A 106141-nucleotide genomic window follows, 5' to 3' on the forward strand; every position below is an offset into this window, starting at 1 on the left:
GTCATCGCACCGCAGCTCGACCCGTACGAGGCGGTGATGCTGCTGCGGATCCGCGTACTGCGCGGCTCCCTGGATGCGGTCACCAAGGCACTCGCCGAGCGAGACGACATACCGTTCATCGACTTGACCGCCGGCGGAGACGAGATCCTGGCGGTGCTCGCCAGCGGCAAGGACCCGCGGAACAGACTGATCTTCCGGCAACTACCCGCCACCCGTGCCGTGACCTCGGTCGAGGCGCAGACCGCGATGCACGTGTACGCGGACGCCTCCGCGTGGAGACTGGATGCGCTCAGCGCCGCCGAGCGCCGAGAGTTGACGGCACCCGTACGGTCCCACGCTCCTGACGGCCTGGACCGGGAAATTCTGGCCACGTTGGCCCCGGACGCGCGGCAGTCCGCCGCGGCCCTGGCAGCGAAGCTCGGCCGGCCGGAGTCAACCGTGCGGCGCAGGCTGACGGCGCTGCCACCGGTCACGCAGACCTACGTCGATCCGCACCGGCTCGGACTGCTGGTCGACGCGAACCTCTACCTGCGGCTGCCTCCGGCGGAACTGCACCGGGTCGGTGCAGCCCTGGCCGCCCACCCAGCCGTGCACGGGGTCCTGAGCACCACTGGCCGCGCCAACCTGCACGTGGCGGTCTGGCTGCCGAACCTCGAAGGGCTCCACCGGTTCATCACCGGGGAACTCGCGGCCCTCGGCGTGACCGACGTCGAGACCGTGTTGGTCGGACGAGCGATCAAACGCCCTGGCCAACCGATTGGCAGCGTGATCCCACGCTCGGCGCGTGCACCCGTTGGGTGAGGAGGGGACACCGGGCATCCGAGCCGACGCGGTGCGTGACCACCCTGGGGCCCGGCGTCGCCGCGCGAGAAGCGCCAGCGGCCTCAGGTGCGCGCGCGACCGTGTCGTCGGTGCCGAGCAGGCGCTTGCTCGCCCGGTAGCCGATGCGCGGGTCAGTCCGCTGAGTCGGCGCCGACGTCCGGAATGCTGGGCGGGGGCGGGGGCGGGGGCGGGGTCGGGGTCCGGGTCGGCCGGCGGAAGGCGCCGTACCACCAGGTCGCCGCCAGTTCCCGTGCCGCGGCCGCGTCGGAGACGGGGTCGGACGGGCCGAGGCTGACGTGGTGGGCGAGGAACCGGTCACCACCGAGGACGACCAGTCGGCTCGCGGGGTCCGGGTCGACGTCGGCCGGGATGCGACCGGCGTCCCGTTCGGCCCGGATCAGACCTGCGGTGTGTACGACGAACGCGTCGAGCGCGGACGCCCAGAATTCCCGCACCACCTCGTCGTACGCCGCGACCTCGCTGATCGCCGCGAGTACGGGTGCGTAGGCCCGGTAGGTCCCGATCACGTCGGTGAACGCCTGGGTGAGGCCGTCGAGGCCGTCCGCCACGGGGTCCCACCCCTGGACCCGGTCGAGCGAGGTCTCCTGCATGGTTCCGGCGAGGCGTACGAGCAGTTCGGTCTTGTCGCGGAAGTGCACGTAGAAGGTCGAGCGGGCGACCCCCGCCTCTGCGGCGATCCGTTGCACGCCCAGGTCGGTGAACCGGTGCCCCTCTTGAAGCAGGCGCGTGGTGGCGGCGAGCACCTGAGATTCCACCGCGGAACGCCGGTCGGGGTCGTGAGGTCGTCGCCGGGTGACAGAGGGCATGGTCGGATCCTAGGAGGGGCGCCGGAATGTCGCCTGGTAGGCGCAGAGATCCGGGGTCGTATTCCGCCCCGTGTCGGTTTCCGGGCGAGGAGCGCCTTACGGCGGGCGCCTTCACCTGCGCCGACGGCTCTGGACACCGAGATCCCCCGTGTACTCTAGGCGAGCCGGACACACTGTCCGACACTATGTCCGAACCATCGGTGTGGCACCGGATCCGCCCGGTTGAAGTGGAGATCTGACCTTGACCAGTACGAAGCGACCGACGCTCCTGTTCGTGCACGGCGCCTGGCACGGCTCGTGGACCTGGGGGAAGCTGGAGCGGGAACTCACCGCACGAGGATGGGCTACCCGGACGGTCGATCTGCCCAGCGCGCTGACGCCGGACGCCCCGACCGAGCCGACCCCCGGCATGTACGACGACGCCCGGGTGATCCGCGCGGCACTGGACAGCATCGACGGTCCGGTCGTGGTGGTCGCGCACTCCTACGGCGGCGTACCTGTCACCCAGGCAACCGGCGGCGCCGGCAACGTCGCGCACATCGTCTACCTGGCGGCCTACCAGCTCGACGTCGGGGAGGCGTTGCTGCCGTACCACGGCGTTCCCGTTCCGGAGTCGGTGGAAGGCGTCCTGCCCGTCGTCGATCCCTCCATCGGCCGCATCCCGCTCCCCTACTTCTACGGTGGAGTGGAAGCGGCCGAGGCCGAGGAGGCCGCGGCCCGACTCGTGCCGCAGAGCCTGCGCTCGTTCCACGAGGTGGTCACCGAGGCGGGTTGGCGATCCATCCCGTCCAGCTACATCGTCACCGAGCGGGACCAGGCGCTTCCCGCCGCGGTGCAGGAGCAGTTGGCCACGCGGGCACAGGCGGTCCACCGCCTTGACAGCCACCACTCACCCATGCTCTCGATGGCCGGTGAGCTCGCCAGCCTGCTCGTGACGATCGCGCAGGACGCCCGCACCGCCACAGCCGGTTCGCGGGAGCCCACCCCGATCACCGCCGGGGCCGTCGCCGAACTCGCCGCGGTCGCCACCGGGCCGGTCCTGCGCCCCGCGGACGAGGGGTACGCCGCCGAGTGTGCCGGTTACAACCTCGCCGTACCGCACCGGCCGGCTCTGGTGGTCGGCGCCACAAACCCCGCGGACGTTCAGGCGGCGGTCCGCTTCGCGGCGGCCCACGACCTGCCGGTGGCGGTACTCGCCACCGGCCACTCCGCGCTTCCTTCGGCCGGAGCGGTGCTGATCACCACGCGCCGGATGAACGCGGTGAGCATCGACGCCGAACGGCGTACCGCCCGGATCGGGGCCGGTGTGCGCTGGCAGCAGGTCATCGACGAAGCGGCGAAGCACGGCCTGGCGCCGTTGAACGGGTCGGCGCCCACCGTCGGCGCGGTCAGCTACACCCTCGGCGGCGGACTGAGCCCGATCGGTCGTACCTTCGGCTACGCCGCCGACCACGTACGCGCGATCGAACTGGTGACCGCGGACGGCGAGCTGCGTCGGGTGACCGCGGAGAGCGAGCCGGAGCTGTTCTGGGCGCTGCGCGGGGGCAAGGGAAACTTCGGCGTCGTCACCGCGTTGGAGTTCGGTCTGTTCCCGGTCGCCCGGATCTACGGCGGCGGTCTCTTCTTCCCGGGGGAGTTCACCGCCGAGGTGCTCCGCACGTGGAGCTCCTGGACCGTCGGCCTCCCAGACGAGATGACCTCGTCGGTGGCGTTGCTGCAACTGCCGCCCGCCCCGGACGTCCCGGAGCCGCTGCGTGGCCGGTTCGTGGTGCACGTCCGGATGGCGTACGTAGGATCGGCCCAGGAGGGTGCCCGACTGGTCGAGCCGCTGCGGGCGATCGGGCCGGCGCTGATCGACTCGGTGACCGAGATGCCCTACGCCGCCATCGGCTCGGTCCACAACGACCCGCCGATGCCGATCCCGTTCTCCGACCGCTCTACCCTGCTGCGGGAGTTCACGCCGGCCCTGGCCGACACGATCATTGAGCTTGCCGGACCGGCCTCGCAGAGTCCGCTCGCCATGCTCGAGATCCGGCACCTCGGTGGCGCGCTGGACCGCCGGCCCGAGCCGGCGAACGCCGTCGACACCCGGGGCTCCGCCTACCTCCTCTACGGGGTCGCGATCGGCGGTCCGGACCAGGCCGAGGCGGCAGGTGAGTACCTGACCCGGCTGATCGCCGACCTCGGACCGTGGAGCACCGGACGGCGGTTCGTCAACTTCTTCTCTGCGGTGGACGCCGCTCCGGAGGGCGTGCGGACGGGATACCGGCCGGAGTCCTACGAGCGGCTGGTCGCGGTCAAGCGGAGGTTCGACCCGCGCAACCTCTTCCGGGTGAACCACAACATCCCGCCAGCCTGACAGCGGCGCGGTCCGGGGTCCGGGGTCAGGGGTCCGACCGCATCTTCATCCAAACGGATTCAAACGGAAGGCCGCTAGACCACTGGCGGGGGCTCAACGAGAACCTCACGAGTGGATTCCACCCCGTGAGCGATCGTCCAATCCTCTTCGCTCGGGTCACCGGCAGGGTCTGCCGTCGGCCGCTCGGTCCTCCTGTCCTTCTCCGGGATGCCTGACGCGCCGGGGCCCGCTGCGTTACCAGATTCGAGCCGGATGTGAGTATCTCGGCATCTTGTCCTCCTCGGGGGACGAAGTCACAGATTCCTGGACCGGCGGCGGTATGGTCTACCGACTGCGCGGTGCCCGGACGTGCGTGGTCGCTTCGGTGATGTCGTCCACCGAGGCGGCTCGGCGCCGTCGCAACAGCACTGTGCCGTCCCCGGATCCCGGGTCGAGTTTCGCGCTCGGGTCCCGCCCTGGAAGGTCTCGACATGACGGCTCTCCGTGCCGACTCCACCGGCCACGCCGGTGCCCACTGGAATGTCGACGCCCGGCAGTGGCTGGTGGAGCGGTATCTGCCCACGATCTACGGCTACGTCCGGGGCGCGCTGCCTGCGGACGAGGTGGACGACGTGGTGCAGGAGGTGTTTCTGCGCTGTCTGCGTGGCCTACCCAGCCTGCGTGACCCCCAGCGGGTCGAGCCCTGGCTGATCGGCATCGCGGTCAATCTGGTGCGTGATCGCCTGCGCCGGCCACCTCCGGTCGACCCGGGCGGGCTGCGGCTGCCGCGGCAGGGCCAGCCGACCGACGAGCAGGCGATCGCCCGCGCGGACGCCGACCAGCAGGGCAGGGACCTGGTGGGCGCGGTGGCCTGGCTGGACCTGCGGCACCGCGAGCTGCTGCCGCTGTGGGGCCTGGAGCTGACCGGCCTGATGCAACGGGCCGACGTGGTGCGCGCCGCCGGCGGCACCCCGAGCGCGGTACGGGTCGATATTCTGCGGATGCGCCGGCAGCTGGACCTGGCTCGTGAGGTCGTGCGTATGCTGCGTCGACAGTCGGAATACTGTTCGCGACTCCGGTCGCTGCGGCGCGGCTGGGATGGCAGGCCGAGCCCCGCCGCCCGCAAGCGGTTCGGCCGGCACCTGCGCGACTGTAAGGTCTGCGCACCCGTTGCCGGTGATCTCCTACCAACCGAGTTGCTGCTGGTGCGAGCCTCGTCGGCAACGGTGCCGGCCGCCCTGGTCTGGGCGGTGACCCGACTGGTCGGGTCGTCCGGCAGCGCCGCGACGGCCGCCGGCACGTGGTCAGCGGCCAGCGCACCCGCCGGAGCCGCGTCCTGGGCTGATCGCATCACCGCCTGGACATGGCCGGTGAAGGCTGCCACAGCAACGGCGTCGGTCGGGATTATCGCCGCCGCCGCCGTCCTGGTCGGCACCCGCGGCTCGGGCACCCCGGCGGCTGCACCCGCGCCCCCGGCTGCGATCGCGCCGACCGCGTCCGTCGCGCCGCCAACCGCTTCGCCCTCGCCGCGCGGGACCGCCGCGCCGTCCCCGACCGTTCGGGCGGAGACCGGCCTGACTGTCGCTCAGGTGGTCGACGACATGACGCGTCGACAGGACGCTGCCCCACACGGCGTGCCGACCGCGTGGGACTGGGCGCGGGGGGCCGTCTGGGGCAACGGCAACCCGGACCGCTTCCAGGCGGTGCAGGCGGAAGCAATGGTGTACGAATGCGCCAGCGGCAGCGCCGCGCGCAACGTACGGGTGCAGGTCCGGGGGGTCCGCACCTGGGTTCGCAGCGCCCGGACCGGACGGTGGCGGATCGCCCAACGCACCGACAGCCCTTCGGGTAGCTCGTATCCGGAGGACTTCTCCGGCGGCGGGACCGGCGAACGGATCCGCACCGAGCCGGGCGGCACCCGATCGGTGCGCCCCGGCGACGGCCGCAACGTGATGATCTGGCCGCCACGGCGAGCACCTATCGATCCCGGCGACGAGGCCGGAGTGGTGACGACGGTGCAGGCCCGCCTGATCCTCGACGACCCGCGGGGGCCCGATGAGCGCGACCGGGCCTGCCTCCTGCTCAGCATGGGCGGCAGCTACTGGCGGGACGCCGACACCGTCATCAGTGACGGTGCGCTGCGCGCCCTCGGGCACGGGCGGTTCAAGCGGGTCACCAGCGGGTGGAGCAACTTCAGCATGTCCACCCTGCGACCCGATGCCCTGCGCGCAGCCCGTCCGCCGTTCTCCTGAGGTGAGGGCGAACCCCTGACGCGCGGGCGGGCATCCCGTTACCGATTTTGACGGCGATGTGAGTCAGCCATCGGTCCAGGGTGCATGACCGCCGACGTCCGTAGCATCGGTCTCGCTTCAGGAGGGAAGAGAATGACGATCACTGCGCGCGCGTACGCCGCCTGCTTGGCCGGGCTCACTCTGGTGGCGGTCACCGCCTGCGGAGAATCGCCGCAGACACCACCCGGCGGGTACGCCGACGGCCCGGCAGGTCCGGCCGTCTCGACGCCGCGAGTGCCGACCGCGAGGCCGCCGGCCACTTCCGGCCGCGGGCCGTCACGCGCCCCCGCTGGTACGAGTGGCTTGGGCGCGGCTCCCACGACGAGCGCGAGCCCCACCGGCGCGACGCCCGCAGCCCGGGCGGCCTACCCGCCCGTGCCCGCCAGCCGCTCGAAGCTGCGCTGGCCCTTCGCCCGCGACAGCATCTGGAACACGCCCCTGGGCTCCGGCGCCCGCTACGTGCCGGTGCGGATCGGCTCCAAGGGGCTCGGCACCGACGAGGACTGGTTCGTGGCCACCTCGGCCCGCGATCCCGAGGTGCCCACCTACATGTACGCCTCGTTCTTCAAGGGGCGTTGCAGCAAGAACATTCCGCAACAGCAGGCACAGTGGCACCCGGAGCTGGGCCGACCCGTCCACGTACCGAAGAGCCTGGTCATCCCGGACGCCACGACCACCCCGTACTCGACCCCGAACAACGCCTCGGCGTTCCTCGACCCCGACGGGCGCACCCTGCACCAGTTCAGCATCACCGCCCGCTGCCGTCCCGCCGACCCGCTCTACGGCTACCGGGTGGCCGAGCAGGACATCTACGGCGACGGCATCAACGGTGGCCACCTCGGCTCCGGGCTCTCCAGCATCGGCGGCAGCGTCCGCGAGGGCGAGCTGACCGGCGCCGCCCCGATCCGGCACGCCCTGAAGGTCGACCTCTGGGGCAACTGGCTCTTCCACGACGCGGCGACCGGTGGCTTCCGCTGGCCGGCCAGCCTCGCCGACTCGGTGGCCGCCACCGACTACAAGGGACGCGACAAGGCTCTGCGGATGGGGTCCCTGCTGGCCATCAAACCGGACGTCACCCCCGAACAGCTGAAGATCACCGACCCGGTGGCCTTGAAGATCTTCCACGCCCTGCAGGACTACGGCGCCTACGTCGCCGACACCACCGGCTGGGACTACAACACCCTCTGCGTCGAGATGTCCGCCAAGACGGAGTTCCGGCGCCACTACGGCCGGGACATCTCCCAGTACCGGCCGATACAGGACGCCTTCAACCAGATGCTCAGGGTCATCCAGGTGGTCGACAACAACTCACCGCGCACCGTCGGCGGTGGTGGCATCCGGCGCGCACCCGCCGCACCCCCCATCCGCGACTGATCCAGGGGCCGCGAATCTGGCGTCGCTAGCCGTGACCGCAGTGTCGAGAGGGCGGTCAGTGGAATCGGTGCTGTCGCCGTACCGGGGGTGGGATGGTCCGGCCCGAGACGAATTGAGGCGTCGCCGACCATGACGCCCACGCCGCCGGATGGTTCCTCGTGCCGACTCCTGGGTCACCCACGGCGGTAGAATCGCCGACGCGGATGAACTACTGGACCCGTGCCCTCCGACAGGCTGTGCGAGGCCGAAATGAAACATCGCTTCATCGGCCAGGTGGATACTCTGCCGTGGGGCCGTAATCGTTACCGCGTCATCCGGGTGCCCGACGCGCTGGCCGACAACGCACGTCAGGAACACACCCGACGGGTGGCCGGCACCATCGACGGTGTACCGGTCAACCTGGCGCTCAATCGCGCGCCGGTCATCGACGGATGGTTCCTGTGGGCTGGTGAATCACTGCTGCGGCAGCTGGGGGCCGAGCCCGGAGAACATCTCGAGTGTGTCCTCGGACCAACGGATCCCGATGTCGTTGATCTCCCCGAAGACCTCGAGACCACCCTGGCCGATGCCGGCGTGACGGAGCGCTGGGAGAGTCTCTCCCCACCTGCCCGGCGGCGGTGGTTGTCCACCGTGAACCAGGCCAGGAGGGCAGAAACCCGAGCGCGACGGATCACGGAGATCATTTCCGCCCTGAATCGGCAGTCCGGCTGAGCAACCAGGGGCGAATCCCGGAGATCAGACTGCCCGCTGTGGTGACCTGGGCACCTCCGGGTCCAGCAGCGGAAACGTCTCTCGACGTCTCGCACCGCTCCCCCGCCGTCCGCCGGCGCGGCAGCGACGTCCACCTAATGATCAGCGCTGTCCTCCAGGTGGGCATGCCGGCACGCTCAAGATGCAGAGATCAGGGCTTCGACGCCTGTTCGCGGCTGCCGGCCGTTGGCGGACGGGCCTCCGCGGCGGCGCCGAAGCTGTCGGCGATCTCGTCCAGGAAGGCCAGATCGGCCTCTGACCGACGCATCCCGAACAGGGCGGTGAGCAGTCGCGGGTCGGCGGGCACCGGTACCTGCCGCCCATCGGGGCAGACACCCTTGGCGAGCAGGATCTGCCGGCAGTTCTCCCGCACCTGCTCCGCCTGCCGGCGCCAGCCGGCCAGTAGCCGCTGGGTGTGCGCGGCCGGTGCGTGAGCGGCGAAGAAGAGCAGAAGTTGCTGTGGGTGCCGGGGCCGCTCGGCCAGCTCGACGCCGGTGAGCCAGTCGACGAATGCGGCTCGTCCTGCGTCGGTGACCTCATAGATGCGCTTGTCCGGGTAGTTCCGCTGGGGCACCTCGGCCGAGCTGGCGAGACCGCGCTGCTCCAGCCGAGGAAGCTCGGCGTACAGCGCGGATCTGGTCACCGGCCAGAAGTGCGCCACCGACCGCTCCGCGCGGTGCCACAGGTCGTACCCGCTGGCGGGTCCGTCCAGAAGTAGACCGAGGGCGAGCCAACCCACGATGCCTCGTTCTGACGATGCCACCCGTTCACCTCGTCTCGCTTGCTGCACGGCCGCTGCTCACCGTACTATCCACCTCGACACTAGTCCTGGCAGGACTAGTATTAGGAGGTATAGCGATGATCGGTGGACAACCGGGCCGGCGAGCGACGCTCCTGATCACTGGATCGGCGTTCTTCATGGTGCTGCTCGACACCACGATCGTGACGGTCACGCTGCCGTCGGTGCAGCGCGACATCGGTGCGGGGCTCGGCGCGCTGGGCTGGGTCGTGACCGGGTACGCGCTCCCCTTCGCGGCCATGCTGCTACCGGCGGGCACGCTCGGCGACCGCTACGGCCGACGTCAGGTGTTCCTCGTCGGGCTCGCCGTGTTCACGCTGGGCTCCGCGCTCTGTGCACTTGCCAACGGACTGCCCCTGCTGGTGACCGGTAGAGCGGTGCAGGGAGTGGGCGGGGCGGCCCTCGGCCCGGCCAGCCTCGCCCTGGTGGCGGCCGCGTATCCGAACGAGCGCCAGCGGGTGCGGGCGTTGGGCGTGTGGTCGGCCTTCACCGGGGCCGCGCTGCCCGCCGGTCCGGTGATCGGCGGCCTACTGCTCACCGCCACGTCGAACTGGCGAGTCGTCTTCGCCGTCAACGTGCCGATCGGCGTCATCACCCTGATCATCGGCGCCCGGGCTCTGCGTGACGGTCCAGCCCGTACTGCCGCCCGACTCGACATCGCCGGCCTGATCCTGAGTGTGGGCGCACTGGCGCCGCTGGTGTTCGGGCTGAGCTACGCCGGCAGCCGCGGATGGAGCGACCTGCGTGTTCTCGGCTGTCTGACCGCCGGGATCGTGCTGCTGCCGGCCTTCCTGATCCGCCAGTCCCGCGCGCGGTACCCGATGCTGCCGTTGCGGCTGTTCCGTGACCGGCTCTTCGACACCGCCACCGCTGCCGCCTTCACGGTCGGATTCGTGCTCACCAGCCATACCTTCTTCCTGGCCCAGTTCTTCCAGGACGTGCAGGGTCTCGACCCGCTGGCCAGTGGGCTGCGAACGCTGCCCACCACGGTGGCGATGGCCGTGACAGCCCCCGTCGCCGGCCGCCTCGCGGCTCGTTTCGGCTACCGCATGCCCGTTGCGCTGGGGTGCGCGATCGGTGGCGCGGCCCTGCTGACGTTGCTCCGGCTGCAACCGGACACCGCGTACTCGAGGCTCTGGTGGGACCTCGCACTCCTGGGGGCCGGCTTCGGCCTCACCCTCAGTCCTCTCATCGGCGCGGTACTCGCGGCGGCACCCCCGGAACTGAGCGGCGCCGCGAGCGCCGTCAACAACGTCGCCCGGCAGCTTGGCGGCACGATAGGCATCGCAGCCCTGACCACCGCGGTCACCGCTCGGACTGCCACTGGACTGCGCGCCACGATGAGCCCCGAGAATGCCGGCCGCCTCGCCCATGCCGGTGCCACGGCGGCCCGCGCCACCGGGCCGCAGGGCATAGCCGTCGGCCATGCGTTCACCGCCGCGATCCACGTCACCTTCATCGTCAACGCCGCCCTGCTGCTGCTGACCGCCACCGCCAGCGCAGCCCTGCTGACGCGACGGCGGCATCCCATACCCGACGCGAGCCCCGCTCACGCGATCGCGTGACCAGCCCCTTCCCCATCTTCAGGAGGACCAGATGACCCCGTACACCACAGACCAACTCTTGACCGCCCTCGACGAGGCGCTGACCGCCGCCGACCAGCGTGGCGGCACCTTCAGCATCTGTTTCGTCGACGACGGAGGACACGTCCTGCTGCACGTGCGGCAGCCCGGCGCCACTGTCGGCGCGGCCGACAGCGCCCTGAGCAAGGCACGAACCGCCGTCTGGCTCGGAGGCGACACCGGAGCACTCCCGCCCACCGCACCCGTGATCCCCGCCCTCGCCGCTGGCGTTCCCTGGCCGCTCGCGGTCTTCCCCGGCGGGCTGCTCCTACGCCACCACGGCACCATCGCCGGCGCCATCGGCGTAGGCGGCAGCGTCGATCCGGCCAATGACGCAGCCGTTGCGACCGCTGCGCACACCCGGCTGGCGGCCACATAGACGAGTCGGAGAACCAAGCGGTCTCGGCCGGCGCCTCGGCGGCACCGGCCGAGGCCGCCTGGTCATGAACCGCCGGCCGGGGTGGTCGTGTCGCCCACCGGACCGGGAGCCGGGCTGTCACCGGCCGCGCCGGCAGCCAGTCCATGACTTGATCTTCAGCTTCTGGGCCTGGGTCAGCCCCGAGGCTGAAGACCGATTCAGGTGTGGAGCCGCGCCGGTGGCTCACCGACGCGGCTCCGTACGGCACAGCAGTCAGGCCAACCCCTACAGCCGGCAACGTCGATCGAGAGGTACGACGTTTCTCCCTCGACGTGGGCGCCCCCGGGGTTCCGGAGCATCGTCCCTCAGGTTCTGTTCCGCTCCAACCGCATGGGCAGGGACGATGAGCCATCGACGGACAGGTTCTGGTGACAGCACCGATGTCCGAGCGGGCTCCACGTGGTCCTTCAGGCCACGGTCATCGCGAAGATGTGCAGTCCACCACCGGCCAACGGGCTGCCGCTCGGCAGCGTCACCGACGCCACCGTCTTCGCCGAGTTCAGCGGCACGGCGGCGTACCAGAGGTTGACGTCCGCCTCGTCCCGACCCGTGCTCGGGTTGTTGTACGTGGACGGCGGCTTGTGGTGGTACGTCATCGCCGCAGCCAGGGACGTCCCGGGGGCCGCGGAGGTCGAGAGCCAGTCGGCGAACGTCAGGGTGAAGTTCGCTGAGGTGCCGTCGGTGTACCTGACGGTGCCGGTGCCGCTCTGGGTGCCGTACGTACCCGAGCCGATGAAGGCCAGCCTGCTACCGGAGCGGCTGACCGAGATGGTCTGCCCGGCCGCCTTCACGTTGTCCGGGAAGCCGTAGTAACGCTGCGGCCACCCGAAGCTGGTTCCGTTGCTGTTGACAGTGCCGTATCGGAACCCGGCAAGTTCCAACGCCTCTCCCGAGTAGCTACGCCCCGACAGCGTATAGCCGCCCAGTCGGGGGTTGTCGTCCCTGCTGATCCCGACGTTGTTGAATGCCTCGCCGAGCGAGGAGAAGGTCTTCGGCGGGACACCGGACCCGTTGTCGGCGCCGATGTTGACATTGCCAGCGGCGTTCGGGACCGGGGTACCGAAGTAGTCCCTGGCGCCAAGGCCCGACAGCACGTTGCCGGCACCCAGGGCCGGCGAGCCGGTGGACAGCCGGTAGCCGTTGGCGGAGTTGAAGCCCGTCGAGGTGCCTCCGGGGAAGCTGAGCTTCGGGTCTCCCTGCACGGCGCCGGTCTCCCCGGCAGGTGGGGTGACCCCGCCCCAGTACAGGTTCTTCTGGTACGTCAGGTTGGTGCCCGTCGGCAGTGAGCCCTGTGCCGCGACGAATATGTTGTTGGCGACCTTGGTGTTGGCACTGGTCCCGGTCGGGAGTTTCAGGTCCAGCGGTCGGCTCATGCAGTAGAAGGTGTTGTTGTAGATCTCGGTCGGCGACGAATTCTCCAGGTTCGCCGCGATCCGGCAGTCGTCCTGGGAGATGTTGAACCGGATGATCTGCTTGGCCGCGTAATTCGGGTAGCTGGTGCAACCCTGACAGCCGAGGAAGAAGCCACCGCCGTTGTTGTGCGAGAAGTTGTACTGGTAGGTGCAGGTGCCGACGATCCCGCCATCGCAGTCCCACGCGGTCGAGTCGAAGTTGGACGGGTACTGTCGGGTCACCTCGTTGAACTGGAACAACGGATCGCGGGAGTTGATCGCCCACATCCCCGCGAAGTTCCCCGCCACGAACGGGTAGGCGCCGCCACCGCCGTTGTCGAACCGGTTCCGCTCCACGAGCGGCGCGTCCGAGCCGTGCACGACGATGCCGTCCCCGCCGACGCTGATGATCGAGTTCCCCGCGATCAACACGCCGGTGTGGTACTGGCTGGGCTTGTTGGAGATCTTGATCCCGCCCCCACCGGTGTCGTGCACATAGTTGTTCGTGATCTTCAGTCCGCTGATCGGGCCGGCTGTCGACGCCGAATACACCATGATGCCGGAGGACAGGATGAACCAGCCGGCGTTCGTGCCGGTCTTGTCGCCCCAGCCGGCGACGTTGTCGACCTCCAGCCCGGTGATCTCGATGCCCGCCTTCGCCGCCGTGGACGAGGACTCGACCTTTACGCCGTTGCGCTGCGCACGGGTGCTGCTCGGGTTGGTCACCCGCAGATCAGTCACCTTCCAGTAACTGACGTCCTTGAGGTAGACAGCGGTGTCTGCGCCATTGCCGTTGATCACCGGACGTTGTGTGCCGGCACCGTAGGCACCCAGGACGATCGGGGCCACGGCGTTGCCCGATCCCTTGGCTACCAGTACGCCGACGCAGGTCACGCCGCGTTTGAAGTACACGGCGTCGCCGGGTCCGAAGGTCCGGGCGTTGACCTGGGATAGCGAGTTCCACGGGCTTGTCGACGAGCCGTCGCCCGCGGCGGGCGCGGCGCAGTCGACGTAGTAGTCCGGTCCGGCCGCCTGTGCCGGGCCGGCTACAGCGACCGCGCCGGCGATCCCGGTGAGTGCCGCGACGATGATGCCGGTGAGTCGCCGGTGTCTGATCCGAGCAGTCATCACTGCTCCTTTCCGAGGGGGTGAGGGGCGGGTAATTCCGGAGAAAAGACCTTTGACACGTTGCCGAGGAGCTCAATGGCCCGCACGGTTATCTCGTCGTCGGCCCCCGTGGTCAGCGCACCGCCGACCCCCACCGCTACCGCGCCGGCCGCCAACCAGTCCGCCACGTTCTGAGAATTCACTCCGCCGGTCGGCACAAAGCCGACCTGCGGCAGGGCGGCGCGCACCGCCTTGAGGTAGCCCGGGCCGAGGTGGCCGGCCGGGAACAGCTTCACCAGTGCGGCGCCTGCCTCGACCGCTGCCATCGCTTCGGTCGGGCTCTGCGCCCCCGCCAGGGTCGGTACTCCATAGCGTCGGCCGGTGGCGATCACCTCGGGCACGACTGTCGGCGACACCAGGAACCGGGCTCCGGCCAGTATCGACAGCCGTGCGCTGGCCGCGTCGATGACGGTGCCGGCTCCAACCGTGGCGCCGGCGCGGGTCGCCAGCTCACGTACCGCGTCCAACCCGCCCGGGGTGGTCAGGGACACCTCGACCACGGACAGGCCGCCGCAGACCAGCGCGTCGGCGACACGCACCGCCTCGGCGGCCGAGTCGGTGCGGATGATCCCGACCACCCGTCGCCGCACGATCTCGGCCACGGTCTGCCATTCGTACGGCATCAGCGGTCCACCTCGATTTCTTTGTTGAGCATGGCCTGCAGATCGTCCGGGTACGGCAGGCCGTCCAGGTCACCGAGCGCCTGCACGTTGAGCGCTCCGGCAGCGGCGCCTCGAGCCAGGCACTGCGGCACTGGCAGGTCAGACAGCCAGCCGGAGAGAAAGCCGGCGTCGAAAGCGTCCCCGGCCCCGACCGGGTCGAGCACCGAGGCGTCGAAGGCCGGCACCGCCCATTCGGTACGCCCGTCCGTGGCATGGGCGCCGACAGCACCGTCCTTGATCACCACAAGCCGGCTGCCGTGCTCGAGGAACCAGGCGGCCGCATCCTCGCGTCCGGCGATCAGGCGGGCCTCTTCCCTGCTGGCAAGCACGATGTCGACCCCGGCAAGCAGCTCTCGCAGGATGGGAACGGCCCGCTGCGCGGGCCAGAGCCGGAGCCGGATGTTCGGATCGAAGGACACGGTGAGGCCACCGTCTCGCGCGATCCGCAGCGCCTCGCGCACGGCCTCCAGACAGGACTCGGAGAGCGCCGGGGTGATGCCGGTCAGGTGCAGCAGCCGAGCGCTGCGAAGGTAGCCGGGGTCGAGGTGCTGTGGGCCGGTACGACTGGCAGCGCTGCCCGCCCGGTGGTAGGAGACGGTGATTCGCCGGTGTGGGTGGGCGTCCCGGACCAGCAGCCCGGTCGGCGCCCCGGGGTCGACTCCGGCGCGGCTGACATCCACGCCTTCGCCGCGCAGCGTGTCCATGACGGCAAGGCCGAACGCGTCCTCGCCGACTCGACCGCACCAGCCGGTCCGGTGTCCGAGCCGGGCCAGCCCGACCGCAACCGTCGCCTCGGCCCCCGCGATCTGACGGCGGAAGTCGTTCGCGTGCCGCAGGGGCTGCCCGGGGTACGCCACCAGCAGTCCCATGACCTCGCCGAACGTCACCACATCGAGCATCGGCTCAACCTCTGTAACGGTGGACGGGCCGACCCGCGACGCCGGCGGCCACGGCGAACAGCGCGCCGGACAGCGGGTCGTCGGTGCCGATGGCAGCGGAGGTCACGTACAGCGTCGTCAGGTCCGGACCGCCGAAGGCCGGGCAGGTCGGCCGGGGCACCGGAAACGTCACCACCCGGTCCAGTACGCCGTTCGGGGCGTACCGGTGGACCGCACCGCCGTCCCACAGGGCAACCCACAAGCAGCCCTCCGCGTCGAGGGTCAGCCCGTCCGGCACCCCCATCACGTCGGTGAGATCCACCGCGGTGCGCCGGTTCCTCAGCTCACCGGCGACCACGTCGAAGGCGTCGATCCGGCGGGTCGGGGTGTCGATGTAATACATGGTCGCGCCGTCCGCGGTGAACTCGATCCCGTTCGAGACGGTCACGCCGGTCAGCGCAGGGGTCACCGTCGCACCGGGGTCGAGTCGGTAGAGTGTTCCCGCTCCTGGAGACTGGTCGAGCGCGACCGTGCCCGCCCAGAACCGGCCCGACGGGTCGCACACGCCGTCGTTGAACCGGACGTCCCGCCCGGTGGGCTGCACCGTGGCGAGCCGACCAACCTCGCCGGTGGTGTCGTCGAGCGTGACGAAGCCGTCGGCGACCGCCGCGACCAGTCCCCCAGACTGCCGCGGTACGACCGCGCCGACCTGGGCACCCATCGGCAGCAGCCGGTCCGGTTCGCCGGACGGATCATGCACGTGAACCGACTGCCCGAGGATGTCCACCCAGTAGAGGACTCCCGCGCGGTCGTCCCAGACCGGCCCCTCACCCAACGCCGCGCGGGCGTCGACCACCAGTTCGGGATGCATCCTCACCAACTTCCGAGAGCGCCGTCGGCGTGGTACCACACCGGGTTGCGCCAGCGGTGCGGGCTCTCGGCCGCGCGACGTACCGCCGATTCGTCCACCTCAATGCCGAGCCCGGGTCCGGTGAGCCGCGGGATCGAGCCGTCGACCGAGTGGAAGGGGCTGTCGTCGACCAGGTAGCGGAGCTTCTCCGAGTCCGGGTGGTAGCCGAGGCCGAGGCTCTGTTCCTGGATCAGGAAGTTCGGTACGGCCAGGTCCAGTTGCAGCGACGCGGCGAACGCGATCGGCCCGAGCGGACAGTGCGGCGCGACCAGGACGTCGTGGGTCTCGGCGGCGGCGGCGATTCGCCGGCATTCGGACACCCCGCCGGCATGCGACAGGTCCGGCTGCGCCACGGCGATTCCACTGCGCAGCACGGGATCGAAGTCCCAGCGCGAGTAGAGCCGCTCCCCCGTCGCGATCGGAATCGTGGTGGAGTCCACCACCCGACGCAGGTTGCCGCTGTACTCCGGCAGCACCGGTTCTTCCGCGAAGAGTGGTCGCAGCGGCTCCAGCAGGGGCAGGATCCGGACCGCCGCGGCGGTGGTGAAGCGGCCGTGGAAGTCCAGCGCCAGGTCGATGTCAGGGCCGACCGCCTCACGGACGGCGGCGACCCGCGCCACGATCCGGTCGACCGCCGCCGGGGTGGGCAGCGGATCGACCAAGGCCCAGGGGTTCATCTTGACCGCCGTCAGTCCTGCTCCTGCCTGGGCATGGGCGGAGTCGACCAGCTCGGCCGTCGTCTCGCCCCGCAGCCACCCGTAGACGCGCACCTTGTCCCGCACCGGTCCGCCGAGCAGCTCGTGCACCGGAACGCCGTACGCCTTGCCCTTGATGTCCCAGAGCGCCTGGTCGATGCCCGCCATCGCGCTGGACAGCACCGCACCGCCGCGGTAGAAGCCCGCCTTGGCGAGGGTCTGCCAGTGGTGTTCGGTGCGCAGCGGATCGGCGCCGTCGAGCAGGTCGAAAAGCTCCGTCACCGCCGCGCTGACGGTCTCGGCGCGGCCTTCCACGATCGGTTCACCCCAGCCGGAGATCCCCTCGTCGGTGTCGATCCGCAGGAAGAGCCAGCGGGGCGCGACCAGGAACAGTTCATGACCGGTGATCTTCATTCAGAGCCCCTTCGCATGCCAGCCACCGTCGACCGGCAGCGCGGCACCAGTGATGTACGAGGCGTCGGAGGACGCCAGGAAGGCCACTGCCGACGCCACCTCCTCCGCCTCGCCGAGTCGGCCGGCAACGGTCCGGGCGACGTGCCGCACCGCCTTGTCCGGGTCCGCCCAGGCTGGTGTGCGGATCGGCCCGGGCAGAACGGCGTTGACCCGTACACCGGGGCCGTACTCGACGGCGAGCTGGCGGACCAGGGCCACCAGAGCTCCCTTGGCGGCGGCGTACGCCGGCGCTCCAGGCAGCCCGAGCAGCGCGTGAATCGAGGAGGTGACCACGACCGCCCCGGACGTCGCCTGCAGCAGCGGTAGGCAGGTCCGGACTCCCAGGTAGGCACTGCGCAGCGACAATTCCATGATCGCGTCGAACTCGTCGGGGACCAGTTCGTGCAACGGCGCGGGCCGGTGCTGCCCTACGTTGCAGTGCAGTACGTCGAGGCGGTCGACCGTCGCCACCGCGGTGTTCCAGTCGGCCTCGGAGCGGCCGTCCAGCGGCAGCGCCCGGCCGCCGACCTCCTCGGCGACCGCCTTCGCGGCACCGGGGTCGATGTCGCTGACCAGCACTGAGGCACCTTCGTCGGCGAGCCGCCGGGCGGTCGCGGCACCGATCCCGGAGCCGCCGCCGGTGACCAGCGCGATGCGTCCGGCAAATCGGCGGCAGGCGGTCGGGCCGGGCCGGGCCGACCCGGCACCATCGACGGTGGGGAAACTGGTCATTTGCCGATTCCGGCCGTGATGCCCTGCGTGATCCGGTTGCCGAGCCAGACGTACACCATGATGATCGGGAGGATTGTGATGAGAACTCCGGCAAACAACGCGCCGTAGTCCGCGCCGTTGTACTGCTGGCTCTGGATGAAACCGATCAGGGCCAGCGGCAGAGTGTTGTTCTGCCTGCTCTGGACGAACATCAGCGCGAGCAGTGTCTCGTTCCACATGCCGATGACGTTGAGCAGCAGTGCGGTGGTCAGACCCCCGCGGGCCAGCGGAAACATGATCTGCCAGAACGTCCGCCCGGGGGATAGCCCGTCCAGGGCCGCCGCCTCGACCAGTTCCGTCGGTAACGTGGCGAAGAAGCCGGTCAGCAGGAAGACGGTGAACGGCAGCGCGGTGGCGACATACACCAGGAAAAGACCCTGCATGGTGTCGATCAGTTGCAGCTTCGCCATCAGGGAGTACAACGGGAGCACGATCACCTGTACCGGGATGCCGAGGCCGAGGGCGAAGTACATGGTCAGTCCCGCGGCGGTGCGGCTCACGCCGCGGGACAGCACGTACGCGGCGGGGGCGGCGACCGCCACTGCGGTCAGTGACGCAGTGGACACCAGTAGAACGGAGTTGATCGCCGCCGTTCCGAAGCCGCCCTGCTCCCAGGCGTTGGCCCAGTTCTCCCATCGCATCGAGGTCGGCAGCGCCCAGGGCGAAGCGAGGATCTCCCGGTTGCTCTTGAAGGCGCTGAGCACCATGAACCCGAACGCGAAGAGGCAGAATCCGGTGAAGAGCCAGATCAGGCCGGTGCCCACCATTCGCATGGGAGCGACGGGGCGCCGGCGGTGGTGCCGGACCTGAATGTAGGTCGCCATCACGATCTCCTAGAACTCGATCGTCTCGCGCCGCATCAGACGGCGAAGCGCGACCACGAAGAACACCACCAGCAGCAACATCACTATCGCGGAGGCGCACGCGTACCCGAACCGGTACGGCGGCGGGTTGTTGCCGACGGTCTGCGCGTAGACGAAAACGGCGGCGGTCCACTCGTACGCCGGTGGCGGGTAGCCGCCAGCGGCACCGAACGCATAGTTGAACTCGAATATCTTGACCGAACTGATGGTCCACAGCACTGCGGCGACACCGACGATGTCCCAGGACAGTGGCAGCGTGACGTGCCGCAGCTTCTGCCAGGCGTTGGCGCCGGCGAGCATGGCGTCCTCGTAGTAGTACGCCGGGATGCGGTCGACGCCGGCCATCAGAATCATCACGTAGTACCCGATGTTGATCCACACCAGGCCGACCATGATCGCGGGGAACGCGGATTTCGGCCCGATCCACTTCACGGGTTCCACGCCGACAGTGCCGAGGGCGTTGTTGACGAGCCCGTCGTACCGCAGCAGGTAACCCCAGAAGATCGCCAGCACGATGGTGGAGACCACGTGCGGCAGGAAGATCACGCTACGGACGAACCTGTTGCCCCGCATCTCGCGGAGCACCAGCAGGAAGCCGAAGCTGAGAGCGAAGATCGTGCCGCCCACCACGAAGAGCACCAGCAGGGTGTTCGTGAAGGTGGTGCGAAACACCGGGTCGTTCAGCAGCGCCTTGAAGTTGTCCAGCCCGTTCCCTTGCGGGGCGTTGATGCCGTCCCACTCGGTGAAGCTCGCATATGCCGAGTAGAGCGCCGGAAGAATGAAGAAGAGCGTGTAGAGCAGCAGCGCGGCCGAGACAAATGGCAGGAAGAGGCGACGTTGCCCACGGGCCAGGGCGGATGCGTCACGGCGCTGCCGCCGACGGTGCGGGTCACTGGCGGAGGCCGACGGCCGCGGGGCGGGCCGCCCGGTTGAGCGGCCCACCCCCTGGCGCGGGGTGGCGAGGCCGGTGGGGGCCAGGTCAGCCATGAGACTTCCAGTAATCGGCCTGCTTGGACTTGACGTCGACGAGGAACTGCGCCCCGGTGCTCTCGCCCTGCATCAGCGACTGGTAAGCCGGCCGCCAGACGTTGCTCAGCAGGTCCCCGGCTACCAGCGGCACTCCGGCGCTGGTCGCGAAGACGTCCTTTGTTTCGAAGGACTTCTTCAGGGTGGCGAGCTCCTTGGGCGCCTCAATGTCAGCCCGCGGCGTGATGTTGGCCGCCTGGGTAGCGATCGGGGTGAGCCGGGACTTGTTCAGGAAGTATGCGATGAACTTCTGCGCCGGCGCGGCGTGCTTGGCCGACTTGGGGATGGCGAAGCCGAAGAAGTTCACCGGAACCGCGTCCGAGCCGCCGTCGAAGGTCGGGAAGTCGAACGAGTCGAACCGGAAGCCGGGGGCAACCGTCCCCTTGGTCTCGCTGGGGACCCAGGAACCCTGCAGCAGCAGCGCGGCCTTGCCCTGCGCCCAGGCGTTCTGCTGCGCGGGGTACTGGCTGGCGTCGTACCCCTTGACGAAGTAGCCACCCTTGACGAGTTTCTCGAGCTCGTCGACGGCCTGCTTGACCTTCGGGTCGTCCCACTTCGCGCCGGTCTTGTCGGTGGCCAGGTCGCGGTAGCCGTCGGGGCCGAGCGCCCGGATCAGCAGGCTCTGCGGCCAGTACGCCGCCGCGCCCGGATTGTCGGCGTCCAGCGCCAGGGGCGCGATCCCGGACTTCTTCAGGTCGTCGAGCACCTGGACGAACTGTTCCCAGGTGGCCGGCGGCTTTTCGGCGAGCTTCGGGTACTTCGCGGCGTCGAACCAGATCGCCTCGCTGGCGACCTCGTAGGGCACCATGAACGGCTTGCCGTCCCCGCCGGTGAGGTATCGCCGGTACTTCTCGGGGATCACGTCGGAGACCTTGACGTCCTCGCCATCGACCTTCTGCTCGTAGGCCGGGCTGAGGTCGGCGTACTGGTTGGGGAGCACCAGGTTGGCACCGATCGCGTTCAGGGACTGGTCGACCAGGTCGGCCTTGGCACCAGTACGCAATGTCGGCACCAGCTTGGTGAGTACCTCCCGCCCCTGCCACTCGACATTGACCTTGATGTTCGTGTCCTTGGTGAATCCGTCGATGGCGCCCTGGAGCACCTTGGCCTGCGGCTCGGTCTGCTGCCACATGGACCAGTAGGTGAACTCCTCCCCGTCTGTGCCCGAGGAACCGGACCCGCATCCGGCAAGAGCGATCGTGGCGGTGAGGCCCACGGCGGCCAGCGCCGACAGGCGCCGCAACGCTGCGGAGGTGCTGTTGATCATGACTAACACCTATCTGCATGGGGTTGGAGGTGACTGCCGCTGCCGGTCCCGAGGTACGGGGTGGCTGCACGGCGGGTGGGGGAAGTGGACCGCCGGGCGACAGCGGCCAGGTCGGCGAGCCTGTGGGACTGCGGACCGGACACCAGCCCGAGGTGATACAGGTGCAGCTCGTCCATCCCTGCCGCCAGGTAGCGTCGGACGAGGTCGGAAAGCTGCATGGGCTCGACCGGCAGAGTGTCCGGTCGAAAATAGCCACCGAGGCCGATGTCGGGCCTCGTGGCAGTGCGCAGGGCAGCGAGCGCCGGTTCGGCGTCCGGCCACCAACAGTTGGCCACGACGGTGTCGGGGAGGGCTGCGCCATGACCCGCCACGGTGGCGAAGGCGCCGCTGGCGAACGGGTCGGCGGAGGCGTGCACCGTCGCCCGCACCCGGGCACTGCGAAGAATGCCGACCAGCCGGTCCCGCAACTCAGCGGCCAGCGTGGTGCGAACCTCGGCCACCGGTGCGGCCAGACCGCCGAGCGCATCCGACACGCTCGCCGCGCTCGGAAGTCGCCGGACCCGGGCACGCAGCTCCTCCGGGTCGACTCCGGCCGACCGGTAGCGGGGCAGGCAGCCGGTGCAGAAGCAGAGTGAGAGCAGGGCTCGCTGCACCGACGTCCAGTCGGCGAACTCCACCTTGTCGTGGTGCCCGGCGTGGTCGATGCCGAGCGGACCGCACGCCTCCAGCACCACGCCGTCCGGCTCGCCGAGCTCGACCACCTCGGACACCAGCGTGGCGCAGTAGTCACGGACCACCTCGTGCGAGGGGCAGAGCCCGTAGGTGTAGGGCTCGCCGTAGGCATTACGGACCACGAGGTCCCCGTGCCGCGAACCGAGCTGGCTGTTGTGGGTGAGCACCGTCCAGGCGTGCACCGCGAGCCCGCGGGCGCGGACCGCACTGCTGGCCGCGGTGAACGAGCCCGGCCAGGTCGGGGCGGCGGGCACCAGCGGAGAGCCTCGCCAGACGGCGGGCCGGATCGGCAGGTAGAAGGCGGCGTGGCGGGCGGTGACGGTACGTCTGGTCGGGTGCATCGGGGTTGCCGCCCGGGTGGTGTGGTACGCCGCCGCGACCGCGATCCCGTCCACCCCCAGATCGACGGCACGGGCCGCGGCTGCCGGGTCGCCGTCGAAGTCCCACGGGTAGGCGTACCCGATGGCGGTCACCATCGCGGACTCCGGCGCTCGTACTCGGGCCGGAGGCGGCGCATGTATGCCGTGTCGTCACGCTGACGGATACCACAGCCGAGGTACTGCTCGTGCAGCCTGGCAAGCGCGTCCTCGTCGAGGGTCACGCCGAGACCGGGGGTGGTCGGCACCGCGACGCTTCCGTCGCGGAACTCCAAGGCGCCCGGCACGATCAGGTCCTCGGTCTTCCACGGCCAGTGGGTGTCACAGGCGTAGCTCAGGTTCGGAGTGGCGGCGGCCAGGTGCACCATCGCGGCCAGGCTGATCCCCAGGTGCGAGTTGGAGTGCATGGACAGGCCCATGCCGAAGGTGCCGCAGATCCCGGCCAGCAGCCGGGACCGGTGCAGGCCACCCCAGTAGTGGTGGTCGGAGAGCACCACGCCCACCGCACCGGCGGCGACCGCCGGCGCGAGGTGGGGGAAGTCGACGACGCACATGTTCGTCGCCAGCGGCATCGGTGCCTCGCGGGCGACCTCCGCCATCCCGTCGATGCCGGGGGTGGGGTCCTCCAGGTACTCGAGAGTCCCCTCGAGCGCGCGGGCCACCCGCACGGAGGTGGCCGGAGTCCATGCGGCGTTGGGGTCCAGACGTAGCGGCAGGGTGGGGAACTCGTCGCGCAACGCCCTGATGGCTTCGATCTCCTGGTCGGGTGGAAACACCCCGCCCTTGAGTTTGATCGCGGTGAAGCCGTAGCGGTCCACCATTGCGCGGGCCTGAGCGACGATGCCGGCGGGGTCGAGTGCCTCCCCCCATTCGTCCGGCTCACCGGCGGCCCGGTCGCCGTCGGGGTCAGCGGGGTGGTGGGCCCACTTGTAGAACAGATACGCGCTGAAGGGCACCCGGTCCCGCACCGCACCGCCGAGAAGGTCGGCCACTGGCCGCCCCAGCGCCTGACCCTGGATGTCGAGGAAGGCGACCTCGAACGGAGAGAACACCCGTTCCACCGTGCCGCTCTCAGTGATCAGGCCGGTCAGGCCGTGCGCGTCGCCGCCGGTGTCTCCGGCGAGCGCCACGGTGACCGCCGTGAAGGCGGTGTTCAGCGCGAACACGTCGTGCCCGGCCAGCGCGGCGGCGGCCCTGCGCAGCTTGCCCAGGTGCACCTCGTCGGCGTAGGTCTCCCCCAGGCCGGTGATACCGGAGTCGGTCCGCACCTCGACGACGGCGCGTAGGGCGTACGGCTCGTGCACCCCCACCGCGTTGAGCAGCGGCGGGTCGGCGAACGCCACCGGGGTGATCCTGATGCCGGTGACAGTCAGAGCGCTCATCGCCCCGCCACCGACTTCGCGAGGGCGAGCCCGCCGTCGATGATCTGCGCCAACCGTGCCATGTGCTCCGGGGCGGGGTCGACCAGTGGCGGACGGACCCCGCCGACGTCCAGGCCGCGCAGCCGGACCGCCGCCTTGATCAGTGACACGGCGTAACCCGGCACGGTTTCGCGCAGCTCCACCAGGGGGTGGAAGAAGTCGGTCAGAAACGCTTCGACCACTTTCTCGTCGCCCGCGCTGACGGCATCGTAGAAGGCGAGCGAGATTTCGGGGGCGAAGCAGAACACGGCTGAGGAGTACAGGCGTACGCCCAGGCTGCGGTACGCGGTGACGGTGGCCTCGGCGGTGGGCATCCCGTTGAAGAACTGGAACGCCTTGCCGGTGCCGTCGAGGGCGCCCCGTACGGCCAGCACGATTCGGGCCAGCAGGTCCAGGTCTCCGATGCCGTCCTTGAAGCCTGCCACGGTGGCGATCCTCGAAACTTCGGCGGCGGCCGCGGCGTCGAACCGTGCACCACCGCGGTTGTACACGATCAGCGGCAGCGCGGACGCGTCGGCCACCTGCTGCGTGTACCGCACCAGGCCCTCGGTCGGGCCGCTGACGAGGTAGGGCGGAAGCAGCAGCAGTCCGTCCGCGCCGACCGATTCGGCGATCGCGGCGCACCGACGGGCGACTGGCAGGGCGGATCCGGTGCCGGCGTAGACCGGCACCCGCCGGTCGGTGACCGCGACGGTGGTCGCGACCACCTCGCGGTATTCCTCGACGTCCAGCGCGTGAAACTCGCCGGTGCCGCAGGCGACGAAGACCGCGCCGGGTCCGGCGGCCACTCCCTGGGAGACGTGTTCGGCGAGCGCGGCGAGGTCGACCGACCCCTGACCGTCGAACGGCGTCACCGGGAAGAAAAGCACCCCATCAAGTTCCGGCACTCGACACATCCTCCAGCTCCAACTGTTCACACTTGTGAACACTGATCGCCCTTGCGAACTAGGATGCGGACGGTAATACTCGTCACTTGGGACTGTCAATACTTGGTAACCACGACGTTTCGCGACGATGTCCACGCGGGACGCCCGGACATCGGGGAGCCATGACCACGATGCACACGAGCGGCCCTGTGGCCGCCGCCACCACCACCGCCGCCAGCGAAAGTGCGGTGCAAGCCGCAGACGTTCAGCCAGCCGGGGTCAGCCGCCGGCCGGAGTCGGTCAAGTCAGCGGACCGAACCGTCGACGTCCTGGAGACGCTCGCCGCCAACGACGGCCGGCTGACGTTCAGCGAGCTGCAGCGCAGACTCGACGTACCGAAGTCGAGCCTGCACGCCATCCTGCGCACACTCGTCGCCAGAGGATGGGTCGACACGGACGAACGCGCCAGCGCGTACGGCATCGGCTTGCGGGCGCTGCGGGCAGGCGCATCCTTCCTCGACCGTGACCCGGTGGTGCAGGCGGCGGGAACGGTACTCACCCGGCTTCGCCACCATCTTGACGAGACAGTCCATCTCGCTCGGCTGGACGGCTGCGACGTCGTGTACCTGGCCAGCCGTGAGTCACAGCACCACCTCCGGGTCGCGTCCCGGATCGGCCGCCGGCTGCCGGCCCATGCCACGGCCCTCGGCAAGGCGCTGCTGGCCGCCCGCACCTGGGAGGAGGTGGACCGGGTGTTGCCGCACCGGCTCATCGCGTTGACCGACCACACCGTCACGGACCGGCAGACGCTCCGCGAGGAACTCTCGGACACCCGCGTACGCGGATGGGCGTACGAGGCTGAGCAGAACACCCCTGGCCTGGCCTGCGTCGCCGTCGCGCTGCCCAGCAGCTCTTCACTGGATGCCGTGAGCTGCTCGATCCCCTTGGCACGAGCCACCGACGCGCACCTCGCGGAGGCGGTCAAGGCCATCACCGCCGCAGCCAGCGAGATCAGCGCCATGGCACGCGTCCGGTACTGACGTCGACCGTCGGGCCGGTCGGCGGCGGTGTGCCGACGACCGGCCCGCGCGGGCCCTGCCGCAGCCGCGAGGTGAAGCGGCTGCGGCAGGGCCCGTCACCCGGTGGGGACGACCTCGTCCACCAGCTCCGGCGGGAGTCCCTGCAACGCCACGGTCCGCAGGAAGCGTTGTATGGCCGCGCTGCCGACACTGGTCGCCCAGGGCGCGGAGGTGGCCGGCCATGGGCCGCCGTGGTGCATGGCGTCGCAGACGGCCACCCCGGTCGGCACCCCGTTCCAGACGACCCTGCCGGCTCGGGCCACCAACCCGGGTAGCAGCGCGGCTGCCGCCGGCTGGTCGTTGCTGTTGGCGATGACGGTCGCGGTGAGGGTCCCCTCCAGCGTCTCGACGATGTGCGGGTACGCCTCGACCGGGGCGCAGCACACCACCACCGCCGGCCCGAAGTGCTCCTCCAGGAACGGCCCGTGCAACGCCTCGGGTGGCAACTGCACGGTGAAGGGCCGCGGATTGCCGTCTCCCGCGACGACCTGCACACCGCCCACCACACTGGCCTGCTCAAACCACCGTTCGTGCGCCTGCGCCATTGCCGGGGTCAGCATCCGATGCGTCGGCGCCGCCGCGACCTCCGCGGCCAGCGCCCGGGCGAATGTCTCATCGGGCACCACCACCAGCCCTGGTTTGGTGCACAGCTGTCCCGAAGAGCCGGTCACCGCTGCCGCGAGGGCGGTCACCCAGGACCGGTCGGTAGCGGCCTCCGGGAAGACGAAAACGGGATTGAGGGAGCCCATCTCGGCATACACCGGGATCGGGTCGGGGCGCGCCGCGGCGGCCGCCATCAATGCCCGACCGCCGAAGAGCGAGCCCGTGAAGCCGACCGCCCGGACCACGGGATTCTGCACCAGGGCAACCGAGACCTCGGGGCCGCCCTCGACAAGGCCGAACACGCCCTGCGGAAGCACCGCGGCGAGGCGACCCGTGACAAGTCGGGATGTCGCCGGTTGCGCCGGGTGGGCCTTCACCACCACTGGGCAGCCCGCCGCCAGCGCGGAGGCGGTGTCGCCACCAGCGACACCGAACGCGAGCGGAAAGTTGGACGCCGCGAAGACCGCCACCGGCCCGATCGGCACCGACAGGGCGAACACGTCAGCACCGCCCGCTGCGACGCCCGGCGACAAGCGAGCCGGTTGGTGTCGGCCGGCGGCCACGAAGTCACCGAGCAGCCGCAACTGGCCGACCGTTCGCTCCAGTTCAGCGGAGAGCCTCGTCTCCGTCAGCCCCGTCTCGTCCCGGGCAGTCGCGACAATCTGGGCTCCGGCAGCCGACAGCGAGTCGGCGCACGCGTACAGCAGGTCCCGTCGGCGGGCAGCGGACCAGGTGGCCATCTCCGGTCCGACGGCAGCCGCCGCAGCGATCACGTCATGCATGTACTGCCTCCACAGGGTGCGGACGTCGTAAGCGACGCAGGGCCAGTACCGGACGATCCCGCAACGGCGGAGTGCGCCGTACGATCCGTCCTCGTATATGCCTGCCGTCCACATATATAGACACTATGCAGACTCACAGTAGTGGGCCGTTAGGATGGTGGTCAACAGCCACGAAGGGACCAGGTAGACCGCATGGCGCAGCAGCGATCCGAGGCGTCACCCGTCAAGTCCGCCGAACGCACCGTGCGGATCCTGGAGACGCTCGCCGCCGCGCCCGTTCGCCTCACGATCAGCGAGCTCCAGGAGCGACTGGGCTACCCGCGTTCCAGCCTGCACGCTCTGGTTCGCACCCTGCGCGAACTGCGCTGGGTGGAGGCGGACGAGACGCAGACCCGCTTCGGCGTCGGGCCCAACGCCCTGCTGTCCGGCACCGCCTACCTCGACCGGGACCCGGCGCTGCCGTATGTGTACCGGGCACTGGAGGACCTGCGGACCGAGGTCGGCTACACCATGCATTTTGCCCGCCGCGACGGCGGCCACGTGCTCTACCTCGCCAGCCGAGAGTCCCGCGACTCGGTCCGCCTCGTCCCGCGGGTGGGCCGCCGCCTCCCCGTACACCTGACGGCCCTGGGTCAGGCGTTGCTCGCGCAGCTCACCCCGGCCGAGGTGGATGCGCTGGTGCCGAAAGACCTGGAGGCTTGCACACCGCACACCATCACCCGGCGGGACAGGCTGCACACCGTGCTCGACGAGACGCGACATCGCGGCTGGGCCTACGAGATCGAACAGGGCACGGAAGGTATCGCCTGTGTCGCCGCCACCGTTGACTACCGGATCCCCGCCACCGACGCGATCAGCTGCTCCATGCCCGCCCACCTCGTGGACGAGGCCGAGTTGGCCAGGGTCGCGAAGCTCGTCCTGGAGCACAGCCAGCAACTCGCCGCCACCCTCCGCCTACGCGGCATCCGGTAATGCGGCATCCGACGTTCACTGGGTGGAAATGGACGGCGGCTCCGCCCCTGCCCTGGGCGGCCCTCCGCCCCTGATCGTTAGGACATCCGCACCCCGAGCGGGATCTCGCACCACTGGCCACCGATCCTGCTGAGCAGCGGGTCGTGCGTGAAATCGGGTTCGCCGTGCTCGGCGATCAGCTTGTCGGCGTAGACCTCAGCGTCGTCCTGCGGGTGGTAGCCGATTGCCTCGCCCTCGGCCAAGGAGCACCAGCGACGAGTGTTGCGACTGATCCCCCACACGATCCGGTAGCCCGGGGAGGGTGCGGTGAGGCATGCCTCGACCAACCGGGCGCCGTCGTCCGGCGACAGCCACAGCGCCAATGCGCGAAGGGTGCTCGGAGTCTCGAAGCAGAACCCGATCCGCAGGCAGATCACATCCATGCCGAAGCGGTCATGGTAGAGCCGACCGACCGCCTCGGCGGCGACCTTGCTCCAGCCGTACAGGGTGTCAGGGCGGGGTGGAGCGTCCGCGGGCACCGGTTCCGCGCCCCGCTGATGAAAACCGGCCGCGTGGTTGGACGAAGCGATGATCACCCGGCTGACGCCCACGCGACGTGCGGCCTCCAACACGGAGTACGTGCCGAGCATGTTGAGCTCGAGCACCTGCTCGACCGGGGCTTCCACACTCTGCCCACCGAGATGCAGCACCGCGTCGACCCCCGCGCACGCGGCAGTCATCGCCTCCACGTCGGTGATCGAAGCGAGTATCAGCTCCTCCCCCGCACCGAGCGGCTCGGCGGGGGGCCGGACATCGAGCAGGCGCAGTCGCCAGCCCAGCCGTAGGAGTCGAGGTCGCAGCAGCGATCCCACTCCTCCTGCGGCCCCGGTGACCAATAGGACGTTCCTCACTGGACGCAGCTCCTCTTCGATGCCTTGGCAGGGCCCCTCACAACATAGTCCATGTCTCGACTCTTGGACAGCGTATACATATGTGGACACGGTCCGACTCTGATGGGCTGTGACGCGGACCGATCGCCTTCGACGGACGCCTCTCCGCAGGCCGCAAGGTGCCGCCCAGGTCGCGGTGGTCCTGCGCTGTCGCCGGTCCACCAGCTTGACGAACTTGTGCAGAGCGGGAGCGAGCTACGGCTGAACCCACAAACGGGACTTCACCAACACCAGGGAGACCCCCGGGCCCGGGCAAGTCGACACAGTTGCGCAGGAGCGGGTCGGCGAGCAGGACCGCGAGCCCGGCCGCCCCGCCTCGCCACCGGCGACAGGCAGTGGCCCCGGATCGCGATCGCGACCGGGTTCGAACGGACCCACCACCGGCGCAGACGACAGGGGTCACTGTCCCGGTTGCCCCCGTCGAGTTCGAGAGCACCATGCACCCACCGGCCAGTCAGGCCGCGTGACCACACCTGTCACCTGCCGGTGCAGCAGACCCGGTCGGGCACGAGTTGGCTTTCGTGTTCGATTGCCAGCTGGCTAGATCAAGCCCTCAACAAGCGGGAAACGGCACCGCCTTCTGCGGCGCCGAGCACGATCGGCGGCAGAAAGACGCACCCTGCCGCCACCGAAGTTCGGTGCATGCCGACCTGCTATCGCTTGTCACCCGGCGGCATCTGCAACCACAGACGCACGCCCAGCAGGGCGCAGGCCACGCCCACGACGACGATAGCCGCTTCGACCAGGCCTGGGATGTGATCCAAAAATCCAAAGGTTCGCCTGGCGGACAACGCGAGAAAGGCGACCGGAAGAAGGACGATAGCGCCGATGCGCTGGCGACTCATGGGCGTAACTGTATCAAGCGCGCCGATCGATACCGCGCCGGCCGCGGAGCGTCCTATCGTGGGCATGAGCACGCGTTTGCGGCCACCTGCCCTGACGAGCGGCATTTCCACATCCGATCCCGCACGAACAGCCGAGAATACGTCGCCGCCGCACTCGGCACGCCTCACTCAGTTGTCGGGCCGACACGCGGACACGAGTAGCGCCAACCGGCGGCACAGCCACCGTCGTCCCGCCCCATCGACGCCCGCCGCGCCGCCACTCCGAAAGGGTCGACTCTGCGTTCTACGCCCACATCTACACCGCCGGCCAGTCAACGAGCCGGAACCGTCGCACAAGACAGGAGAGTTGTCGACCTCAAGAGCGTCGGCGAAGCCTTGCTCGCGGCGACCGACGCCGGGCCTGGTGGACACCCCGCCGGGTCATGCGCACCTGGTCAGGAAAGAGACCGCACCTGACCTACCCTTCCACCGGCGGTGATTCAGGCCGGTGCGCCGCCTTCAGTTGCCGCCCGAGCCGCGGCGAACTCCGCTCGACCCAGCGCCACCCCGGCGACACCCCAACCGCCCTCCGCGGCTTCCGTCAGCGTGACCCAGGTACGCCCCACCACCGCAGGATCGCCCACCGCCTCCGCGATCATCCGGGTCACCTCAGCGACCAGGTTCCTCTGACTCTCACGGGACAGCGCACCCGGCGGAGTCATGACCTGAACGCGAACCACGCCGGGTGCGGGCCCAGCCGCGGTAGCCACCGCACCGACCGGAGTCTCGTGCACATATACGGCGGCATTCTCGAGGTACGGCGACCGCAGTGGGCTCCCCTCGTGCCGCAGGACAGCCAAGGCCACGTCCTGCGCCAGAGCAGCGGAGCCGTCACGGGCCAGCAGCCCGTCCGGGATATAGATGCCGACCATGGGCATAGCAGTCACCTCGATCTGGTGAAGGGATCTCGACCGCATCCAGTCAACGACTTCGAGTCGACTGGCGGTCAAGGTAATGTTCACGCGTGCTCACGATCGGGCAGTTGGCCCAGCGATCCGGCATCCCGGCGACGACGTTGCGGTACTACGACTCGATCGGGCTCCTCGAGCCTCGCCGCCTCCCCAACGGTCACCGCCGCTTCCCGGAGGAGACCCTTGAGCGGCTGCGGCTGGTACGGCTCTGCCGGCGGCTCGGGCTGCGCCTGGACGAAATCGCCGCCGTCCTGACAGGTGACGGGAGACAGCGTCGCGAGGTCGCAGCCCGCCGGCTCCGCGAGGTCGACCAGCGGATGCACGAGCTCGCCGGCGTCCGCGCCGTCCTGGCGCATCTGGCCGAATGCACCCACGGACCCGGCGAGAGCGCCGCCTGTGAGGCGAGCGTCCTGGCCGCCCTTCCCGACGAACTGGCCGCAGGTCCTGTCGCCATCGGCTCCAGTCGTTGAGGCCCATCAGGTAATCGGCGCAGTGCGGCCGTGACCGCCACAGCGAACGGCGCGGCGCGCAAAGGCGCCCGCCCGGGAACCGTCGTTCCTGGGCGGGCGGCGCGATGCGCGATCGGTGGTGGCCCTACTACTTGGTGAGCGGCCCGAGCTTCGGGTCGTTCGCGTAGGCCTCGGCGGCGTTGGCCTTGGTCACGGCCACCGGGGGGAGCAGGTAGGTGTCGACGACCTTGCTGCCGTTGTTGTACGACTTGGTGTCGTTGATCTCCGGCTTGTCGCCCTTCTGCAACGCCTGGATCATCGCGATGGTCTGCTTGACGAGGTTCCGGGTGTCCTTGTTGATGGTCATGTACTGCTCGCCAGCCATGATCGACTTGACCGACTCGACCTCGGAGTCCTGGCCGGTGACGACCGGGATCGGCTTGCCGGCGCCCTTGATCGAGGTGATGATCGCGCGGGCGAGGGTGTCGTTGGGGGACAGGACGCCGTCGAGGGCCTTGTTGCCGCCGTAGGTGGAGGTCAGCAGCTGGTCCATGCGGGCCTGCGCACCCTCGGCCTTCCAGCCCTGGATGGCGGTCTGCTTGACGTCGGTCTGCTTGGAGGCGACGACCACGTTGCCCTTGTCGATCTCCGGCTTGAGTACGCTCATCGCGCCGTTGAAGAAGACACCGGCGTTGTTGTCGTCCGGGGAGCCGGAGAAGAGCTCGATGTTGTAGGGGCCGTTGGGCTTCTTGGCCTTCATGCCGTCGAGCAGGGCCTGGCCCTGGAGCTGGCCGACCTTGAAGTTGTCGAACGCGACGTAGTAGTCCAGGTCCGGGGTGCCGGTGATCAGCCGGTCGTAGGCGATGACCTTCGCGCCGGCGGCGTGCGCCGCGGCGACCTGGGTGGAGAGTTGGGCTGCGTCGGTGGCGCCGATGACGATGACCTTGGCGCCCTTGGTCACCATGGCGGTGATCTGCGCCTGCTGGTCGGCGACGGTGGTCGACGCGCCGGCGTACTGCACGTCGCTCTTGAAGCCGGCCTCCTTGAGGCCGTTGGTGAACAGGTCACCGGCGAGGACCCAGTTCTCCGAGGTCTTCGACGGCAGGGCGACACCGATCAGGGAGTCGGCCGCGAAGCCCTTGGCCGAGCCGGCCGAACCGCTGTCGGAGTCGCCGTCGCGGCCGGAGCCGCAGCCGGTGAGGGCCAGCGTCGCGATGGCGCCGATGGCCACCGTCTTGGCGAGGAAGTTGCGCATGAGGAGGTAGTGCCCTTCTACAGAGGTGATGAGGGTGGAAGGTCGGTGGCCGTCAGCCGGACACCGTCGTCCTGGCGGGTTCGCGGCCCGCGTCGGACGAGGACGGAGGTGCGCCGCTCGGCGTGTCCCGGCGGAGGCCGCGGGTGAGGCTGCCGATGATGGAGAAGCGGCCCTGGCGCTTGTTGTAGACGTCGAGTGCGACGGCCAGGAGCAGGACCAGGCCCTTGATGATCTGGACCTTGTCGGTGCCGACGCCCTGGAGTTGCAGGCCGTTGTTGAGTACGGCCATGACCAGGCCACCGACGATGGAGCCGCTGATGGTGCCGATGCCGCCGGAGACGGCCGCGCCACCGATGAAGACCGCGGCGATGGCGTCGAGTTCCCAGCCGTTGCCGTCCTGCGGGCCGGAGGCCGCCGATCGGGCCACGAAGATCATGCCGGCCAGCGCGGCCAGGATTGACATGTTCATCATGACGAAGAAGTTGACCCGCTTGAGCTTCACGCCGGAGAGCTCCGCGGCCCGCGAGTTGCCGCCGACGGCGTAGATGTGCCGGCCGCCGGCGGTGTTGCGGGTGTAGAAGGAGTACGCCAGGACGAGCGCCACCAGGATGATCCCGGAGATCGGGAAGCTGGTGCCGACCCGGCCGCTGGCGAACCGCAGGCTGGCGAAGACGATCACGCCGACCATCACGGCCATCCGCAGGATCGAGATCCACATCGGCGCCGGGTCGGCGTCCATCTCGCGGCGGGTCTTGCGGGACTGCAACTCGCGCCAGATGACGGCCAGGCAGGCCGCGAGGCCGAGCAGCAGGGTGAGGTTGTTGTAGCCGGTGCTGGGGCCGACCTCGGGCAGGAACCCGGAGCCGATCTTCCTAAAGCCCTCGGGCACCGGGATGGTGTTCGCGTTGCCGATGTACTGGTTACCGCCGCGGAACAGCAGCATGCCGGCCAGCGTGACGATGAACGCGGGCACCCCGATGTAGGCCACCCAGAAGCCCTGCCAGGCGCCGATCGCGGCACCGATGACCAGGCCGAACACGATGGCCGCCGGCCAGGGCAGGTCCCACTCGGCCATCGACTTGGCGACCAGGATGCCGGTGAACGCCGCGACCGAGCCGACCGACAGGTCGATGTGCCCGGCGACGATCACCATCAGCATGCCGATGGCCAGGATCAGGATGTACGAGTTCTGGTTGAACAGCGCGATCAGGTTGTCCGATCGCAGCGTCAGCCCGTTCGTCCAGATCTGGAAGATCAGCACGATCCCCACCAGCGTGGCGATCATCCCGAACTGCCGGGCGTTGGAGGTCGTCCCTCCGAAGAGGTTCTTCTGCAGGTCCTTGAATCGGCTCATCGTGTCTGCATCTTCTTCGTCGAGGTCATCTGCTTCATGAGGGTCTCCGGGTCAGCGTCCGCCCGGGCGAGCTCGCCGGTGATGGCGCCTTCGAACACGGTGTAGATGCGGTCGCAGAGCCCGATCAGCTCGGGCAGCTCCGAGGAGATGACGATGACGCCCTTGCCCTGGTCGGCGAGCCGCTGGATGATGCCGTAGATCTCGTACTTGGCGCCCACGTCGATGCCCCGGGTCGGCTCGTCGAGGATCAGCAGGTCCGGGTCGGTGAACATCCACTTGGCCAGGACGACCTTCTGCTGGTTGCCGCCGGAGAGCTTGGCGACGCCCTCGTCGACCGTCGGCGCCTTCGTGCGCAGGTCCCGGCGGTACGACTCGGCCGCCTGGTACTCCCGCACCTCGTCCAGGACACCGTGCCGGGAGATCTTGGACAGCTTCGCGGCCACCGTCGAGGCCTTGATGTCATCGAGCAGGTTCAGCCCGAGCGCCTTGCGGTCCTCGCTGACGTACGCCAGGCCGTGGGCGATCGCGTCCGCCACCGACTTGAGCACGATCTCCTTGCCGTCCTTGACGATCGTGCCGGACTCGAACACCCCGTACGAACGCCCGAAGACGCTCATCGCCAGCTCGGTACGACCCGCGCCCATCAGCCCGGCGAAGCCCACGATCTCGCCCCGCCGTACGACGAAGCTCTCGTTCTTGCAGACCTGGCGCTCGGCCGAGATCGGGTGCCGCACGTTCCAGTCCCGCACCTCGAAGAACACCTCACCGATCTTCGGGGTGTGGTCCGGGAAGCGGCTGCTCAGCTCGCGCCCGACCATGCCCCGCACGATCCGGTCCTCATCCACGCCGTCCTGGATGTTCAGCGTCTCGACCGTCCGACCGTCCCGCAGGATCGTGATCTGATCCGCGATCGCCTCGATCTCGTTGAGCTTGTGCGAGATCATGATCGAGGTGATGCCCCGCGAGCGGAAACCCCGCAGCAGGTCCAGCAGGTGCCGCGAGTCGGCCTCGTTCAGCGCCGCGGTCGGCTCGTCCAGAATCAGCAGCTTGACGTCCTTGGCGAACGCCTTGGCGATCTCCACCAGCTGCTGCTTGCCGACCCCGATGTCCTTGATCAGGGTGTCCGGGTCCTCCTGCAGACCGACCCGGGCCATCAGGTCCAGCGCCATCCGGTTCGCGGCCTTCCAGTCGATCGCCCCCCGCTTGCGGGGCTCGTTGCCGAGGAAGATGTTCTCGGCGATCGACATGTCCGGGATGAGCGCGAGCTCCTGGTGGATGATCACGATGCCCGCGTGCTCGCTGGCCCGGATGTCGGAGAAGCGGGTCTCCGCGCCCTGGTAGACGATCTGGCCGTCGTAGGTGCCGTACGGGTAGACGCCGCTGAGCACCTTCATCAGCGTCGACTTGCCCGCGCCGTTCTCACCGCAGATGGCGTGGATCTCGCCGGCGCGCACCACCAGGTTGACGTCGGCAAGGGCCTTGACTCCTGGGAACTCCTTGGTGATGGAGCGCATCTCCAGGAGGATCGGTGCTGCCGCGTTCACGCTCCCACCACCTCGCAACGGCCCTGAGCGGTCGCGCTGGGCCGTACGGGTGAAAGCGCACCTTGCGTGCGGAAAATCGCCCGACCCGCACCGGGCATCGAGTGTGCGCGGGCGACGGGTATTGGCAGAGCCACGGTTCGCCTCCGATGTGTCCCGTTCATCCGCTGATCACTGCTGTGGAAGTGCGCACCGACGTTCCCTCTGTCCGAGCGTGAGTGTTGGTCATGGTTTTGGCGCCGTTCTGTCCAAGGGGATTGAGCGGAGGCGTCAGGCCTTCTCCGCAATCGCCGCCACCGGCCGGTCGGTGGGAGCCGCCCCGTCCAGTTCGCTTCGGAATGGTGGGTCGGCGCCGGTCCGCCCGCACGTCACCGCGGCCGCTCGTGCGGCGAACCGACCGATCTCGGCCAGTTGCTGCGGATCCAGCGAGGCGATCGCGTCATGGCGGTCACCACCGAGCAGGTTCCGGGCATCGAGTGCGCACAGCAGTGCCGCCATGAAGGTGTCACCCGCGCCGACCGTATCGACCACCCGAACCGGTGACGCCGCCACCTCGGCATGCCCGGCCCGGTTGAGCAGCACGGCCCCCGTACCGCCCAGCGTGACCACCACGAGCAGCCGGCCGGACGAGAGCCAGCCGGCAGCGACCCGTTCGGCAGGGACATCGGGGTAAAGGTGCGCGAGGTCCTCCTCGCTGACCTTGACGATGTGCGTGTGGGGCAACAGTTCCTCGGTGCGGCGAACCAGCCCGGCACGCGATCCGCCGACCGAGGGGCGGATGTTCGGGTCGAAGCTGATGCTCACCGCTCCCCCGGCGTGCTCGCGCCGGACGAACCGGGCCACCACGTCCGCGCCCGGCTCCCGGTAGGCGGCGAGCGACCCGACGTGCAGCGCCTGAGCGGTGACCCGTTCAGGCAGCTCGCTGTCAGCCCACTGCCAGTCGGCTGTTCCCTCGACCCAGAAGGTGTACTCGGTCGCACCGTCCGCGCCGGGCACCGCGACTGCCAACGACGACGGTTGTCCCGCGTCGACCAGGAGACCGTCGAGCACCGACGCGCCACCGAGTCGACCCCGGACGCGACTGCCGAAGGCGTCGTCGGCCACGCGGGCGATCATCGTCGTCGCCATGCCGAGCCGGCTGGCGGCGACGGCCACGTTGGCCGGACTGCCGCCGGGCAACGCCCGATAGCTGTCGGATTCGGGGTCGGGAACCAGGTCGATGACGTTCTCGCCGAGCACCGCTAGCGTGGTGTCCGGGCGCGGGTCGGCAGTGCGTTCGCGCAGGGCGACCGCCAGAGAGCGCGACAGGGGCAGGTGTGGCAGCAGGGTCGCCTGCACGGCGTGGTACAGGTCGGGCTTACCGGCCCACACTCCGGCCGTCGGACGGTTGTTGGCGTCCAGTTCGTGATGCCAGCTGCCGTCGACAGCATCGCGAAAGGACTCCCCGATGTGCTGCCACCAGCGGCGGTACCACATTTCGTAGGCCGGTTCGCCGGTGCGGCGGAACAGGGCCGCCGCGGCGGCGACCGCCTCGGCCGCGACCCAGTGCATCCGAGCCGTTACCACCGGCCGGCCCTGCCAGTCGACCGTGTAGACGAACCCGGGCTTGCCGTCCACGGCCCAACCGTGCTGAACGGCGGCGCCGAACAGCGCCTGCGCGTCCGCCAGGAGCCAGGTCGGCGGATCGTCCAGCGCCGCGTCGAGGTGCAGCAGCAGGCGCGCCCACTCCATCCAGTGCCCGACCGTGCCCCCGTACGGCCGGAACGGGTGATCGGGTTGCCTGATGTGGTATTCGGGCAACACGCGCCAGTCGGCGTCGAAGTGCTCGGGCATCAGCCAGCCGTTCTGCCGGGCGGCCCCGTGCACCAGGTGCGTGGCGATCGTCAGGGCACGGTCCCGCCAACGCTGCTCACCAGTCACGTCGGCGACGGCCAGGAACGCCTCGACGGCGTGCATGTTGCTGTTCGCTCCGCGGTACGCCTCGCAGACGTTCCACCGCCGGTCCCACTGTTCCACGCAGCGCTGCTCGCCATCGTCCCAGAAGCGTTCGTCGACGATCCGGGTCACGTCGGCCAGCAGTCGAGGTGCGAGAGGATCGCCCGCTACGACCGCACTGGCGGCGGCGAGCATGACGAAGGCGTGGGTGTACATCGACTTCTCGGTGTCGAGCGGTTCGCCGGTGGGATGCAGGCTCTCGAACCACCCGCCGTGCTCGCTGTCGCGCAGCGGGCCGGCCAGGGCGCGTACGCCGTGTGCCACCCGGCGGCGACCGTCCTGGTCGCCGCGGAGCACGGCGATGGCGGCGACGTGCGTCATCCGGGCGGTCAGCCAGGTCTGCACGGGTCGTCCGGTGACCACCCGGCCGCGCCGGTCAAGCCAACCGAATCCGGTCGGGGTGGCTCCCTCCGCGCCGAAGGCCAGCAGCCGGTCGGTCTCCGCAGCCAGCCAGGCCCGGTGTGCGGGTGAATCGATCCACGGCTCATCCATGGTGCTGCTCCTTCTCCCTTGCCTCATCGGGCGGAGGCCGGGCCGGGCCCGCCCGTGCCGGCGTCTGCGCGGGCGGGCACGGCGCTCAGTACGCCTGGTCGCTGATGGAGAAGGCGTTCTGGTACTTGATCCAGCGGGCCAGGTAGGCCCACCCGGCGTGGTGCGAGACCCACTCCTCACGCCCCGGGTAGGTGTCCTCCGAGCCGACGTCGTTGTAGGCACCGAGGTAGGTACGGCGGTCGGTGAACCGGTTCTGCATGTCGAGCACCTTCTGGGCGTGGTACTGCTCCCAGTACGCGCCCTTCTGGCTGGCCAGGGCGTCGATGCCGAACGCGTCGGCGAAGACGTCCATGGTGGCGAACTGCATCCGTCGTTGCGTACCCCAGTCGTTGCCGTTGGGGTAGTAGATGTCGCTCGATCCGTCGCGGTAGATCGTGCCGCCGGGCGCCGCGTTCGTCCGGGTGAGCCTCGGGTCGGCGGCGTACGGGTTCTGCCCGACGACGAAGTTGAGGTCCACCAGCGCGTCGTAGACGACACCCGCGTTGAACAGCGCCGCGCGTGGTGTGCCCTTTCCGGCCAGGGAGGAGGTCAGCCCGGCGTGGAGGTTGAGGGAGATCGCCTCCATGTAGTCCGGGTGCACCCGGTCGTGGTTGGTCATCGTCCCATCGGCGTTGGTGTTGGAGCCGTCCAGCCAGTCAGCCAACGTCCGCCCGTTGACGACCGTGGTGCTGGTGACGTCCGACGGTCGCGCGGTGGCGGAGATCATCAGCTCGGCGCTCTTGCGCATCCAGGTGCCGTAGTTGGGGTGAGTCGGCATCATCGCGGTCGCCACCTGCAACACCTGGGCGTTCCAGGCGTTCTCCTCGGCCTTGGTATCGCCGGGAGTCAGGAACGCGCCGGTCGCGCTGCGGTAGTACGGCACGGTGTAGCTGTTGAACCGGTTGGCCTCGTACTCGACCATTTTGCGCACGTACTCGCGATCGGTGGTCGAGAGATCGTCCCACATCAGCCAGCCGGCGAAGCCGGCGAACGCTGCCCAGTGCGCGCTCTGCCAGGCGTTGCCCCAGCCGCCGCTGGTGTTCACCAGGTGGCGGTAGGCCAGCGAACTGATCAGGCGGACCGTCTTTGTCTTGGCCTCGGTGGCGGATGGCGATGGGTTGCTGTTGTTGCCGGTCTGGTAGACGCCCAATTTCAACGACACGGCCAGACCGAACGCCTGGGCGGCCGGGGGCCGGATGTTGTCCTCGGCGGTGCCACCGAAGGTGAGGTAGGCGCCGATCTGGGCGTCGTAGTTCTTGGTCTCGTTGTACCAGGTGGTCAGCGCGAACTGATTCGTGTTGCGCAGGATCGCCCGGAGCCGTACCGAACCGGCGTCGTTCGGGTGGGTGCTGCTGAAGTTGCTCATCACGATCGGCACGACGGCGCTGCCGGCCGCCGCGGCCGGCGTGGCCGGAGCAGTCAGCGTCGCGAGCAGCGTGACGCCGGCGGTGGCGACCAGAGCGAGGGAACGTCGTAGACGCATGGGGATACCTCCTCGACGGGTGGGGGTGTCGCGGTGCAGACAGGCATCGAACGGGTGCTAGCGGGCCGGCCGGCGCCAGGTGGGCGGAACTCCGCCAGAGGCGGACGCGGACGTGCGGGGGATCAGGGGAGTTACGAGGTGATGAACACTAAATCCAATTGTTTTTCAAAGTCAATGCCCCAGGTGCGGGCAACTTGCGGGCCTGCCCGCCCCTACCCTCGACCGGGACGGCCGGTCGGACCAGCGAAGGAGCAGGCATTGCGGCAAGTGGGGACGAATCTACCGAAGATCGGCACGTACAACCGGGCCGTGGTCCTCGACGTGATCCAGCTCAACGACGGCATCAGCCGGGTGGAGATCGCTGAACGTACCGGCCTGACCCCGCAGTCCGTCTCCGGCATAACCCGGCGCCTGATCGACGAGGGCATCGTGTGGGAGGACGGCCTGAGCCGGGTACTGACCACCGGCAAACCACGCACCGTCCTGCGCGTCAACCCGGACGCCGGCTACGCGGTCGGCCTGCACTTCGACCCGGTCGAGCTGGTCAGCGTCGTCGTCGACATGCTGGGTCGGCCCGTGGCCATGCAGCGTCGTGCGGTTCCCGCGGACGTCACCCCTGCCCAGGTGGTCGGGCTGATGGGCGATCTCACCAGCGAGGTGCTCCGGTTGGCCGCCGTGCCCCGCGAACGGGTGCGCGGCGTGGGTCTGGCCGCCCCCGGGCCGATCGACCAGGATCTCGGCATGGTGGTCTCCCCGCCGCAGCTCTCGACGTGGCGACGGGTGCCGATCGAACGGATGCTCCAAGAGGCCGTCGACCTCCCCGTCACGGTGGACAACGACGCCACGGCGGCGGCCATCGGCGAACGCTGGTCGGGAGTCGGACGTGGCGTGGCCAACTTCGCCTACTTCTTCTTCGGCACCGGCATCGGCGGCGGTCTGTTCCTCAGCCACCAGGTCCATCGTGGTGGCTCCGGTAACGCCGGCGAGTTCGGGCACCTCACCGTCGTACCTGACGGCCCCGACTGCTACTGCGGCAACCGCGGCTGTCTGGAACGGCTGATCAGCCCGTCGGCGATCGTCGCCGAGGCACACCGTCGGCTCGCCGGCGGCGGGCAGCTCGGGGGTGTGCTGGCCGACGCCTACGCCGACGAGCCGGCCCGGGTCGACTACGCCCTCGTCGGCAAGGCGGCCACGGCCGGCGACCCACTGGCCACCGAACTGATCACCAGGGCGGCCGAGTGGCTGTCCTGCGCGGTGGTCAATGTGGTCAACACCGTCGACGTGGACCTCGTGGTCCTTGGTGGACACACGCTGACACACGTCGGCGAGTGGTACCGCGCCGCTCTGGCCGAGGCACTCGCCAACCGGCCTATCGCGCGACGGATCCGGGTCGTCGACGTGGCGCTCTCCTCGCTGGGAGCCGATGCGGCCGTGCTCGGTGCTGCCTCACTGGTGCTGCACGCCGCCTACTCTCCCCGGGTCACCGCGCTGCTCACCCAGTAGACGCCACGGCACGGCTCGCTCCACCCGAGTTGCGAGAGCGGTTCTGGGGCGTAATCGCCGGCGCGGTGCTGCGGTGTGCCTCGGGGCAGGCGCTCGACCTGCTCCAACGGTACGCGCCCGAAGAGCCCGGTTCGCCACCTACGGTCGCCGCGACCGACGCTTACGCCCAAGGTGCTCTGCGCACCGCCCGGAATGCCGTGCGGGAAGTTTTCACCCGGCCGCATCCAGAAGCGAGGACCGCCGCGAAGTATGGGTGAACGGCATTGCAGCCGCCACACAGTACTCCGAGAAGAGGCACGTAGATGAGGATCACCGGACTCGGCAAGCGGGCCGCCGCTGTGGCCACCGCCGCCGTCGTCGCGTCCGCCATTGCCGCCGCGCCGGCCGCCGCCCACGGCAAGACCAAGCCGCTGGGCACCAAGTCCCTCGCGTCGGTGCTGACCGCGGACAAGAAGGGCTTCGACCACAACGGCCACGATTACGACATCCTCACCGCCGCCGTCCAGGCGGTCCTCAAGGCCAAGCCGTCCAGCCCGGTGAAGGTCCTCGCCGACGGCAAGACCGCCCTGACCGCCTTCCTCCCCAACGACCGCGCGTTCGAGCTGCTCGTCGCCGACCTGCAGAAGACCAAGCGGCTGCCCAGCGAGAAGAAGGCCTTCACCGCCGTCGCGGGTCTCGGCATCAACACCGTCGAGTCGATCCTGCTCTACCACGTCGTGCCCGGTGCGACGATCGACCGCAAGGCCGCGCTCAAGGCCGACGGTGCCAAGCTCACGACCGCCGCCGGGTCCACCATCAAGGTCGATGTGTACGGCCCGCGCTGGCACAAGCGTATCGCCCTCATCGACGCCGACCGCAGCGACCGCAACCCGCGCGTCAACCGGTTCGACATCAACAAGGGCAACAAGCAGATCGCCCACGGCATCGACCGGGTCCTGCGCCCGATCGACCTGCCCTGAACCTGACACACCGCACGGGCGCGGTCCATGACGGACCGCGCCCGTGCGGCGTCGGCGTCGCGCGTCGCGCGCGACGTGATCCTCGTGGCGTTGCTCGGTGAGCACGTCATCGGCACGAAGTCGGATGCCGGCCATGACCGAGTTCCTTCCAGCCTGATCTCGCAGAACAGGGCGGTTGCGGCAGGCCCGGTGATCGAAGGGTGTGCGGCTCCGGGTGGGACAGCCGTCGACCAGGACGCGGAGCCTCGACCGGAAATCTCACCATGCAGTCCTGACCCGCCACGATCCCGTTGTTGTCCGCCCGGAACCACCTCCCCGAACGCATCCGCGGCCGCCGTGGGCAGCGCCGATACCGGTGGCGGCGCTTCAGCCCGGCCGGTAGGCGCTGCTCGCTCTCTCCCTCTGCGCAACGGCGACACCTGCGCCGGACTCGCGGCCGGCTTCGAGATCGGCGTCGCCACCGACTGGCGGCACCTGCGGGACGCGATAGCTCTGCACGCGACGGCCGCCGATGACCTGGCCACCGCCGTGGCACGGATCCGCGGCTGCCGTACGCGATCCTGGACGGCGCCCTGGTCCCGATCGGCCGGGTCGCCGGCCAGCGGCCGTACTACCCGGTTCGCTCCAGGTTGTGAACCGGACTGGGAGCAACACCGAGCGGAGCTTCACGCCGGTTCGGGGGCCCGACATCGTCACGACGACCCCTCACCAGGGCGAGCCGTGGGCCTGGCCAACCGACCTGTCCGAAGCCCAACGGCACGTCCGCCGGCGGAACCACACCTTCCCGGCAGGTGCACGAAACTTTCATTGACACTTGTTACATCGCAGTGCAACATGGGCAGCAACCTCTGACGACGTTGCCTTACACGCGATTCGCGTTGTCGTCGAGCATTGGCAAGTGGGATCGCCCGCTAGGAGAACCAATGTTTCTTTCAACTCGTGATCGAGTCGGCCCACCGCGCCGATTGGCTTTTGCGGCAATCGCTCTCGCCACCCTATTAAGCGCCTTGGTCACCATGCATGCCACTAAGGCGGCCGCAGCGACCGGAGACAGCACCTTTTCCTCCGGTAAACCTGATTACGACGCCGCCTACGTAAAGGCGTTGGCCGACATCCACGCCGACGTCGTCAACGGCAAGTTCATCGCTGGAACCAACTGGGCGGAAATCTGGACACGTGACTCGGCATATTCCGCCGACCTCGGTGCAGGTTTCGTCGAACCGACGGTCACGGTCGCCACCATGCGCGGACTGACGGAGAAGGATGCCCAACTGGGCGATGTCTGGATCCAGGACGTGTGCGGTCACTTCGGCGGTTGGCCGAACCTCAGCGACGCCATCGTGGGAGCCGTGGGCGCCTGGGCCGCCTACCTGAACTCCGGTGACCAGGATTTCTTGCGGTGGAGCTACGGCGTCACCAAGAACAGCCTGGCCCGCGCCGAACGTGACGAGTTCGATGCCGGCTCGGGTCTGTTCCGCGGCGTCGCCTCGTTCATGGAGTCGAACAGCGCCTATCCGTCCACGTTCGCCAACAACGGTGCGGCGGCAGGCAGGACCAAGTCCCTGGCCACCAATCTACTGCATTACCGTGCGTATGTGATAGCCGCCCGTATGGGCCAGCTTCTCGGTGAGAACGTCAGTACGCTGGAGGCCGGCGCCGCCAACCTCAAAAAGGCGATCAACGACCGCCTGTGGCTCGCCGGTAAGGGCTACTACGCCTACTACGAGGACGCGAACGGCATACGATCGGACCGCATGGAGGGCCTCGGCGAGGCGCTGGCCGTACTGTGGGGGGTGGCTGACCCTGCGCGCGCCGCGAGCGTGCTGAGAAACACACCGACCACCGCCCAGGGATTGCCGTCGTTGTCGCCGCAGTACGCGGAGTGGAAGAACTACTCAGGCATCGACTCCAGCTACTACCACAATGGGATGGTGTGGCCTTTCGTGCAGGCGTACTGGGGCTGGGCGGCGGCGTCGCAGAGTGATGTTACGACGTTCGACACTGAATTCGCCAAGTTGGTCGCATTGTCCAAGCGGGATACGTCTTTCCGCGAGTTCTATCGTCCGGAGGACGGCACGCCCGATGGGTCGCCGCGCCAACTGTGGAGCGCTGCTGGTTACCTGTCGATGGTTTACCACGGCCTCTTCGGCATGAACCTGGCGAGCGACGGCATCACCTTTCGTCCGACTGTTCCGGCTTCGTTCAGCAACCTCAGGCTCGACGGCTTCCGTTACCGCGGCGCGTCGTTCAACCTGACGCTCACCGGGTCCGGCACCCGGATCTCCTCCTTCAAGCTCGACAGCACCGAGCGCACCGACCGCCGGATCCCCAACAATCTGACCGGCTCCCACACCGTCACGATCATCATGGGTGACAGCGCCAAGGCCCAGATCAGATCCGGCATCTCGGGTAAGTGCCTGGCAGTCGCCGGTGGCCTCACCTCCGACGGCACCGCGGTGCAGTCGACCACCTGCAGCACCACCGGCGACGCAGCCCAACAGTGGATTGTCGGCACCGAGGGAAGCTTGCGGGCGCTGGGCAAATGCCTCGACGCCGATCACAGCGGGGTGGTCGATGGGACCAGGGTTCAGCTGTGGACCTGCAACGGCAGCGCTGCCCAACGGTGGATCGCCGGCGCCTCCGGCTCGCTGCGCAACGTCCACGCCGGACGCTGCCTCGATGTGCCGGGCTCGAGTACGACGAATGGCCTGCAGGTGCAGCTGTACACCTGCAACGGCGGCCCGGGGCAGCAGTGGACGCTACCGTCCTGAATCGGAAGACTGAGTGTCGATGCCCCGGAGGCGCGTCAGCTGACCGCTCCGGGGCATCGAACGCTCGCAAGTCGTCACCTGGCGCCACGGCGCTGGAGCGGCGGCCGGGGAGCGCGAACGGCTCCCGGGCGCGGCGCGGCCCCGCCGGCGGCGCGGCATACCGCTGACCGGAGGACCAGGCGCTGGAGGTATCCGGCCAGTTCGCCGGATCTCCGTGACGGACTCACCGCCGAACCTCTCCGTCACCGCCTCGCCCAGGACCAGCGCCTCCATCGCCTCGGTCGGCACCGCGACGGCCGGCAGCGGGCAGACGTCCGAGTGCAGGCCCGGGTGGAGGCGCGCATACCGCGACAGGAGTGGCTCCGCGGCGGCCGGTCGGGCCGCCGCTGACCTGATCATGCGGGCCCGCGACGAGCCACCGACGCCGGAGCGGCGCTGCTACGGAGAGCCGGTCGCCTGGTCGAGGCGGTCCAGGGGCGAACCGCCGACGGCTCGGCGAACGGGACCAGCACACGAGCGGCCCGGCTGCTGACGGTCCTCAAGGAGCACATCGGCGACGGCTGAGGCCGTCCGGACGCGCGAGTGACGGTCGATCGACCGGTCCCGGGGAGACACCGGGCGACGGCCGGACGACCGCCTGGCTCGTCGAGGAAAACGCTTACCCCCACCTATTGACGCTCGTAACCGGCTGTCGCTAGGTTGATGCGAGCCGGCGAGAAAGCGCTTTCCAATCCCCGCCTGATTCGTCTGATCGAACAGGGAGCGCCCACATGAACCGACACCGCCTCCGCACGCTCGGCCTGATCCTGCTGGCCGCGGTTACCGTTCTGGCCACCGCGCCGACCCCCGCCCACGCCGCGCCCCGCTTCCGCGTCCTGGTCTTCTCCAAGGTCACGAACTTCTACCACTCGTCGATCCCGGCCGGGAAGACCGCGATTCAGCAGCTCGGCACCGCGCACAACTTCGAGGTCGTCGTCACCGACGACGCCGCCGCCTTCACCGACGCCAACCTCGCCGGTTTCGACGCCCTGGTGTTCAACAACACCAACTCGCTGCCCACCTCCGGCGACCTGCTCAACGCCAGCCAGCGGGCCGCGTTTCAGAAGTTCATCCGTAACGGCGGCGGCTGGGTCGGCCTGCACGCCGCCTCGGCCAGTGAGCGCGACTGGCCCTGGTACGAGGGACTCGTCGGCACCATCTTCGACAACCACCCGAACTTCGACTCCACCGGCGGCACCTACCCGGGGCGGATCAAGGTCGTGGATCGGGCGCACCCGTCCACGAAGAACCTTCCGGAACTCTGGGAACGCAGCGAGGAGTGGTACAACTGGCGGACCAACCCCACCGGCAGCGTGCACACCCTCGCCCAGATCAAGGTCCGGGACGGCATCAACGGGCTCAACGAGGGCGTCGACCACCCGTACTCCTGGTGCCAACGCTACGACGGCGGCCGGTCCTGGTACACCGCTGGTGGGCACGCCAGTTCCGCGTTCAGCGAGCCGGCGTTCCTGGAACACCTGCGCTACGGCATCGAGTGGGCCGCCGGCGCGGTGGCCGGTGACTGCGGCGCCACCGAGACCAGCAACTTCGAGCGCGTCGGGCTGGTCACCGAGAACCTCGCCGACCCGTTCGAGCTGGCCGTCGCCCCGGACCGCAAGGTGTACTGGATCCAGCGCACCGGTGCGCTGAAAGTGGTCGACCAGGACACCCTGCAGACCACCACGCTGCTCGACCTCGCATACAGCTCCGCGATGACCGACCAGTCCGACGGGCTGATCGGCATGACGCTGGACCGCAACTTCGCCAGCAACGGCTGGATCTACCTGCTCTGGTCTGACAAGACCCTCAAACAGCTCAACCTGTCCCGTTTCACGGTGGCCGACAATGCCGTGGCGATGTCGTCGGAGAAGCGACTGCTGACCATCCCGACCTTCCGCGGTGAGGGCCGGGCCAACTCGCACATGGGCGGCTCACTGGCGATGGACCCGGCCGGGCGACTGTACGCGGCGATCGGCGACAACACCGACCCGTTCCAGTCCAGTGGCTACACACCGATCGACGAGCGGTCCGGTCGGGCCGCCTACGACGCGCAGGGCACCGCCGGCAACACCAACGACCTGCGCGGCAAGATCCTGCGGATCACCCCGCAGGCCGACGGCACCTACACGATCCCCAGCGGCAACCTGTTCGCGCCCGGCACGGCCAAGACCCGGCCGGAGATCTACACCATGGGCATGCGCAACCCGTTCAGGATCACCGTCGACCCGCTGACCAACGCGGTCCTGGTCGCCGACTTCGGGCCGGACGCCCGCGCCGCCGACCCCAATCGCGGCCCGGAGGGGACCGTGGAGTTCGACCGGATCACCGCCGCCGGGAACTACGGCTGGCCGTACTGCGTCGGCAACAACATCCCTTTCAACGACTACGACTTCGCCACGAACACCTCCGGGGCGAAGTTCAACTGCGCGGCGCCGGTCAACAACTCCCCCCACAACACCGGCCTGACCAACCTGCCGGCGTCGAAGTCCGCGCTGGTCTGGTACGCGTACTCCGCCTCCAGTCAGTTCCCGGAGGTGGGCACCGGCGGCGGTGGTGCGATGAGCGGCCCGGTCTACGACTACGACCCGGCCAACACCCGCGCCACGAAGTTCCCGGAGTACTACGAGGGCAAGTGGATCGTCTACGAACTCACCCGCGGGTGGTTCAAGACGCTGTCGGTGCACCGGACCGCGCAGACCTTCACCGACGCGCGTTTCGGCGCCACCGCCGTCGGCGACCTCCAGTCGATCAACGGGATCTTCGGGAACATGGCGTGGATCCAACCCCTCGAGGCGGAGTTCGGGCCCGACGGCTCGCTCTACGTCATCGACTTCGGTGAGGGCACCGGCAGCGGCCGGGGCGGCAGCAACAACGGCGCCGGCATCTACCGGATCGACTACGTGGCCAACGGGCGTCCCCCGACGGCGAAGGTCGCGGCCAGCAGGGACAGCGGCCCGGCGCCGCTGGCGGTGACCTTCTCCTCGGCCGGGTCGGCCGCCGGGGACGGCTCGACACTCAGCTACGCCTGGGACTTCACCAACAACGGCAGCACCGACTCCACCGCGGCCAACCCGAGCTTCACCTACAACACGCCGGGTAGGTACACCGCCCGGCTGACCGTCCGCGACAGCGGCAACGGGCTGACCGCCACGGCGGTGACCGACGTCGTGGTCGGCAACACCCGGCCCACCGTCACCATCAACGTCCCCGACGGCGGGTTCTTCGACTTCGGCGACAAGATCCCTTACACCGTGACGGTCACCGACCCCGAGGACACCACCATCGACTGCACCAGGGTCGTCGTGCAGACCCAACTAGGCCACGACGCGCACGCCCACCCGCTGGACAACTACACCGGCTGCTCGGGGGTGCTTAACACCGAGGCCGACGCCGGGGACGGCCACGGCCCCGGGCAGAACCTCTACACCGTAATCACCGCCCAGTACACCGACGGTGGCGGTTCTGGCGGCGCCGGCCCGGCTCTGGTCGGGTCCACCCGCCTGCAGTTGCAGGCCAAGAGCAAGGAGGCCGAGCACCTCAGCTCCGCCGCCGGAGTGACTGTGCTCGACCGGCCCGCGGCCCGGGCCGGCAGGCGGGTCGGCGAGATCGACCACAACGACTGGGTGGCGTACGGGCCGGTCAACCTGCGCAACATCGGCTCGGTGACGGTCGGGGCCTCCTCCGGCGGCACCGGTGGTGACGTCGAGCTGCGGGTCGGCTCGCCCACCGGCACCCTGCTCGGCAAGGCCACCATCAGCCCGACCGGCAGCTTCGACAGCGTGGTCTCCCCCACCGTCACGCTGGCCAACGTACCGACCGGCACCTTCACCCTCTACCTGAGGTTCGTCAACGCCGCCCAGCCCACCGGCGGCACACCGGACCTGCTGTCGCTGGACTGGCTGCGGTTCAACGGCTCGGGCGTCAAGCAGGATCCCGGGGGCACGCTGTCCGTCTCGGCGAGCCCCGCCACCGGCACCGCGCCGCTGTCGGTCAACCTGAGCGCCACCGCCACCGCCGGGTCGGGTCGGATGATCACCGACTACGCGTGGGACTTCGGCGACAACAGCGCCGTCGTGCACGGCGCCACGCTGGCCTCGACGTCCCACTCGTACCCCCGCAAGGGGCCCTTCACCGCGCGGGTGACCGTCACCTACAGCACCGGTGAGACCAGGTCGAGCAACCTGGCCATAACCGTCGGCTGACCGGGGCGACGGCGGGCGGGGCGACGTCCCGCCCGCCGTCGCCGCGCCGGCCGGCGGGTGCCGCGCTCACGTGGCCGACGTGGACTCGGCGCCACGCCGGCATCGGGCGCGGCGCCCGGCCCCGGCGGCGAGCCGCCGCCTCGACAGCCATGGGCGCCACCAGCGCGGGCAGCGCGGCGGCCAACAGCGCCAGCTACGGCAGCAGGTGCCGGTCGAAGCGGGCAACCGCCATGGGTAATGTTCAGCGCGGCGGCGAACACGCCCACCACGACGACGAGGTTGGCGTAGTCGGCCGGGCCGGGACCGGCAGCCAGCGCGGTGACCACGTCGGCGGCCGAGCCGGTCCGCGGCCACAGGGCCGCCCCCACCAGCACACCGAGCAGCGTCGGCCCCACCGGCAGGCCGACGCAGCAGGCGAGGTCCGGCGCCGGGCCGGTCCCAACCTGAAGTCCGGGGCGCGGACTGCGAACACGGCGACGTGCCCGACCAGGGCGGCGGTGTCCGCCGCCGCCGGCGCGTACCGGTGCCGTGGGCGGTGCAGGGCGGCCACGCACCGGGACACCACTGCGGTCGCGGCGACCGTGGTGACCACCGCGACCCGGTTCCCGCCCCGGGCCGGTGCTCGGGAGACCAGCAGGACGAGAGTTCCGAGCAGGGCCCCGACCTGAGGGGGCAGCCCGCCCCACCCGAAGGAGTGGCTCCGATCGATGCGGGCCGACGCCCGCGGCCGGGCGGACCAGCTCCGCCCGCCCGAACCGGCGGGGTCGGGCCGCGGCTCAGACGACGTGGCGCAGATAGCCCTCGATCGAGTCGTCGAGGACGTCCAGGCCCGGCCGCGCCCATACCTGCGCGGAGAACACCTCCACCTCCACCGGCCCGGTGTAGCCGGCGGCGTCCACCGCCTCCCGCAATCGGCGCAGCTCGATGCAGCCCTCGCCGGGCAGCGCCCGGCCGAGCAGCACCCCCTCCGGCAGCGGGGTCACCCAGTCGCACACCTGAAAGGCGGCGATCCGGGCACCGGCGCGGGCGATCTGCGCGTACGCGGTGTCGTCCCACCAGACGTGGTAGGCGTCCACCACCACCCCGACCAGGCCCGGGTCGAACCGTTCGGCGATGTCGAGCGCCTGGCCGAGGGTGGCGACCACGCACCGGTCGGCGCAGAACATCGGGTGCAGCGGCTCGATGGCCAGGGTCACCCCGGCCGCGGCGGCGTGCGGCGCCAACTCGGCGATCGCGTCGGTCACCCGCCGGCGGGCCCCGTCGATGTCGCGGCTGCCGGGCGGCAGGCCGCCGCAGACCAGCACCAGCACACCCGTGCCGAGGGTCGCGGCCTCCTCGATCGCCCGCAGGTTCTCCTCGCGCCAACCGTCGGCGGTGAAGAACCCGCCCCGGCACAGCGAGGTCACCGCGAGGCCGGCGTCGCGGACCAGCCGCGCGGCGCGGGCCAGTCCGTACTCGGCCACCGGCTCGCGCCACAGCCCTATCCCGGGCACCCCGGCCGCGACGCATCCTGCCACCGCGTCGGCCAGCGGCCAGTGCTTGGCGGTGGCCTGGTTGAAGGAGAACCGCTGAAGTGACCGGGGGGCTCGCAACCCCGGCTCACTCCTCGCGCTCACTGGGCCGCCTTCCGTTCGCGACTGCGGGGCTCGCAACCCCGGCTCACTCCTCGCGCTCACTGGGCCGCCTTCCGTTCGCGACTGCGGGGCTCGCAACCCCGGCTCACTCCTCGCGCTCACTGGGCCGCCTTCCGTTCGCGACTGCGGGGCTCGCAACCCCGGCTCACTCCTCGCGCTCACTGGGGCACCCCCGCGACGGTGAGGAACGCCCGGGCCCGGGACGCGGCCAGCTCGGCGTCCGGGAGCAGGCCGGCGGCGTCGGCGAGTTCCAGCAGCCGGGCCAGGTGCACCGGCGACCGTCCGGCCTGCTGGCCGCCCACCATGGTGAAATGGCCCTGGTGCCCGGCCAGCCAGGCGAGGAACACGATGCCGGTCTTGTAGTGCCAGGTCGGGGCGGCGAACAGGTGCTGGGCCAGCGGCACCGTGGGCGCGAACACGGCGTCGTACGTCGCCGGGTCGCCCCGGTCGAGGGCGGCCAGGGCGGTGGCCGCCGCCGGAGCGATCGCGGCGAACACCCCGAGCAGCGCGTCGGAGTGGCTGGTCGCGTCGCCCCGGATCAGCTCCGGGTAGTGGAAGTCGTCGCCGGTGTAGAGGCGTACGCCCGGCGGCAACCGGCGGCGCAGGGCCACCTCGCGGTCGGCGTCCAGCAGTGACATCTTGATCCCGTCCACCTTGGCGTCGTGCGCCTTGATCAGCTCCACGACGGTGTCGGCGGCCACGTCCAGGTCGTCGGCGCCCCAGTAGCCGGTCAGCGCCGGGTCGAACATCGGGCCGAGCCAGTGCAGCACCACCGGTTGGTCCGCGGCTGCCAGCAGCTCGTCGTACACCCGCAGGTAGTCCTCGGGGCCGCGGGCCGCGGCGGCCAGATGGCGGCTGCACATCAGCACCGCCCGGGCACCGGCGGCGGTGACCTCGCCGAGCTGTTCGAGGTAGGCGCGGGTGACCTCGGCCAGGGTCGCCGGGCCCGGCGGAAGCTGGTCGGTGTTGACGCCGGCGACGATCCGGCCGCCGGCCGCGCGTGCCTCGGCGGCGCTGCGTCGGACCAGCTCCCGGGTGGCGGGGTGGTCCAGGCCCATGCCGCGCTGCGCGGTGTCCATCGCCTCGGCGACCCCCAGGCCGTACGACCAGAGGTGGCGTCGGAAGGCGAGGGTGCGCTCCCAGTCCAGCGCGGCCGGCGCGCCCGGGGTGTTCTCGGCGGTCGGGTCGGCGACCACGTGCGCCGCGGCGTACGCGATGCGGCTGGTCGGCGGCCCGGCCGGGCGCGGGAAGCCGGCGCCGCCGCTCAGCCGGAGCCGCCGTCCGCCCGGCAGGATGACCTGCGGCCCGCTCAACGGGCTGTCCCCCACCGCGCCACTCGCCACACCAGCGCCCTGCTCGCGCTCACAGCGACAGCTCCGGGACGTCGAGGCGGCGGCCCTCACGGGCCGAGCGCAGGCCCAGCTCGGCGAGCTGCACGCCGCGCGCACCGGCCAGAAAGTCCCACCGGAACGGCTCCCCGGTCACCACGTGCCGCAGGAACGCCTCCCACTGCACCTTGAAGCCGTTGTCGAACTCGTCGTTGTCGGGCACTTCCGTCCACTGTGCCCGGAAGTCCTCGGCAACCGGCAGGTCCGGGTTCCACACCGGCTTCGGGGTGACCCCCCGGTGCTGTACCCGGCAGCGGCGCAACCCGGCCACCGCGCTGCCCTCGGTGCCGTCGACCTGGAACTCGACGAGTTCGTCGCGGAACACCCGCACGCACCAGGACGAGTTGAGCTGCGCCACCGTCCCACCGTCGAGTTCGAAAATGCCGTACGCGGCGTCGTCGGCGGTCGCCGGATACGGCCGTCCGGCCTCGTCGACCCGTTGCGGTACGTGCGTGGCGGTGACGCAGGAGACCGCCCGCACCCGGCCGAAGAGCTCCTCCAGGACGTACTGCCAGTGCGGGAACATGTCCACGACGATGCCTCCGCCGTCCTCGGCCCGGTAGTTCCAGGACGGGCGTTGGGCCGGCTGCCAGTCGCCCTCGAACACCCAGTAGCCGAACTCCCCGCGCACCGACAGGATCCGGCCGAAGAAGCCGCCGTCGACGAGCCGCTTGAGCTTGCGCAGCCCGGGCAGGAAGAGCTTGTCCTGCACCACACCGGTGCACACCCCCGCCGCCCGGGCGGACCGGGCCAGGTCGAGGGCACCAGCGGTGTCCTCGGCCAGCGGCTTCTCGGTGTAGACGTGCTTGCCGGCCTCCAACGCCAGCCGGATCGCCTTCTCCCGCTGCTGGGTGACCTGGGCGTCGAAGTAGATTTCGACGTCGTCGCGGGCCAGGGCGCCGGTCAGGTCGGTGGTCCAGTCGTCCAGCCCGTGCCGCTCGGCGATCTCGCGGAGCTTGGTCTCGTCCCGGCCGACCAGGACCGGATGCGGCCAGATGGTCGTGCCGTCGGCGAGGGCCACCCCGCCGGACTCCCGGATGGCGAGCAGGGAGCGCACCAGGTGCTGGCGGTAGCCCATCCGGCCGGTGACGCCGTTGACGATGATGCCGATCGACCTGCGAGTCATGGTGTTCCTTCCGTCGTACGGCGGTTGTCGCCTGCTCAGTGGTTCGCGGCGGCGCTGCCGAGCAACCCGCGCAGGTCGGTGGCGAGGCGGTCGAAGCGCGGATCCGACATGACCTGTGCGTAGTCGCGGTGCGCCGGCAGGTCGACGTCGAAGGTGCGCAGGATGCGGCCGGGGCGCGGGCTCATCACCACGACCCGGGTGCCCAGGAAGACCGCCTCGGCGATCGAGTGGGTCACCAGCACCACGGTGGTGCCGGTCTCCCGCCAGATCCGGTTGAGTTCGGCGTTCATCTGCTCCCGGGTCAACGCGTCCAGGGCGCCGAAGGGTTCGTCCATCAGCAGCACCGGCGGGGCGTGCAGCAGCGCCCGGCACAGCGCCACCCGCTGCTGCATGCCGCCGGAGAGCTCGTGCGGCAGGGCCTTCTCGAAGCCGGTCAGGCCGGTCATCTCGATCAGGGCGTCGGCGCGTTCGGCCGCCGCCCGCCGGTTCATCCCGCGCATCTCGGCCTGCAGCAGGATGTTTGCCCGGGCACCCCGCCACTCCAGTAGGGCGGCCCGCTGGAAGACGAACCCGATCTGCTTCTGCGGTCCGGCGACGGGGCTACCCAGCAGCGACACCACGCCGTCGGTCGACCGGACCAGCCCCGCCACGATCTTGAGCAGGGTGGACTTGCCGCAGCCGGACGGGCCGACGATGCTGACGAACTCACCCGGGGCGACGGGCAGGGAGACGTCGTCCAGGGCCGTGGTCCGGGACCGCCTGGAGGTGAAGCGGACACTGACCCGGGAGATGTCGATGGCGGTGCCGGTGCGTACCGGGGCGGTGGTCGTCATCGGATCAGCCCTGCGCGGCGTAGGAGGCGTCCCAGTACGCGTCCGGCGCGCCCGGGTTCTTCAGTGCGGCGTAGCGGGACATCAGGTCGACGGTCTCGCGCCACTGCGCGTCGGTGTTCACGCCCGGCGCGCCGTCCGTGCCGATCAGCGGCAGGGCCAGGGTGAGCTGCTCGGTGAGCACCTCGGCCGGCGGCTCGTTCTCGGCCAGCTCGCTCATCGCGGCGACCGCCCCGGCCTTGTCCTTCGCCGCCTCGGTCCACGACTTCTGGGTGGCGCGGACGAACCTGCGGGCCAGGTCCGGGTCGTCCTTCAGCACCTGGGTGTTGGCGACCAGACCGGTACCGAGCAGGTTCATCCCGTAGTCGGCGAAGAGCAGCACGTCGACCTTTTTGCCGGTCCTGTTCTCGATGGTCGGCGCCTGGTCGTGGAAGAAGCCCATGATCGCGTCGACCTTCCCCTCGGCCAACGCGGCGATCTTGCCGGCGGCGTCGACGTTGACCACCTTGACGTCGCCCTGCTTCAGGCCGTTCTTCTCCAACCAGGCGGGAAAAGTGGCGTACAGGGCGTCGCCAGGGGTGCCGCCGACGGTCTTGCCCTTGAGGTCGGCCGGCGTCCTGATCTTCTTGTCGGCGAAGAACTCGACCGAGGCCGGCCCCTTCTCCAGATAGGAGCCGAGGCTGCGGACGGGCATGCCGCTGGCGACCGACTTGAGCAGCACGGGGCTGTCGGCCCACCCGAAAGTGGTCTGCTTCTGGGCGACCTGCTTGATGGTGTTGCCGGAGCCGTTGCCCGGAAGGATCTTGAGGTTGATGCCCTCGGCGGCGTAGAAGCCCTTCTGCACGCCGTAGTAGAAGGGGGCATGTTCGCCGTAGGGGACCCAGTTGAGGGTCAGGGTGGCCCGCTTGTCCCCGCCGGCGCCGGCGGTGTCGTCGTCGCCGCAGCCGGTGGCCGCGAGCAGTAGAGCGGTGGTCAGGACGAGGGCGGTGGCGGTGCGCTTCATCGGTGCCTCCGTGCGGTGGGATGCGGGAGGTGGTGCGAGGTGGTGGGCGGCGCGGTTCAGGAGGTGGTCAGCGGCACGCCGGCGCGGCGGCTGGCGTGCCACGGGATGAGCAGCGCCTCGGCGATCTCGACCAGGACGAACAGGACGATGCCGATGGTGGACATGAGGATCAGGTCGGCGAAGAGCAGCGGTGCGTCGAGGTTGCCGTTGGCCAGCAGCAGGACGTAGCCGAGGCCCTCGCTGGCGCCGACGAACTCGCCGACGACGGCCCCGACGACCGCGAGGGTGACCGCGACCTTGAGCCCGGCCATCAGCTGCGGCAGCGCGTTCGGGAACCGGATCTTGCGGAAGGTGCGCCATGGTCCGGCGCCCATGGTGGCGGAGAGGTCGAGCAGTTCCGGGTCGGTGGAGCGCAGCCCGGCCACGCCGGAGATGACCACCGGGAAGAACGCGATGAGCACCGCCAAGATGATCTTCGGGGCGAGGCCGAGGCCGAACCAGACGACCAGCAGCGGCGCGATCGCAATCTTCGGGATGACCTGCGCGAACAGCACGATCGGGTAGAGCGCCTTGTCGAGGGTGCGGGAGTAGGCGATGGCGACCGCGGTGGCCAGGCCCAGCACGGCGGCCAGGACGAATCCCAGCACCGTCTCGTAGAGCGTGACCGCCGTGTGCCGGACCAGTTCGGGCCACTGGCCGGTCATGGTGGCCCACACCTGGCCCGGCGTGGGGACGAGGTAGTTCGGCACGTACTCGCGGGCAGCCACGAACCACCAGGCGGCGAAGACGGCCGCGAGCACGAGGGTCGGTCGCCACATGGCGTCGGCGAGGCCGGCGAGGCGGCGGCCTCGCCCGGGGCCCGCGGGCCGGTCGCCGCCGTCGCCCGGGACGGCGACGACCGGGGCGGTGCGCTCGGGTGCCTCGTTGCGGTCCGGCGCCTCGGCGGGTTCGGGTGCCCCGGTGACCGTCGGGGCGGGCCCACGCCCCCCGGTGTCCAACGCGTTGTCGGTCACGCGGATCCTCCTTCGGGTCCGGCACGAACCACCGGGGTGCCGGACCGGTCGGCGTATCAGGCAAACGCTTTCCTGGGAGCGTAGGGGGCCGTTTCGCCTGAGGCAAGGGCTTTCCTCGATCTGTCGCCGGACCCGGCGCCGGGCCGCTCCCGGCCCGGCGATCAGCGGGCGGCGGGATAGGTGTCCAGCAGGCCGCACATGCCGAGCCGGCCCCGCTCGACCGGCTCCGGGGCGGCGTGCAGCCGCGCCCGGGTCAGGTGGGTGATGTCGCCCCGGGCGAGCGCGTCGAGCTGCTCACCCGTCGCGGCGGCGGCCGAGGCGGCGCCGTCGCGCCACCGCCGCCGCCATTCGTCCAGCAGGGGCCGGCGCAGCCGCAGCGCCGCCGCGTAGAAACGCTCCAACGCCGGCGCGCCGCCGGCCCGCAGCGCCGTGAACCCGGCCACCGCCAGGTCGCGGCGGCGGTGCGCGGCGGCCACGTCAGCGGGCGGACCGGCCGCCAGGGCGTACGCGGCCGGGTCCGCGAGGTGCTCGGGTGGCAGGGTGAGCACCGCGTCGCCGGCCTCGGGCAGGCCGCCGTTCTGCATGAGAACGACGATGCGCAGATCGCCCCCGTTCACCAGGCGGTGCACGGTGCCCGGGGCGAACCACACCACCGTCCCGGCGCGCAGCGCGGTCTCCCGGATGCCGTCGACGGTCAGCGTCTGCACCGCTCCCGCTCCCCCCGTCACCGCGTACGCCTCGGTGCAGCACAGGTGCACGTGTGGGGTGCCGCCCACCAGCCCGTCCGGACCGGTGCTGTCGTAGACACACAGCCGGGACAGCCCGATCCCGCCGGGCAGCGGGAGCGGCGTGTCAGGCATCGAAGTCCTCGTCGGTGTCGTCGGCGGCCGGCAGCGACACCAGCAGCACCGTGAGGTCGCCGATGGCCCGGTGCCGGCAGCCCGGCTTGATCAGGAACGCCGACATCGGGCGGGCCGGGTGGCGGACGCCGTCGAGTTCGACCTCGCCCTCCCCCGCCAGCACGACGTAGTACTCGGTGGCGATCCGGTGGTGGTGGGTGACGGCGTCCTCGACCTGGAGCAGGTGGATGCTCGCCTGTCCCTCGCTCTCGGCGACGAAGGCGCGTCGGGTGGCGCCGCACGAGCAGCGCCTGGTCGGGATCTCGTCGAGCTGAACTACCGCGTACCGATCAGACATGACGGGGCCTCCCTGCGGGAAAGGGCTTTCTTCGCGGTACGGTGACGCTAGCCGGCACGGCGAAAGGCCGTCAACAAGCGATTCGAGGAGGCGGCTATGGCGACCCTGTCCGATGTGGCACGGCGGGCGGGAGTCTCACCCGCGACGGCGTCCCGGGTGATCAACGGCAGCAGCAAACCGGTCAACGACGAGCTGCGCGAGCGGGTGCTGCAGGCCGTCGCCGAGCTGCAGTACGTGCCGAACGCGCACGCCCAACTGCTCGCCCGCTCGCACCGCACGGCGGTCGGGGTGATCGTGCACGACGTCTCCGACCCGTACTTCGCCGAGATCACCCGGGGGTTGCAGCGGGTCGCAACCGACCAGGGCAGGCTGCTGATGATCTGCAACAGCTACCGAGATCCGGACCGCGAACTGGAGTACGTCGAGCTGCTGCGCGGCCACCAGGTCGCGGCCATCATCCTGGCCGGCTCCGGCTACCACAACCCCGACTTCACCCGGCTGGTCAACGAGAAGCTCGCCGCCTACGAGGCTACCGGCGGGCGGGTGACGGTGATCGGCCGCCACGAGCTCTCCGGTGACGCGGTGATGCCGGACAACCGCACCGGGGGTTGGCTGGCCGGCCGGGAGCTGTGCGAACTCGGCCACCGGGCGGTCGGGGTGATCGCCGGGCCCCGGGTGCTCACCACCACCACCGACCGGCTGGCCGGGCTCCGCGACTCCCTCGCCGAGCACGGTGCCGGCCTGCCCGAGCACCGCATCCGTTACGCCGAGTTCGACCGCGACGGCGGGGCCGCCGCGATGGCCGCCCTGCTCGACGCCGACCCGGATCTGACCGCCGTCGTGGCCCTCAACGACTCGATGGCCATCGGCGCGCTGGCGCTGCTGCGCTCCCGGTCGGTGCCCGTACCGCAGCGGGTGTCGGTGGTGGGCTTCGACGACATGCCGATCTCCCGGGACGTCACCCCGGCGCTGACCACCGTTCGGCTGCCGCTGGTGGAGATGGGGGCGCGGGCGATGGCGCTGGCCCTCGACGAGGGCGCCCCGGCGCCCCGGGTCGAGGTGCTCGCCGCCGAGCTGGTGCGCCGCGACAGCGCCGGACCGGCGCCCGAACTCACCCCGGCGCGCGTCCGCACGGCCGCAACCGGCGCGCCAACCGCCGCCCGGCCACGACGAGCCAGTGATCGCAGCCGGTCATCGCGGCCGACCGCCCATCCGCCAGCATCGTGAGGTCCACCGCCTCCACCACCGGCGAGGGGAGCGCGGCGGCGAGGCGCCCGGCCACCAGGCGCACCGGGGCACCCGCGTCCCGGGCCGCATCGAGGACGTGGCCGACGACCTTCCCCCGGGTGGGCTGGTCGTCGAACCGGCTCTCGCCGGTGACTACCAGGTCGGCGCGGACCAGCGCCGCTGGCAGGCCGGCGACCTCGGCGACGGTCCGCGCCCCCGGCAGCTGGATGGCTCCCCAGGCGGCGGCCAACTCGTAGCCGGTTCCCCCGGCGGCGCAGGCGCCCGGCCACCTGGATCGCCCGCCGAGCAGCTCCGCCCGCCGGCCCAGTCCCCGCTCCCACCACGCCACCTCCTCGGCGGTCGCGCCCGTCTGCGGCGCGAGCCGGGCCGCCACGCCGGCCGGCCCGAGCAGCGGCGCGGTCACGTCCACCAGGCAGGCCACCCCGCCGGGCGGGGGCGGCGACAGCCCGGCGAGGTCCACTAGCCAGCCGGGGCAGGACGCCGCCGGGCGGCAGGTCGCGCCCTGCGGCGTCACGCAGTCGTACGCCGAAAGCCCGCAACGCTCCGGCGCCCCCCGTCGGTGCTGGCCGATCCGCCGAGGGCGACCAGCAGCCGGCGGGTACTCCGGCAGCCGTTGCAGCAGCTCCGACTCCAGCTCGAGAGCGGAGGCGCGCCGCTCGCGGCCGCGGCGGCGCTTCAGCACCGGCCGACCCTCGTCGATGACCAGGTCCGGCAGGGAAGCGCCCTGCCCTGCGCCTCTGGCTGCCGACCCCGCCGCCTTGTCGCCGAGGGCGGACGTGACGCCGCCGGGGCGTCGAGCGGAAACGTCCCCGCTACGCCGCGAGCACCATCACTCGCTCCTGGGTCAGGTCCTCCATCGCCGAACGCACACCTCTCGGCCGACGCCGGACTGCTTCACGCCGCCGACCTCAAGCTCGGCCTGCGCCCGCAAGGCGACGCGAACATCGTGGGTGAAGATGCCCGCCCAGCGCCCGTACCGGAGCCATTGATCGCGGCGAACCCGGCGCCGATCCCACCGATGGTCGGGACGGGGAGCACCCAGCCGAACACCTCCTCATTGAAGACCTTGACATGCGGCGGCACATCCATGAGCACCGTCGGAGCGTAGGCGGTGTCGTCGCACACGCCACCTGTCAGCACCGTAGCGAGAGCCGCCACCGTCTCCCCCACCCACGCCTCGATCCGCTCGGCGGCGGCGAGATCGATCAGCGGGCCGACGTCGGTGGTCTCGTTCCACGGGTCGCCGACCTCGAGTGCCTGCACGGCGGAGACGAGCCGCCCGACGAAGTGGTCGGCCAGCGTGTCTTCCGGTCAGGGGCGTTCGGCATCGCGCAGCGCCAGGACCATCGTGGGCAGGGTGATGAACAGCGCGGTGGTCACGTAGAACAGTGCGTTGACGTGGCTGTCGGTCAGCGTGACGACGTTCGAGCCGGGGTCCTTGTCCATCACAATGTAAGCGACGATCCCCGAGCCGGTGGCCAGCATCGCAGCGATCCCCAGTACGAAGTAGGCGTGTCCGCCGAGGGCATCAGGCGCAGCGACAGCTCGCGACCTGTGGCGCGAATCGGCACACCCCTGGCGCCCGACGCCGACCGTTAGCCGCAGCGCGGACTGCGACGGCCGCAAATCTCTCACCCCGCCGGCAGCCTAATCGCTCCTCGCAGTTGGCTCCGCCGCGAGGAGTTTCTCCAGTGCGCCGACGGCATCGGTGTGGTTGTCGGCACCCAGCAACCTTCGTAGTGCGGCCCCGAAGACCACCGTGTTGGCGAGAGCGGCCAACTGGCGTGGCGAAACCGCTGCGGTATCGGGGGCGAGGGTGGCCAGCCGCGTCTCGTACGACTCCATTGCCGTGCGCATTCTTTTCCTGAGGGCCGGGGTGCGGGTTCCGACAACCCAGAAGTCCAGTAGTACGGCCGTGTGGTCGGGATCAGCGTGGGACACTTCTTCGCGTAGCACGTCGGTCAGTCGCCGCGCGGTGGGTGCCGCCGGACGGATCAGCCAGTCCAGGACGGCATCGAGTAGTGCCTCCAACAACAGGTCCTTGCTGCCGTAGTGAAACAGCAGTGACCCGTGGGACAGGCCGGCCTCGGCTGCGACCTTTCGCAGGGTGAGCCGGGCGAGGCCGTCACGGGCTGCGACCCGGAGTGCCGCCGCGATGATCTGCTCCCGGCGCTGGTCCTCCGGCCGCTTGTGCCAGGACATGTCCGCCTCCTCGATGGTGATCCTCACATCCTCCGACACTTTGACCAGATGGTCAAAGTGAGTACTCTGACCGTACGGTCAGAGTGAGAGGAGCTTGGGTTTCATGACGATCTGGTTCATGCTTGCTGCGGCTATCGCTGCCGAGGTCACCGCTGCGGTGGCTCTCCGTTACGCCGCCGGGCTTACTCGTCCTGGACCGACCGCGTTGGTGATCATTGGCTACGGAATCGCGTTCTGGCTGCTGAGCCGGGTCGTCCAGCACCTACCGACAAGCGTCACGTACGCCGTCTGGGCCGGCGCCGGCACCGCATTGGTCGCAGTCGTCGGCACCCTGGCTCTGGGAGAGTCGATGAGCTGGGTCAAGGCGGCCAGTCTGGCCCTGATCATCGCAGGGGTCGTCGGGCTGAACCTGTCCGGCGACGGACGCGATGCCACAGGGGCCGCTACCGACGTGCCGGCCTCCACGGTGGCCGCGCCGGCCGAGGTGTCGCGATGACGGCGATGTCACCCCTCGATTCGGCGAGTGAACTGGCCGCAGCCATCCGCGCCGGCGACCTCTCCGCCACCGATGTCGTGCGCGCCTACCTCGACCGCATCGATCGGCTCAATCCCACGATCAACGCCCTGGTGACCGTTGACGTCGATGGCGCTCTGTCCCGAGCGCGGCAGGCCGACGCCGCACTGGCCGCCGGGGATCTGTGGGGGCCTCTCCACGGTGTCCCGTTCACCGTCAAGGACTCGTTCGAGACCGCTGGCATCCGAACCACCAGCAGTTATCGCCCGTTGGCCGACCACATCCCCGACCGCGACGCGACCGCTGTGGAGCGCCTACGCCAGGCCGGCGCGATCGTGCTGGGCAAGACCAACATGCCGGAACTCGAACGAGACGTACAGTCGATGAGTCCCCTCTTCGGCACGGCGAGGAATCCGTGGGACCTTGCCCGTACCCCGGGCGGCAGCACCGGTGGTGGAGCCGCTGCCGTGTCCGCCGGCCTGACCGCCTTGGAACTGGGCAGTGACACGGCTGGCTCGGTGCGTATCCCTGCCCACTACACGGGGGTCTACGCGCTGAAGCCCACCGAACATCGGGTTTCGCTCGCCGGCAAGATCCCACCCCGAACCGATCGTCCGCGCGGCATGCGACACCTGAGCGTGGCCGGGGTCATAGCCCGTTCAGTCGATGACCTGGTGCTGTGGCTGACCATCACCGAAGGCCTCGATCCGCGCGACCCCGACACCGCACCGCCGGCACCGCCGAACCCACGGTCTCGGCCCGCGGTATCGCGTCTGGCGCTCATCGAGTCGTTTCCCGGCGTTCCGGTCGACGTCGCGACCCGGGCCGCCCTGGCCGCTCTCGCCGATCGGTTGTCGAGCAGCGGCGTGACCGTTGAACGAGTCGCGCCGGACATCGACTGGACCGAAGCCCTCGTCACGTACGCGGAGATGTGGGGCGCCGAGTGCGGTCTGGGGCTACCAGGCGCGGTCCGCACGCTCGCACCGGTAGCCGCGTTGGTCACCCCGAGGCGAGAGATCGTCGCCCGGGCGATTGTCCGAGGAATGCGGTTCGACATGTCCGGTTACGCTGCGGCGTTGACCCGGCGGGACACGCTCATCCGAACCTTCGACGCCTTTCTCTCCCGGTACGACGCACTACTGCTCCCGGTCACCTCCGGTCCCGCCTTCACTCACCGTAGGCCCGGCCTCCTACGACAGCCGGACCCGATCGAGGTCGACGGACAGTCCGTCCCCTACGACCTGGCCACCCTGGGTTACACCGCGCCGCTGAACGCCCTCGGTAACCCGGTCGTCGTCATGCCGCTGCCCCGGCCCGCCGGCTCGTTGCCGATCGGCGTCCAGGTGGTCGGCCGGCGCTGGGACGACCATCACCTCCTCGCGGTCGCGTCGGCCCTCAGCGCCACCACGGGTCCCTTCGTCCCGCCGGCAATGGCCCGCGCCTGACCACCACCACGCCGGGTGCGGGGTACGGATCTCGTGCCCCGCACCCGGTCGCAGCCGCGCTCTCGACTCATGCTGAGGGTTCGTCGAGCACCGAGACGAGTTGATCGACGGTATCGGCGCCCGGCACGTGCCGCAGGAGTCCCCCCAGAAGCAGCTCCGGCTCGACCGCGACCTCGGGCGGGTGTACGCCGACGCGCGGCGACCGGATGACCAGTTCGGCCGTCACGACGGCCGGAAGAGCAGTGATCGGGCCCATCCCCCGGTCGCGTAACGCCCGCAACATCGCGACGCTCGATGCGGGACGGCCATCGCGTACTCCCTCCGCCAGCGCCAGTAACGTCATGACCGCCGGCTCTGGACCGCGGTCCAGAGCCGGCGCCATGAATGAGGCCCGCAGCAGAGCGGCACCCTCCTCCTCACTTGCCCCGCGAGCGACGGCATCGGCCACCTCGTGCAGGATCGAGACGTCGCCGGGCCGCATCAGCATGCAGTTCGTGCTGTCGAGGAGCTCCGGGAAGGCGCGCTGCATGGTCACGGCCTCCGGGTGGCCGACGAGCGAGCCCTGGACGAGTCCCACTCCGGGAATCGCCAACGGAACCGGTGTGAGAGGTGCGACCGACACGATCGTTCCTCCCCGCAGCGCGGGGACGGGATGCGCGAACTGGTGGACCCAGTGGACTGTGGCCGCCGAGCTGGCCGGGCCGAGTGCCGCGATGTCCTCGACCGGGTCCTCGGGCCAGGCGGTGACGATGCGGTGGACGGTGTCCAGGCGGCGGGCCGCGAGGACGGCGAGGATGTTCGACAGGCCGGGCGAGGCGCCGGCCCCGACCACCGCGGCGATCCCGGCTGCGGCTGCCCTGTCGTGCAGGGCCAGGAGTTCGAGTGTGGGCATCGGGTCGTCGGCCACGTCGACGTAGTGGGTGCGCGACTGGATGGCGGCTTCGAGAACCGTGGTGCCGAAACGGTAGAAGGGGCCGACGGTGGAGATGACGATGTCCACCGGTTCGAGCGCACCTGTGAGGGCGTCGGTGTCGGTGACGTCGAGGCGGAGTGCGGACACGGGGTGCGTGCCGGTGATGCGTTCGAGCGAGGCGCCATCCCGGTCGGCGACCGTCACCCGGTCGTGGCCGCGCGAGACGAGCCCGTCCACCACCGCGGAGCCGACCGTGCCCGCACCGAGTACGAGGACCTTCATCCTGCCTCCTGTTCCAGTAGTCGCCTGGCTGCCCCGCGGTCGACCTTGCCGACGGGCAGCCGGGGCAGGCTCGCAACGACCGTCATGTGGCGAGGCACCTTGTAAGGCGCGAGCACAGCGCGAAGCGCGTGGCGTAGCTGATCGGTGTCCATGTCGGCAGGGCCCGAGATGACGGCGGCGGGCACGTGTCCTCGCGCGTCGTCAGCCATGGGAACGACGACTGCCTCGGCCACTCCGGGGATCCGTTGCAGCTCTTGCTCGATCTCCTGCGGGTTGACGAAGTAGCCTCCGGTCTTGAACAGGTGATCCGCGCGACCCTGGTACCTGGCCAGGCCGCGGCCGTCGATCACGCCGAGGTCGCCGGTGGTCAGCCAGGAGCCCTGTGGATCATCCCGCTCGGACCTCGGCGCGTCGCCGAGGTATCCGGTGTAGCCGAACGGGGTGCGTACCTCGATCCGACCGGCCTGCCCGACGAGGGCATCGCCGGAGTCTCCGACGACGCGCATCGCAAAAGGGCCGAAGGCGCTGCCGAGCATCGCGGCGAGGTCCCTCGGATGCGCGACGTCCCCCGAGTCGGCGCTGGCGATGTTGCCCACGGTCTCGGTGCTCCCGTAGACAGTCGTCAATGGCGCGTCGGTCAGGGCTCGGACGGCGTCGATGACCTGTGGAGGCATTGCCGCACCGCCCCACAGGACGCGGCGGACGGCCCGAAAGGCCGCCGGCGTGGCCCCGGTTTCGGCTGCCACGGCGGCGAACATGGCGGGCACCCCGGTCCACGCGGTCAGCCGGTGGCTGCGGGCCAGCTCGACAGTCCTCGCGGGATCGAAACGCGGTTCCAGGATGATTCGCGCGCCGGCCCAGAGGGCCGTTCCGACGATGTCACCGATGAAACCGACATGGTTCACCGGCAGATCACAGAGCACCACATCGAGGCATTCTCGCCACCTCGTCGCGGCGATCCGGCAGTTCGCGGCGAGTGCCGCAGCGCTGATGATCACCCCCTTCGGGGCCCCGGTCGAGCCAGACGTGAACACCACCGACGCGGTGCCTGCCGGGACCTCGATCGGTTCGCGCCCTGCCCGAGCGGTGCCCTGTGCGCTGATCTTGCCGGTGGTGGGGTCGACCGCCAACCACGGGACACTCGTCTCGAGCGCCAGATCACCGAAGTCGGCGCCGACCCGGCCCACCGAGACCAGTACGGCCGGCGCCGACCGCCGGACGATGAGCTCCTGTTCGCGGCGGGAGTAGCGCGGGTTGAGGCCGATCCAGTGGCCGCCCACGCGCATGACGGCCAGCATCATGACCACCGCGGCGACGGTCGGATCGGTCATCACCGCGACGCCGCGACCGTTCCGTACGCCGTGGTTACGCAACTGGCGGGCGGTGTCCTCGACAGCCGCGTCCAGCTCTCGGTAGGTCATCGCCAGATGTCGATCGCGGATGGCCGGTCGAGCGGGCTCAGTGACGGCCCACGCGCTCACCCTGTGGCTCAACAGCATGCTGCGCTGCGATGACACCGTCATCGTTCCTGCCTCCCTACCAGGGTGCCCAGCTGTCCGCTTCGCTCGGCGCGACGGCGTCGCAGGGTGTACGCACCGAGAATCACCAGGAACGCCACCCCGGTGAGGACGACCTGGGGCAGAAAGTCGGGCAGCAGGATCATCGCGATCGTGATCGCCACCATGACCGCGATCAACAGATAGGTGCCGTACGGGAAGAACCACATCCGGATCGTCAACCGCTCCGGCTCGGTGCGCTCGGCCTGCCGACGGATACGCAACTCGGCGCAGGCGAGCAGGAGGTAGAGAGGAATAAGGACAGCGGAGGCCGCTCCGAGCAGCACCAGGAAGGCGGTGTCGGGTGAGGCCACCGCGATGGCCAGAGCGACCGCCGCCGCGGCGGCGCTGATCAGCAGACCCGCCTGGGGCACCCCCCGCCGGTTCACCCGCATCAGCCGCGGCGTGGCGTCACCGGCCTGTGCGAGCCCGTACAGCATCCTCGAGCACACGTAGAGAGCGGAGTTCATCGCGGAGCAGAGCGCGACGACGATGACCACGTCCATGATCGTCGCCGCCGACGGCACGCCGAGCCGGTCGAGGACGGCCGAGAACGGGCTGGTGGTCGTCGGGGTCTCCGCCGTCGGAAGCAGCAGCACGATCGCCACCACCGAGCCGATGTAGAAGAGTAAGATGCGGCCGACGACGGAGCGGGTGGCTCGCCGCAGCGTGTTGGCCGGATCCTCGCTTTCGGCCGCCGCGATGGCGACCACCTCGGTCCCGGCGTAGCTGAAGAGCACGACGAGCAGCCCGGTGAGCACCGCCAACCAGCCACCGGGAGCGAGCTCCTGCGCAGCGACGTCAACTGCCGCGGGAGCGTCGGGCAGCAGGCCGGTGAGCGCCGCGAGGGCGAGCACGAGGAAGGCGACCACGGCGAGGACCTTCGTCAGGACGAACTAGTACTCCATCTCGCCGAATGCCCGTACATGCGTCAGGTTCGCCAGCAGGATGCCGAGCAGGAGCACCGGTGCGACGAATCCGCTGGGGACGTCGATCCAGGTGGCCACGATCTCACCGGCGGCCACCGCCTCGAAGGCGATGACCACGATCCACGAATACCAGTAGAGCCAGCCGGTGGTGAAGCCTGCCCATCCGCCGAGGGCTCGGCGGGGCCAGTCGGCGATGCCGCCGGGGGTGGGCTGGAGGACCGCCATTTCGCCGATCATGCGCATGGCCAGGATGACGATGACACCGCCGGCGACGTAGGACAGGATCGCGGCCGGCCCGGCGCTGGCGATCACTGGCCCGGAGCCCACGAACAGGCCCGCGCCGATGGTGCCGCCGATAGCGATCATGGTCAGGTGGCGGGCCTGTAGCGCCCGGCGTAGGGGTGTCTCGGACATGTCTTCTCCTCGCGCGTCAGTAGGGGAGGGTGAGGCCCTTCCACCGGACGACGGCCACGACGGCGTCGGTGTGCTCGAACGTCACGTCGACGGTGCTGAGCACCCCTCGGTCGCCCCGGTCCTCGACACCGACCAACCGGAACCGCGCGCGGACCCGCCTCCCCGTCGGCAGCGGTGCGGTGAAGCGCACTCGGTCGAATCCGTAGTTCAGCCGGATGTGGCCGGCAGGGTCAGCCGGGAGGGCGCGGGCCAGGCGGACCAGCTGCGCCAGGATGAGGGAGCCCTGGACGATCGTCGTCCCGGCGAACAGCCCTTCGGCTCTGACCCTCTCGGGGTCGGTATGCACCCAGTCGTCGTCCCCGGTGAGCTGGGCGTGTGCGTCGACGTCTGCCTGGGTGATGGCGAACCAGTCGGTGACGGCGATCTCGTCGCCGGGCTGCAGGCCCGCGACCGCCGCCGTGATCTCGCCGCTCATCGACGGACCCCCCCTACCTGCGCGAGGCGGCGCACGTCCCAGGTGCGCGCCACCGAGTCGTAGAGGTCGGACCCGAGGACGCGTGCGGCGGACGGGCTCTTCGACCGCCGCGCGTCGACCGCCCGCAGCGCCACGTCCACGTACTGCTGGGCGAAGTCGTCGGCGGTGGTGACGCCATCCGCGTCGAACCATCGGGAAATACCTGTCGCCATGTCGAGCAGCGCCAGCGCCGTCATCGGGGCGGGGACCGTCGTCCGAAACACCCCGGCCTTCATGCCCTCGCTGATCACCGAGCGCCACAACTGCTCGATCCGATCGCGCAGCTCGACGATCTCTGAACGGTGCTCCGAGCGTAGGGCGCGGATCTCCTGGTCCACGACCCGGCAACTCTCCGCCGCCAGGGCGTGGGCGATCACATGGACGTGCACCAGAGCCGCGAGCCGGGCAGCGGGCTTCCGCTGTGACGCCACGGCCTGCTGTTCCATCTCGAGAAGCTCGACGAGTCCGACGCGCATGATGTCGAGGAGCAGGTCGTCCTTCGACCCGAAGTGGTGGTAGAGCGTCGCGGAGTTGATGCCCGCCTCGTTCGCCAGGTCCCGGATGCCGACGGCGGCGAAGCCCCACCGCGCGAACAGCCGGACGGCGGCCGTCCGGATCCGGGTGGGTGTCTCATCTGTTGCCAAAGCCTTGACCATGTAGGCACACTATCGACCAATCGATTGATTGGGAAGTGGTCATTGAGGTTCAGAACCACAGCTCAAGCCGACGATGCCTACGACCGACTGATGTCGTTCATGACCCAACACGTCCTGCCGGCCGAGGACGTCTACGCCCCGGTGGTCGGCGACAGCGGCCCGCCATTCTTGCCGCCACTCTTCAGCAGCTTCTTGTAGAGGTCGTGAATGACCCGCTTGTCGAGGGCGTAGAGCTGCCGGCCGCCGATGTGCGGCACCAGATAGCAGCGGATGACGTCCCGGTAGTTGCTGAGCGTGGTCTCTTGGACGTCCAGCTCGCGCTCGTTGAGCCAGCTCTCCAACTCCGCGGCGACGCTGCCGTCGGCGCCGAGGTCCGCTCCCCCGTAGGCGGCTCGCGCCTGCTCTTCCGCCTTCAGGGCGGCAGCCTGGTTGGGGAACCCCTGCCGCTTGTGCTGACGACGACGCCCGTTGGCATCGGGCGGGAGGTCGATGATGAAGTACCAGCGGGTCTGGCCGTTGGCGAGGCGGTAGCTGTAGACAGCCATCGGGCTGCACCTCCGCAGTAACGGGATCGGGGAGCACAGCCCACGCTAAGCGATCTCCGTTACTGCCAGCGTTACCGCAAGATCACACATGATCTTCTATATCCGCTGGTGAATACCAGTCGGGACGGCCGGATTCGAACCGACGACCCCTTGACCCCCAGTCAAGTGCGCTACCAAGCTGCGCCACGTCCCGATGCCCCCGCGCGGTTTCCCCCGCGACAGCCGGTACAGCTTAGCGCAGGATCTTCGCACCGTGCGCACAGGCCCCGCCCGGCACGTCGTCCCGCCGCCGACGCGGTGCCCTACGCCTCGCGGAGGGTCTGGGCGGCGTGGTACCTGCGGTCCACCACCAGCATCACCACGACCACGATGACCAGCGCGGCGAGGTGCAGTGCGCCGTTCGTGGCCAGCCCGACGGGCACCGTGCCCAGGACGGCGACGGCGGTGATCACCCTGCTCCGCACCGGCGCGATCCGCAGTGACCGCCGGATCGCGATGGTCGCCGCCAGGTAGAGCGTCGTGCCGCCGGAGAGCGCCGTCGCGGACTGCCAGGACGTCGGGTCGCCGGGGTGGGCGACCGCGGCGTGAACTCCCGCGGCGGCGACCACGATGCCCAGCAGCAGCGGGATGTGCGCGAAGAGCAGCCGGAGCGCCTGCCCGACCCGCCGGTCGGGGCCGACGGCGACCAGGGCGGCTTCGACCGCCGGCGTGTCGGTGAAGTAGGTCCACCAGAGGGCTGCCGGCAGTGCCAGCGCAAGGCCGATGACGGCTACGGTGCCGGCGGTGAGGTGCTCGACGTCGACCCCCATTCCGATGGCCACGACCGACTCGCCCAAGGCGATGATCACCAGCAGTCCGTGCCGCTCGATGAGGTGCGACGGCTGGATGCGGAACAGGGACTGCACGCGCACCCACGAGAAGCGGGGCACCAGGTACGGCACGACCGACTGGACCGCGAACGCCACCAGCCACAGCGCGTACCGGGTGGCGCCCGCGGTGAGCCCGCCGGCCACGACCAGCAGGGCGGATCCGAGGTTGTACGCCGCCAGCCACCACAGCGCCCGACCGATGTCGGCCTGGGTGAACAGCAGCAGGTGGACGCAGATGACCACGAGATAGCCGACGCCGAACACCAGGCCGGTATCGGTGTAGGCCCGCGGGATCCCGACCGCGGCGATCAGGAAGCCTCCCATCCCGAGGAACAGCAGCAGCTTCTGTGCGGGTGACCGCGGTGGCACGTGGTTGGCCAGCCCCACGTACCCGTCGAACATCCACCACAGGATCCCGAAGAGCAGCACCACCCGGCCGAAGCCGGCCGGGGTCAGGTCCGCCTCCAGGACCCGGGTGAGCTGGGTCAGGGTGAACACGAAGACGACGTCGAAGAAGACCTCGACCGGGGTCACCCGGTCGGCCGGGGCGCGGCTCGGGTCGTGCCGGTGGGGCGCCCTCATGGTCCGGGCTGGGTGCGGCGCAGCCGGTCGGCCAACTCCCGGACCGCCTCGGTGAACCGCTCGTCGGACTCACAGGGCCAGTGCCCCTGGATGGCCGGTGGCACGCTGTCCCCCGGCGGCGCCACCACGTCCCGCGGGTCCCGCAGCCGCCGGTCCACGGCGCCGGCCGGCCCGGCGACGGGTGGGTCGCCCGGCCGGTTGGCGGCGAAGATCCAGCCGCCGATCGGGTCGGTGTCGCGCCACAGGTTGAGCCAGCGCCAGCCGATCCGGTCGCCGATGTCGTACAGCACGTCGCGACCCAGGTACGCGGGGAAGAGCCGGGCGTACAGGCGGTCCAGCGGGGAGCCGTAGGTCAGCAGCGCCACCCGCCGGCGTACCCGGGGCGGCAGTTGCAGCACGGTGGCGGCGAGCAGGACGGAGCCGTGACTGTGTCCGGTGAGCAGGACGCCGGCGTGCCGGTCGGCCAGGTAGCAGATCCGCTTGGCCAGCTCCGGCACGGCGCGCTCGGCGTAGCAGGGCGGCGCGAAGGGGTGCGCCGCCCGGGGCCAGAACGTCCCCAGGTCCCAGAGCACGCCGACGTACCGGCGGAACTCCGCCGTCCGGTAGGCCAGCAGACCACCCACCAGCAGCGCCACCACCACCCCGGCGATCAGGTAGCTGCCCAGGGTGAGCACGAAGTTGACGAAGTCGCCGGGCACGCCGAGGAGGCTCTCCGCGAGGGGGCTGGGTTGCAGACCGAGCAGCCCGAGCGCGCTCGCCGCCAGCCCCAGCGCCGTCAGGGAGGCGTACGCCATCGCCAGCGGGCCGAGCCGTTCGGTGAACCGGGCCCGGGCGATGGTTCTCTCGACCCGCTGCTTTCGGGCCGCGGCGCTCGACGGGCTGGCCCGGAAGTCGGCGGCGACGATCGCCGCGGCGGCCCGACGACGGTCGCGCCGGGACAGCAGGGTCATGCCGGCGACCAGCAGCACCGCGGCGATGGTCGTGAAGAAGAAGTTGAAGATCGCCCACTTGTAGGCCGGCGGTGGGGCGGCCAGGTCGTCCGGGCGGGCGGTGATCGCGCGGCGGTTCAGGAAGTACGCCATCCGGTAGATCATCTCGGCGGAGAGGGCGCCCGCCAGGCCCACCGCCACCGCCGCGAGGACCGGCGCTCCGAAGCCGCGTAGCAGCGCCGGCCGCGAGTCGTGGCCGGCCCGCCGCCAGAGCGCCAGCACGGCCAGCGCGACCAGCTGCCCCATCTGGGCGAGCAGCACCCAGCCGACGATGCGGCCGTAGCCGGGCAGTCCCGTCGATGGGGGCCACCGGTCCCGGTTCAGCGCCACGACGGCGACGGCGACCACGGCCAGCCCGCAGGCGGTGGCGCGCAGCACCGCGGTGAGCCCGTCCGGTGTGCGGGCGGCGGCGGGCCGTTCCAGCAGGGTGGGCGCGCAGAGCAGCGCCGCACAGCTCGCCAGCACCAGCAGCGCCAGCGCGGCCAGGACGGTCGGCACCGGGGACGGGTCGGCGGCGGCGCTCGCCGCGAGCAGGACGAGGGCCAGCGCCGCGAACGCGGCGGCGATGTGGATGGCCCGCAGCCGGCCCACCATCGGCGCGCCGTCCCACTGGCCGACCGCGGTCAGCCGGTCCCCGCCGGGTTCACCGCCGGGGGTCCGGAACGCGTCGTACGAGCGGCCGGGCCGGGCGCCGAGCAGCCAGACCAGCACGATGGCCGAGACGGGCAGCAGGGTCAGCACCGCCAGTCGCAGCCCCGGGGGGCGGTCACCGAGCCAGGACAGCCAGGTGCGGCTGGTCAGGCACCGTGCGGAGCCCATGCACTTCCAGGCGATCAGGTCGAGGGCGACCCCGGCGGCGGCGAGCACGTAGAGCAGGGTGAGGTTGAGCGCGACGAGCCGGCACAGCACCCTGACGCCGGCGCCCGATCCCCGCCCGGCCGGCCGCATCCAGATCGCCACGTTGCTCAGCATGAACGGCAGCAGGAAGACAAGGGAGAGCGTCCGCACGGCGGTGCCCGACGGCAGGTCGCTCCACCGGTACGCCTCCAGCACCACCCCGCCGGGTCCGGTGGAGTCCGGGTAGCCGGGCCGGGGGCGGTAGAAGCCGCCGCTGCGGTCGCCGGCCACCTGGTACACGTGCGGGCGGTCGAGGATCTGCTCGGCCTCCGCGCCCGACACGCCGTGCACCCGCAGCTCCACCACGACCCGGGCCGCCTCCTGGCGCCGGGACGGCGACCTCTCCGACATCGGCCCGTTGACCCCCGCGGCATGGCCGGCGACCCGGTACGGGCCGCGCACCGACGACGGGTACCCGACGCCGGCTGGCCCGGGTGACTACCCCGACCGCGCTTCGTCATTCGCGGGCCCGGTGCCCGAGGTGTGACGCGACACTCCCCCAAAGCGTCCTAGGAGGGTGGGTCGACGGCGGGTACGCGGACGCCGGGTGACCTGAGGCGGTCACCCGGCGTCGGGGCGTACCAGGGTCAGCCGTGCGCCTTGCCGCGGCCGCCGGGGCCGAGCTTCTTGCGCGGGCGTACCGAGATCTCCACCGGGCTGCCCTCGAAGCCGAACTCCTCGCGCAGCTTGCGCTCGACGAAGCGCTGGTAGCCGGCGTCCAGCGGCGCGGTGGTAAAGAGCACGAAGCGCGGCGGAGCGACGCCGGCCTGGGTGGCGAAGAGGATCTTCGGGGCCCGACCGCCGCGCACCGGGTGCGGGGTGGCCTGCACCAGCGCGGTCAGCCACTGGTTGAGCTGCGCGGTGGGAACCCGGGTCTCCCAGCTGGCCAGGGCCTTGCGCAGCGCCGGGGCGAGCTTGTCGACCGCCCGGCCGGTCTGCGCGGACAGGTTCAACCGGATCGCCCACGGGATACGGCGCAGCTCCCGGTCGATCTCCTTGTCCAGGTAGTACCGGCGGTCGGCGTCGACCAGGTCCCACTTGTTGAAGGCGATGACCAGGGCCCGGCCGGCCTCGACGACCATGGTGAGGATCCGCTGGTCCTGCTCGCTGATCACCTCGCTGGAGTCCAGCAGCACCACCGCCACCTCGGCCGCCTCGATCGCCGCGGCGGTCCGCAGGCTGGCGTAGTACTCGGTGCCGCTGGCCTGGCCGACCCGCTTGCGCAGGCCCGCGGTGTCCACCAGCTGCCAGGTCTCGCCGCCGATCTGCACCAGGCTGTCCACCGGGTCGACGGTGGTGCCGGCGACCGAGTCGACGACCGCCCGCTCCTCACCGGAGAAGCGGTTGAGCAGGCTGGACTTGCCGACGTTGGGGCGGCCGACCAGGGCCACCCGACGCGGGCCGCGCGGGCGGTTCTCCACGATCTTCGGCGCCTCGGGCATCGCGTCCAGGATCGCGTCGAGCAGCTCGCCGGAACCCCGGCCGTGCAGCGCCGAGACCGGGTACGGCTCACCGAGGCCCAGCGACCACAGCGAGGTGGCCTCCAGCTCGATGGCGGTGTTGTCGGTCTTGTTGGCGACCAGGATCACCGGCTTGGCGCTGCGCCGCAGCATCTTCACCGCGGCCTCGTCCACGTCGGTCGAGCCGACCATGGCGTCCACCACGAAGATCACCACGTCGGCGGTGGCCACCGCGATCTCGGCCTGCGCGGCGATCGCCGCGGCCCGGTCCTTCGCGTCCGGCTCCCAGCCGCCGGTGTCCACGACGGTGAATTCCCGGCCGTTCCACTGCGCGTCGTACGGCACCCGGTCCCGGGTCACCCCGGGAACATCCTCGACGACCGCCTGCCGGCGGCCGATGATCCGGTTGACCAGCGTCGACTTGCCCACGTTGGGGCGGCCGACGACGGCCACCACCGGCCGCGGACCGGTCGGCTCCTCGGTGTCGAGGTCCGGCTCCCGCAGCTCCACCCAACCGTTGTCGTCGATCATGCCGAGCCACCCTTCGTTCGCGACTGCGGGGCTAGCAACACCGGCTCACTCCTCGCGCTCACCGGGCACCCCGCTCGGTGAGCAGATCGCGCAGCCGGGCGACGACCTCGTCGATGCCCAGCTCGGTGGTGTCCAGCACGACCGCGTCGTCGGCCTGCCGCAGCGGGTCGGCCGTGCGGGTCGAGTCCAGCCGGTCCCGGCGGGCCAGGTCGGCGGCGGTGGCCGCGACGTCGGCGGCGTCCTCGGTGCTGCGCCGCTTCGCGCGAGCCGACTCGGAGGCGGTCAGGTAGACCTTCAGGTCGGCGTCGGGAGCCACCACCGAACCGATGTCGCGGCCCTCGACCACGATCCGGCCGGCGTTGGCGATCATCTCCCGCTGCCGCTGCACCAGCAGGGCGCGTACGGCCGGCACCGCGGAGACGGCGGAGACTGCACCGGTCACCTCCGGGCCACGGATGTCCTTGTCGACGGCGGTGCCGTCGACGGTCACGCCGTACCCCTGCGGGTCGGTGCCGATGCGCAGCTCGACCTCGCCGGCGACCTTGGCCACCGACTCGGCGTCGGCCGGGTCGACCCCGGAACGCAGCACCGCCCAGGTGATCGCCCGGTACATCGCCCCGGTGTCCAGGTAGCGGGCGTCGATGCCGCTCGCCAGCCGCCGGGAGACGGTGGACTTGCCCGAACCGGATGGTCCGTCGACGGCGACCACACACCGCCCGGTTCGTATGTTCTGCCCCACCGTGTTCCTCCTCGGCCCGTGTCTCGCGGGCACCCTGCTGTGCCGTTGAGCGGATGTGTTCGGTGTCAATGATGCCCGCGGCCCCGACCGGGCCCGCACGCGCCGCCCCCGGAGGCGACCCACGCCACCGGCCGGCGCCCGGCCGCGACGAAGCCTACCGGCAGCCGTACCCGTAACGACGCGGGTCAGTCCCCGACGGCCTTGAACAGGGCGGCGACCTCCGCGTTGGTCAACCGGCGCAGCCGCCCGGTCCGCAGGTCACCCAGCTTGATCGGCCCGATCGAGGTACGGATCAGCCGGGACACCGGGTGCCCGACCTCGGCCATCAGGCGCCGGACGATGTGCTTGCGCCCCTCGTGCAGGGTCAGCTCCACCTGGGCGCTCTTGCCCAGGGTGTCCACCAGCTTGAACGAGTCGAGCTTGACCGGCCCGTCCTCCAGCTCCACACCGGCCAGCAGCCGCTTGCTCAGGTTGCGCGGGATCGGCCCGGCCACCTCGGCCAGATAGGTCTTGAGCACCTCGTACGACGGGTGCATCAGCTTGTGCGCGAGGGTGCCGTCGTTGGTGAGCAGCAGCAGGCCCTCGCTGTCGGCGTCGAGCCGCCCGACGTGGTAGACCCGCTGCTCCAGCCGCGCGCCGATGAAGTCGGCCAGCTCGGTGCGGCCCTTCTCGTCGGCCATGGTGGTCACCACCCCGCGCGGCTTGTTCATCGCCACGTAGACCAGACGGACGTCGGCCTGCAACCGCTCCCCGTCGACGACGATGACGTCGCGGGTCGGGTCGGCCTTGTCGCCGAGCTGCGCCACCCGCCCGTTGACGGTCACCCGGCGCCGGAAGATCAGGTCCTCACAGGCACGCCGGGAGCCGACGCCGGCGGCGGCGAGCACCTTCTGGAGGCGCTCGGCGCTCTCGTACACGGGGGCGTCGGGCTTCGGGGAACGGTCATCGCGTGGCATCGGCAAGCTCTTCTACGTCGTCGGGCAGGAAAGGGGCGAGCGGCGGCAGGTCGGCCACCGAGTCCAGGCCCAGCTTCTCCAGGAACAGGGTGGTGGTCCGGTAGAGGAACGCCCCGCTGTCCGCTTCGGTGCCGCACTCCTCGACCAGGCCACGGGAGACCAGGGTACGGATGACCCCGTCGCAGTTCACACCCCGGATGGCCGAGATGCGCGACCGGGTCACCGGCTGCTTGTAGGCGATCACCGCGAGGGTCTCCAGGGCGGCCTGCGTCAACCGTACCGACTGCCCGTCCAGCACGAACCGCTCGACGTGGTCGGCGTATTCCGGCCGGGTGTACAACCGCCAGCCACCGGCGGCCCGGCGCAGCTCGAAGCCGTGCCCGGCGGCCGTGTAACCGGCGGCGATGTCGTCGAGCACCGGCCCGATCCGCTCCGGGGACTGGTCGAGGACCTGGGCCAGGGTGAGTTCGCTCACCGGCTCGTCCACCACCAGCAGGATGGCCTCCAGGGCGCCGCGCAGCTCCGCGTCGTCCATGACCGGCTTGGGCTCCGGCGGTGGCGTCGCCCGCCGCCGCCCCGCAGCCCTCCCCCGGGGTACGCCCGCAGCCGGCTCCCCCGCCGTCGGCGGCTGCGCGGGCGTGGCGTCCCGGTCGTCGCGGCCGGCCCGCTCGCGCGGCTCGGGCTCCAGTCGGCCGGTCTCCGGATCCGCGGGCTCCCCCGGCCCATCGGCCGGCTCCCCGGGCCCCGCGCCCGGCTCCCCCGCTCCGGTCGGAGCCGGGGGGCGGTCCCACGGGGGGATCCAGGCCGCGGCCTGCTCGGCCAGGGAGTCGCGCCGCTGTTCGTCGCTCATCGGGTCACTCCTGCGTCTGCGCGGTCTCGTCCACCACACCGGCCGGCGGGACAGGCTCGACGGGGGTCGGGGCGGGTTCGGCGGGGGCGCCGGCGTACTCGTCGACGTCCAGTTCGGTGTCGGCGTCGGCCGGGCCGGTCCAGCGTACGGTCAGCTCCTCCAGCGCCTGCTCCTGCACGAACGCCACCAGCCCCTGCCGGTACAACTCCAGCAGCGCCAGGAAGCGGGCCACCACCTCCAGGGTCATCTCGCAGTCGGCGCAGAGCGCGCTGAAGGTGGCCGTGCCGGCCCGGCGCAGCCGCCCGGAGATGATCTCGGCGTGCTCCCGGACGCTGACCCGGACCATGTGCACGTGGGCGATGGAGACCTCGGGCACCGGCTTCGGGGTCATCGCCCGCACGGCGAGCTTGAGCAGGCGCTGCGGGCCGACGCCGAGCACCAGGTCGGGCAGCGCCTCGGCGTACCGGGGCTCCAGGGTGACCGCCCGCGGGTACCGCCGGCCCCCCACCGACTCCAGCTCGGCGATGTGCGCCGCCGCCTCCTTGTACGCCTTGTACTGCAACAGCCGGGCGAAGAGCAGGTCCCGGGCCTCCAGCAGGGCCAGGTCCTCCTCGTCCTCCACCTCGGCCGAGGGCAGCAGCCGGGCCGCCTTGAGGTCCAGCAGGGTCGCCGCGATCAGCAGGAACTCGCTGGTCTCGTCCAGGTCCCACCGGTCGCCCATCGCCCGGATGTACGCGATGAACTCGTCGGTGACCTTGTGCAGCGCCACCTCGGTGACGTCCAGCTTGTGCTTGCTGATCAGCTGGAGCAGCAGGTCGAAGGGGCCGGTGAAGTTCGCCAGCCGGACGGTGAAGCCGGCGCTCTCCTGCGCCGCGGGCACGCCGTCGCCGTCGGTGGGCACCTCGGCGGCGACCTCGGCCGCCACCACGGGCGGCTGCTCCGGGGTCGTCGGCGGGTCCAGCAGGGGCGCGGTCACCGGAAGACCGTAGTCCACGTCGGGGCCACCCGGGCTGCCGGCTACCGCTCGGCCTGGGCGGCGATCACCTCACGGGCGAGCTGGCGGTAGTTGCGGGCGCCCGAGGAGGCCGGGTCGAGGGTGGTGATCGGCGCACCGGCCACCGTGGACTCGGGGAACTTCACCGTCTTGGTGATGACCGTCTGGTAGACCTTGTCGCCGAACGCCTCGACCACCCGCTGGAGCACCTGTCGGCAGTGGGTGGTGCGGGAGTCGTACATGGTGGCGAGGATGCCCTCGAGCTCCAGGTCGAAGTTGAGCCGCTCGCGCACCTTGTCGATGGTGTCCAGCAGCAGCGCCACCCCGCGCAGGCTGAAGAACTCGCACTCCAGCGGAATGAGCACGCCGTGCGCGACGGTCAACGCGTTGATCGCCAGCAGGCCCAGCGAGGGCTGGCAGTCGATCAGGATGTAGTCGTACTCCTTGCGCACGTTGCGCAGCACCCGGGCCAGGGCCATCTCCCGGGCCACCTCGTTGACGAGCTGGATCTCGGCCGCGGAGAGGTCGATGTTGGCCGGCAGGATGTGCAGCCCGGCCACGTCGGTCTTGATCAGCACGTCCTCGGCGGTGACGTCGTCCTGCATGAGCAGGTTGTAGACCGACAGGTCGAGGTTGTGCGGGTTGACGCCCAGGCCCACCGAGAGCGCGCCCTGCGGGTCGAAGTCGACCAGCAGCACCTTGCGGCCGTACTCGGCCAGCGCCGCGCCCAGGTTGATGGTGGTGGTCGTCTTGCCGACGCCACCCTTCTGGTTGGCCATCGCGATGATCCGCGCCGGACCGTGCCGGTCGGTCGGCATCGGCTCGGGGATGGGCTTGCGCATCGTGTACGCCGCCGGATCCGCCGGCCCGAGGTCCGCGCCGAGCGACGCCTGCTGCTCGCGGAGCTCCGACGTCCAGGCGTCGGCACGATCACCGTTGCCAGCCATGTCCTCGTTGCCCCCTCCCGACGACCACCCGGCGTCGGAGCCGTCCGACGTCCTTCGCGGCGCCGCTGCGCACCCCGGTCGTGTCGCCCCAGGAGGTCCGCGCCGAAGCCGACTGTACGCCACCGGCGAGCAGGGCGTTCGCTACCGGTCCGGCGTGTCGGCCGGTGACGACGTCGCGACGCGCCGGGGCCGGTCAGTCCCGGGCGCGGGGGTGCGCGGTGGCGTACACCTCGCGCAGCCGCTCCACGGTGACCAACGTGTACACCTGGGTGGTGGTCACCGACGCGTGCCCGAGCAACTCCTGGACCACCCGCACGTCCGCGCCGCCGTCGAGCAGGTGGGTGGCGTAGGAGTGGCGCAGGGTGTGCGGGGAGACCGCGTTCGCCCCGTCGGTGGGCAGCCCGGCGCGCTCGGCGGCGCGACGCAGGATCGTCCAGGCGCCCTGCCGGGTCAGCGGGCCACCGCGGGCGTTGAGGAAGACCGCCGGGGTGCCCCGGCCGGCGGCGGCCAGCTGCGGGCGGGCCCGCACCAGCCAGGCGCGCAGCGCCTCCACGGCGTACCCGCCGATCGGGACCAGCCGGGTCCGGCCGCCCTTGCCGCGCAGCAGCACCGCCCCGTCGGCGGTGTCCAGGTCGTCCACGGCCAGGCCGACCGCCTCGGAGATCCGCGCCCCGGTGCCGTACAGGAACTCCAGCAGCGCCCGGTCGCGCAGCGCCAGGGCCGCGCCCGCACCGGTGGCGGTGGCCGGCCCGGCGGTCTCCAGCAGCCGGATCACGTCCTCGACGGGCAGCGCCCGGGGCAGCCGGCGGGCCGGCGTCGGCGGGCGCACGTCGCGGCTGGGGTCGGCGCCGGCCAGCCCCTCGCGGACGGCGAAGCGGTGCAGGCCGCGCACGGCGCTGGCCGCCCGGGCGGCGGACGCGACCGCCAGCGGCGGGTGCTCGTCGTCTCCGGCGCGCAGCCGGGCCAGGTGAGCCTCGACGGTGCCGGCGTCGACCGAGGCCAGGTCGACGACCCCGGCGGCGGCGAGGGTCGCCAGGTAGCGGTCCAGGTCCCGGCGGTACGAGGCGAGCGTGTTCGCCGACAGTCCCCGCTCGACGGTCAGGTGGTCGAGGTAGCCGCGCACGGCACGACGCAGGGCCGGCCCGGGCTGCGTGCCCGGGCCGGCCCTGCGCGCAGCAGTGGTCAGGCTGTTCCCCTTCGGGCTGTCGTTCCTCAGCCCAGGACCTCGTCCAGCGGCAGGGTCGGCATGCCGTGCGCCTCGGCCACCGGGCCGTAGACGACCTGCCCGTCGTGGGTGTTGAGGCCCAGCGCCAGGGCCGGGTCGCGGCGCAGCGCCTCGCGCCAGCCCTGGTTGGCCAGCTCCAGGGCGTACGGCAGGGTGACGTTGGTCAGCGCGTAGGTGCTGGTGTTCGGCACCGCGCCCGGCATGTTCGCCACGCAGTAGAAGATCGAGTCGTGCACCTTGTACGTCGGCTCGGCGTGCGTGGTGGGACGCGAGTCCTCGAAGCAGCCGCCCTGGTCGATGGCGATGTCCACGAGCACGCTGCCCGGCTTCATCCGGGAGACCAGCTCGTTGGAGATGAGCTTCGGGGCCTTCGCGCCGGGCACCAGCACCGCGCCGATGACCAGGTCCGCGTCGAGGACGGCCCGCTCGATCTCGTACGCGTTGGAGGCGACGGTCTGCAGGTGACCGCGGTAGATCGCGTCGGCGGAGCGCAGCCGGGCGACGTTCTTGTCCAGCAGCAGCACCTCGGACTGCAGGCCCAGCGCGATGGCGGCGGCGTTCAGGCCGGAGACGCCGGCGCCGATCACCACGGTCTTCGCCGCGTACACGCCGGAGACGCCACCGGGCAGCACACCCCGGCCGCCGCCGGTACGCATCATGTAGAAGGCGCCCACCTGCGGGGCGAGCCGGCCGGCGACCTCCGACATCGGGGCGAGCAGCGGCAGTGACCGGTCGGGCAGCTCGACGGTCTCGTAGGCGATGCCGGTGACCTTCCGGTCGACCAGCGCGTCGGTGCACTCCCTCGATGCGGCCAGGTGCAGGTAGGTGAAGAGCACCTGCCCCTCGCGCATCCGGTGGTACTCCTCGGCGACCGGCTCCTTGACCTTGAGCACCAGCTCGGCGGTCTCCCACACCTCGTCGGCGGTGCCCAGGATCTTGGCGCCGGCGGCGGCGAACTCGTCGTCGGTGATGCTGGAGCCGACCCCGGCGCCGGACTCGACGAAGACCTCGTGCCCGTTGCGGGTGAACTCGTTGACGCCCGCCGGCGTGATCGCCACGCGGTACTCGTGGTTCTTGACCTCGCGTGGGATTCCGACCTTCACGATGCAGACACCTTCCTCCGGGGCTGCTTCGTCCCCGACTGCTCGGTGCCGCGACGGCCCCATTGCCGACGCGGTCCACCGGTACCGCCGGCGGCAGTCTAGGGCCGAGGTCACCCTCCCGGAGCCAGCACAGTGACATCCGGTCTCCGGTCCGCCTGACGATGTGTCAGGAGTGCCGGGCGAGCCGCCGCGCCGCGACCTCGCGCCCCCATCGTCGCACCGCGTGACGGTTCCCGCCGGCCGGACGCGACGCGTGCGGCGGGCACGGACTTCCCGCCTCCGACGCGGACGGGGCCGCCCGGTGGTCACCGGACGGCCCCGTCGGGGCGTACACGAAGGGTCAGCCGGGCAGCGGGGCGTCGGCCCGGCGCAGCACCGACCAGCCGGCGTCGCGGGCCCGGGCGGCGGCCAGCAGGCCGGCCACGCACGGACCGTTGGTGATCTCCCCGGCCAGCACCATGCCGACCGCCTCGTCCAGGTCCAGGCGGACCACCTGGAGGTCGGCCTCCTCGTCGGTCCGCTCGTGCCGCTGCCCCTGCGGCACCTCGCCCAGGTCCCGGGCCAGGAAGATCCGGACCAGCTCGTTGGAGAAGCCCGGCGAGGTGTGCAGGTCGACCAGCAGGTCGATCCGCCCGGCGGTCAGGTCCGCCTCCTCGGCCAGCTCCCGGGCCGCCGCCGTGGGCAGTTCCTCGCCGTCGACGTCCATCAGCCCGGCCGGCAGCTCCCACAGGTGCCGCCCGACCGGGTGCCGGTACTGCCGCAGCAGCACCACCTGGCCGGCGTCGTCGAGCGCCACCACGGCGACCGCCCCCACGTGCCGGACGTGGTCCCGGGTGGCGGTGCCGCCGCCGGGCATGGTGACCTGGTCGCTGAGCACGGTGAAGATCGGCCCGGCGTAGCGTTCCGTCCGGTCGGTCACCTCGTAGTGGTGCTCGACGGCGCTCATGAGGTGGCGGCCGCCTTGGCCGCCGGGGCGCCGCCGTTGCGGCCGGCCTTCTTCGCCGCCGACGGGGCCGCCGCGGCGTCCAGGTCGACCGGGAGCCGGTCGGCCTCGGAGTACGCGATGGCCGCCTTGACGAAGCCGGCGAACAGCGGGTGCGGCCGGGTCGGGCGGCTCTTCAGCTCCGGGTGCGCCTGGGTGGCCACGAAGAACGGGTGCAGCTCCCGGTCCAGCTCGATGAACTCGACCAGCCGGCCGTCGGGCGAGGTGCCCGAGATGTGCAGCCCGGCCTTCTCCAGCTGGTCGCGGTAGGCGTTGTTCACCTCGTAGCGGTGCCGGTGCCGCTCGCTGACCTCGGTGCTGCCGTACGCCTGCGCGACGATCGACCCCTCGGTCAGCTTCGCCGGGTACGCCCCGAGCCGCATGGTGCCGCCCAGGTCACCCCGGCCGGCCACGATGTCCTCCTGGTCGGCCATGGTGGCGATGACCGGGTGCTTGGCCTCCTCGTCGAACTCCAGCGAGTTCGCCCCGTCCAGGCCGGCCAGGTGGCGGGCCACCTCGATGGTCATGCACTGCAGGCCGAGGCAGAGGCCGAGCAGCGGGATGCCGTTCTCCCGGGCGTACCGGGCGGTGCCGATCTTGCCCTCGATGCCGCGGACACCGAACCCGCCGGGGATGACGATGCCGTCCACGCCCGCCAGGGCGGCGGCCGCGCCGGCCGGGGTGACGCAGTCGTCGCTGGGCACCCACCTGAGCTGCACCCGGGCCCGGTGGCCGAAGCCGGCCGCCCGGATCGCCTCGCTGACCGACAGGTACGCGTCGGGCAGGTCGACGTACTTGCCGACCAGCGCGACGGTGACCGTGTGGTGCGGCTGGTGCACCCGGTCCAGCAGGTCGTCCCAGCTGGTCCAGTCCACGTCCCGGAACGACAGCCCGAGCCGGCGCACCACGTACGCGTCGAGGCCCTCGCGGTGCAGCACCTTCGGGATGTCGTAGATGCTCGGCGCGTCCGGGGCGGCGACGACGGCCTCGCGGTCCACGTCGCAGTAGAGGGAGAGCTTCTCCTTCAGCTTCTCCGGGATCTCCCGGTCGCAGCGCAGCACGATGGCGTCGGGCTGGATGCCGATGTTGCGCAGCTGCGCCACCGAGTGCTGGGTCGGCTTGGTCTTCAGCTCACCCGACGGGGCGAGGTACGGCACCAGCGAGACGTGCAGGTAGAAGCAGTTGTCCCGGCCCAGGTCGTGGCGGACCTGGCGGATCGCCTCCAGGAACGGCAGCGACTCGATGTCACCGACCGTGCCGCCGACCTCGGTGATCACCACGTCCGGCACCTGGCCGTCGGCGTCCGGGTCGGCCATGCCGACGATCCGCGCCTTGATCTCGTTGGTGATGTGCGGGATGACCTGGACGGTGTCGCCCAGGTACTCCCCGCGCCGCTCCTTGGCGATCACGTCGGAGTAGATCTGACCCGTGGTGACGTTCGCCTTGCCGGAGAGCGCCCGGTCGAGGAACCGCTCGTAGTGCCCGACGTCGAGGTCGGTCTCGGCGCCGTCGTCGGTGACGAAGACCTCGCCGTGCTGGAACGGGTTCATCGTCCCCGGGTCCACGTTGAGGTACGGGTCGAGCTTCTGCATCACCACGCGCAACCCGCGGGCGGTCAGCAGATTGCCGAGGCTGGAGGCGGTGAGGCCCTTACCCAGCGAGGAGGCGACTCCCCCGGTGACGAAAATGTGCCTGGTCGTCCGTGCTGAAGGGGCCAAGGCCTGCTCCCGTGTCGTCCGTCGCGGTCGTGCGAACCGCCGTGCCGATCAGCGAAGTGATCACGCAGTCCACGGGATTCCACGGTAACACCTTCCCGACCGGCAGCCCTGGCCGCACCCGGCCTCACAACCCCGGCGGGCCGCACCGGCTCAACGGACCGTGGCCCCGGTCGATGCCCGCCTGGCCTGCGGCGGCACCGGTGCGGCGGCGTCGTCGTCCGGTCCGTCACCGATGTCCGGTGCACCCGCCGCACCACCCGCAGGGACGTCCGGCGGATCCCCGGCCGGCAGGTCGCCCGCCGCGTCGTCCCACGGCCGCCCGGCGACCGGCTGGGTGCGGTCGGTGGAGTGGTCCAGCACCCGCAGCGCCGCCAGCGCCGCCATCGGCACCACCAGCGCCCCCGCCGCCCCGGCCACGTCCAGGGCCACCCCGCCCAGCAGACCGCCGATGCCGGCCGCCACGGCCGTACCCGCCATCGCCGCCCGGATCGCCGGGTAGATGCCGAACAGCCGCATCAGGCCGCCCCACGGCTGGAGCAGGGCCAGGAAGACCAGCGCCGCCCCGGCCAGGGCGATCACCGTCAGCGGGCTGTTGACCAACGTCTCGAAGTTCGCGCTGCTGGACCGGTGCACGGTCAGCCCGCCGGTGCCGTCGCCCAGGGCGGCCAGGAAGCGACCCAGGCTGCCCCGCTCGTACTCCGGCCGGCGCAGGTCCACCACGGCGAAACCGATGGTCACCGCAAGCCCGGCCATGGTCGCCCAGACCAACCGGCTCACCGTCAACCAGCCACCGGTGCTGATCGCCGCGGCCACGCTCACCCCGGCGGTCAGGGCGATCGCGCCGATCGAGTCGGCGCCCAGGTACGGGCTGCCGACCACCACCACCGCCACGCCGCCCACCAGCACCATCACCGCCGGGCGCCAGCCCCGCCGGACCCGCTGCGCCAGCCAGCCCGCGCTGAGCAGCGCGCCGGCCAGGAAGATCCCCAACCCCACCGTGCCCAACCCGGCGTACCGGCCGCCCTGCAGCGCCGAGTAGCCCACCACGCCGTTGAGCTGCAACCGGGCGCCGGTGAACACGTCCGCGCCGACCACCAGGGTGGCCAGCCCGGCGACCGCGCCGAGCGGCCCCAGCGTCCGGGCGTACCCGGGGGTGAACCGCACCGCGGCGGTCGCGCCCACCGTCAGCAGCGCCGTGACCACCGCGAAGTACAACCCCGCGTGGTCACCGCGCCACCAGGGCACCGCGTCGGCGAGCAGCGCCGCCGGCACGGCCAGGGCCGCGGCGATCAGCAGCAGCTCCACCACCCGCACCACGCGCGGGGAGACCGGGACGGGCCCGTGCGGGCCGGCGAGCCGGCGGGCCCGGCGCAGCAGCGGCAGCACCGCCACGGCCAGCGCCACCTGGGCTGCGGCCAGCAGCGCGAAGAACCAGCCGGCCACCCGCCGCTGGGCACCCGCCTCCCGGTCCGCGTCGGCGGGCGCGGCGATCGCCGCGGGCAGGTCGTCCGGACGGCCCGGCACCGACTGGGCGGGCCGGCCCAGGAAGAGCCGCTCCGGCATCGGACGGCCCAGCGCCGCCAGCGCCGTGGGCGCCAGGTCCGCCAGTTGCAGATAACCCTCCCGGCCGGTGCTGGCGGAGGTCAGCCAGCCCCGCTCCCAACCCGGCCCGTCGGCCACGGCCACGTGCAACCGCGACGTCTCGTCGGTGTCGGAGATCCCGGCGACCAGCACCAGCGAGCGGGGCGGCCGGGCCGCCAGCACCCGGGCCAGCTGCTCGTCGGCACGCCGGGCCGCCTCCTGCCGCGCCGCCGGATCCGCACCGGTCACCGTGCCGAGATCCACGATGCTCAGCACGCAGGAACCCAGCAGGGCCCGCGGATCCCTGGGCAGCGCCGAGGCGTACCGGTCGACCCGGCCGAACGGCCGGGCCGCGGCGACCGCCGCCCCCGGGCCGACCGCCACCGAGCAGCGCACCGACTCCGACAGCGAGCCGGGCACCGCGCCCCACGGCAGCCGGTCCTGGTTGTAGCCGACCACGCTCTGCTGCTGGGGCAGGTTCGCGCCGATCCCGTCCGGCTGCTCGACGGTGACCGCCGTGGTCGGGCAGCCACCCGCGTGCCGGACGCCGTTCCAGGCGGCGAAGTTACCCGCCCCGAGGGTCAACCAGCCGTCCACCGGGCAGGTCGGGCGGTGCGCCGAGCGCACCGACAGCGACCCGATCGAGCCTTCCTCGGCCATCCGCCACAGGGTCGGCGTGCGCTGCGGGTCGACGTCCTCCCAGCGCAGGCCGGCGACCCCGGCGAGCACCACGAAGTCGGCCGAGCGGCGCGGCCCGTCCCGTTCCGGCCGGGCCGCCAGCGCGGTGATGCCGAGCACCACCACGAGCAGGGTGAGCAGGACCGGGGTCAGTCGACGCAGCATCAGCGCTGCCCCGCCGACTCGGCGCCGCTGTCCGGCGCGGCCGGACCGGCCCCGACCGGCGCCAGCTCGGCGTAGAGCCCGGCCAGCGCCGCCACGGTGTCCGCCTCGGTGGGCCAGGCCGCCGCCCGGCGGACACCCCGCCGGCCCAGCTCGGCGCGGCGTTCGGCGTCGTCGAGCAGCCCGCGTACCGCCGCGTCCACCGCGTCCACGTCGCCGGGCGGCACCAGCAGGGCGGCGTCGCCGACCAGCTCCGGCAGGCCGCCCGTGTCGGTCGCCACCAGGGGTACGCCGGCCCGCAGCGCCTCCTGGGCGAAGAGCTGGCGGGCCTCCCAGTCGCTGGTGACCACCGCCAGGTCGGCGCCGGCCAGCAGGTCGGCGACGTCGGTACGGTGCCCGAGCAGGGTCACCGGCGCCCGGGTGGCGGAGATCCGGGCGGCCAGCGGCAGGTACGCCGGACCGCTGCCGGCGATCACCACCACCGGCGCCGGTCGGCGGGTACGCCAACGGGCGGCGGCATCGACCAGGATGTCGTACCGCTTCTGCGGGTGCAGGCGGCCCACCGAGAGGATCAGGGGCTGGTCGGCGGCGACGGTGAACTCGGCGCGTACGGCCGCCCGGCGGCGACGCGGCGCGGGCAGCGTGGGCGCCGCGACCGGGGCGAGGCGGGCGTCGGTCGCGCCCAGCGCCGCGGCCCGGTCCACCAGGTCGGCGGAGGCCCCCAGGGCCACCCGCGCGGACCGGGCCACCACCCGCTCGACCAGGCGGGAGACCCGGCCGCGCAGCCCGCCGGCGAGCACCGCGTTGTGCCAGGTGACCACCACCGGAGCGGCCGGCCGGGCGAGGACCGCGACCAGGCCGGCGCGCAGCCCGTGCGCGTGGACCACGTCCACCGGCGTGGCGGCGAGCGCCCGGCGCAGCGCCGTGACCGCCCGGGCGTCGGCCGGGGTGGGGCTGGCCGGGATCTCGACGGCGGCGAAGCGGGCGCCGACGCCGGTGAAGTCGAACTGTTCCTCGGTCGCGGCCGGCCCGCAGACCAGGACCGACGCGCCGCCCGCGGCCAGGCCCCGGGCCACCGACCGGACGTGCTGACCCACCCCGCCGGTGCTGGAGGCGAGGAGCAGGACCACGGAGCCGTGCCACCGGGATGCCGACGTCGTCTCCGTCATGGGCTCTGCTCTCCTTCCGTTCGCGACTGCGGGGCTCGCAAGACCGGCTCACTCCTCGCGCTCACCGGTCCCCTTCCGTTCGCGACTGCGGGGCTCGCAACACCGGCTCACTCCTCGCGCTCACCGGTCCCCTTCCGTTCGCGACCGTGCGGCCGGCACCACGTCCTCGGCCGGCCCGGGGGCGGCCGGGGTGCGGCGGCGGCCCAGCCGACGGGTGACCGCGGCCAGCAGCGGCGCCACGTCCCGCCGGTCCACCAGCCAGGCGACGGCGAGGAACACGACCGCGACCACGACCCCGGACAGCATGCCCTGAAGCAGGGCCCCGCCGGTCGTCGGGGGGCCGCCGCCGGCCACCAGGCGGGCGACGCCGACCCCGGCCAGCGCGGCCGGCACGCCCGCCGCCAGGCCGGCCATACCCGCCCGACCGACGCCGGCCAGCGCGCCCGCCCCGGCCGAGCTGCGCACCGCGACCAGCAGCAGGGCGCCCAGCACCAGCATGCCGCCGGAGGTCGCCAGGGTCACCGCGGGCACCCGGTCCTCGATCGGCAGGAGCTGGCCGAGGAGCACGACCAGCAGCGGCACCGTGAGCCAACCCAAGGCCGTGGCGACGGTCGCCGCCCGGGTGGCGCCCCGGGCGTACAGGGCACGGGTCAGCACCGCGAACAGGCCGTAGCCGACCAGCCCGGGCGCGAACCCGGCGATGGCCGCGGCGGCCGTGCCGGCGGCGGCCGGCGGGAAGAAGAAGTGCCCGACCGGGCCGGCCGTACCGACCAGCGCGGCGGCGCCCAGCAGGCTGAACAGGACCACCCCGCGGACCGCGGGGGCCAGGGTCTCCCGGTAGGCCCGCTCGTCGCCGGCCGCGCGGGCGGCGGCCAGCGTCGGGTACGCGGCCACGGCCAACGGCACCGCCAGCACCGCCCAGGGCAGGAAGTAGACGGTCTGCGCCAGGTTGTAGACGCCGGGGTTCGACCTCGGCCCGTAGCTGACCTGGTTGAGGCTGACCATGAGGGCGACCTGCTGGGCGGCGACCGTGACCACCCCGGCCACGGCCAGCCCACCCACCCGGGCCCGGGCCTGCGCGGGGAACCCGTAGCCGGGGCGCAGCCGCAGGCCGAGCCGGCGCAGCGGGATCAGCAGGGACAGCGTCAGCACCACCACGCCGACGGTGGTGCCGGCGGCGAGCAGGGTCTCCCCGGTCCGGCTCACCGCGCCGACGGTGGCCAGCCGTCCCTCGGCGGCGGTGAACGCCAGGTAGACCACGACGACCGTGAGACTGGACAGCAGCGGCGCGATCACCGGCCAGGCGAACCGGCGGTGCGCCTGGAGCACCCCGGTGAGCACGATCCCGATCCCGTACAGCGGCAGCTGCGGAGCGAACCACCAGAGCATGCGTACGCCCGCCGCGTGCTGCTCGTCGGTGAGGCCGCCGCCCTGCAACGAGATCAGCGGCCCGGCGAGCAGCGCCACCAGCACGGCCAGCGGGACCAGCAGGCTGAGCGTCCAGGTCAGCAGCGCGCCGGTGGTGGCGGCGACCGACCGGCGGTCGCCGGCCTCCACCGCCCCGGCCAGCAGGGGTACGACGAGGCTCGCCAACGCCCCGCCGGCGACGATCTCGAAGATGAAGTTCGGCAGGTTGTTGGCGATGACGTAGGTGCCGCCGAGGTCCGACGGGCCCAGCGTCCAGGTGAACGCGATGGTCCGGCCGAAGCCGGCGAGCCGGCTGAGCACGGTGAGCGCGGCGATGAGGGCGGCCGCTCCGGCGACCCGGCCGGCGCCGGCGAGGGGGGCCGGTTTCGTCACGTCAGTCGCGGCGACGGCCCAGCGCGTCGAGCTCCCGCAGCACCGGGGTCCGCTGGATCACCTGGGTGAAGCTGACCTTCTCGCTGGCGGCGGTGAGCCCGGCCAGCACGGCGAGCGCACCGGCGCGGCCGAGCGGCCCGGTGCGGGCGGCCAGCGCGACGCCGAGCAGCGCGCCGAGCGCGTTGGCCCCGCTGTCGCCGAGCATCACCGTCTCGTCGAGGTCGTCGCCGAGCAGGCCGGCGGCGGCGCCGGCGGCACCGGCGGCGATCCCGCCGTACGGGCCGGTGGCGAGCGGGGCGGCCAGCAGCAGGCCCGACTTCGCCGCCCGGCCGGGCCGCAGGTCGAGCAGGTTGAGCAGGTTCGCGGTGCCGGCCACCACGCCGGCGCCGAGCAGCACGTCGACGACGCGGCCGGGGCCGGTCTGCGTCCGCCGGCGGGGGTGTGCGGCGACCCGGGGATCCGCGGCGAGCAGCGCCGCCGCGCCCAGGCCGGCGACCCCCACCCCGACGATCTTGACCAGCCCCGCGGTGACCCGGCCCTCACGCAGCGCCGCCAGGTGACCGGCGAAGCCCTTGGCGGCCTTCTGCTCGGGCCGGGCGCCCACCACGTCGTCGTAGAGCCCGACCGCGCCCGAGCCCACCCCGGCGACCAGCGCCGCGAACCCGGCCGGCCCGCTGCCCGCGGCGAGCGCACCGGCGGTGGCGGCGCCGGCGGCCAGCGCCGGCCCGGCCGCCAGGGTGACCGTCCGGCCGCGGAAGTTCGTCCGCTCCAGGGCGGGCGCCACCGGGGCGGTACGCACCTCACGCAGGACGTAGCGGGCGGCCAGCGCCCCGGCTCCGGCGGCCAGCAGCCGACCCCACCTGCTCACGCGAGCCCTCCGATCCGCCACCGGACGCACGCCGCGGCGCGGCGCGGACCGGACAGTCGTTCGTTCACTGGGGCAGTTTAGGCAACAGCGACGCCGCGTTTCCGCCCACGCCGTACTGGCCGGCCTTCTTCTCGTCGATCTGCTGCACCAGGGCGAGGGTGGTGACCAGTTGGCCCTGGATGGTGTTGGCGTTGTCGACGGTGGAGATGGTCTGGGCGAGCACCGGGTCACCGCGGACCACGGAGACCACGTTGCCCCCCTCGGAGCCGTTGCCGCCGATCACGATCGCGCCGGTCCGGTCGAACTGCTCGGCGACCTTCACCACCGACTCGTCCTTCTTGACCGAGTCCTTGTCGGTGTACGGCTGCCCGGTGATCAGCACGACCGCCTCGGCGGAGCGGTTGATCCGCTCCTCGGTGCTCAGGTAGCCGGCGTTGGAGTAGGAGGCGAGCACCGCCCGCCGGTCGGCGTCGCTGACCGGGGCGGCGCCCTGGGCCCGGTCGAGCAGGACGCTGGCCAGCAGGGCGCTGGACGTCTCCACGCCGTGCCCGTTGCCGGGCAGCCCGGAGGCGGGGGCGGTCGGCCGGGCGGCGGTGACCGCCAGCTCCATCAGGTTGCTGTTGCTGTCCGGGTTGATGAACTTGTCCTGAAGGTCGACCCGGCCGGTCACGTCGGCGCCCGCCAGGTCCAGCATCTTCAGCACGCCCTCGGTGTAGTCCCGCCCGCTGGGCAGGTCCAGCACCAGCACCCGCTTGCCGGCCAGCTTGCCGGGCAGGACGGTCTGGGCGATCTCGGCCGCGAAGTCCTCCTCCATGTCCAGTTCCTTCTGGAGGCTGTTGACCGACTGGCGCATCTGCTGGTTGTCCTTGCGCAGCGCGCTGACGTTCTCCTTGAGCGAGTCGGCGACCGGGCCGTTGAGGGCGGCGGTGCCGACCACCAGGCCGATGGCCAACGCCAGGAAGACCGCGGTCAGGGACACCACGTGGTACCGGAAGTTGATCACGCTTGCAGCCTCTTGATCGGTGGGGGAGCTAGAAGAGCTGGCCGAGCTGGAACACGAAATTGTCCCACCACTCCGACACCACGCCCAAATACGCCTTGCCGACGGTGGAGACCGCCACCGCGGAGGCCATCGCGGCGATCGCGGAGAGGACCAGCAGCAGCAGTGACGAGCCGGAGATGCTCTGCCGGTAGAGCCGGCTGACGCCCTTGGCGTCGACGAGCTTGCCGCCCACCTTGAGCCGGGTGAGGAACGTCGAGGCCATGCCGCCGCGCCCCTTGTCGAGGAACTCGACCAGGGTGGCGTGGGTGCCGACCGCGACCAGCAGCGAGGCGCCCTTCTCGTCGGCCAGCAGCATCGCCAGGTCCTCGCTGGTGGCCGCCGCCGGGAAGGTGAGCGCCGGCACGCCGAGCCCGTTGACCCGGGCCAGCCCGGGCGCCCGGCCGTCCGGGTACGCGTGCACGATCACCTCGGCGCCGCAGCGCAGCACGTCGTCGGTGACCGAGTCCATGTCACCGATGATCATGTCGGGGGTGTAGCCCGCCTCGACCAGCGCGTCGGCGCCGCCGTCCACCCCGATCAGCACCGGCTTGAACTCGCGGATGTACGGCCGCAGCACGTCCAGGTCGGCCTTGTAGTCGTAGCCGCGGACCACGATCAGGCAGTGCCGACCCTGCATCCGGGTCTGGATGTCCGGTACGCCCACCCCGTCGAGCAGCAGGTCACGTTCCTGCTTGAGGTAGTCCATGGTGTTGGCGGCGAACGCCTCCAACTGCACCGAGAGCCCCTCCCGGGCGTCGGCCATCGCCTTGGCGACCGTCTCGGCGTCCTGGAGGGCGCCGTGCGCCACCGGCTCGTCGCCGACGTACACGGTGTTGCCCTCGATCCGCACCTGGTCGCCCTCGCGGACCTGCTCGAAGACCCCCTCGCCGAGGTCGTCCAGGAGCGGGATGCCGGCGGCGACCAGCACCTCCGGGCCGAGGTTCGGGTAGCGGCCGGAGACCGACGGCTTGGCGTTGAGCACCGCGGCGACCCCGACGGCGACCAGCGAGTCGGCCGCCACCCGGTCCAGGTCGACGTGGTCGATCACCGCGATGTCACCGGGTCTGAGCCGCCCGACCAGGCGTTTGGTCCGACGGTCGAGGCGTGCGGTGCCGACGACCCGGCCCGCTTCCGCGTTTCGGGTTCGGCGCAACGTGGGTAGACGCATCGTGACCATCCTGGCATGTGAGGCAGGCATCATCTGTCGCGACATGCCTGAGCAGGGCCGCCTACCCAGGGAAGCACACTCGGACACGGGCCCGGTGTGCTTGCGCTCACAAAGCGGGCCTCACGGTCGCCTTTCCTTCGCCGCCACGGCCAGCAACTCCTCCGCATGCGCGATACCCAGATCGGAGTCCGGCAAACCCGCCAGCATCCGGGCCAGCTCCCGGGCCCGCTCGGTGTCCTCCACCACCCGCACCCCGCTGGTGGTCACCGCTCCCCCGGTGTCCTTCGCAACCACCAGGTGCCGGTCGGCGAAGGCGGCCACCTGCGGCAGGTGCGTCACCACCAGCACCTGGTGGCTGCGGGCCAACCGGGCCAGCCGGCGGCCGATCTCCACCGCCGCCTGCCCGCCGACCCCGGCGTCGACCTCGTCGAAGACCAGCGTGGGCGGGCCGCCGGAGCCGGCGAAGACCACCTCGATGGCGAGCATCACCCGGGACAGCTCACCGCCGGAGGCGCCCCGCTGCAACGGCAGCGACGGCGCGCCCGGGTGGGCCAGCAGGCGCAGCTCCACCTCGTCGCCGCCGTCCGGCCCGACGCCCACCTCGACGCCGTTGACCGGCAGGCTCGGCTCGGCCTTCCCCGCCGAGCGGGGCAGCACCGCCACCTCGATCCGGGCGTGCGGCATGGCCAGCCCGGCCAGCTCCACGGTGACCTGGTCGGCGAAGCGGACCGCGGCCTCCTGCCGGGACGTCGACACCCGGCCGGCCAGGTCGGTCACCTCGGCGGCCAGCCGCCGACCCTCCCGGTCCAGCTCGTCGAGCAGGTCGTCGGAGGTGTCCAGGTCCGACAGGCGCTCGCGGGCCCGGTCGGCCCAGGCGATCACCCCGTCGACGTCGTCGGCGTACTTGCGGGTCAGCGCGCGCAACGCGGCCCGGCGCTCGTAGACCGTCTGCAACCGGGCCGGGTCGGCGTCCAGCGCCGCCAGGTAGCTCGACAGCTCGGCGGAGACGTCGGCGACCAGCGTGGCGGCCTCCTCCAGCCGGCCGGCCAGGTCACCCAGGGCCGGGTCGGTGCCGGCCTGCGCCTCCAGGGTGCGCCGCGCGGTGCCCAGCAGCACGGTGGCGTCCGGGGTGTCGTCGGTCGCCTCCACCCCGCCGGCCACGCACTGCTGGGCCAGCTGTGCGGCGGTGCGCAGCCCCTCGGCGTGCTCCAGGCGCTGCGCCTCGGTCTTGAGCTCGTCGTCCTCGCCGGGCTGCGGGTCGACCCGGGTGATCTCGTCCAGCCCGAGGCGCAGCAGGTCGGCCTCCTGGTTGCGCGCCCGGGCGTTGCTCCGCCGGTCGGCCAGGTCGTCGACCACCGCCCGCCAGCGGGTGTACGCCTCGCGCAGCGCGTCGAGCAGCTTCTCGTGCTCCGGCCCCGCGAAGCGGTCCAGTGCGGCCCGCTGCTCGGCCGGCCGCAGCAGCCGCAGCTGGTCGGACTGGCCGTGCACCGCCACCACCTGCTCGCCGACCTCACCGAGCATGGCCACCGGCATCGACCGGCCGCCCAGGTGCGCCCGGGACCGACCCTCCACGGTGACCGTGCGGCTCAGCAGGACCGAACCGTCCTCGTCCGGCTCGCCACCGGCGTCGACGATCCGGGCGTGCACGGTCGCGGCGACCCGCCCGGCCAGCCGCAGCCGCCCCTCGACCACCGCCCGCCCCGGCTGCGCGCGGACCCTCCCCGCGTCGGCGCGGCCTCCGAAGAGCAGGCCCAGGCCGGTGACCACCATGGTCTTGCCCGCGCCCGTCTCGCCGGTGATGACGTTCATCCCGCCGGCCAGCGGGAGGGTGGTGTCCTCGATGACGCCCAGTCCGGTGATGCGCAGCTCTTCCAGCACAGCAACCGACAGTAGACGCGCCGTGTGACAGTTGACCAGCCGGCGCGGGCGGCGCGGCGGCCCCACGTAGCATCACCGGCCGTGGACGCGACCGGCGATGGGCGGCAGGTGCTGGGGATTCTGGGCCTCGACGAGGACGAGGAGCAGGTCTACCGGGTGTTGCTGCGGCTGTCCACCGCACGGCCCGCCGAGCTCACCGCGCGGCTGCCGCTGGACGCCGACCGGCTGGGGCGGGCGCTGAGCGGGCTGCGGGAGCGGGGCCTGGTCGCGCCGAACGGCACGGCCCCGGACGCCCCGCTGCGCCCGCTGCCCCCGGACGTCGCCCTCGGCGACGAGCTGCTGCGCCACCAGCGGTCGCTGGAGTCGGCCCGGCGCCGGGTCGCGCAACTCACCGAGGAGTACCGGGCGGGCGTACGACGGCACGACGCCGACCACCTGGTGGAGATCATCACCGGGGCGGACGCCCTGCGGGCGCGGCTGCGCCGGATGCAGGACGAGGCCCGCGTCGAGGTGCTCTGGTTCTGCCGCGCCAACCCGCTGGCCATGTCCGGCCCGGAGAACCTCGAGGAGTTCCCCGCCCTGGCCCGCGGGGTCAGCTACCGGGCGATCTACGAGCGGGACCTGCTGGCCGAGCCGGCGGCGCTGGCCGACGTGGAGAAGGCGGTCCGCAGCGGCGAGCAGGCCCGGGTCACCGACCTGCTGCCGGTACGGCTCGCGGTGGCCGACCGGGCAACCGCGATCTGCCCGCTGGTGCCGGACCGGGCCAGCGGCGAGCCGACCGCCGCGGTGATCGGCCGCAGCCAGCTCCTCGACGCCCTGCTCGCCCTCTTCGACAGCCACTGGAACGCCGCCACCCCGCTGCTGCCCGGCGTCGGACCCACCGTCGACGGCGGTCCCAGCGCCGACGAGCGGCGGCTGCTGTCGCTCTTCGTGGCCGGGGTGCCGGACAAGTCCATCGCCTCGCAGCTCGGCGTGAGCCGCCGCACCATCCAACGGCGGCTCGCCGACCTGATGACCCTGGCCGGGGTGGACACCCGGCCGGGGCTGGCCTACCAGGCCGCCCGCCGCGGCTGGCTGTAGGCCCGGCCCGGTGCCGCCCACCCGAAGGGCGCACCGGGCCGGGTGAGCCGCCGCGGCCCCCACCACCCCCTGGCGGGAACCGCGGCGACCCGACCGGACGCCCGCGCGGAGGGGGGGTTCCGCGCTGGCGCCGGCTCAGCGCAGCCCGTACGCCCCGATCACGGACTGCTCGACGGTGCTGCCGGCGCCGTCGGTGGCCCGCACCCGCAGCGAGACGCCGCCGGTCCCGGCCGGCACGGTCGCCGTCCAGGCGGCGCCGGAACCGGTGACCGGGGCGGCCCGCCAGTGCGCGCCGTCGTCGAAGGAGACCTCGACGTCGACCCGGGCGCCGGTGGGCGCCGGCAGGCCGGCCTGGTGGCGCAGGGTCAGCCCCACCCGGTGCGGCCGACCACCGTCGACCGTGCCGGACAGGTCGGTCGGCACCCGGTAGTCCAGCTGGAGCAGGGGCAGCGGCGCCGGGTCGGTCCCGACCGGCCGGGCCGAGGTGAACTCCCAGGCGGTGTGGGTCCGCGCGGCCCACCGCCACTCCTCGGCGCCGCGGGTGGTGTCCAGCTCCAGTCGGTAGCGCGCCCGGTCGGCGACGGTGACCACCGGCTCACCGGTGGACAGGTCGGCGACCTGCCGGCCGTCGCGCCACAGCACCGCCCGGACCGTGTCCATGCTCTCCCCGTCGGCGCCGGACCAGTGCCCGTCGGCGTCCACGAAGGGGGCGATCCGCAGGTCGAGCAGGTCACCGCTGCGGCTGGCCGTCGAAGGCCCGGCCAGGGCCGGCCGGACCACCGGCGCGAACCAGCTGCGGGTGGCGCTGCTGCCCCCGGTGTAGCGGCGCAGCGGCTCGGTGGCCCCGCCGAGCAGCTGGCCGTCGCTCCACACGTAGAGGCGGCTGGCCCGCTGCCGCCACAGCGAGTCCCCGGCGCTCACCCACTCCTCGCGGGCGGTGCCGGTACGCACGATCCGCTGCGTCTCCAGCGCGAACTGCTGCCAGGGCCGCCAGCCGAACCGCTGCTCCTTGGCCCAGGCGAAGCCGCCGGTGTCGACGTACCGGGTGGTCAGCCGCGCCGAGTTGGCGGCGGTCACCCGGTGCACCACGGTGGCCGGCACCTGCTGGCGGGAGACCTGGAACACGTCGTACAGGTAGGGGCTGGACACGGTGACGGCGAGCTGGACGCGGGCCCCGCGCGCGGCGGCGGCCAGCACCCGCTGCCCGTCGTCGTAGGGCAGCGCCATCGCCGGCACGGCGAACCGGTCGCCCTGCGGGCTCCACGACGTCCACGCGCTGCGGTCGGCGGGGCGGACCACCAGCACCACGGCGGCGCCGGCGGCGGCCGCCGCCGCGACCTGCTCCTCCTCGGAGCGGTCCGGGCTGGCCGAGACCAGCGCCGCGGCGCCCCGCACCCCGCCCAGCTCGTCCGGCGCACCCGTGCCGGCGTCCACCAGCGGCAGGTCGCGGTGCAGGTCGGCGTCGGGCGACTGGTACATCAGGTTGACGTCCAGCGGCCCCCTCACCCCGGTCACCCTGGCCCGCACCATCGGGGCGACCAGCTGCCACCGGGAGGCGAACTCGAACTCGCCGTCGGTGACCCGGGCCGTCGGGGTGACGTTGAGCCGGCCGATCGTGCTGAACTGCATGACGCCGTGGTCGATCTGCCGGCCGTTGCCGAAGACCCGGTGCACGTAGTACGCCAGGGTGGTCTGCTGCTCGGCGGGCTTCGGCGTCTCGATCCGTACCGGGGTGGCCCGCCGGGCGTCCAGGACGACGGTCACGTCACCGGTGACCGACAGCTGCGGGTCGACCAGCAGGGTGGACTGCTCGTCCAGCGGGACGCCGTCCTCGATGACGGCGTGCATCAGGTAGGTCCCCTCCTCGACGGTGAAGGTCACCTCGCCGCCCTCGGGGATCCAGCCCAGGCTGTCCGACTCGGGCTGCTCACCGAAGAGGGTCACCACCGGCACGCTGGTGGACCGGCCGGACCGGTCCACCCCGCGCAGGGTGACGGTGTGCCGGGGGCCGCTGAGCGTGGCGGCCAGCGCGGTGCGGGTCTGCACGCCGTCCGCGCCGGTGGCGACCAGCCAGCCGCCGTGCCGGCCCCGGTCCAGCTTCGCCGGGTCGGCGGTGACCGACACCGGCACGGTCGCCCCGGCCGGGACGGTCACCTCGTCACCGCCGAGGGCGAAACCGTCCGGCTCGTCGGCGTTGCGGTCGACGTTGCGGACCTCCAGCCGCAGCCGCAGGGTCTGCGTCACGCCGGTGAGATTCGTGTACGCGACCTCGCGGCGCAGCCCGTCGCCGGGTGTGGCGGGGTCGATGCGCCGGAAGTCGGCGACCGCCGAGGCGTACACCCGCTGGCCGAGGGCGCGGGCCACGTCGACCCGGCCGCCGCCCTGGGCGAACACGCTCTGCCCGGCGGCGCCGCGAGCGGTGCTGACCAGGGCGTCCTTGAGCCGGTCGGCCCGCCAGTCCGGGTGGTCCTGGGCCAGGATGGCGGCGGCGCCGGCGACGTGCGGGGTGGCCATCGAGGTGCCCGACGCGGCGGTGTACCGGTCGTCCACCGGCTCGCCCATCGTCGTGCCCGCGGCCCGGGCGGCGACGATGCCGACGCCGGGCGCGGTGATCTCCGGCTTGACCGCGTTGTCGCCGACCCGGGGGCCGCGGCTGGAGAACGGCGCCAGGGCGTCGTCCCGGTCGACCGCGCCCACGGTGAGCGCGGCGTCGGCCGCGCCGGGGGCGTTGACCGCGTAGTCGGCGCCGGAGTTGCCGGCGGCGACCACGAACAGCGTCCCGGTCTCGGCGGTCAGGTCGTTCACGGCCTGGCTCATCGGGTCGGTGCCGTCGGTCGGGGACCCGCCGAGGCTCATGCTGACCACCCGGGCGCCGGAGCGGGCGGCCCACTCCATGCCCTCGATGATCCACGAGTCGTAGCCGGAGCCGGAGTCGTCCAGCACCTTGCCGACGACCAGCCGGGCGCCCGGCGCGACACCCTTGCGGGTGCCCCCGGCGGCCGCCCCGCTGCCGGCGATGATCGACGCGACGTGGGTGCCGTGGCCGTGACCGTCGGCGACCCCGCCGGCGCCGGTGAAGTCCCGGCTGTCGGCGATCCGGTCGGCCAGGTCCGGGTGCCCGGCGTCGATCCCGGTGTCGAGCACCGCGACCTTCACCCCGGCGCCGTCCCGCCCGGCCGCCCAGGCCGCCGGCGCGCCGATCTGCGCCACGCTGCGGTCCAGCACCGGGTGGACCCGGCCGTCCAACCAGACCCGCTCCACGCCGGCGCCGAGCCGGCCGCTCGCGGTGGCCGCCGCGACCCCGGCCCCCTGGGCCCGCAGCGCCGACCAGAGGCCGCCCAGCTCGCCCTTGCCGACGGCGAGGGCGGCCCCGTCGATGCTGGGCAGCGGACGTACGTCGGTGGCGGTGGCGGCGAACGCGCCGGCCCGCCGGTTCGCGCCGTCGCGGTAGCGGACGATCAGCGGCAGCCGACCGGTGTCCGCGTCGCCGTAGCCCTGCGCGACGAGCTCCTCCACGTCGAACAGGTCCGGGTCGAGCACTCCGCTGGCCAGGTACGGCACCACGTCGCTGGGGAGCACCCGCAGCTGCCCGTCGACCGTGACGGTGTGGAAGGTGACCCGCTCGCGTCCGGCGGCGGGCCGGACGGTGACGGTGGCCCGGCCCGGCGCGACCCGGTCCAGCTCGACCACGTCACCGGTGATCAACGTGACCCGGGCCGGTGCCGGTGCGGCGGCGCCCGCGGCCGGTGGGGTGGCCGGCGGGGGCGGGCCGGGCGGCTCGGCGGACGCCGGTGCGGCGACGCCGGCCACCAGCACGGCGGTCGCGCCGAGGGCGAACCATCGCGGGGGCCAGTTCATGGGTGCTCCTTCGCTGAACGACTCGGCCGCCCGCGAAGGGCGACCCGTCGGAGTCTGCGATGGAGATCAACCCCGGGTCACTACCCCCGGCCCGCCGCACCGGCGACATGTCGCCAGGTGGACACGACCGGGGGCGGTCACCGGCACGCCCGGTGACCCGGGCGACGCGCAGCGCTCAGCGGCGGCTGCCCCGCCAGCCGTGCACCGGGAGGCCGAACTTGGCCACCAGCCGGTCGGTGAACGGGCGCGCCCGCAGCCGCACGATCCGCACCGGCAACCCACCGCGGCGCACCGTCACCCGGGCGCCCGGCGGCAGGTCGTAGACCCGGCGGCCGTCGCAGGCGAGCACCGCGAGGGTGGTGAACGGGTCGACGGTGATGACGAAGGTCGACGTGGGCGCGGTGACCAGCGGCCGGCTGAACAGCGCGTGCGCGCTGATCGGCACCAGCAGCAACGCCTCCACCTCCGGCCAGACCACCGGCCCGCCGCCGGAGAACGCGTACGCAGTGGAACCGGTGGGCGTCGCGCAGACCACGCCGTCGCAGCCGTACCGCGACAGCGGCCGACCGTCCACGTCGACCAGCAGCTCCAGCATCTGGGCGCGTTCGCCCTTCTCGACGCTGATCTCGTTCAACGCCCACGACTCGATCGTCGGACCGCCCTCGAACTCGGCGGTGACGTCCAGCGTGAGCCGCTCGTCCACGGTGTAGTTGCGCGCCACCACGTCCCGCACGGCCACGTCGAGGTCGTCGATCTCGGCCTCCGCCAGGAAACCCACCTTGCCCAGGTTGATCCCGAGCAGCGGGGCCTTCGCCGGCCGGGCCAGCTCGGCCGCGCGCAGGAACGTGCCGTCCCCGCCGAGCGCGAAGACGATCTCGGCGCCCTCGGCCGCCTCGGCGCCGGTCACCGGCACCACGCCGGGCAGGTCCAGGTCGTCGGCCTCCTCGGCCATCACCCGCACCTCGAACCCGGCCGTGATCAGGTCCGCGGCCACCGCCCGGGCGTGCTCGGTGCTCCGCCGCCGGCCGGTGTGGGTGACCAGCAGGGCCGTCCGGTCCGCACTCATGGGGCCGCCTCCTCCGTCTGCGTCGGGTCCGGCTCGTCGCCGGACGTCGCCAGGCCCTGCGGGCCGGCCGCGACCACCGCCCGGACCCGCCGCGGGTCGGCCGGCGGCGCGTCCCGGCGTAACCATACGAAGAACTCGACGTTGCCGCTCGGCCCGGGCAGGGGGCTGGCCGTCACGTCGGCCAGTCCCAGTCCCAGTCCGGCGGCCGTCCCGGCCACGTCCAGCACCGCCTCGGCTCGCAGCGCCGGGTCGCGGACCACCCCACCGGCGCCGACCCGCTCCTTGCCCACCTCGAACTGCGGCTTGACCATCAGCGCCAGGTCACCGTCGGCACGGGTGCAGGCGGCCAGGGCCGGCAGCACCAACCGCAGCGAGATGAACGACAGGTCGGCGACGGTCAGGTCCACCTGGCCGCCGATGGCCTCCGGTGTCAGCGTACGCACGTTGGTGCGCTCGAAGACCCGGACCCGGTCGTCGGTGCGCAGCGGCCAGGCCAACTGGCCGTAGCCGACGTCCACCGCCACCACCTCGGCCGCGTCGGCCCGCAGCAGCACGTCGGTGAAGCCGCCGGTCGAGGCGCCCGCGTCGAGGCAGCGCCGGCCGGCGACGGCCAGCCCACCGGGGGTGAAGGCGGCCAACGCGCCGGCCAGCTTGTGGCCGCCGCGCGAGACGTACTCGGTGCCGGGGTCCTCGCCGGTGACCAGCAGCGGATCGGCGGGGTCGACCATCGCGGCGGGCTTGCCGGCGACCACCCCGCGGAGCTGGACCCGGCCGGCGCTGACCAACGCGGCGGCCTGCTCACGGGAGCGGGCCAGGCCGCGACGGACGAGTTCGGCGTCGAGCCGGTTGCGACGTGCCATGGGTGGTGCTTCTCCGCCTCGGTCAGGCCTGGTCGATGCCGGCCAGGGTCTCGCGCAACGTGTCGTACGCCGCTTCGTACTGGGGGATCTGGTCGGCCGGGGAGAGCGCCGCGGCGTTCTCCATCGCCTGCACGGCGGCGTCCACCGCCGGGTGCCGGACGTCGTCGACGTCCTCGACCGGAAGCGGGGCCACCGGCCGCTCGCCCGCGGGCTGGCCGGGCCGCGCCGCGGGCGGCGGACCGGGCCGGGGGCCGGGCATCGGTCCCGGCCGGAACGGCCCGCTCACGAGCGGGTCCCGACGCCGGTGTGCCGGGTCACCGGTCGTCGTCCGCGGGCCGGCGGGCCGGCGCGGCCTTCTTCGCTACCGTCGGCGCCGGCTGGTCGTCGGTACGGGCAACCGTGGTCGGCGCCTTCTTCGCCACGGCCTTCTTGGCCACCTTCTTCACCACCGCCTTGCGGGCCACCGGGGCGGCGACGGGCGCGGCCGGGGAATCCTGGGCCGGCGCGGCGGTGGGCGCGGATGCAGCCGGGGCGGGCGAGGTCGGGCCCGGGACCCGGTCGGACGTGGGGGCGGTGGGGCCGGACCGGGGCGCGACCGGCGACGGTCCGGTCACCGGCGCCACCTGGCCGCCCTTGGCCTCCCGCAGCCGGCTCTCCAGGTCGTGCACCCGGCGGGTCAGCTCGGCCACCTCGTCGGCGGTGGCCAGCCCGACCGCGCCCAGCGCCCGGTCGACCTCGAACCGGACCAGCTTGGTCAGCGACTCCCGGTTCGCCACGCCGGTGGAGACCAGTTCCTCGCCCAGCGCCTGGAGCTGCGCCGCGGTGGCGCCGCCGGAGCCGACCAGTCGACTGACGACGTCCTGAACCCTCTTCCGGGGCGCCTCCGTCAGGCCCATGGCCAGCTCGAGGTAGGCGCGCCACGCGTCCTGCATGCCCTGAGTCCTTCCGCGGGGTGGGGTGTGCAGGTGTCACGCTACCGGGCCCTGGGAAACACCCGGTGCGGTACCGTGCCGGGGGAACGGCGTGGCGTGCGGTGAGGAGACGATGTGGCCAGCGTGGACGAGTGCCGACAGGCGTTGCAGGAGCTGGCGGCCCGACTGGACCGGCACGCCGACATGCAGGAGCGGATCGACCTGGACCGCACGCTGGCCTGCCGGGTCACCGACCTCGACACCGCGTTCCACGGGCGGCTCACCGGTGGCCGGCTGGTCGACCTGACCGACGGCGACGACCCGAAGGCGAAGATCGCGCTGAGCACCACCAGCGACGACCTGGTCGCCCTGCTCCGCGGCGAACTGGACGTGACCAAGGCGGTGGCGGCGCGGCGGGTCTCGATCAAGGCCAACCCGTTCGACCTGATGAAGCTCCGCAAGCTGCTCTGAACTCCGCCGGCCCTCAGGCCAGGCCGAGCGCCTCGAGGGCCGCTTCCGCGTCCGGTGACGCCGGCCGGACCAGCGGTTCGACGCCGGCCGACCAGGCGGCGGCGCAGAGCGCCGCCAACGCGTCCAGGGGCCGGCCGGCGCCGTCGAGCTCCAGGTCGCGCCCGGTCACCCGGACCGACCAGTCTGCTGCGGGCGAGGTGGCGGGCACCCGGACCAGGGCCGCCGGGTCGAAGAGCCCGGCGAGGTCCCGGGAGACGTACGTCGGTCGTCGCTCCGGCGGGGCCGCCAGCAGCTCCGGTACGTCGCTGACCCCGGTGAGCACCAGCAGGCTGTCCAGCCCGGCGCGGCGGGCGCCCTCGATGTCGGTGTCCAGCCGGTCACCGACGACCAGGGTCCGCCCGGTGCCCGCCCGGCGGGCCGCCGTGGCGAACAGCGCCGGTTCCGGCTTGCCCACCACCACGTCCGGATCCCGTCGCAGCGCGGTACGCAGCGCCGCCACCAGGGAACCGTTGCCCGGCAACGGGCCGCGCCCACTGGGCAGCGTGCGGTCGGTGTTGGTGGCGATCCACAGCGCCCCGGCCCGGATCGCCACCGACGCCTCGGCCAGGTCGACCCAGCCGACCTGCGGGCCGTAGCCCTGCACGACCGCCGCGGGCTCGTCCTCGGCCTGCTCCACCGGGCGCAGCCCGGCGGCGCGGACCTCCGCGCGCAGCGCCTCCGCGCCGACCACCAGCACGGGCGCGCCGGCGGGCAGCCGGTCGCGGAGCAGCGCGGCGGAGGCGGCGGCCGAGGTCAGCACCTCCTCCGGCCGGGCCGGTACGCCCATGCCGGTGAGCAGGTCGGCGACCTCGCTGGATCGGCGGGACGCGTTGTTCGTGGCGTACGCGACGGCCCGGCCCTCGGCGTGCAGCCGGCCGACCGCCTCCACGGCACCGGGGATCGGCCGGTCGATCAGGTAGATGACGCCGTCCAGGTCGAACACGACCAGGGCGTACCCGTCGACCAGCCGTTCCCCGGCGCTCGTGGTCATCGCTGCGCCGACTCCGGTTCGTCCCCGGTGCGTCCGGTGACCTCACCGGTGGCGACCGGACCGGTGGGCTCGGCCGCGCCGGCCTGCGGGCCGGTCAGGTCCGCCCCCTCGACGGGCTCGCCGTCGGTCCGCTCGTCCGCGGCGCGCTCGTCGGTGGTCGGTGCGTCGGCGTCGAGGTCGTCCTCGTCCTCGTCGTCGTAGTCGTCGTCGTCGTAGTCGTCGTCGCGGTCGTCGTCCTCGTCCTCGAGGTCGTCGTCCTCGTCCTCGAGGTCGTCGGCGTCGGCGTCGGCGTCGGCGGTCAGGTCACCGGCGGCGGCGGTCAGGTCGGCGTCCGGACGGGCCGCGACCGCGCCCGGCGTCCCCGGGCCGGCGGCGATCTCCTCGCCCGACTCCTCGTCCTCGTCGTCGCCCTCGATGACCACGCCGTCGAGCTCCAGCAGCCGCTCGGCGGCGTCGGTCTCACCCTCGGCGTCCACGTCGGAGGCCCGGGAGAACCACTCGCGGGCCTCCTCGCGGCGGCCCACCGCCAGCAGCGCGTCGGCGTACGCGTAGCGCAGCCGGGCCGTCCACGGCTCCGGCGTCTCGGTGGTGAGCTCCCGCACCTGCAGCATGGCCACGGCCGCGTCCTTCTGGCCGAGGTCACCCCGGGCGCCGGCGGCCACGATCAGCAGTTCGATCGCCACGGCCTTGTCGAGCTTCTCCTGGTCGGCGCCGCGGAACAGGTCGATCGCCCGCTCCGGGCGGCCCAGCGCCCGCTCGCAGTCGGCCAGCACCGCGAGGTGGCTCTGCAACCCGGTCATCCGGTGGTACGTCCGTAGCTCGGCGATCGCCGTCTGCCACTCCCCCGTGTGGTACGCGGCCAGCCCGACCGCCTCCCGCACGGCGGAGATCCGGGACGCGAGCCGCCGGGCCGCCAGGGCGTGCGCCAGCGCCTCGGCCGGGTCCTCGTCGATCAGCTGGCCGGTCGCGACCAGGTGCCGGGCGACGGTCTCCGCCACCGGCTTGTTCAGCGAGAGCAGCTCCGCGCGGACGGCGGTGTCGAGGTCGCTCGCGACGATCTCGTCCGGCAGGGCGGGCGCCGACGAACGGCCACTCTCGCCGTCCTCGGACCGGTCCCGCCGGTCGTCGTCACGGTCGCGCGGCGCGCTGGCGCCGTAGCCGCCCTCGCGACGCCGATCGTCGAAGCCACGGCGCTCGCCGTCCCGCTCGGTACGCGCCCGGTCGCCGCCGCGGAACCCGCCCTCACGGTTGTCACCGCCGCGGAAGCCACCCTCGCGGCGGTCGCCGCCGCGGAAGCCGCCCTCACGCGGCGCGTCGCCGTCGCGGCGGAAGCCACCCTCACGTGGACCCGAGGACCGGAAGCCACCCTCACGACGGTCCCCACCACGGAAACCACCCTCGCGGCTGTCACCACCGCGGAAGCCGCCTTCCCGGCGCTCACCGCCGCGGAAGCCACCCTCACGGTTGTCACCGCCCCGGAAGCCACCCTCGCGCGGCCCGGACCGGAACCCGCCCTCACGGTTGTCTCCACCGCGGTTGTCTCCACCGCGGAAGCCGCCCTCACGGCGCTCGCCGCCGCGGAAACCACCCTCACGGTTGTCACCGCCCCGGAAGCCACCCGCGCGGGCGCCACCCTCACGGCGGTCGCCGCCGCGGAAGCCGCCCTCACGCGGCGCGTCGCCGTCGCGGCGGAAGCCACCCTCACGCGGACCCGAGGACCGGAAACCACCCTCACGCGGACCCGAGGACCGGAAGCCACCCTCACGGCGGTCCCCACCACGGAAACCGCCCTCGCGGCTGTCACCACCGCGGAAGCCGCCCTCACGGCGCTCGCCACCCCGGAAACCACCCTCACGGCTGTCACCACCGCGGAAGCCGCCTTCCCGGCGCTCACCGCCGCGGAAGCCACCCTCACGGCTGTCACCGCCCCGGAAGCCACCCTCGCGACGGTCCCCGCCGCGGAAGCCGCCCTCACGCGGCGCGTCGCCGTCGCGGCGGAAGCCACCCTCACGCGGACCCGAGGACCGGAAGCCGCCCTCACGACGGTCCCCACCACGGAAGCCACCCTCGCGGCTGTCGCCACCGCGGAAGCCACCCTCACGACGCTCGCCGCCCCGGAAGCCACCCTCACGGTTGTCACCGCCGCGGAAGCCACCCTCCCGACGGTCGCCGCCGCGGAAGCCACCCTCGCGGCTGTCGCCACCGCGGAAGCCGCCCTCACGGCGCTCGCCACCCCGGAAGCCACCCTCGCGAGCGCCACCCTCACGGCGATCGCCGCCGCGGAACCCGCCCTCGCGGTTGTCGCCACCGCGGAAGCCGCCCTCACGCGGACCCGAGGACCGGAAGCCACCCTCGCGGCTATCCCCACCACGGAAGCCACCCTCACGACGGTCGCCGCCACGGAAGCCACCCTCGCGGGCGCCACCCTCGCGCGGACCGGAGCGGAAGCCGCCCTCGCGACGGTCGCCGCCACGGAAGCCACCCTCGCGGGCGCCACCCTCGCGCGGACCGGAGCGGAAGCCACCCTCGCGACGGTCGCCACCAGCGCCACCGCGGAAACCACCCTCGCGGTTGTCGCCACCGCGGAAGCCACCCTCACGGGGACCCGAGCGGAAGCCGCCTTCGCGACGCTCACCACCGCGGGAACCGCCGTCACGGTCGCCGCCCCGGAAACCGCCCTCACGGCGGTCGCCCCCGGCGCCACCGCGGAAACCACCCTCGCGGTTGTCGTCACGGCGGAAACCACCCTCACGGCGGTCACCCCCGGCGCCACTCCGCTGGCCGCCGGCGCGGTCGTCGCGGCTCCCGCGGTACGGGGGACGGTCGTCACGACGGGCGTCGCCGCGCCCCTGCTGACGGTCGGTACGGTCCTCGTAACGACGGGGGCGATCGCCGCCCTGCGGTCCTGAACTCACGGGTACATCCTTCCTCATGCGTCTCCGAGGACGCTAACGCAGTCAAGGGCCGACCCTCACTGGGGCGGCCCTCGACTGGAATGTTTGTCCGGCGGCGTCCTACTCTCCCACACCCTCCCGAGTGCAGTACCATCGGCGCTGGAGGGCTTAGCTTCCGGGTTCGGAATGTGACCGGGCGTTTCCCCTCCGCCATGACCGCCGTAACTCTATGAACATGTCAAACACACCGGTAAACCGTCACGGGTGTTCGCTTGTTCAGAGTTGCACAGTGGACGCGTAGCAGCTTCGTAGTCAAGTCCTCGGCCTATTAGTACCGGTCACCTGAACCCGTTACCGGGCTTACAGTTCCGGCCTATCAACCCAGTCGTCTAGCTGGGGGCCTTACCCCACC

86 protein-coding genes, 1 tRNA gene, 2 rRNA genes and 3 pseudogenes are annotated in these 106141 nt (G+C 71.7%); 21 read left to right on the top strand and 71 right to left on the bottom strand.

What is annotated here, in order from left to right; translation table 11 throughout:
• Window positions 1-801: Lrp/AsnC family transcriptional regulator (locus GA0070564_RS26860; RefSeq protein WP_141714877.1), on the top strand; the 801-nt coding region annotated here is incomplete at its 5' end.
• A gap of 152 nt (window positions 802-953) precedes the next feature.
• On the opposite strand, the gene GA0070564_RS30295 is transcribed toward GA0070564_RS26860, so the two are convergent.
• Window positions 954-1649 carry a TetR/AcrR family transcriptional regulator gene (locus GA0070564_RS30295; protein WP_091615234.1) on the bottom strand — a complete coding sequence of 232 codons (696 nt, stop codon included), beginning with the start codon at window positions 1647-1649 and terminating at the stop codon, window positions 954-956.
• A gap of 241 nt (window positions 1650-1890) precedes the next feature.
• Here GA0070564_RS30295 and GA0070564_RS26870 point away from each other — a divergent pair, with 241 nt between their 5' ends.
• The 4 genes from GA0070564_RS26870 to GA0070564_RS26885 all read left to right on the top strand — a co-directional run bounded on the left by GA0070564_RS26870 (window position 1891) and on the right by GA0070564_RS26885 (window position 8363).
• Window positions 1891-4008 (top strand): alpha/beta fold hydrolase, encoded by a 2118-nt coding sequence (locus GA0070564_RS26870; protein ID WP_091615237.1) that lies wholly within the window; start codon window positions 1891-1893, stop codon window positions 4006-4008.
• A gap of 470 nt (window positions 4009-4478) precedes the next feature.
• Window positions 4479-6239, top strand: a complete 1761-nt coding sequence (locus tag GA0070564_RS26875; protein WP_091615239.1) for an RNA polymerase sigma factor — start codon at window positions 4479-4481, stop codon at window positions 6237-6239.
• Window positions 6240-6653: 414 nt separating this feature from the next.
• Window positions 6654-7652, top strand: a complete 999-nt coding sequence (locus GA0070564_RS26880; RefSeq protein WP_091615242.1) for a hypothetical protein — start codon at window positions 6654-6656, stop codon at window positions 7650-7652.
• 249 nt (window positions 7653-7901) lie between these two features.
• Window positions 7902-8363: a YdeI/OmpD-associated family protein gene (locus GA0070564_RS26885; RefSeq protein WP_141714878.1), complete on the top strand. Its 462-nt coding sequence runs from the start codon at window positions 7902-7904 to the stop codon at window positions 8361-8363.
• Window positions 8364-8553: 190 nt separating this feature from the next.
• Here the strand turns inward: GA0070564_RS26885 and GA0070564_RS26890 are convergent, their stop codons facing one another.
• The gene (locus GA0070564_RS26890) at window positions 8554-9141 is read right to left on the bottom strand and encodes a PadR family transcriptional regulator (protein WP_176730858.1); all 588 of its coding nucleotides are present in this window, start codon (window positions 9139-9141) and stop codon (window positions 8554-8556) included.
• Between the two features lie 119 nt (window positions 9142-9260).
• On the opposite strand from GA0070564_RS26890, the gene GA0070564_RS26895 reads away from it, so the two are divergent.
• Both GA0070564_RS26895 and GA0070564_RS26900 read left to right on the top strand, forming a co-directional pair.
• Window positions 9261-10766, top strand: a complete 1506-nt coding sequence (locus GA0070564_RS26895; protein WP_176730859.1) for an MFS transporter — start codon at window positions 9261-9263, stop codon at window positions 10764-10766.
• 31 nt (window positions 10767-10797) lie between these two features.
• On the top strand, window positions 10798-11202 hold the full coding sequence (locus GA0070564_RS26900; RefSeq protein WP_091615253.1) for a GlcG/HbpS family heme-binding protein: 405 nt from the start codon (window positions 10798-10800) through the stop codon (window positions 11200-11202).
• Between the two features lie 446 nt (window positions 11203-11648).
• On the opposite strand, the gene GA0070564_RS26905 is transcribed toward GA0070564_RS26900, so the two are convergent.
• The 12 genes from GA0070564_RS26905 to GA0070564_RS26960 form a co-directional block, all read right to left on the bottom strand.
• Window positions 11649-13526: a right-handed parallel beta-helix repeat-containing protein gene (locus GA0070564_RS26905; protein ID WP_176730860.1), complete on the bottom strand. Its 1878-nt coding sequence runs from the start codon at window positions 13524-13526 to the stop codon at window positions 11649-11651.
• Window positions 13527-13759: 233 nt separating this feature from the next.
• Window positions 13760-14422 (bottom strand): bifunctional 4-hydroxy-2-oxoglutarate aldolase/2-dehydro-3-deoxy-phosphogluconate aldolase, encoded by a 663-nt coding sequence (locus GA0070564_RS26910; protein WP_091615261.1) that lies wholly within the window; start codon window positions 14420-14422, stop codon window positions 13760-13762.
• A complete protein-coding gene (locus GA0070564_RS26915; RefSeq protein ID WP_091615264.1) occupies window positions 14422-15360 on the bottom strand; it encodes a sugar kinase in 939 nt (312 codons plus the stop codon). Before GA0070564_RS26915 ends, GA0070564_RS26910 begins: the two co-directional genes overlap by 1 nt.
• A gap of 4 nt (window positions 15361-15364) precedes the next feature.
• Complete coding sequence (locus tag GA0070564_RS26920) at window positions 15365-16210, bottom strand: SMP-30/gluconolactonase/LRE family protein (RefSeq protein ID WP_091615269.1); 846 nt, start codon at window positions 16208-16210, stop codon at window positions 15365-15367.
• A 2-nt stretch (window positions 16211-16212) separates the two neighbouring features.
• Window positions 16213-17358, bottom strand: a complete 1146-nt coding sequence (gene dgoD / locus GA0070564_RS26925) for a galactonate dehydratase (RefSeq protein WP_091615272.1) — start codon at window positions 17356-17358, stop codon at window positions 16213-16215.
• A complete protein-coding gene (locus GA0070564_RS26930) occupies window positions 17359-18129 on the bottom strand; it encodes an SDR family NAD(P)-dependent oxidoreductase (protein WP_091615276.1) in 771 nt (256 codons plus the stop codon).
• A complete protein-coding gene (locus tag GA0070564_RS26935) occupies window positions 18126-18992 on the bottom strand; it encodes a carbohydrate ABC transporter permease (RefSeq protein WP_091615503.1) in 867 nt (288 codons plus the stop codon). The genes GA0070564_RS26930 and GA0070564_RS26935 overlap by 4 nt, the downstream gene beginning before the upstream one ends.
• 9 nt (window positions 18993-19001) lie before the next feature.
• Entirely contained in the window at window positions 19002-20018 is a 1017-nt protein-coding gene (locus GA0070564_RS26940) for a carbohydrate ABC transporter permease (protein ID WP_091615280.1), read from the bottom strand.
• Entirely contained in the window at window positions 20011-21324 is a 1314-nt protein-coding gene (locus GA0070564_RS26945; RefSeq protein ID WP_091615284.1) for an ABC transporter substrate-binding protein, read from the bottom strand. The genes GA0070564_RS26940 and GA0070564_RS26945 overlap by 8 nt, the downstream gene beginning before the upstream one ends.
• A gap of 2 nt (window positions 21325-21326) precedes the next feature.
• Entirely contained in the window at window positions 21327-22532 is a 1206-nt protein-coding gene (locus tag GA0070564_RS26950; RefSeq protein WP_176730861.1) for a hypothetical protein, read from the bottom strand.
• On the bottom strand, window positions 22526-23815 hold the full coding sequence (locus GA0070564_RS26955; RefSeq protein WP_091615288.1) for a glucarate dehydratase family protein: 1290 nt from the start codon (window positions 23813-23815) through the stop codon (window positions 22526-22528). The genes GA0070564_RS26950 and GA0070564_RS26955 overlap by 7 nt, the downstream gene beginning before the upstream one ends.
• Entirely contained in the window at window positions 23812-24876 is a 1065-nt protein-coding gene (locus GA0070564_RS26960) for a 5-dehydro-4-deoxyglucarate dehydratase (RefSeq protein ID WP_245670293.1), read from the bottom strand. Before GA0070564_RS26960 ends, GA0070564_RS26955 begins: the two co-directional genes overlap by 4 nt.
• Window positions 24877-24902: 26 nt before the next feature.
• Between GA0070564_RS26960 and GA0070564_RS26965 the strand changes: the two genes are divergently transcribed.
• Window positions 24903-25760: an IclR family transcriptional regulator gene (locus tag GA0070564_RS26965; RefSeq protein ID WP_218105007.1), complete on the top strand. Its 858-nt coding sequence runs from the start codon at window positions 24903-24905 to the stop codon at window positions 25758-25760.
• Between the two features lie 95 nt (window positions 25761-25855).
• Here the strand turns inward: GA0070564_RS26965 and GA0070564_RS26970 are convergent, their stop codons facing one another.
• Window positions 25856-27184 carry an aldehyde dehydrogenase family protein gene (locus GA0070564_RS26970; protein ID WP_091615509.1) on the bottom strand — a complete coding sequence of 443 codons (1329 nt, stop codon included), beginning with the start codon at window positions 27182-27184 and terminating at the stop codon, window positions 25856-25858.
• 192 nt (window positions 27185-27376) lie between these two features.
• Here GA0070564_RS26970 and GA0070564_RS26975 point away from each other — a divergent pair, with 192 nt between their 5' ends.
• Window positions 27377-28156, top strand: a complete 780-nt coding sequence (locus GA0070564_RS26975; RefSeq protein ID WP_091615297.1) for an IclR family transcriptional regulator — start codon at window positions 27377-27379, stop codon at window positions 28154-28156.
• Between the two features lie 77 nt (window positions 28157-28233).
• Here the strand turns inward: GA0070564_RS26975 and GA0070564_RS26980 are convergent, their stop codons facing one another.
• From GA0070564_RS26980 to GA0070564_RS26990, 3 genes are all read right to left on the bottom strand, one after another.
• Window positions 28234-29046 (bottom strand): NAD-dependent epimerase/dehydratase family protein, encoded by an 813-nt coding sequence (locus tag GA0070564_RS26980; RefSeq protein ID WP_091615300.1) that lies wholly within the window; start codon window positions 29044-29046, stop codon window positions 28234-28236.
• 692 nt (window positions 29047-29738) lie between these two features.
• Window positions 29739-29930: a hypothetical protein gene (locus tag GA0070564_RS26985; protein ID WP_091615305.1), complete on the bottom strand. Its 192-nt coding sequence runs from the start codon at window positions 29928-29930 to the stop codon at window positions 29739-29741.
• Between the two features lie 479 nt (window positions 29931-30409).
• Window positions 30410-30931 carry a tautomerase family protein gene (locus GA0070564_RS26990; RefSeq protein WP_091615309.1) on the bottom strand — a complete coding sequence of 174 codons (522 nt, stop codon included), beginning with the start codon at window positions 30929-30931 and terminating at the stop codon, window positions 30410-30412.
• Between the two features lie 2 nt (window positions 30932-30933).
• Here GA0070564_RS26990 and GA0070564_RS26995 point away from each other — a divergent pair, with 2 nt between their 5' ends.
• Entirely contained in the window at window positions 30934-31350 is a 417-nt protein-coding gene (locus GA0070564_RS26995) for a MerR family transcriptional regulator (RefSeq protein ID WP_091615312.1), read from the top strand.
• Between the two features lie 127 nt (window positions 31351-31477).
• Here GA0070564_RS26995 and GA0070564_RS27000 read toward each other — a convergent pair whose 3' ends face one another.
• From GA0070564_RS27000 to GA0070564_RS27020, 6 genes and pseudogenes are all read right to left on the bottom strand, one after another.
• On the bottom strand, window positions 31478-32584 hold the full coding sequence (locus tag GA0070564_RS27000) for a substrate-binding domain-containing protein (RefSeq protein WP_091615315.1): 1107 nt from the start codon (window positions 32582-32584) through the stop codon (window positions 31478-31480).
• Between the two features lie 52 nt (window positions 32585-32636).
• Window positions 32637-33938 carry a multiple monosaccharide ABC transporter permease gene (gene mmsB, locus GA0070564_RS27005; protein ID WP_091615318.1) on the bottom strand — a complete coding sequence of 434 codons (1302 nt, stop codon included), beginning with the start codon at window positions 33936-33938 and terminating at the stop codon, window positions 32637-32639.
• Entirely contained in the window at window positions 33935-35452 is a 1518-nt protein-coding gene (gene mmsA / locus GA0070564_RS27010; RefSeq protein ID WP_176730868.1) for a multiple monosaccharide ABC transporter ATP-binding protein, read from the bottom strand. The genes mmsB and mmsA overlap by 4 nt, the downstream gene beginning before the upstream one ends.
• Before the next feature lie 297 nt (window positions 35453-35749).
• Window positions 35750-36718: a carbohydrate kinase family protein gene (locus GA0070564_RS30540; protein WP_425412550.1), complete on the bottom strand. Its 969-nt coding sequence runs from the start codon at window positions 36716-36718 to the stop codon at window positions 35750-35752.
• 51 nt (window positions 36719-36769) lie between these two features.
• Window positions 36770-37993, bottom strand: a pseudogene (locus GA0070564_RS30545) (AGE family epimerase/isomerase); the annotation flags it as partial.
• A gap of 58 nt (window positions 37994-38051) precedes the next feature.
• Window positions 38052-39488 carry a hypothetical protein gene (locus tag GA0070564_RS27020; RefSeq protein WP_091615328.1) on the bottom strand — a complete coding sequence of 479 codons (1437 nt, stop codon included), beginning with the start codon at window positions 39486-39488 and terminating at the stop codon, window positions 38052-38054.
• Between the two features lie 267 nt (window positions 39489-39755).
• On the opposite strand from GA0070564_RS27020, the gene GA0070564_RS27025 reads away from it, so the two are divergent.
• The 5 genes and pseudogenes from GA0070564_RS27025 to GA0070564_RS27040 all read left to right on the top strand — a co-directional run bounded on the left by GA0070564_RS27025 (window position 39756) and on the right by GA0070564_RS27040 (window position 48962).
• Window positions 39756-40991 (top strand): ROK family transcriptional regulator, encoded by a 1236-nt coding sequence (locus GA0070564_RS27025; RefSeq protein ID WP_245670304.1) that lies wholly within the window; start codon window positions 39756-39758, stop codon window positions 40989-40991.
• A 302-nt stretch (window positions 40992-41293) separates the two neighbouring features.
• Window positions 41294-41950, top strand: a complete 657-nt coding sequence (locus GA0070564_RS27030) for a fasciclin domain-containing protein (protein WP_091615337.1) — start codon at window positions 41294-41296, stop codon at window positions 41948-41950.
• Between the two features lie 284 nt (window positions 41951-42234).
• Window positions 42235-42564, top strand: a pseudogene (locus GA0070564_RS30065) (IS5/IS1182 family transposase); the annotation flags it as partial.
• A gap of 309 nt (window positions 42565-42873) precedes the next feature.
• The gene (locus GA0070564_RS27035; protein WP_091615341.1) at window positions 42874-44721 is read left to right on the top strand and encodes a ricin-type beta-trefoil lectin domain protein; all 1848 of its coding nucleotides are present in this window, start codon (window positions 42874-42876) and stop codon (window positions 44719-44721) included.
• Between the two features lie 770 nt (window positions 44722-45491).
• Complete coding sequence (locus tag GA0070564_RS27040) at window positions 45492-48962, top strand: ThuA domain-containing protein (protein WP_091615344.1); 3471 nt, start codon at window positions 45492-45494, stop codon at window positions 48960-48962.
• A 776-nt stretch (window positions 48963-49738) separates the two neighbouring features.
• Here GA0070564_RS27040 and GA0070564_RS27045 read toward each other — a convergent pair.
• The 8 genes from GA0070564_RS27045 to GA0070564_RS27080 all read right to left on the bottom strand — a co-directional run bounded on the left by GA0070564_RS27045 (window position 49739) and on the right by GA0070564_RS27080 (window position 57153).
• The gene (locus tag GA0070564_RS27045; RefSeq protein ID WP_245670298.1) at window positions 49739-50578 is read right to left on the bottom strand and encodes a sugar phosphate isomerase/epimerase family protein; all 840 of its coding nucleotides are present in this window, start codon (window positions 50576-50578) and stop codon (window positions 49739-49741) included.
• Window positions 50579-50754: 176 nt separating this feature from the next.
• Window positions 50755-51909: a dihydrodipicolinate synthase family protein gene (locus GA0070564_RS27050; protein ID WP_091615514.1), complete on the bottom strand. Its 1155-nt coding sequence runs from the start codon at window positions 51907-51909 to the stop codon at window positions 50755-50757.
• 49 nt (window positions 51910-51958) lie between these two features.
• Window positions 51959-53110 (bottom strand): Gfo/Idh/MocA family protein, encoded by a 1152-nt coding sequence (locus GA0070564_RS27055; RefSeq protein WP_091615350.1) that lies wholly within the window; start codon window positions 53108-53110, stop codon window positions 51959-51961.
• A gap of 35 nt (window positions 53111-53145) precedes the next feature.
• Window positions 53146-53943 (bottom strand): ABC transporter ATP-binding protein, encoded by a 798-nt coding sequence (locus tag GA0070564_RS27060; RefSeq protein ID WP_091615354.1) that lies wholly within the window; start codon window positions 53941-53943, stop codon window positions 53146-53148.
• Between the two features lie 4 nt (window positions 53944-53947).
• Window positions 53948-54943: an ABC transporter substrate-binding protein gene (locus tag GA0070564_RS27065; RefSeq protein ID WP_091615359.1), complete on the bottom strand. Its 996-nt coding sequence runs from the start codon at window positions 54941-54943 to the stop codon at window positions 53948-53950.
• Between the two features lie 56 nt (window positions 54944-54999).
• Window positions 55000-55956 carry an ABC transporter permease gene (locus GA0070564_RS27070; RefSeq protein WP_245670300.1) on the bottom strand — a complete coding sequence of 319 codons (957 nt, stop codon included), beginning with the start codon at window positions 55954-55956 and terminating at the stop codon, window positions 55000-55002.
• Window positions 55957-56117: 161 nt separating this feature from the next.
• Complete coding sequence (locus GA0070564_RS27075) at window positions 56118-56816, bottom strand: cupin domain-containing protein (protein WP_091615364.1); 699 nt, start codon at window positions 56814-56816, stop codon at window positions 56118-56120.
• Window positions 56809-57153 carry a cupin domain-containing protein gene (locus tag GA0070564_RS27080; RefSeq protein WP_091615369.1) on the bottom strand — a complete coding sequence of 115 codons (345 nt, stop codon included), beginning with the start codon at window positions 57151-57153 and terminating at the stop codon, window positions 56809-56811. The genes GA0070564_RS27075 and GA0070564_RS27080 overlap by 8 nt, the downstream gene beginning before the upstream one ends.
• Before the next feature lie 96 nt (window positions 57154-57249).
• On the opposite strand from GA0070564_RS27080, the gene GA0070564_RS27085 reads away from it, so the two are divergent.
• Complete coding sequence (locus GA0070564_RS27085; RefSeq protein WP_091615372.1) at window positions 57250-58380, top strand: LacI family DNA-binding transcriptional regulator; 1131 nt, start codon at window positions 57250-57252, stop codon at window positions 58378-58380.
• Here GA0070564_RS27085 and GA0070564_RS27090 read toward each other — a convergent pair.
• The 4 genes from GA0070564_RS27090 to GA0070564_RS27100 form a co-directional block, all read right to left on the bottom strand.
• A complete protein-coding gene (locus GA0070564_RS27090) occupies window positions 58265-59083 on the bottom strand; it encodes a glycerate kinase (protein WP_218105009.1) in 819 nt (272 codons plus the stop codon). The genes GA0070564_RS27085 and GA0070564_RS27090 overlap by 116 nt on opposite strands.
• A gap of 212 nt (window positions 59084-59295) precedes the next feature.
• Window positions 59296-59700 carry an aldehyde dehydrogenase family protein gene (locus GA0070564_RS27095; protein WP_091615376.1) on the bottom strand — a complete coding sequence of 135 codons (405 nt, stop codon included), beginning with the start codon at window positions 59698-59700 and terminating at the stop codon, window positions 59296-59298.
• A gap of 12 nt (window positions 59701-59712) precedes the next feature.
• Window positions 59713-59886, bottom strand: coding sequence for a hypothetical protein (locus GA0070564_RS29545; protein WP_176730863.1), 174 nt, complete (start codon window positions 59884-59886; stop codon window positions 59713-59715).
• Window positions 59887-60048: 162 nt separating this feature from the next.
• Window positions 60049-60642 carry a TetR/AcrR family transcriptional regulator gene (locus GA0070564_RS27100; RefSeq protein ID WP_091615380.1) on the bottom strand — a complete coding sequence of 198 codons (594 nt, stop codon included), beginning with the start codon at window positions 60640-60642 and terminating at the stop codon, window positions 60049-60051.
• A gap of 64 nt (window positions 60643-60706) precedes the next feature.
• On the opposite strand from GA0070564_RS27100, the gene GA0070564_RS27105 reads away from it, so the two are divergent.
• Window positions 60707-61099 (top strand): DMT family transporter, encoded by a 393-nt coding sequence (locus GA0070564_RS27105; RefSeq protein ID WP_091615384.1) that lies wholly within the window; start codon window positions 60707-60709, stop codon window positions 61097-61099.
• Window positions 61096-62562: an amidase gene (locus tag GA0070564_RS27110; protein ID WP_091615387.1), complete on the top strand. Its 1467-nt coding sequence runs from the start codon at window positions 61096-61098 to the stop codon at window positions 62560-62562. The genes GA0070564_RS27105 and GA0070564_RS27110 overlap by 4 nt, the downstream gene beginning before the upstream one ends.
• A gap of 67 nt (window positions 62563-62629) precedes the next feature.
• On the opposite strand, the gene GA0070564_RS27115 is transcribed toward GA0070564_RS27110, so the two are convergent.
• The 26 genes and pseudogenes from GA0070564_RS27115 to recN all read right to left on the bottom strand — a co-directional run bounded on the left by GA0070564_RS27115 (window position 62630) and on the right by recN (window position 93559).
• On the bottom strand, window positions 62630-63757 hold the full coding sequence (locus GA0070564_RS27115) for a saccharopine dehydrogenase family protein (protein WP_091615390.1): 1128 nt from the start codon (window positions 63755-63757) through the stop codon (window positions 62630-62632).
• Window positions 63754-65280 (bottom strand): class I adenylate-forming enzyme family protein, encoded by a 1527-nt coding sequence (locus GA0070564_RS27120; RefSeq protein WP_091615394.1) that lies wholly within the window; start codon window positions 65278-65280, stop codon window positions 63754-63756. Before GA0070564_RS27120 ends, GA0070564_RS27115 begins: the two co-directional genes overlap by 4 nt.
• Window positions 65277-66656 (bottom strand): annotated as a pseudogene (locus tag GA0070564_RS27125) (amino acid permease). Before GA0070564_RS27125 ends, GA0070564_RS27120 begins: the two are co-directional and overlap by 4 nt.
• A gap of 16 nt (window positions 66657-66672) precedes the next feature.
• Entirely contained in the window at window positions 66673-67131 is a 459-nt protein-coding gene (locus GA0070564_RS27135) for a MaoC/PaaZ C-terminal domain-containing protein (protein WP_176730865.1), read from the bottom strand.
• Window positions 67128-67826 carry a TetR/AcrR family transcriptional regulator gene (locus GA0070564_RS27140; RefSeq protein ID WP_091615412.1) on the bottom strand — a complete coding sequence of 233 codons (699 nt, stop codon included), beginning with the start codon at window positions 67824-67826 and terminating at the stop codon, window positions 67128-67130. The genes GA0070564_RS27135 and GA0070564_RS27140 overlap by 4 nt, the downstream gene beginning before the upstream one ends.
• A gap of 131 nt (window positions 67827-67957) precedes the next feature.
• Window positions 67958-68371 carry a tyrosine-type recombinase/integrase gene (locus GA0070564_RS27145; RefSeq protein WP_245670301.1) on the bottom strand — a complete coding sequence of 138 codons (414 nt, stop codon included), beginning with the start codon at window positions 68369-68371 and terminating at the stop codon, window positions 67958-67960.
• Between the two features lie 119 nt (window positions 68372-68490).
• Window positions 68491-68564 (bottom strand) — tRNA-Pro (locus GA0070564_RS27150).
• Window positions 68565-68673: 109 nt separating this feature from the next.
• On the bottom strand, window positions 68674-69822 hold the full coding sequence (locus tag GA0070564_RS27155; protein WP_091615415.1) for a low temperature requirement protein A: 1149 nt from the start codon (window positions 69820-69822) through the stop codon (window positions 68674-68676).
• The gene (locus tag GA0070564_RS27160) at window positions 69819-72059 is read right to left on the bottom strand and encodes a hypothetical protein (protein ID WP_091615522.1); all 2241 of its coding nucleotides are present in this window, start codon (window positions 72057-72059) and stop codon (window positions 69819-69821) included. Before GA0070564_RS27160 ends, GA0070564_RS27155 begins: the two co-directional genes overlap by 4 nt.
• A gap of 236 nt (window positions 72060-72295) precedes the next feature.
• A complete protein-coding gene (der, locus tag GA0070564_RS27165; protein ID WP_091615420.1) occupies window positions 72296-73699 on the bottom strand; it encodes a ribosome biogenesis GTPase Der in 1404 nt (467 codons plus the stop codon).
• Between the two features lie 58 nt (window positions 73700-73757).
• Entirely contained in the window at window positions 73758-74438 is a 681-nt protein-coding gene (gene cmk / locus GA0070564_RS27170) for a (d)CMP kinase (protein WP_091615423.1), read from the bottom strand.
• 185 nt (window positions 74439-74623) lie between these two features.
• Window positions 74624-75394 (bottom strand): pseudouridine synthase, encoded by a 771-nt coding sequence (locus GA0070564_RS27175; protein WP_091615426.1) that lies wholly within the window; start codon window positions 75392-75394, stop codon window positions 74624-74626.
• Window positions 75381-76244, bottom strand: a complete 864-nt coding sequence (gene scpB, locus GA0070564_RS27180; RefSeq protein ID WP_091615430.1) for an SMC-Scp complex subunit ScpB — start codon at window positions 76242-76244, stop codon at window positions 75381-75383. The genes GA0070564_RS27175 and scpB overlap by 14 nt, the downstream gene beginning before the upstream one ends.
• Before the next feature lie 4 nt (window positions 76245-76248).
• The gene (locus tag GA0070564_RS27185; protein WP_091615526.1) at window positions 76249-77220 is read right to left on the bottom strand and encodes a segregation and condensation protein A; all 972 of its coding nucleotides are present in this window, start codon (window positions 77218-77220) and stop codon (window positions 76249-76251) included.
• Window positions 77221-77261: 41 nt separating this feature from the next.
• Window positions 77262-78185: a ParA family protein gene (locus tag GA0070564_RS27190; protein ID WP_091615433.1), complete on the bottom strand. Its 924-nt coding sequence runs from the start codon at window positions 78183-78185 to the stop codon at window positions 77262-77264.
• Window positions 78186-78378: 193 nt separating this feature from the next.
• Window positions 78379-79371 (bottom strand): site-specific tyrosine recombinase XerD, encoded by a 993-nt coding sequence (locus GA0070564_RS27195; protein WP_091615530.1) that lies wholly within the window; start codon window positions 79369-79371, stop codon window positions 78379-78381.
• A gap of 26 nt (window positions 79372-79397) precedes the next feature.
• On the bottom strand, window positions 79398-80513 hold the full coding sequence (gene ald, locus GA0070564_RS27200; protein ID WP_091615437.1) for an alanine dehydrogenase: 1116 nt from the start codon (window positions 80511-80513) through the stop codon (window positions 79398-79400).
• Window positions 80514-80853: 340 nt separating this feature from the next.
• Window positions 80854-81459 carry an NUDIX domain-containing protein gene (locus tag GA0070564_RS27205; protein ID WP_091615441.1) on the bottom strand — a complete coding sequence of 202 codons (606 nt, stop codon included), beginning with the start codon at window positions 81457-81459 and terminating at the stop codon, window positions 80854-80856.
• Window positions 81456-83213 carry a CTP synthase gene (locus GA0070564_RS27210; protein ID WP_091615445.1) on the bottom strand — a complete coding sequence of 586 codons (1758 nt, stop codon included), beginning with the start codon at window positions 83211-83213 and terminating at the stop codon, window positions 81456-81458. The genes GA0070564_RS27205 and GA0070564_RS27210 overlap by 4 nt, the downstream gene beginning before the upstream one ends.
• A 150-nt stretch (window positions 83214-83363) precedes the next feature.
• A complete protein-coding gene (locus GA0070564_RS27215) occupies window positions 83364-85637 on the bottom strand; it encodes a hypothetical protein (protein ID WP_425412549.1) in 2274 nt (757 codons plus the stop codon).
• Entirely contained in the window at window positions 85637-86803 is a 1167-nt protein-coding gene (locus GA0070564_RS27220) for a glycosyltransferase family 4 protein (RefSeq protein WP_091615449.1), read from the bottom strand. Before GA0070564_RS27220 ends, GA0070564_RS27215 begins: the two co-directional genes overlap by 1 nt.
• Window positions 86804-86923: 120 nt before the next feature.
• Entirely contained in the window at window positions 86924-88603 is a 1680-nt protein-coding gene (murJ, locus tag GA0070564_RS27225) for a murein biosynthesis integral membrane protein MurJ (RefSeq protein ID WP_091615453.1), read from the bottom strand.
• A 1-nt stretch (window position 88604) separates the two neighbouring features.
• Window positions 88605-89471, bottom strand: a complete 867-nt coding sequence (locus GA0070564_RS27230) for a hypothetical protein (protein ID WP_091615456.1) — start codon at window positions 89469-89471, stop codon at window positions 88605-88607.
• Between the two features lie 64 nt (window positions 89472-89535).
• Window positions 89536-90474, bottom strand: a complete 939-nt coding sequence (locus GA0070564_RS27235) for a copper transporter (RefSeq protein WP_091615461.1) — start codon at window positions 90472-90474, stop codon at window positions 89536-89538.
• Window positions 90475-90502: 28 nt separating this feature from the next.
• Window positions 90503-91681 (bottom strand): putative cytokinetic ring protein SteA, encoded by a 1179-nt coding sequence (gene steA, locus GA0070564_RS27240; protein ID WP_091615533.1) that lies wholly within the window; start codon window positions 91679-91681, stop codon window positions 90503-90505.
• A gap of 120 nt (window positions 91682-91801) precedes the next feature.
• Complete coding sequence (gene recN, locus GA0070564_RS27245) at window positions 91802-93559, bottom strand: DNA repair protein RecN (RefSeq protein WP_091615465.1); 1758 nt, start codon at window positions 93557-93559, stop codon at window positions 91802-91804.
• Between the two features lie 81 nt (window positions 93560-93640).
• On the opposite strand from recN, the gene GA0070564_RS27250 reads away from it, so the two are divergent.
• Window positions 93641-94639, top strand: a complete 999-nt coding sequence (locus GA0070564_RS27250; RefSeq protein ID WP_245670302.1) for a helix-turn-helix domain-containing protein — start codon at window positions 93641-93643, stop codon at window positions 94637-94639.
• 135 nt (window positions 94640-94774) lie between these two features.
• On the opposite strand, the gene GA0070564_RS27255 is transcribed toward GA0070564_RS27250, so the two are convergent.
• The 5 genes from GA0070564_RS27255 to GA0070564_RS27275 form a co-directional block, all read right to left on the bottom strand.
• Window positions 94775-98497 (bottom strand): S8 family serine peptidase, encoded by a 3723-nt coding sequence (locus GA0070564_RS27255; RefSeq protein ID WP_091615469.1) that lies wholly within the window; start codon window positions 98495-98497, stop codon window positions 94775-94777.
• A 175-nt stretch (window positions 98498-98672) separates the two neighbouring features.
• A complete protein-coding gene (locus GA0070564_RS27260; RefSeq protein ID WP_091615472.1) occupies window positions 98673-99563 on the bottom strand; it encodes an NAD kinase in 891 nt (296 codons plus the stop codon).
• Entirely contained in the window at window positions 99560-100423 is an 864-nt protein-coding gene (locus GA0070564_RS27265) for a TlyA family RNA methyltransferase (protein ID WP_091615475.1), read from the bottom strand. The genes GA0070564_RS27260 and GA0070564_RS27265 overlap by 4 nt, the downstream gene beginning before the upstream one ends.
• Before the next feature lie 22 nt (window positions 100424-100445).
• Window positions 100446-100682 carry a hypothetical protein gene (locus GA0070564_RS30075; protein WP_091615541.1) on the bottom strand — a complete coding sequence of 79 codons (237 nt, stop codon included), beginning with the start codon at window positions 100680-100682 and terminating at the stop codon, window positions 100446-100448.
• A gap of 55 nt (window positions 100683-100737) precedes the next feature.
• The gene (locus GA0070564_RS27275) at window positions 100738-101355 is read right to left on the bottom strand and encodes a phasin family protein (protein WP_091615478.1); all 618 of its coding nucleotides are present in this window, start codon (window positions 101353-101355) and stop codon (window positions 100738-100740) included.
• Window positions 101356-101469: 114 nt separating this feature from the next.
• Here GA0070564_RS27275 and GA0070564_RS27280 point away from each other — a divergent pair, with 114 nt between their 5' ends.
• Entirely contained in the window at window positions 101470-101805 is a 336-nt protein-coding gene (locus GA0070564_RS27280) for an SCP2 sterol-binding domain-containing protein (RefSeq protein ID WP_091615482.1), read from the top strand.
• Between the two features lie 13 nt (window positions 101806-101818).
• Here the strand turns inward: GA0070564_RS27280 and GA0070564_RS27285 are convergent, their stop codons facing one another.
• On the bottom strand, window positions 101819-102835 hold the full coding sequence (locus GA0070564_RS27285; RefSeq protein WP_091615486.1) for an HAD-IIA family hydrolase: 1017 nt from the start codon (window positions 102833-102835) through the stop codon (window positions 101819-101821).
• Entirely contained in the window at window positions 102832-103854 is a 1023-nt protein-coding gene (locus GA0070564_RS27290) for a tetratricopeptide repeat protein (protein ID WP_245670305.1), read from the bottom strand. Before GA0070564_RS27290 ends, GA0070564_RS27285 begins: the two co-directional genes overlap by 4 nt.
• Here GA0070564_RS27290 and GA0070564_RS29550 point away from each other — a divergent pair.
• Window positions 103756-105744 (top strand): hypothetical protein, encoded by a 1989-nt coding sequence (locus GA0070564_RS29550; RefSeq protein WP_091615490.1) that lies wholly within the window; start codon window positions 103756-103758, stop codon window positions 105742-105744. The two genes, GA0070564_RS27290 and GA0070564_RS29550, sit on opposite strands and share 99 nt — an antisense overlap.
• A gap of 92 nt (window positions 105745-105836) precedes the next feature.
• On the opposite strand, the gene rrf is transcribed toward GA0070564_RS29550, so the two are convergent.
• A 5S ribosomal RNA gene (gene rrf, locus GA0070564_RS27300) occupies window positions 105837-105953 on the bottom strand.
• Window positions 105954-106037: 84 nt separating this feature from the next.
• A 23S ribosomal RNA gene (locus tag GA0070564_RS27305) occupies window positions 106038-106141 on the bottom strand; the annotation flags it as partial.

It is taken from the genome of Micromonospora mirobrigensis, assembly GCF_900091555.1.
GTDB lineage: Bacteria > Actinomycetota > Actinomycetes > Mycobacteriales > Micromonosporaceae > Micromonospora > Micromonospora mirobrigensis.

What these genes read in the sequence shown, in the direction of transcription:
- GA0070564_RS30295 (WP_091615234.1), bottom strand. Translation starts at nt 1,649, where the DNA reads ATGCCCTCTGTCACCCGGCGACGACCTCACGACCCCGACCGGCGTTCC.
- GA0070564_RS26875 (WP_091615239.1), top strand. Translation starts at nt 4,479, where the DNA reads ATGACGGCTCTCCGTGCCGACTCCACCGGCCACGCCGGTGCCCACTGG.
- GA0070564_RS26885 (WP_141714878.1), top strand. Translation starts at nt 7,902, where the DNA reads ATGAAACATCGCTTCATCGGCCAGGTGGATACTCTGCCGTGGGGCCGT.
- GA0070564_RS26895 (WP_176730859.1), top strand. Translation starts at nt 9,261, where the DNA reads ATGATCGGTGGACAACCGGGCCGGCGAGCGACGCTCCTGATCACTGGA.
- GA0070564_RS26900 (WP_091615253.1), top strand. Translation starts at nt 10,798, where the DNA reads ATGACCCCGTACACCACAGACCAACTCTTGACCGCCCTCGACGAGGCG.
- GA0070564_RS26910 (WP_091615261.1), bottom strand. Translation starts at nt 14,422, where the DNA reads ATGCCGTACGAATGGCAGACCGTGGCCGAGATCGTGCGGCGACGGGTG.
- GA0070564_RS26915 (WP_091615264.1), bottom strand. Translation starts at nt 15,360, where the DNA reads ATGCTCGATGTGGTGACGTTCGGCGAGGTCATGGGACTGCTGGTGGCG.
- GA0070564_RS26920 (WP_091615269.1), bottom strand. Translation starts at nt 16,210, where the DNA reads ATGCATCCCGAACTGGTGGTCGACGCCCGCGCGGCGTTGGGTGAGGGG.
- dgoD (WP_091615272.1), bottom strand. Translation starts at nt 17,358, where the DNA reads ATGAAGATCACCGGTCATGAACTGTTCCTGGTCGCGCCCCGCTGGCTC.
- GA0070564_RS26930 (WP_091615276.1), bottom strand. Translation starts at nt 18,129, where the DNA reads ATGACCAGTTTCCCCACCGTCGATGGTGCCGGGTCGGCCCGGCCCGGC.
- GA0070564_RS26935 (WP_091615503.1), bottom strand. Translation starts at nt 18,992, where the DNA reads ATGGCGACCTACATTCAGGTCCGGCACCACCGCCGGCGCCCCGTCGCT.
- GA0070564_RS26940 (WP_091615280.1), bottom strand. Translation starts at nt 20,018, where the DNA reads ATGGCTGACCTGGCCCCCACCGGCCTCGCCACCCCGCGCCAGGGGGTG.
- GA0070564_RS26945 (WP_091615284.1), bottom strand. Translation starts at nt 21,324, where the DNA reads ATGATCAACAGCACCTCCGCAGCGTTGCGGCGCCTGTCGGCGCTGGCC.
- GA0070564_RS26950 (WP_176730861.1), bottom strand. Translation starts at nt 22,532, where the DNA reads ATGGTGACCGCCATCGGGTACGCCTACCCGTGGGACTTCGACGGCGAC.
- GA0070564_RS26955 (WP_091615288.1), bottom strand. Translation starts at nt 23,815, where the DNA reads ATGAGCGCTCTGACTGTCACCGGCATCAGGATCACCCCGGTGGCGTTC.
- GA0070564_RS26965 (WP_218105007.1), top strand. Translation starts at nt 24,903, where the DNA reads ATGACCACGATGCACACGAGCGGCCCTGTGGCCGCCGCCACCACCACC.
- GA0070564_RS26970 (WP_091615509.1), bottom strand. Translation starts at nt 27,184, where the DNA reads ATGCATGACGTGATCGCTGCGGCGGCTGCCGTCGGACCGGAGATGGCC.
- GA0070564_RS26975 (WP_091615297.1), top strand. Translation starts at nt 27,377, where the DNA reads ATGGCGCAGCAGCGATCCGAGGCGTCACCCGTCAAGTCCGCCGAACGC.
- GA0070564_RS26985 (WP_091615305.1), bottom strand. Translation starts at nt 29,930, where the DNA reads ATGAGTCGCCAGCGCATCGGCGCTATCGTCCTTCTTCCGGTCGCCTTT.
- GA0070564_RS27000 (WP_091615315.1), bottom strand. Translation starts at nt 32,584, where the DNA reads ATGCGCAACTTCCTCGCCAAGACGGTGGCCATCGGCGCCATCGCGACG.
- mmsB (WP_091615318.1), bottom strand. Translation starts at nt 33,938, where the DNA reads ATGAGCCGATTCAAGGACCTGCAGAAGAACCTCTTCGGAGGGACGACC.
- mmsA (WP_176730868.1), bottom strand. Translation starts at nt 35,452, where the DNA reads ATGCGCTCCATCACCAAGGAGTTCCCAGGAGTCAAGGCCCTTGCCGAC.
- GA0070564_RS27020 (WP_091615328.1), bottom strand. Translation starts at nt 39,488, where the DNA reads ATGCGTCTACGACGTTCCCTCGCTCTGGTCGCCACCGCCGGCGTCACG.
- GA0070564_RS27030 (WP_091615337.1), top strand. Translation starts at nt 41,294, where the DNA reads ATGAGGATCACCGGACTCGGCAAGCGGGCCGCCGCTGTGGCCACCGCC.
- GA0070564_RS27035 (WP_091615341.1), top strand. Translation starts at nt 42,874, where the DNA reads ATGTTTCTTTCAACTCGTGATCGAGTCGGCCCACCGCGCCGATTGGCT.
- GA0070564_RS27040 (WP_091615344.1), top strand. Translation starts at nt 45,492, where the DNA reads ATGAACCGACACCGCCTCCGCACGCTCGGCCTGATCCTGCTGGCCGCG.
- GA0070564_RS27055 (WP_091615350.1), bottom strand. Translation starts at nt 53,110, where the DNA reads ATGACTCGCAGGTCGATCGGCATCATCGTCAACGGCGTCACCGGCCGG.
- GA0070564_RS27060 (WP_091615354.1), bottom strand. Translation starts at nt 53,943, where the DNA reads ATGACGACCACCGCCCCGGTACGCACCGGCACCGCCATCGACATCTCC.
- GA0070564_RS27065 (WP_091615359.1), bottom strand. Translation starts at nt 54,943, where the DNA reads ATGAAGCGCACCGCCACCGCCCTCGTCCTGACCACCGCTCTACTGCTC.
- GA0070564_RS27075 (WP_091615364.1), bottom strand. Translation starts at nt 56,816, where the DNA reads ATGCCTGACACGCCGCTCCCGCTGCCCGGCGGGATCGGGCTGTCCCGG.
- GA0070564_RS27080 (WP_091615369.1), bottom strand. Translation starts at nt 57,153, where the DNA reads ATGTCTGATCGGTACGCGGTAGTTCAGCTCGACGAGATCCCGACCAGG.
- GA0070564_RS27085 (WP_091615372.1), top strand. Translation starts at nt 57,250, where the DNA reads ATGGCGACCCTGTCCGATGTGGCACGGCGGGCGGGAGTCTCACCCGCG.
- GA0070564_RS29545 (WP_176730863.1), bottom strand. Translation starts at nt 59,886, where the DNA reads ATGCTGGCCACCGGCTCGGGGATCGTCGCTTACATTGTGATGGACAAG.
- GA0070564_RS27105 (WP_091615384.1), top strand. Translation starts at nt 60,707, where the DNA reads ATGACGATCTGGTTCATGCTTGCTGCGGCTATCGCTGCCGAGGTCACC.
- GA0070564_RS27110 (WP_091615387.1), top strand. Translation starts at nt 61,096, where the DNA reads ATGACGGCGATGTCACCCCTCGATTCGGCGAGTGAACTGGCCGCAGCC.
- GA0070564_RS27115 (WP_091615390.1), bottom strand. Translation starts at nt 63,757, where the DNA reads ATGAAGGTCCTCGTACTCGGTGCGGGCACGGTCGGCTCCGCGGTGGTG.
- GA0070564_RS27120 (WP_091615394.1), bottom strand. Translation starts at nt 65,280, where the DNA reads ATGACGGTGTCATCGCAGCGCAGCATGCTGTTGAGCCACAGGGTGAGC.
- GA0070564_RS27135 (WP_176730865.1), bottom strand. Translation starts at nt 67,131, where the DNA reads ATGAGCGGCGAGATCACGGCGGCGGTCGCGGGCCTGCAGCCCGGCGAC.
- GA0070564_RS27140 (WP_091615412.1), bottom strand. Translation starts at nt 67,826, where the DNA reads ATGGTCAAGGCTTTGGCAACAGATGAGACACCCACCCGGATCCGGACG.
- GA0070564_RS27145 (WP_245670301.1), bottom strand. Translation starts at nt 68,371, where the DNA reads ATGGCTGTCTACAGCTACCGCCTCGCCAACGGCCAGACCCGCTGGTAC.
- GA0070564_RS27155 (WP_091615415.1), bottom strand. Translation starts at nt 69,822, where the DNA reads ATGAGGGCGCCCCACCGGCACGACCCGAGCCGCGCCCCGGCCGACCGG.
- GA0070564_RS27160 (WP_091615522.1), bottom strand. Translation starts at nt 72,059, where the DNA reads ATGTCGGAGAGGTCGCCGTCCCGGCGCCAGGAGGCGGCCCGGGTCGTG.
- der (WP_091615420.1), bottom strand. Translation starts at nt 73,699, where the DNA reads ATGATCGACGACAACGGTTGGGTGGAGCTGCGGGAGCCGGACCTCGAC.
- GA0070564_RS27175 (WP_091615426.1), bottom strand. Translation starts at nt 75,394, where the DNA reads ATGCCACGCGATGACCGTTCCCCGAAGCCCGACGCCCCCGTGTACGAG.
- scpB (WP_091615430.1), bottom strand. Translation starts at nt 76,244, where the DNA reads ATGAGCGACGAACAGCGGCGCGACTCCCTGGCCGAGCAGGCCGCGGCC.
- GA0070564_RS27190 (WP_091615433.1), bottom strand. Translation starts at nt 78,185, where the DNA reads ATGGCTGGCAACGGTGATCGTGCCGACGCCTGGACGTCGGAGCTCCGC.
- GA0070564_RS27205 (WP_091615441.1), bottom strand. Translation starts at nt 81,459, where the DNA reads ATGAGCGCCGTCGAGCACCACTACGAGGTGACCGACCGGACGGAACGC.
- GA0070564_RS27215 (WP_425412549.1), bottom strand. Translation starts at nt 85,637, where the DNA reads ATGCTGCGTCGACTGACCCCGGTCCTGCTCACCCTGCTCGTGGTGGTG.
- GA0070564_RS27220 (WP_091615449.1), bottom strand. Translation starts at nt 86,803, where the DNA reads ATGACGGAGACGACGTCGGCATCCCGGTGGCACGGCTCCGTGGTCCTG.
- steA (WP_091615533.1), bottom strand. Translation starts at nt 91,681, where the DNA reads ATGCGTCTACCCACGTTGCGCCGAACCCGAAACGCGGAAGCGGGCCGG.
- GA0070564_RS27255 (WP_091615469.1), bottom strand. Translation starts at nt 98,497, where the DNA reads ATGAACTGGCCCCCGCGATGGTTCGCCCTCGGCGCGACCGCCGTGCTG.
- GA0070564_RS27260 (WP_091615472.1), bottom strand. Translation starts at nt 99,563, where the DNA reads ATGAGTGCGGACCGGACGGCCCTGCTGGTCACCCACACCGGCCGGCGG.
- GA0070564_RS27265 (WP_091615475.1), bottom strand. Translation starts at nt 100,423, where the DNA reads ATGGCACGTCGCAACCGGCTCGACGCCGAACTCGTCCGTCGCGGCCTG.
- GA0070564_RS30075 (WP_091615541.1), bottom strand. Translation starts at nt 100,682, where the DNA reads ATGCCCGGCCCCCGGCCCGGTCCGCCGCCCGCGGCGCGGCCCGGCCAG.
- GA0070564_RS27275 (WP_091615478.1), bottom strand. Translation starts at nt 101,355, where the DNA reads ATGCAGGACGCGTGGCGCGCCTACCTCGAGCTGGCCATGGGCCTGACG.
- GA0070564_RS27285 (WP_091615486.1), bottom strand. Translation starts at nt 102,835, where the DNA reads ATGACCACGAGCGCCGGGGAACGGCTGGTCGACGGGTACGCCCTGGTC.